Source organism: Mesonia hippocampi (genome assembly GCF_014197445.1).
GTDB classification, from domain to species: Bacteria; Bacteroidota; Bacteroidia; order Flavobacteriales; family Flavobacteriaceae; genus Mesonia; species Mesonia hippocampi.
Map to the genome: position 1 here is coordinate 57,672 of NZ_JACIFO010000006.1, position 115,343 is coordinate 173,014.

100 protein-coding genes and 2 tRNA genes (2 of these 102 cut by a window edge) are annotated in these 115,343 nt (G+C 34.8%); 51 read left to right on the forward strand and 51 right to left on the reverse strand.

What is annotated here, in order from left to right:
• A protein-coding gene (locus tag GGR32_RS08055) for a 1-deoxy-D-xylulose-5-phosphate synthase (protein WP_183477690.1) crosses the window boundary here: on the reverse strand, window positions 1-1,277 show its 5' portion. 505 nt of this gene lie to the left of the window's left edge; the window shows 1,277 of its 1,782 coding nt (coding positions 1-1,277); it begins with the start codon at window positions 1,275-1,277; its stop codon lies beyond the left edge, outside the window.
• A 37-nt stretch (window positions 1,278-1,314) separates the two neighbouring features.
• Here GGR32_RS08055 and GGR32_RS08060 point away from each other — a divergent pair, with 37 nt between their 5' ends.
• Window positions 1,315-1,758, forward strand: a complete 444-nt coding sequence (locus GGR32_RS08060) for a nucleoside deaminase (protein WP_183477691.1) — start codon at window positions 1,315-1,317, stop codon at window positions 1,756-1,758.
• Here the strand turns inward: GGR32_RS08060 and GGR32_RS08065 are convergent.
• The 3 genes from GGR32_RS08065 to GGR32_RS08075 all read right to left on the reverse strand — a co-directional run bounded on the left by GGR32_RS08065 (window position 1,755) and on the right by GGR32_RS08075 (window position 5,441).
• Window positions 1,755-3,572 (reverse strand): GNAT family N-acyltransferase, encoded by a 1,818-nt coding sequence (locus tag GGR32_RS08065; RefSeq protein WP_183477692.1) that lies wholly within the window; start codon window positions 3,570-3,572, stop codon window positions 1,755-1,757. The two genes, GGR32_RS08060 and GGR32_RS08065, sit on opposite strands and share 4 nt — an antisense overlap.
• Before the next feature lie 125 nt (window positions 3,573-3,697).
• Window positions 3,698-4,951, reverse strand: a complete 1,254-nt coding sequence (locus GGR32_RS08070) for an aspartate kinase (RefSeq protein ID WP_183477693.1) — start codon at window positions 4,949-4,951, stop codon at window positions 3,698-3,700.
• A 10-nt stretch (window positions 4,952-4,961) separates the two neighbouring features.
• Entirely contained in the window at window positions 4,962-5,441 is a 480-nt protein-coding gene (locus GGR32_RS08075) for a GNAT family N-acetyltransferase (RefSeq protein ID WP_183477694.1), read from the reverse strand.
• A gap of 81 nt (window positions 5,442-5,522) precedes the next feature.
• On the opposite strand from GGR32_RS08075, the gene fbp reads away from it, so the two are divergent.
• On the forward strand, window positions 5,523-6,536 hold the full coding sequence (fbp, locus tag GGR32_RS08080) for a class 1 fructose-bisphosphatase (protein ID WP_183477695.1): 1,014 nt from the start codon (window positions 5,523-5,525) through the stop codon (window positions 6,534-6,536).
• Here fbp and GGR32_RS08085 read toward each other — a convergent pair whose 3' ends face one another.
• Window positions 6,537-6,962, reverse strand: coding sequence for a TerB family tellurite resistance protein (locus tag GGR32_RS08085; RefSeq protein ID WP_183477696.1), 426 nt, complete (start codon window positions 6,960-6,962; stop codon window positions 6,537-6,539). It lies immediately after the preceding gene.
• Window positions 6,963-7,170: 208 nt separating this feature from the next.
• Here GGR32_RS08085 and ileS point away from each other — a divergent pair, with 208 nt between their 5' ends.
• From ileS to GGR32_RS08100, 3 genes are all read left to right on the forward strand, one after another.
• Entirely contained in the window at window positions 7,171-10,575 is a 3,405-nt protein-coding gene (gene ileS, locus GGR32_RS08090; RefSeq protein ID WP_183477697.1) for an isoleucine--tRNA ligase, read from the forward strand.
• Between the two features lie 4 nt (window positions 10,576-10,579).
• The gene (locus GGR32_RS08095) at window positions 10,580-10,966 is read left to right on the forward strand and encodes a TraR/DksA family transcriptional regulator (RefSeq protein ID WP_183477698.1); all 387 of its coding nucleotides are present in this window, start codon (window positions 10,580-10,582) and stop codon (window positions 10,964-10,966) included.
• An 81-nt stretch (window positions 10,967-11,047) separates the two neighbouring features.
• Entirely contained in the window at window positions 11,048-11,662 is a 615-nt protein-coding gene (locus tag GGR32_RS08100) for a lipoprotein signal peptidase (protein WP_183477699.1), read from the forward strand.
• A gap of 12 nt (window positions 11,663-11,674) precedes the next feature.
• On the opposite strand, the gene GGR32_RS08105 is transcribed toward GGR32_RS08100, so the two are convergent.
• The 4 genes from GGR32_RS08105 to GGR32_RS08120 are packed head-to-tail and all read right to left on the reverse strand — an operon-like array spanning window position 11,675 to window position 14,523.
• Window positions 11,675-12,253, reverse strand: coding sequence for a 5-formyltetrahydrofolate cyclo-ligase (locus tag GGR32_RS08105; protein ID WP_183477700.1), 579 nt, complete (start codon window positions 12,251-12,253; stop codon window positions 11,675-11,677).
• Window positions 12,253-13,221: a succinylglutamate desuccinylase/aspartoacylase family protein gene (locus GGR32_RS08110; protein WP_183477701.1), complete on the reverse strand. Its 969-nt coding sequence runs from the start codon at window positions 13,219-13,221 to the stop codon at window positions 12,253-12,255. The genes GGR32_RS08105 and GGR32_RS08110 overlap by 1 nt, the downstream gene beginning before the upstream one ends.
• Before the next feature lie 2 nt (window positions 13,222-13,223).
• Complete coding sequence (gene rimK, locus GGR32_RS08115) at window positions 13,224-14,096, reverse strand: 30S ribosomal protein S6--L-glutamate ligase (RefSeq protein WP_183477702.1); 873 nt, start codon at window positions 14,094-14,096, stop codon at window positions 13,224-13,226.
• Entirely contained in the window at window positions 14,086-14,523 is a 438-nt protein-coding gene (locus GGR32_RS08120) for an ATP-dependent zinc protease family protein (protein ID WP_183477703.1), read from the reverse strand. The genes rimK and GGR32_RS08120 overlap by 11 nt, the downstream gene beginning before the upstream one ends.
• A 121-nt stretch (window positions 14,524-14,644) precedes the next feature.
• Between GGR32_RS08120 and uvrC the strand changes: the two genes are divergently transcribed.
• The 4 genes from uvrC (at window position 14,645) to hppD (ending at window position 21,294) form a co-directional block, all read left to right on the forward strand.
• Window positions 14,645-16,444: an excinuclease ABC subunit UvrC gene (gene uvrC / locus GGR32_RS08125; protein WP_183477704.1), complete on the forward strand. Its 1,800-nt coding sequence runs from the start codon at window positions 14,645-14,647 to the stop codon at window positions 16,442-16,444.
• 56 nt (window positions 16,445-16,500) lie between these two features.
• Window positions 16,501-18,747 (forward strand): patatin-like phospholipase family protein, encoded by a 2,247-nt coding sequence (locus GGR32_RS08130; RefSeq protein WP_183477705.1) that lies wholly within the window; start codon window positions 16,501-16,503, stop codon window positions 18,745-18,747.
• Between the two features lie 93 nt (window positions 18,748-18,840).
• Entirely contained in the window at window positions 18,841-19,998 is a 1,158-nt protein-coding gene (locus tag GGR32_RS08135) for a homogentisate 1,2-dioxygenase (protein ID WP_183477706.1), read from the forward strand.
• A gap of 135 nt (window positions 19,999-20,133) precedes the next feature.
• Window positions 20,134-21,294: a 4-hydroxyphenylpyruvate dioxygenase gene (gene hppD / locus GGR32_RS08140; RefSeq protein ID WP_183477707.1), complete on the forward strand. Its 1,161-nt coding sequence runs from the start codon at window positions 20,134-20,136 to the stop codon at window positions 21,292-21,294.
• A gap of 346 nt (window positions 21,295-21,640) precedes the next feature.
• On the opposite strand, the gene GGR32_RS08145 is transcribed toward hppD, so the two are convergent.
• The 3 genes from GGR32_RS08145 to ahcY form a co-directional block, all read right to left on the reverse strand.
• Complete coding sequence (locus tag GGR32_RS08145; protein WP_183477708.1) at window positions 21,641-23,332, reverse strand: ribonucleoside-diphosphate reductase subunit alpha; 1,692 nt, start codon at window positions 23,330-23,332, stop codon at window positions 21,641-21,643.
• A gap of 25 nt (window positions 23,333-23,357) precedes the next feature.
• A complete protein-coding gene (locus GGR32_RS08150; RefSeq protein ID WP_183477709.1) occupies window positions 23,358-24,332 on the reverse strand; it encodes a ribonucleotide-diphosphate reductase subunit beta in 975 nt (324 codons plus the stop codon).
• A 257-nt stretch (window positions 24,333-24,589) separates the two neighbouring features.
• On the reverse strand, window positions 24,590-25,906 hold the full coding sequence (gene ahcY, locus GGR32_RS08155; RefSeq protein ID WP_183477710.1) for an adenosylhomocysteinase: 1,317 nt from the start codon (window positions 25,904-25,906) through the stop codon (window positions 24,590-24,592).
• 63 nt (window positions 25,907-25,969) lie between these two features.
• On the opposite strand from ahcY, the gene GGR32_RS08160 reads away from it, so the two are divergent.
• From GGR32_RS08160 to GGR32_RS08175, 4 genes are all read left to right on the forward strand, one after another.
• The gene (locus GGR32_RS08160) at window positions 25,970-26,608 is read left to right on the forward strand and encodes a 4'-phosphopantetheinyl transferase family protein (protein ID WP_183477711.1); all 639 of its coding nucleotides are present in this window, start codon (window positions 25,970-25,972) and stop codon (window positions 26,606-26,608) included.
• 80 nt (window positions 26,609-26,688) lie between these two features.
• A complete protein-coding gene (locus GGR32_RS08165; RefSeq protein WP_183477712.1) occupies window positions 26,689-27,252 on the forward strand; it encodes an AAA family ATPase in 564 nt (187 codons plus the stop codon).
• Window position 27,253: 1 nt separating this feature from the next.
• A complete protein-coding gene (arfB, locus tag GGR32_RS08170; RefSeq protein WP_183477713.1) occupies window positions 27,254-27,658 on the forward strand; it encodes an alternative ribosome rescue aminoacyl-tRNA hydrolase ArfB in 405 nt (134 codons plus the stop codon).
• Between the two features lie 386 nt (window positions 27,659-28,044).
• Window positions 28,045-29,397, forward strand: coding sequence for a sigma-54-dependent transcriptional regulator (locus GGR32_RS08175; RefSeq protein ID WP_183477714.1), 1,353 nt, complete (start codon window positions 28,045-28,047; stop codon window positions 29,395-29,397).
• Between the two features lie 6 nt (window positions 29,398-29,403).
• Here GGR32_RS08175 and GGR32_RS08180 read toward each other — a convergent pair whose 3' ends face one another.
• The 6 genes from GGR32_RS08180 to GGR32_RS08200 all read right to left on the reverse strand — a co-directional run bounded on the left by GGR32_RS08180 (window position 29,404) and on the right by GGR32_RS08200 (window position 35,630).
• Entirely contained in the window at window positions 29,404-30,444 is a 1,041-nt protein-coding gene (locus tag GGR32_RS08180) for a hypothetical protein (RefSeq protein WP_183477715.1), read from the reverse strand.
• 10 nt (window positions 30,445-30,454) lie between these two features.
• Window positions 30,455-30,892, reverse strand: a complete 438-nt coding sequence (locus GGR32_RS08185) for a hypothetical protein (protein WP_221403709.1) — start codon at window positions 30,890-30,892, stop codon at window positions 30,455-30,457.
• Window positions 30,882-32,066 (reverse strand): ABC transporter permease, encoded by a 1,185-nt coding sequence (locus GGR32_RS08190; RefSeq protein WP_183477716.1) that lies wholly within the window; start codon window positions 32,064-32,066, stop codon window positions 30,882-30,884. The genes GGR32_RS08185 and GGR32_RS08190 overlap by 11 nt, the downstream gene beginning before the upstream one ends.
• On the reverse strand, window positions 32,063-32,692 hold the full coding sequence (locus GGR32_RS08195; protein WP_183477717.1) for an ABC transporter ATP-binding protein: 630 nt from the start codon (window positions 32,690-32,692) through the stop codon (window positions 32,063-32,065). The genes GGR32_RS08190 and GGR32_RS08195 overlap by 4 nt, the downstream gene beginning before the upstream one ends.
• 79 nt (window positions 32,693-32,771) lie before the next feature.
• Window positions 32,772-33,128: a hypothetical protein gene (locus tag GGR32_RS11975; RefSeq protein ID WP_221403710.1), complete on the reverse strand. Its 357-nt coding sequence runs from the start codon at window positions 33,126-33,128 to the stop codon at window positions 32,772-32,774.
• Window positions 33,129-33,209: 81 nt separating this feature from the next.
• Window positions 33,210-35,630: a hybrid sensor histidine kinase/response regulator gene (locus GGR32_RS08200; protein WP_183477718.1), complete on the reverse strand. Its 2,421-nt coding sequence runs from the start codon at window positions 35,628-35,630 to the stop codon at window positions 33,210-33,212.
• A 299-nt stretch (window positions 35,631-35,929) separates the two neighbouring features.
• Between GGR32_RS08200 and GGR32_RS08205 the strand changes: the two genes are divergently transcribed.
• Complete coding sequence (locus tag GGR32_RS08205; protein WP_183477719.1) at window positions 35,930-38,131, forward strand: TonB-dependent receptor; 2,202 nt, start codon at window positions 35,930-35,932, stop codon at window positions 38,129-38,131.
• A 135-nt stretch (window positions 38,132-38,266) separates the two neighbouring features.
• A complete protein-coding gene (locus GGR32_RS08210; RefSeq protein ID WP_183477720.1) occupies window positions 38,267-40,276 on the forward strand; it encodes a M43 family zinc metalloprotease in 2,010 nt (669 codons plus the stop codon).
• Window positions 40,277-40,365: 89 nt separating this feature from the next.
• Here GGR32_RS08210 and GGR32_RS08215 read toward each other — a convergent pair whose 3' ends face one another.
• The 3 genes from GGR32_RS08215 to GGR32_RS08225 form a co-directional block, all read right to left on the reverse strand.
• Window positions 40,366-40,785, reverse strand: coding sequence for a hypothetical protein (locus GGR32_RS08215; RefSeq protein ID WP_183477721.1), 420 nt, complete (start codon window positions 40,783-40,785; stop codon window positions 40,366-40,368).
• Window positions 40,782-41,156: a PadR family transcriptional regulator gene (locus GGR32_RS08220; RefSeq protein WP_183477722.1), complete on the reverse strand. Its 375-nt coding sequence runs from the start codon at window positions 41,154-41,156 to the stop codon at window positions 40,782-40,784. The genes GGR32_RS08215 and GGR32_RS08220 overlap by 4 nt, the downstream gene beginning before the upstream one ends.
• Before the next feature lie 268 nt (window positions 41,157-41,424).
• A complete protein-coding gene (locus tag GGR32_RS08225; RefSeq protein ID WP_183477723.1) occupies window positions 41,425-41,868 on the reverse strand; it encodes a hypothetical protein in 444 nt (147 codons plus the stop codon).
• Window positions 41,869-41,988: 120 nt separating this feature from the next.
• On the opposite strand from GGR32_RS08225, the gene greA reads away from it, so the two are divergent.
• Complete coding sequence (gene greA, locus GGR32_RS08230; RefSeq protein ID WP_183477724.1) at window positions 41,989-42,465, forward strand: transcription elongation factor GreA; 477 nt, start codon at window positions 41,989-41,991, stop codon at window positions 42,463-42,465.
• Window positions 42,466-42,539: 74 nt separating this feature from the next.
• On the opposite strand, the gene GGR32_RS08235 is transcribed toward greA, so the two are convergent.
• From GGR32_RS08235 to GGR32_RS08250, 4 genes are all read right to left on the reverse strand, one after another.
• A complete protein-coding gene (locus GGR32_RS08235) occupies window positions 42,540-43,694 on the reverse strand; it encodes an efflux RND transporter periplasmic adaptor subunit (RefSeq protein WP_183477725.1) in 1,155 nt (384 codons plus the stop codon).
• Between the two features lie 4 nt (window positions 43,695-43,698).
• Window positions 43,699-48,024: a CusA/CzcA family heavy metal efflux RND transporter gene (locus tag GGR32_RS08240; protein ID WP_183477726.1), complete on the reverse strand. Its 4,326-nt coding sequence runs from the start codon at window positions 48,022-48,024 to the stop codon at window positions 43,699-43,701.
• Between the two features lie 44 nt (window positions 48,025-48,068).
• Window positions 48,069-48,407 (reverse strand): hypothetical protein, encoded by a 339-nt coding sequence (locus GGR32_RS08245; RefSeq protein WP_183477727.1) that lies wholly within the window; start codon window positions 48,405-48,407, stop codon window positions 48,069-48,071.
• Window positions 48,408-48,651: 244 nt separating this feature from the next.
• Window positions 48,652-48,727 (reverse strand) — tRNA-Phe (locus tag GGR32_RS08250).
• 100 nt (window positions 48,728-48,827) lie between these two features.
• Here GGR32_RS08250 and GGR32_RS08255 point away from each other — a divergent pair.
• The 7 genes from GGR32_RS08255 (at window position 48,828) to GGR32_RS08285 (ending at window position 56,510) form a co-directional block, all read left to right on the forward strand.
• Entirely contained in the window at window positions 48,828-49,568 is a 741-nt protein-coding gene (locus GGR32_RS08255; RefSeq protein WP_343066437.1) for a type III pantothenate kinase, read from the forward strand.
• Window positions 49,568-50,806 carry a BamG family beta-barrel-assembly machinery protein gene (gene bamG / locus GGR32_RS08260; RefSeq protein ID WP_183477728.1) on the forward strand — a complete coding sequence of 413 codons (1,239 nt, stop codon included), beginning with the start codon at window positions 49,568-49,570 and terminating at the stop codon, window positions 50,804-50,806. Before GGR32_RS08255 ends, bamG begins: the two co-directional genes overlap by 1 nt.
• Window positions 50,807-50,823: 17 nt before the next feature.
• Window positions 50,824-52,200 carry a hypothetical protein gene (locus GGR32_RS08265; RefSeq protein ID WP_183477729.1) on the forward strand — a complete coding sequence of 459 codons (1,377 nt, stop codon included), beginning with the start codon at window positions 50,824-50,826 and terminating at the stop codon, window positions 52,198-52,200.
• A 1-nt stretch (window position 52,201) separates the two neighbouring features.
• The gene (gene lptC / locus GGR32_RS08270) at window positions 52,202-52,786 is read left to right on the forward strand and encodes an LPS export ABC transporter periplasmic protein LptC (RefSeq protein ID WP_183477730.1); all 585 of its coding nucleotides are present in this window, start codon (window positions 52,202-52,204) and stop codon (window positions 52,784-52,786) included.
• Between the two features lie 26 nt (window positions 52,787-52,812).
• Entirely contained in the window at window positions 52,813-53,007 is a 195-nt protein-coding gene (locus tag GGR32_RS08275; RefSeq protein WP_183477731.1) for an LPXTG cell wall anchor domain-containing protein, read from the forward strand.
• A complete protein-coding gene (locus GGR32_RS08280) occupies window positions 53,007-54,293 on the forward strand; it encodes a hemolysin family protein (RefSeq protein WP_183477732.1) in 1,287 nt (428 codons plus the stop codon). The genes GGR32_RS08275 and GGR32_RS08280 overlap by 1 nt, the downstream gene beginning before the upstream one ends.
• A gap of 99 nt (window positions 54,294-54,392) precedes the next feature.
• Window positions 54,393-56,510, forward strand: coding sequence for a peptidylprolyl isomerase (locus tag GGR32_RS08285; RefSeq protein ID WP_183477733.1), 2,118 nt, complete (start codon window positions 54,393-54,395; stop codon window positions 56,508-56,510).
• Window positions 56,511-56,592: 82 nt separating this feature from the next.
• Here the strand turns inward: GGR32_RS08285 and GGR32_RS08290 are convergent, their stop codons facing one another.
• Together GGR32_RS08290 and GGR32_RS08295 are read right to left on the reverse strand one after the other, a co-directional pair.
• Window positions 56,593-57,498, reverse strand: coding sequence for a GYDIA family GHMP kinase (locus GGR32_RS08290; protein ID WP_183477734.1), 906 nt, complete (start codon window positions 57,496-57,498; stop codon window positions 56,593-56,595).
• A complete protein-coding gene (locus tag GGR32_RS08295) occupies window positions 57,485-58,801 on the reverse strand; it encodes a hydroxymethylglutaryl-CoA reductase, degradative (RefSeq protein ID WP_183477735.1) in 1,317 nt (438 codons plus the stop codon). The genes GGR32_RS08290 and GGR32_RS08295 overlap by 14 nt, the downstream gene beginning before the upstream one ends.
• Window positions 58,802-59,054: 253 nt before the next feature.
• Here GGR32_RS08295 and GGR32_RS08300 point away from each other — a divergent pair, with 253 nt between their 5' ends.
• Genes GGR32_RS08300 through GGR32_RS08315 form a run of 4 tightly spaced genes read left to right on the forward strand, consistent with a single transcriptional unit; the run spans window position 59,055 to window position 65,786 of the window.
• On the forward strand, window positions 59,055-61,238 hold the full coding sequence (locus tag GGR32_RS08300) for a S9 family peptidase (protein ID WP_183477736.1): 2,184 nt from the start codon (window positions 59,055-59,057) through the stop codon (window positions 61,236-61,238).
• Between the two features lie 9 nt (window positions 61,239-61,247).
• A complete protein-coding gene (locus GGR32_RS08305; RefSeq protein WP_183477737.1) occupies window positions 61,248-63,080 on the forward strand; it encodes a peptide MFS transporter in 1,833 nt (610 codons plus the stop codon).
• Window positions 63,081-63,102: 22 nt separating this feature from the next.
• Window positions 63,103-65,205 carry a peptide MFS transporter gene (locus GGR32_RS08310; RefSeq protein ID WP_183477738.1) on the forward strand — a complete coding sequence of 701 codons (2,103 nt, stop codon included), beginning with the start codon at window positions 63,103-63,105 and terminating at the stop codon, window positions 65,203-65,205.
• Between the two features lie 38 nt (window positions 65,206-65,243).
• Window positions 65,244-65,786 (forward strand): thioredoxin family protein, encoded by a 543-nt coding sequence (locus GGR32_RS08315; RefSeq protein WP_183477739.1) that lies wholly within the window; start codon window positions 65,244-65,246, stop codon window positions 65,784-65,786.
• Between the two features lie 17 nt (window positions 65,787-65,803).
• Here GGR32_RS08315 and GGR32_RS08320 read toward each other — a convergent pair whose 3' ends face one another.
• The 5 genes from GGR32_RS08320 to surE form a co-directional block, all read right to left on the reverse strand.
• Complete coding sequence (locus GGR32_RS08320) at window positions 65,804-67,822, reverse strand: ComEC/Rec2 family competence protein (RefSeq protein WP_183477740.1); 2,019 nt, start codon at window positions 67,820-67,822, stop codon at window positions 65,804-65,806.
• A gap of 26 nt (window positions 67,823-67,848) precedes the next feature.
• Complete coding sequence (locus GGR32_RS08325) at window positions 67,849-68,349, reverse strand: C40 family peptidase (RefSeq protein ID WP_183477741.1); 501 nt, start codon at window positions 68,347-68,349, stop codon at window positions 67,849-67,851.
• A 9-nt stretch (window positions 68,350-68,358) separates the two neighbouring features.
• Entirely contained in the window at window positions 68,359-69,474 is a 1,116-nt protein-coding gene (gene lpxB / locus GGR32_RS08330) for a lipid-A-disaccharide synthase (RefSeq protein WP_183477742.1), read from the reverse strand.
• Window positions 69,475-69,539: 65 nt separating this feature from the next.
• Window positions 69,540-69,821, reverse strand: a complete 282-nt coding sequence (locus GGR32_RS08335) for a hypothetical protein (RefSeq protein ID WP_183477743.1) — start codon at window positions 69,819-69,821, stop codon at window positions 69,540-69,542.
• Window positions 69,814-70,596, reverse strand: coding sequence for a 5'/3'-nucleotidase SurE (gene surE / locus GGR32_RS08340; RefSeq protein WP_183477822.1), 783 nt, complete (start codon window positions 70,594-70,596; stop codon window positions 69,814-69,816). The genes GGR32_RS08335 and surE overlap by 8 nt, the downstream gene beginning before the upstream one ends.
• Window positions 70,597-70,784: 188 nt before the next feature.
• Between surE and GGR32_RS08345 the strand changes: the two genes are divergently transcribed.
• Genes GGR32_RS08345 through GGR32_RS08355 form a run of 3 tightly spaced genes read left to right on the forward strand, consistent with a single transcriptional unit; the run spans window position 70,785 to window position 74,473 of the window.
• Window positions 70,785-72,935, forward strand: coding sequence for a carboxy terminal-processing peptidase (locus tag GGR32_RS08345; RefSeq protein WP_246415185.1), 2,151 nt, complete (start codon window positions 70,785-70,787; stop codon window positions 72,933-72,935).
• Window positions 72,936-72,943: 8 nt separating this feature from the next.
• Window positions 72,944-74,056 carry an ABC transporter permease gene (locus tag GGR32_RS08350; protein WP_183477744.1) on the forward strand — a complete coding sequence of 371 codons (1,113 nt, stop codon included), beginning with the start codon at window positions 72,944-72,946 and terminating at the stop codon, window positions 74,054-74,056.
• Window positions 74,057-74,083: 27 nt separating this feature from the next.
• Window positions 74,084-74,473 (forward strand): HIT family protein, encoded by a 390-nt coding sequence (locus tag GGR32_RS08355; RefSeq protein WP_183477745.1) that lies wholly within the window; start codon window positions 74,084-74,086, stop codon window positions 74,471-74,473.
• Between the two features lies 1 nt (window position 74,474).
• Here the strand turns inward: GGR32_RS08355 and GGR32_RS08360 are convergent, their stop codons facing one another.
• Window positions 74,475-75,614: a sensor histidine kinase gene (locus tag GGR32_RS08360; RefSeq protein ID WP_183477746.1), complete on the reverse strand. Its 1,140-nt coding sequence runs from the start codon at window positions 75,612-75,614 to the stop codon at window positions 74,475-74,477.
• Window positions 75,615-75,721: 107 nt separating this feature from the next.
• Between GGR32_RS08360 and GGR32_RS08365 the strand changes: the two genes are divergently transcribed.
• The 3 genes from GGR32_RS08365 (at window position 75,722) to aat (ending at window position 77,720) form a co-directional block, all read left to right on the forward strand.
• Window positions 75,722-76,600, forward strand: a complete 879-nt coding sequence (locus GGR32_RS08365; RefSeq protein WP_183477747.1) for a flavin reductase family protein — start codon at window positions 75,722-75,724, stop codon at window positions 76,598-76,600.
• A gap of 5 nt (window positions 76,601-76,605) precedes the next feature.
• Window positions 76,606-76,983, forward strand: coding sequence for a DUF3127 domain-containing protein (locus GGR32_RS08370; RefSeq protein ID WP_183477748.1), 378 nt, complete (start codon window positions 76,606-76,608; stop codon window positions 76,981-76,983).
• A 92-nt stretch (window positions 76,984-77,075) separates the two neighbouring features.
• Window positions 77,076-77,720: a leucyl/phenylalanyl-tRNA--protein transferase gene (gene aat / locus GGR32_RS08375; protein WP_183477749.1), complete on the forward strand. Its 645-nt coding sequence runs from the start codon at window positions 77,076-77,078 to the stop codon at window positions 77,718-77,720.
• Here the strand turns inward: aat and GGR32_RS08380 are convergent.
• Genes GGR32_RS08380 through GGR32_RS08390 form a run of 3 tightly spaced genes read right to left on the reverse strand, consistent with a single transcriptional unit; the run spans window position 77,715 to window position 79,550 of the window.
• On the reverse strand, window positions 77,715-78,410 hold the full coding sequence (locus tag GGR32_RS08380) for a DUF2490 domain-containing protein (RefSeq protein WP_183477750.1): 696 nt from the start codon (window positions 78,408-78,410) through the stop codon (window positions 77,715-77,717). The two genes, aat and GGR32_RS08380, sit on opposite strands and share 6 nt — an antisense overlap.
• Entirely contained in the window at window positions 78,391-78,975 is a 585-nt protein-coding gene (locus tag GGR32_RS08385) for a hypothetical protein (RefSeq protein WP_183477751.1), read from the reverse strand. Before GGR32_RS08385 ends, GGR32_RS08380 begins: the two co-directional genes overlap by 20 nt.
• A 5-nt stretch (window positions 78,976-78,980) precedes the next feature.
• Window positions 78,981-79,550, reverse strand: a complete 570-nt coding sequence (locus GGR32_RS08390; protein ID WP_183477752.1) for a DNA-3-methyladenine glycosylase I — start codon at window positions 79,548-79,550, stop codon at window positions 78,981-78,983.
• A 76-nt stretch (window positions 79,551-79,626) separates the two neighbouring features.
• Here GGR32_RS08390 and GGR32_RS08395 point away from each other — a divergent pair, with 76 nt between their 5' ends.
• A complete protein-coding gene (locus GGR32_RS08395; RefSeq protein WP_183477753.1) occupies window positions 79,627-80,238 on the forward strand; it encodes a thioredoxin family protein in 612 nt (203 codons plus the stop codon).
• A gap of 1 nt (window position 80,239) precedes the next feature.
• Here the strand turns inward: GGR32_RS08395 and truB are convergent, their stop codons facing one another.
• From truB to GGR32_RS08415, 4 genes are read right to left on the reverse strand one after another with little or no spacing between them, the layout of a single operon-like run.
• Window positions 80,240-80,938: a tRNA pseudouridine(55) synthase TruB gene (truB, locus tag GGR32_RS08400; RefSeq protein WP_183477754.1), complete on the reverse strand. Its 699-nt coding sequence runs from the start codon at window positions 80,936-80,938 to the stop codon at window positions 80,240-80,242.
• Window positions 80,938-81,726, reverse strand: a complete 789-nt coding sequence (locus tag GGR32_RS08405) for an undecaprenyl-diphosphate phosphatase (RefSeq protein ID WP_183477755.1) — start codon at window positions 81,724-81,726, stop codon at window positions 80,938-80,940. Before GGR32_RS08405 ends, truB begins: the two co-directional genes overlap by 1 nt.
• Entirely contained in the window at window positions 81,726-81,998 is a 273-nt protein-coding gene (locus GGR32_RS08410; RefSeq protein WP_183477756.1) for a DUF3098 domain-containing protein, read from the reverse strand. The genes GGR32_RS08405 and GGR32_RS08410 overlap by 1 nt, the downstream gene beginning before the upstream one ends.
• 59 nt (window positions 81,999-82,057) lie before the next feature.
• The gene (locus tag GGR32_RS08415) at window positions 82,058-82,936 is read right to left on the reverse strand and encodes a cell division protein FtsX (protein WP_183477757.1); all 879 of its coding nucleotides are present in this window, start codon (window positions 82,934-82,936) and stop codon (window positions 82,058-82,060) included.
• 137 nt (window positions 82,937-83,073) lie between these two features.
• Between GGR32_RS08415 and leuS the strand changes: the two genes are divergently transcribed.
• Window positions 83,074-85,893 (forward strand): leucine--tRNA ligase, encoded by a 2,820-nt coding sequence (leuS, locus tag GGR32_RS08420; protein ID WP_183477758.1) that lies wholly within the window; start codon window positions 83,074-83,076, stop codon window positions 85,891-85,893.
• Between the two features lie 76 nt (window positions 85,894-85,969).
• On the opposite strand, the gene lysM is transcribed toward leuS, so the two are convergent.
• Window positions 85,970-86,449, reverse strand: coding sequence for a peptidoglycan-binding protein LysM (gene lysM / locus GGR32_RS08425; protein WP_183477759.1), 480 nt, complete (start codon window positions 86,447-86,449; stop codon window positions 85,970-85,972).
• A gap of 174 nt (window positions 86,450-86,623) precedes the next feature.
• Between lysM and GGR32_RS08430 the strand changes: the two genes are divergently transcribed.
• Window positions 86,624-87,316, forward strand: coding sequence for a zinc metallopeptidase (locus GGR32_RS08430; RefSeq protein WP_183477760.1), 693 nt, complete (start codon window positions 86,624-86,626; stop codon window positions 87,314-87,316).
• A gap of 54 nt (window positions 87,317-87,370) precedes the next feature.
• Here GGR32_RS08430 and GGR32_RS08435 read toward each other — a convergent pair whose 3' ends face one another.
• Complete coding sequence (locus GGR32_RS08435; protein WP_183477761.1) at window positions 87,371-88,741, reverse strand: saccharopine dehydrogenase family protein; 1,371 nt, start codon at window positions 88,739-88,741, stop codon at window positions 87,371-87,373.
• A gap of 71 nt (window positions 88,742-88,812) precedes the next feature.
• Between GGR32_RS08435 and GGR32_RS08440 the strand changes: the two genes are divergently transcribed.
• Window positions 88,813-89,202, forward strand: coding sequence for a DUF423 domain-containing protein (locus tag GGR32_RS08440; protein ID WP_183477762.1), 390 nt, complete (start codon window positions 88,813-88,815; stop codon window positions 89,200-89,202).
• 74 nt (window positions 89,203-89,276) lie between these two features.
• Window positions 89,277-90,872: a phosphoenolpyruvate carboxykinase (ATP) gene (gene pckA / locus GGR32_RS08445; protein WP_221403711.1), complete on the forward strand. Its 1,596-nt coding sequence runs from the start codon at window positions 89,277-89,279 to the stop codon at window positions 90,870-90,872.
• Window positions 90,873-90,948: 76 nt separating this feature from the next.
• On the opposite strand, the gene GGR32_RS08450 is transcribed toward pckA, so the two are convergent.
• Both GGR32_RS08450 and GGR32_RS08455 read right to left on the reverse strand, forming a co-directional pair.
• Window positions 90,949-91,692, reverse strand: coding sequence for a uroporphyrinogen-III synthase (locus tag GGR32_RS08450; protein WP_183477763.1), 744 nt, complete (start codon window positions 91,690-91,692; stop codon window positions 90,949-90,951).
• A 30-nt stretch (window positions 91,693-91,722) separates the two neighbouring features.
• Window positions 91,723-92,400, reverse strand: coding sequence for a DUF4271 domain-containing protein (locus GGR32_RS08455; protein WP_183477764.1), 678 nt, complete (start codon window positions 92,398-92,400; stop codon window positions 91,723-91,725).
• Window positions 92,401-92,484: 84 nt separating this feature from the next.
• Between GGR32_RS08455 and GGR32_RS08460 the strand changes: the two genes are divergently transcribed.
• From GGR32_RS08460 to GGR32_RS08470, 3 genes are all read left to right on the forward strand, one after another.
• Window positions 92,485-93,213 (forward strand): polyprenol monophosphomannose synthase, encoded by a 729-nt coding sequence (locus GGR32_RS08460; protein WP_183477765.1) that lies wholly within the window; start codon window positions 92,485-92,487, stop codon window positions 93,211-93,213.
• 79 nt (window positions 93,214-93,292) lie between these two features.
• On the forward strand, window positions 93,293-94,633 hold the full coding sequence (locus GGR32_RS08465; protein WP_183477766.1) for a dihydroorotase: 1,341 nt from the start codon (window positions 93,293-93,295) through the stop codon (window positions 94,631-94,633).
• Between the two features lie 9 nt (window positions 94,634-94,642).
• The gene (locus GGR32_RS08470; protein ID WP_183477767.1) at window positions 94,643-95,089 is read left to right on the forward strand and encodes a DUF4296 domain-containing protein; all 447 of its coding nucleotides are present in this window, start codon (window positions 94,643-94,645) and stop codon (window positions 95,087-95,089) included.
• Between the two features lie 21 nt (window positions 95,090-95,110).
• Here GGR32_RS08470 and tyrS read toward each other — a convergent pair whose 3' ends face one another.
• On the reverse strand, window positions 95,111-96,421 hold the full coding sequence (tyrS, locus tag GGR32_RS08475; protein WP_183477768.1) for a tyrosine--tRNA ligase: 1,311 nt from the start codon (window positions 96,419-96,421) through the stop codon (window positions 95,111-95,113).
• An 85-nt stretch (window positions 96,422-96,506) separates the two neighbouring features.
• Here tyrS and GGR32_RS08480 point away from each other — a divergent pair, with 85 nt between their 5' ends.
• Window positions 96,507-97,526 (forward strand): SDR family oxidoreductase, encoded by a 1,020-nt coding sequence (locus GGR32_RS08480; RefSeq protein ID WP_183477769.1) that lies wholly within the window; start codon window positions 96,507-96,509, stop codon window positions 97,524-97,526.
• 69 nt (window positions 97,527-97,595) lie between these two features.
• Complete coding sequence (locus GGR32_RS08485) at window positions 97,596-98,033, forward strand: Spy/CpxP family protein refolding chaperone (RefSeq protein WP_183477770.1); 438 nt, start codon at window positions 97,596-97,598, stop codon at window positions 98,031-98,033.
• A gap of 67 nt (window positions 98,034-98,100) precedes the next feature.
• On the opposite strand, the gene GGR32_RS08490 is transcribed toward GGR32_RS08485, so the two are convergent.
• Window positions 98,101-99,243 carry an acyl-CoA dehydrogenase gene (locus GGR32_RS08490; protein WP_183477771.1) on the reverse strand — a complete coding sequence of 381 codons (1,143 nt, stop codon included), beginning with the start codon at window positions 99,241-99,243 and terminating at the stop codon, window positions 98,101-98,103.
• A 219-nt stretch (window positions 99,244-99,462) separates the two neighbouring features.
• Here GGR32_RS08490 and trxA point away from each other — a divergent pair, with 219 nt between their 5' ends.
• The 4 genes from trxA (at window position 99,463) to GGR32_RS08510 (ending at window position 101,967) form a co-directional block, all read left to right on the forward strand.
• The gene (gene trxA, locus GGR32_RS08495) at window positions 99,463-99,780 is read left to right on the forward strand and encodes a thioredoxin (protein ID WP_183477772.1); all 318 of its coding nucleotides are present in this window, start codon (window positions 99,463-99,465) and stop codon (window positions 99,778-99,780) included.
• A gap of 76 nt (window positions 99,781-99,856) precedes the next feature.
• Complete coding sequence (locus GGR32_RS08500; protein ID WP_183477773.1) at window positions 99,857-100,783, forward strand: DUF58 domain-containing protein; 927 nt, start codon at window positions 99,857-99,859, stop codon at window positions 100,781-100,783.
• A 56-nt stretch (window positions 100,784-100,839) separates the two neighbouring features.
• The gene (locus GGR32_RS08505) at window positions 100,840-101,718 is read left to right on the forward strand and encodes a T9SS-dependent choice-of-anchor J family protein (protein WP_183477774.1); all 879 of its coding nucleotides are present in this window, start codon (window positions 100,840-100,842) and stop codon (window positions 101,716-101,718) included.
• Window positions 101,719-101,893: 175 nt separating this feature from the next.
• Window positions 101,894-101,967, forward strand: a tRNA-Asp gene (locus tag GGR32_RS08510).
• A 242-nt stretch (window positions 101,968-102,209) separates the two neighbouring features.
• Here GGR32_RS08510 and GGR32_RS08515 read toward each other — a convergent pair.
• Window positions 102,210-103,040, reverse strand: coding sequence for a universal stress protein (locus GGR32_RS08515; protein ID WP_183477775.1), 831 nt, complete (start codon window positions 103,038-103,040; stop codon window positions 102,210-102,212).
• A gap of 158 nt (window positions 103,041-103,198) precedes the next feature.
• Here GGR32_RS08515 and rimP point away from each other — a divergent pair, with 158 nt between their 5' ends.
• The 4 genes from rimP to GGR32_RS08535 all read left to right on the forward strand — a co-directional run bounded on the left by rimP (window position 103,199) and on the right by GGR32_RS08535 (window position 109,245).
• Entirely contained in the window at window positions 103,199-103,657 is a 459-nt protein-coding gene (gene rimP / locus GGR32_RS08520) for a ribosome assembly cofactor RimP (RefSeq protein ID WP_183477776.1), read from the forward strand.
• A 12-nt stretch (window positions 103,658-103,669) separates the two neighbouring features.
• On the forward strand, window positions 103,670-104,905 hold the full coding sequence (gene nusA / locus GGR32_RS08525) for a transcription termination factor NusA (protein WP_183477777.1): 1,236 nt from the start codon (window positions 103,670-103,672) through the stop codon (window positions 104,903-104,905).
• Window positions 104,906-104,961: 56 nt separating this feature from the next.
• On the forward strand, window positions 104,962-107,790 hold the full coding sequence (gene infB, locus GGR32_RS08530) for a translation initiation factor IF-2 (RefSeq protein WP_183477778.1): 2,829 nt from the start codon (window positions 104,962-104,964) through the stop codon (window positions 107,788-107,790).
• Between the two features lie 186 nt (window positions 107,791-107,976).
• Window positions 107,977-109,245: an OmpA family protein gene (locus GGR32_RS08535; RefSeq protein ID WP_183477779.1), complete on the forward strand. Its 1,269-nt coding sequence runs from the start codon at window positions 107,977-107,979 to the stop codon at window positions 109,243-109,245.
• Window positions 109,246-109,515: 270 nt separating this feature from the next.
• Here GGR32_RS08535 and GGR32_RS08540 read toward each other — a convergent pair whose 3' ends face one another.
• The 4 genes from GGR32_RS08540 to GGR32_RS08555 all read right to left on the reverse strand — a co-directional run.
• Window positions 109,516-110,496: a LuxE/PaaK family acyltransferase gene (locus tag GGR32_RS08540; RefSeq protein ID WP_183477780.1), complete on the reverse strand. Its 981-nt coding sequence runs from the start codon at window positions 110,494-110,496 to the stop codon at window positions 109,516-109,518.
• Window positions 110,497-110,599: 103 nt separating this feature from the next.
• Window positions 110,600-112,219 (reverse strand): T9SS type A sorting domain-containing protein, encoded by a 1,620-nt coding sequence (locus GGR32_RS08545; protein ID WP_183477781.1) that lies wholly within the window; start codon window positions 112,217-112,219, stop codon window positions 110,600-110,602.
• Between the two features lie 112 nt (window positions 112,220-112,331).
• Window positions 112,332-113,456, reverse strand: coding sequence for a hypothetical protein (locus GGR32_RS08550; protein ID WP_183477782.1), 1,125 nt, complete (start codon window positions 113,454-113,456; stop codon window positions 112,332-112,334).
• Window positions 113,457-113,598: 142 nt separating this feature from the next.
• Window positions 113,599-115,343: the 3' portion of a TonB-dependent receptor gene (locus GGR32_RS08555; RefSeq protein WP_183477783.1), read on the reverse strand. 1,021 nt of this gene lie beyond the right edge of the window; the window shows 1,745 of its 2,766 coding nt (coding positions 1,022-2,766); its start codon lies off the right edge, out of view; it ends in the stop codon at window positions 113,599-113,601.

Here is a 115,343-nt window from a genome sequence, read left to right on the forward strand (position 1 = left end):
AGGTTTCTAAGTGCGAGTTCATTGGCAGGAGCAGCAATAATAAGGTTAGGGATGCAGCGCAAGTAGGCAATATCAAACACGCCGTGATGTGTAGCTCCATCTTCGCCAACCAAACCAGCTCTATCTATACAAAAAATAACAGGTAATTTTTGTAGCGCAACATCATGGATAATTTGGTCGTAAGCACGTTGAAGAAATGTAGAGTAAATGGCGCAAAAAACTATTTTATTCTGTGTGGCGAGTCCTGCAGCTAATGTTACAGCATGTTGTTCTGCAATACCAACATCAAAGGCTCTTTCCGGAAATTCGTCCATCATAAATTTTAAAGAACTTCCTGTGGGCATAGCAGGGGTAATACCGATAATATTTTTGTTTTTTTTGGCAAGTTCTACCAAACTCAATCCGAATACATCTTGAAATTTAGGCGGTAAGTTATGCTCGTTTTTTAAAACAAGTTCTCCTGTATGTTTATCAAACTTTCCTGGAGCGTGATAAACAACTTGGTTTTCTTCGGCTTGCTTTAATCCTTTTCCTTTTTTGGTAACCACATGAATAAACTTAGGCCCTTTGATGGTTGATAGGTTTTTGAAAGTTTCAAACAAGGCTGTAAAATCATGTCCGTCAACAGGGCCTACATAATGAAAGTTTAAAGCTTCTATAATATTGCTTTGCCGTGGTTTTTTACCTATTTCGGCTTTTACCAGGTATTCTTTTAAGGCTCCAACGCTAGGATCTATACCTATGGCATTATCGTTTAAAATCACCCATAAATTGGTGTTGGTAACGCCCGCATGGTTAAGTCCTTCAAAAGCCATTCCGCTAGCAATAGAAGCATCACCAATAATGGCAATATGATTTTTAGAAGGTTTTTTATCTAGCTGAGATGCAATAGCCATGCCTAATGCTGCCGAAATAGAGGTAGAGCTGTGGCCTACACCAAAGGTGTCAAAAACACTTTCGTTGCGTTTTGGGAAACCACTTATACCATTAAACTGCCTGTTGGTATGGAAAACGGTTTTTCTTCCTGTAAGAATTTTATGCACATAAGCTTGATGCCCTACGTCCCATACCAGTAAATCTTCTGGGGTGTTAAAAAAATAATGCAGCGCAATACTGAGTTCGACTACGCCGAGGCTGGCACCTAAGTGCCCTTCTTTTGTAGCTACAATATCAATAATAAAGCGCCTTATTTCTGCTGCCAATTGCGGGAGCTGAGCTTTAGAAAGCTGGCGTAGATCTTCTGGTGTGTTAATATGCGATAAAAGTGATGTTTGCATGGGGCAAAGGTAAACTTTGAAATTGTATTTTTGTAAAATGATAGATATTTTTGATGATACTTATTTTATGAAAAAAGCCCTAATTGAGGCAGAAGAAGCTTATCGGTTAGGTGAAATTCCTGTTGGAGCAATTGTAGTTAGCGAAAACCAAGTGATAGGACGAGGCTATAACTTAACAGAGCAATTAATAGATGTAACGGCACATGCCGAGATACAGGCAATTACAGCTGCATCCAACTTTTTAGGTGCTAAGTTTTTAACTAATTGTACGCTATATGTTACGCTAGAACCTTGCCAGATGTGCGCAGGAGCTTTGTATTGGAGTAGGGTTTCTCGGGTGGTTTTTGCAGCAGAAGATATAAAACGAGGCTACCGAGCTATGGGAGCTAAGTTACACCCTAAAACACAAATAACCACAGGCGTTTTAGAGGGAGAAGCCAGCAATTTGCTCAAAAGCTTTTTTGCAGAAAAAAGGCGTTAACTTTTTTTGTTCTTTTCTATCTTTTTTTCTAATTCTGCTTGAAATTCTTCCATAACAGGCTTTACAGTGCTTTCTGGGATGTCGGCAATTCGTATATACATAAGTCCATCGATTGAGTTGTTAAAAAGCGGATCTACGTTAAAAGCAACCACTTTTGCATTTTGCTTGATGTACTTTTTAATTAAAACTGGCATGCGTAAACTGCTGTCGGGTTCAAGCTCATCGATAAGTTTATCAAATTTGTTGAGGTCGGCTTTGCTCTCGTCAAAAACAAAGTCTTTATCAGCATCCTTTAGTGTTACTTTGTATTCTTTCTTTGGATGAACATATTGTGCAACATAAGGATCGTAATAATGAGATTTCATAAATTCAATCATCATCGATTTAGAAAAAGCAGAGAATTTATTGCTAATACTTACACCGCCTATCAGGTATTTGTGTTCAGGAAAGCGTATGGTGCAGTGCACTATTCCTTTCCAAAGCAGAAATAAAGGCATGGGTTTTTGCTGGTATTCTTTAACGATAAATGCTCTTCCCATTTCTATCGACTGGCTCATCATTTTATAAAGCTCGGGTTCAAACCCAAAAAGCTCTTGTAGGTAAAAGCCATCTATTCCGTGCGATTTAAAAATTTCAGCTCCTAACCCCATTCGGTAGGCGCCTACAATTTTATTGAGCTCGTTGTCATAAAGAAAAAGATGATGGTAATAATCGTCATATTTATCAAGGTCTATTGCGTTGTTGGTGCCTTCTCCAATGGCTCTAAAAGTGATTTCGCGTAAACGACCTATTTCATTTACAATGTTAGGGATGTCTTTGCGTTCTGCTAGGAATACTTCGTAATTTTTACTTATAAGCAGACGTTTATTGTTTTTTCGGCAAAAGTCAACCTCTTTTTCCATTAAAGGACTGGCGGTTTGAGCTACAATTTTTTTTGGAGACCTCGGTATTTTTATGTGCGTAGGGATATGAATGTTTTTGAGTAAACTTTTCTTGTCGAAACTACTCGCTAGCATGTAGGTTTTTTTTCTTAAAAAGAGGCTGTAGTCATCTAAGTTTTTATATTCATTTTGGTCTTTTACGCTAATAGGGTTCCCTATACGCATTACAATTTTACGCTTTTTCTGGGTGAGCATCTCACTGGGTAATTTTGCGGTGCGTAAGTTGTCGCTTAACTTGGCGAGCTTATAAAAAGCAGGGCTATTTTTTGCATGAAAATATATGGGTACAACTGGCACTTGCGCTTTTTGGATAAGTTTCATGGCTTCAGGAAGCCAAGGTTTATCTACAATAGCTTTATCTTCTTTACAGGTAGAAACTTCGCCTGCTGGGAAAATTCCTAAGGGATGCCCGTCGTTTAAGTGTTTGATAGCTGCTTTTAATCCTTGTAAACTAGATTTTACATCTTTATGATTCTCAAAAGGGTTTACGGGTAAAATGTAAGGACTTAAGGGGTCTAGTTTATGTAACAGAAAATTAGCGATTACTTTATAGTCTTCGTGCTTTTCTATTAAGGTTTTCATTAAAATCATTCCGTCAATAGCACCTAATGGGTGATTGGAAATGGTGATAAAAGGACCATTTTTAGGAATACGTTTTAGGTCTTTTTCTGGGATAGAGTAATCTACTTCCAAATAAGAGAGGATTGCATCTAAAAAGTCTGTACCTTTAAGATGTTTTCTGTCGTCATATACTTTGTTAAAATGACTTAATCTTGTGGTATGTAATAAAAGTGCACCTATCGAGGTGCCTAAAAAACCAAATTTATCCAAATTCAATCCTTTTGCAACTTCTTTTGCGGTTACAATGGCCATCAGCGTTCTTATTTAGTATAGTGGTTCTCTGTTAATTGGTAAGTTCTAAACTTTAATTTTTAATACGATAAGTTTAAACGTGAGAACGTACTTTATCACAAATATAATAAAATATAGTTATGGGCTTATTTTTTTGTAATGAGTTGTAAGGTTTCTCGGGTAACTTGTTTTAGTAGAACATGTTTGTTTTTCTCTATCTTTTTTTGTGCTTCAGGGGTAAAATGCCTAATGGTATATAAGGAAACATCTTTGTTGTAACTTACTTTAAACTTGGCTTGTAGGTGGGTAATTAGCTTGTCTATGTTGTTAAATTTATTATCTACACATACCGAGAAGCTAATGGCGGAGTTTTGAATTAAATCAACTTTGATTTGATATTTGTGAAATAAAGCAAAAATCTCACTGATGTTTTCCTCTACAAAGAAAGAAAAATCTAATGAAGATAAGGAAAGCAAAACCAACCCGTGTTTTACAATGTAGCAAGGTACTTCTGGTTTAAGTTTGGAGGCTCTTCCTACTGTTGTGCCTCCTGCTTCTGGGTGATAGAATGATTTTATGTGTAATGGAATCTCTTTTTTTTGTAAAGGTTGTAAAGTTTTAGGGTGGATAACAGAAGCGCCGTAAAAAGCAAGTTCTATGGCTTCGGAGTATGAGATTTCTTCTAGTAGTATAGGGTTTTCAAAATGTCTGGGGTCGGCATTTAAAAGCCCGTCTACATCTTTCCAAATACTCACCGATTTTGCGTTGGTAGCATAAGCAATAATAGCCGCAGTATAATCGCTACCTTCTCTGCCTAATGTAGTGGAAAAGTTATGCTCGTCGGCAGCAATAAAGCCTTGTGTTATGGTTATTTTGTTTGGGTTTATAGTATTTTGGATTTGAGCTGTTGTTTGCTCCCAATTTACGTGAGCATCCCGATAGGTGGCGTCTGTTTTTATTAAATTTCTGGCATCAATCCAAGTATTTTCAAAATGGTTTTCGTTGAGGTAAGCACTTACTATTTTTGTGCTTAAAAGTTCACCATAAATAATTACTTGGTCGTAAACATAATCATAATTAGGAGATTTGTTTTTTTCTAGAAAGTACTCAAGTTCTGTAAATAAATTCTCTATACAGGTAAAAATGGAATGATTAGGGGTCTTAAATAAGTTGTTAGCAATAGCTAAATGTTTGGACTTTATAAGGTCGATGTTTTCTTTAACTTTTTCTGGAGTATGAAAGTAGCTATTGATGATTTCCTCTATGGCATTGGTGGTTTTTCCCATGGCAGAAATCACTATGATTTTAGGTGTTGCCGTTAAACTTTTTAATACTCGCGTTATGTTTTTTACACCATTGTCATCTTTTACCGATGCGCCTCCAAATTTATGTACTTCCATAATTTAATTATTATTGTTTTTCGACAAAAAGTTTTAGGTTTTCTTCGTTGAACTGTACAATTTGCCAGTCGTCAAAAATAGTTGCTCCTGTATTTTTATAAAAATCTTTTGCGTTTTTATTCCAATCAAGTACGGCCCATTCTACACGTTTTACATTTTGGTGGTAAGCATCTTTCATTACTTCGGTGTAGAGTTTTTTTCCTATGCCATTTCCGCGATAAGCTTCTTCTACAATCAGGTCTTCTAGATGAATGCTTTTTCCTTTCCAGGTAGAAAATCGGTGATAATAAAGGGCTAGCCCGCAAATATGAGTGTCTATTTCGGCAACAAGGCAAGAAAAAAGAGGTTGTTCTCCAAAGCCATTTTCAAGTAAATCTTTTTCGGTTATTTCTACGGCATCGGGTTCATTTTCAAAAATTGCCAACTCGTTAATAAGGCGTAAAATATCTTTTGTATCTGTAGGGCTTGCTTTTCTAATTGAAATATTCATAATACTTAGGTTGCTTTTTTGGTAAAAATAAGGATTGCTGTATCTTTTTTTCTATTTTTGCTCGATAAAATTAAAAAAATCATGCCTGCAAAAAATCAAACTATAGGAGAGTTTATTATAGAGAATCAATCGTCTTTTGCTTATACTTCAGGAGAGCTTTCGCGGTTAATAAATTCTATTCGTTTAGCTGCAAAAGTTGTAAACCATGAGGTGAACAAAGCAGGTTTGGTAGATATTACAGGAGCTATTGGTGGGGTAAATGTACAAGGAGAAGAACAGCAAAAACTAGATGTTTATGCTAACGAGCGTTTTATAGAAACCCTTACTAATAGAGAGATTGTTTGCGGGATAGCCTCTGAAGAAAACGATGATTTTATTACCATAGAAGGGCAAAATTGTGACCATAAAAATAAATATGTGGTTTTAATAGATCCTTTAGACGGTAGTTCTAATATCGATGTAAACGTATCTGTAGGAACTATTTTTTCTATTTACCGTAGGGTTACTCCAGTAGGAACTCCTGTAACGAAAGAAGATTTTTTACAACCCGGAAATAAACAAGTTGCTGCAGGTTATATTGTATACGGAACCTCTACCATGCTGGTATATACTACGGGCGACGGAGTAAATGGGTTTACCTTAAACCCAGCTATAGGAACGTATTACCTTTCTCATCCAAATATGAAATTCCCCGAAACAGGAAAAATATATTCGATTAATGAAGGGAATTATAACCATTTCCCTCAAGGGGTTAAAGATTACATAAAATACTGTCAAGCAGAAGAAGGAGATCGTCCTTATACAGCAAGGTATATTGGCTCTTTGGTTTCTGATGTACACAGGAATATGATAAAAGGAGGTATTTATATATATCCAAAAAGTTCAAAATCTTCTAACGGGAAATTACGTTTACTATACGAATGTAACCCGATGGCTTTTATTGTAGAGCAGGCAGGAGGGAAAGCAAGTGATGGTTTTACAAGAATACTTGATATAAAGCCAACAGAACTTCATCAGCGAGTACCATTTTTCTGCGGAAGCAAAAAAATGGTAGAAAAAGCTGAAGAGTTTATGGAAAACGCAAGTAAGAAATAATTACTTGCGTTCTAATAGGTATAAATAATCGTCAAAGCTTAAGCGTCCGCCTAAAATCTTAATAGAACGTTTTATAATGTTGTTAGAATCATCGTTAGAGAAACCTAAACCTATAGCATAACGCTTTAATAATAAAGCTTCCTGTTCGTCCATATCATGATCGGCAAAAATAATGGTAAGGGCATCATAAAGACGTTCTAAACGTTTTTGTTTAGAGTTTGGCGGGTTAATAGGAAACTTTGTTGGGTTTTTGATGATTTCTATATATTCCGTTTCATCAATATCTAATTTTATAGCTAAACGTTTTAGCACTTTTTCTTCATCGGTATTAATCTCACCGTCTATAGCAGCTAAATTTACAATAGAAGCAAAATGCCCTAAATTTCTACGGTGTTCTCCTGAGTCGAATAAATCTGTAAATGACATGATAGGTTATTTTTTTAGCAAATATAAGTAAGCAAAACTATAAAATGATTTTCGATAGATAATTTTTCTTATTTTAGAAGCCTTTTTAAGAAGTAATAAGGGTTTTATTGAAAATTATAGCGAAGTTTATTTTAATAACTTTTTGTTTGCATGAAAAGGTTCAACAAAAATCATTAATTTCGCAAAATCATATCAGAAAATGAGCAATATGAGTACAAAATTTACGGAATATAAAGGCTTCGACCTTCCGCAGATAGCGCAAGAAGAATTAGAAAATTGGAAGAAAAACGAAATTTTTGATAAGAGTATTTCCTCTCGTGAAGGAAATAAACCTTTTGTTTTTTTTGAAGGACCACCGTCTGCCAATGGGTTGCCTGGTATTCATCATGTTATGGCTCGATCTATAAAAGATATTTTTTGTAGGTATAAAACACAAAAAGGCTTCCAAGTAAAACGTAAAGCAGGTTGGGATACACATGGCTTACCAGTAGAGTTAGGTGTAGAGAAAGAACTAGGAATTACCAAAGAAGATATTGGGAGTAAAATCTCTATAGAAGCGTATAACAAAGCCTGTAAAACTGCAGTGATGCGTTATACAGATATTTGGAAAGACCTTACAGAGAAAATGGGATATTGGGTAGATTTAGATCACCCATACATTACCTATAAACCTAAATATATGGAAAGCGTTTGGTATTTGCTTTCCGAAATTTATAAAAAAGGCTTAATCTATAAAGGCTATACCATTCAACCTTATTCTCCTAAAGCAGGAACAGGCTTAAGCTCACACGAATTAAATCAACCAGGAACTTATCAAGATGTAAGCGATACCACGGTTACAGCACAGTTTAAAGCCATAAAAAACACGCTTCCAGAAGCTTTACAACAACTAGAGGGAGATATTCATTTTATCGCCTGGACAACCACACCATGGACGCTTCCTTCGAATACTGCATTAACAGTAGGTCCAAAAATAGATTATGTATGGGTAAAAACGTATAATCAATATACGTTTGAGCCAATAACAATAGTTTTGGCAAAGAACTTAGTAAAAAAGCAATTCGGGAAAAAATTTATACCGGTTGAAGATGTAGCAGAATTGCAAGCTTATAAGAAAGGCGATAAGAAAATTCCTTTTTACGTAGGCGATAGCTTTTTAGGAAGCACTTTGGTAGGCGCTAAATACGAACAACTATTACCATTTGCATTACCTGCAGAAAATCCAGAAAATGCTTTTAGAGTGATTTCGGGAGATTTTGTAACTACCGAGGATGGTACAGGTATTGTACATACTGCGCCAACCTTTGGAGCAGATGATGCCATGGTAGCAAAAAATGCTACCCCACCCGTACCTCCAATGTTGGTAAAAGATAAAAACGATAACCTTGTACCTTTGGTAGATTTACAAGGGCGTTTTAGACCAGAAATGGGTGAGTTTGCAGGAAAGTATGTAAAAAACGAATATTACGATGAGGGGCAAGCTCCAGAAAAATCGGTAGATGTAGAATTAGCTATTTTGCTAAAAGAGCAAAATAAAGCTTTTAATGTAGAAAAATATGTGCACAGTTACCCTAACTGCTGGCGAACCGATAAACCTATCTTATACTACCCATTAGATTCTTGGTTTATAAAAGTAACCGATGTTAAAGGGCGTATGCATGAACTAAATACAGGAATTAATTGGAAACCTGCCTCAACTGGAGAAGGGCGCTTTGGCAATTGGCTAGCAAACGCTAACGATTGGAATTTATCGCGTTCTCGTTTCTGGGGAATTCCGCTACCTATTTGGCGTACAGAAGATGGTACAGAAGAAAAAATAATGGGTTCTGTAGCTGAGTTAAAAGCAGAAATGCAAAAAGCGGTAACAGCAGGGGTGATGAAAGAAAACCTGTTTGCAGGTTTTGTAGAAGGCGATATGAGTGAGGAAAACTATAATCAAATAGATTTACATAAAAATATTGTAGATAAAATTGTTTTGGTTTCTTCTAAAGGAAAACCCATGAAGCGAGAGGCCGATTTAATTGATGTTTGGTTCGACTCTGGTTCTATGCCTTACGCGCAATGGCATTACCCATTCGAAAACAAAACTTTGGTAGAAGAAACTTGGCGTAAAGCCGATTTTATAGCTGAAGGGGTTGACCAAACAAGAGGTTGGTTTTATACCTTGCACGCTATCGCAACCATGGTATTTGATGATGTTGCCTATAAAAATGTAGTTTCTAACGGATTGGTGCTTGATAAACATGGGCAAAAAATGTCTAAACGTTTAGGCAATGCTGTAGATCCTTTTCAAACACTTGCCGATTTTGGGCCAGATGCCACGCGTTGGTATATGATTTCCAATGCAAACCCATGGGATAATTTAAAGTTTGACATAGAGGGAATTGCTGAGGTTAGACGTAAATTTTTTGGAACATTATACAATACCTACTCGTTTTTTGCTCTTTATGCAAATATTGATGGCTTTGCTTATTCAGAGCCAAATATCCCGCTAGATAAACGACCAGAGATAGACCAATGGATATTATCTGAACTGCACACACTAATAGAAAAGGTAGATGAATTTTACAATACATACGAGCCTACAAAAGCAGCCAGAGCAATATCAGATTTTGTTCAAGAAAATTTAAGCAACTGGTATGTTCGTTTATGCAGACGCAGGTTTTGGAAAGGCGAATATGCCGAAGATAAAATATCTGCATACCAAACATTATACACTTGCTTGTTAACGACAGCTAAATTAATGTCCCCAATAGCTCCTTTTTATGCCGATAGACTTTATAAAGACTTAACAAAAACAACACAAACAGAAAAAGAAGAAAGTGTACATTTGGCAAGTTTCCCTGTGCAAGATAAAGCAATGATAAAGGGGCAATTAGAAAGAAAAATGGAGAAAGCTCAAATAATTTCCTCCTTAGTTCTTTCTTTACGAAAAAAAGAAAAAATAAAAGTAAGGCAGCCATTACAGCGTATTATGATACCAGTACTGGACGAAAATATAAAACAAGAAATACTAGCCGTAGCAGACCTCATCAAGTCGGAGGTGAATGTAAAAGAAATAGAGCTTATCGATGACGCTTCTGGAATATTGGTAAAAACCATCAAACCAAACTTTAAGCGTTTAGGGCCAAGGTTTGGGAAACAAATGAAGCAAGTGGCAGCACTTATAAATACATTAGAGGCAGAGGCGATTGCTACAATAGAAAGTAAAGGCGAATTGCAACTATCGGTAGGAGAGGAAACAATTACACTATTACTAGACGATGTAGAAATTATTTCGGAAGATATCGAAGGCTGGTTAGTTGCTACCAATGCGGGACTTACTGTGGCTTTAGATGTAAACATTACAGATGAGCTTAAAAAAGAAGGCTTGGCACGAGAATTGATTAACAGAATCCAAAACCAACGTAAAAACACAGGTTTTGACGTTACCGATAAAATTATTATAGAGTTGCAAAAAGATGACATATTACAAGAGGCTGTTTTAGAGAATATGTTGTATATTAGAAATGAAACTTTAACAGAATCGCTTAATTTTGTCGATAACCTAGACGAAGGAGAAGAACTAGAATTTGATGGCGTGAAAACGAAAATGGCGATTAAAAAAAATTAGAAAAATGAACAACCAAGAAATTAAAGACCGTTATAGCGATGCTGATTTAGCAGAGTTTAAAACAATTATCTTAGAAAAAATAGAGAAAGCACAAGCACAACTCGAAGTTTATCAAAGTGCTTATACTAACGATAGTAACAATGGTACCGATGATACATCGCCTACCTTTAAAGCCTTTGATGAAGGGAGCGAAACCATGAGTAAAGAAGCAAACTCTCAGTTAGCCATTCGTCAAGAAAAGTTTATTAGAGATTTAAAAAATGCACTTATCCGTATAGAAAATAAAACCTACGGGATTTGCCGTGTAACGGGAAAACTTATAAAAAAAGAACGTTTACGCTTAGTACCACACGCTACGTTGAGTATCGAAGCTAAAAATATGCAGAAATAACACTAAAACAGTGTTTTAATTTCTAACTTAAAATGCCACAAAAAACACTATTTTTGTGGCTTAATTTTATACATTAAATACATGAGTCTTAAAAAAGCTGGAATATTAATTTTTGTTCTTCTGTTAATCGATCAGGTTTCTAAATTTTACATAAAAACCAATTTTATGATAGGAGAAGAAATAAAAGTGTTTGATTGGTTTAGGATTCTTTTTGTAGAAAACGAAGGCATGGCTTGGGGTGCTCAAATTCCTGGAGAATACGGCAAACTTGCCCTTACCTTATTTAGGCTTGTAGCTATTGTAGGGATTGGCTATTGGTTGTGGGATTCGGTTAAGAAAAAAGCAACCGCTGTTTTAATAGCCGGGATATCGCTTATTTTTTCTGGAGCTATGGGTAATATAATAGACTCTGTTTTCTATGGTATTATATTTAACGATAGTCATGGACAATTAGCCACATTTATGCCCGAGGGTGGAGGTTACGGCACTTTATTTCATGGAAAAGTGGTAGATATGCTTTACTTTCCACTATGGAGCGGTTATCTGCCAGAATGGATTCCGTTTTGGGGCGGGCAATACTTTACCTTTTTTGACCCTGTTTTTAATATAGCAGATTCTTGTATTTTTGTAGGTTTTGTTTTGTTGCTTATTTTTAACAAGAAAGCTTTTCCGAAGGAAGAAAATAAAGAAGCCTAGAAAACAGGTAGCTTATTTTTTATTAAAACTATAATTTTTTTCTGGAGTTACGCAAAAATCTAATGGAATATCATTTTCATTGGTAGTAATTGTTGTTTTTTCTGGAGGGAAGAATGATAATCCGATTTTTATACAATCTTTAGGACATTTTTCTAAAAAACGGTCGTAAAATCCTTTTCCGTAACCAACTCTATTTCCAAAACTATCATAAGCTAAAAGAGGAATAAAAACAACATCTATACTACTAGGCGGAATGCTAATGCCTGATTGTGGTTCAGGAATACCGTAGGTGTTTATTTTTATAGGAGTATTATCGGTAAGTAAAAAATGCTCCATCTCTAGGGTTTTAAAATTGCTTTTAGCGACAATTACATTTTTATCTTTTCCTTGTAAAATATTTAATAAGAAACTCGTATCTATTTCATACTGGTTCTGAATGCTTAAAAAAAGGTGATAATTGCTCTTTTTCCAAATGGGTAAGGTTAAGCAATTGTTTGCTATAGTAAGGCTTAGCTCCTCTATTTGCAGAGGGTTTAGTGCTTTTCTTTTTGCTTTATACTGTTGGCGGAGTTTATTTTTAACTGTAAACATTAATCTTTAGTGATATGAAAAATAGCATCTCCTTGATACACTAAGGGAGCCTGATTAATATTGATGATATAGCCGTTATTAGGGGCTTTTACTTTGTGTTTAAAACTCCCGTAAGGATCGGTAATTGTAGCGATATGCTCTCCTTTTTCTACTTGTTTTCCTATGGGTATTTTTATATGAAGCAAACCGCTATATTTTGCACGTATCCATGCTGTTGTAGAAATTAAGATGCTTTTGCTTGTTTCTTGAGGGAGTGTAATATTAGGGTTTAGCATACCTAAATAATGTAATACCCTAATGGTACCATTAATACCCGCTTGAGCAATATCGGGGTTGTTATCTAACGATTTTCCTCCTTCAAAGAGTAACGTTGGGATACCTTTTTTTGCACAAGCTTCGCGATAAGATTTTGAAATGGTTTTAGCATAGATTGTAAAAGGAGCATTAAATATCTTTGCAAGGTTTATGTTTTCCTTGTTATTGTTATCTATGCGTATTTGTGCAGCATTAAATCGGCTGGCGCCTCCTGTGTGAAAATCTAAACAATAATTGGCAACAGGTAAAATCTCTTGAGTAAATTGGTAGGCAAATCTACTCGCTAAAGCGCCATTTTTAGAACCAGGAAACATTCTGTTCAAATCTCTTCCGTCAGGAAACTCTCGTTGTAGCTGTAAAAAACCAAAAATATTTATTACGGGGATACAAATAATGGTGCCTTGTTGAGGTTTGTTTATTTTTTTAGAAATAAGTTGACGTACAATTTCTACACCATTAATTTCATCACCATGTAAGCCACCTGTAATTAGCATTACTGGTCCAGGTTTTTTAGCACGCTCTACAATTACAGGTACCTCTACAGAACCAGAAGTAAAATGCTTGGCAGTGTTAAAGTTTATGCGTGTTTTAGTGCCAGGTAATAGCTTGTGTCCTAGAATATGTAGGTTGTTTTTTTGGTCTATATATCCCATTTTTATACATTTTTCTCTATGTATCTTATAATTGTACGGGCAATATCTTTTCCTGTTGCTTTTTCGATGCCTTCAAGCCCTGGAGAAGAGTTTACCTCAAGAATTAAAGGGCCTCTATCACTTTGTAATAAGTCTACTCCGGCAACCCCTAGCCCTAAAGCTTTAGCGGCACGTACAGCAGCTACTTCTTCTTCGTCAGAAAGCTCAATAATTTCGGCACTTCCTCCACGATGAAGGTTAGAGCGAAATTCACCTTCTTTCCCTTGGCGTTTCATGGCTCCTACTACGTGGCCGTCTACAACAAAAGCTCTGATGTCGGCTCCTTTAGCTTCTTTTATAAATTCTTGAACTATTACACGTGCTTGTAACCCATTAAAGGCTTCAATAACAGATTTTGCTGCATTTTTAGTTTCGGCAAGTACAACACCAAGACCTTGGGTTCCTTCAAGTAATTTTATAACCAAGGGAGTACCGCCAACCTGTTCGATTACACCTTCAACATCACGAGAGTAATTGGTGAATACTGTTTTTGGGAGTCCAATTTTAGATTTAGATAGCATTTGTAAACTACGTAATTTATCGCGACTACGAACAAGTGCTTCTGAGCCTGTGGTGCTAAAAGTACCCATCATTTCAAATTGGCGTACAACGGCTGTGCCGTAAAAAGTTACTGATGAGCCTATACGAGGGATAATAGCATCAACATCTCTAATATAATCGCCTTTGTAATAGATGTGTGGTTTTCTGCGCTCAATAACAATATCGCATTTTAAGGGGTCTACCACTTCGACAGTGTGTTTGCGTTTTTGTGCAGCTTCTACAAGACGTTTTGTGGAATATAGATTTTTGTTTCTAGATAGAATTTTAATATTCATGATTATTTGCTTGTTGATTAAAAGAAATGTTAGCAAGTTCTGTATCGACGATAAATTTTTTGGTTAAAAACCTCCTCCCGATAAGTACAGGGTACTTCATTTCTTTTCGGTTGCTTAAGGATAAGGCTATTTTATATGTTTTATTAAACAATTCGATTTGGGTTTTTATTTCATAACGATTTTCTGCAATGCCATTACTGCTTTTTACGCGGATGCTTTTAAAGTCTCTAAAAATAAATTTTCTATCATTATAATTAGGATGATCTGGATCTAAAATTTTACAATGCAAAAGCTTGTTTTCTACATAAATTTCAGAACAATGTATAGAGGATGTGTATGCTCCTGTATCTATTTTGATGGCAATTTCAGTTAAGGCTAATTCGGGGAAATTAGCTTTATCTATTCGTCCTATTATTTTTTTACCCATACTGCAATTTACTAAAAGTAGCGACCTATTTCCAAGAAAACATTTAAACTTCACTTAATTTTAATAATAAAAATAGATAGGCGTGCTAAAAGGTGCGAAATATAGTTTATTTTTGGTTTTTATGGAATCTACCTCGTTGGATATTCAATTAAAAACCTTGCCAGTTAGCCCGGGAGTATATCAGTACTTTGATAAAGACGGGAAAATACTTTATGTAGGAAAAGCAAAAAACTTAAAAAAAAGGGTTAACTCGTACTTTACCAAAAGGCACGATAGTAAACGTATAGCCATTTTAGTAAAAAAAATAGCAAGAATAGAACATATTGTTGTTAATACAGAAACCGATGCGTTGTTGTTAGAAAACAACTTGATTAAAAAGTATCAGCCTCGGTTTAATGTACTTTTAAAAGACGATAAAACCTACCCGTGGCTATGTATAAAAAATGAACGTTTTCCGCGTATTTTTTCTACCCGAAGGTTGTTAAAAGATGGGAGTCAATATTTTGGTCCTTATACAAGTTTTAAAACCATCTCTACATTGTTAGATTTGATAAAAGATTTGTATGCCATACGTACGTGTAATTATGATTTGGCTTCGGAAAAAATTAATTCAGGAAAGTACAAAGTATGTTTAGAATATCACTTAGGAAATTGCAAAGGTCCTTGTGAAGATTTCCAAACAGAACAAGAATACAACCAGCAGATAACACATATTAAACAAATATTAAAAGGAGATTTTAAAGACTCTTTAGCGAAGTTTAGAGAGCAAATGCTAGCCTATGCTGCACGTATGGAATTTGAAGACGCACAACGAATTAAAGAAAAAATTGAAGTGCTAGAAAAATACCAAGCCAAATCTACGGTAGTAAATCCTAAAATTAATAATGTTGATGTTTTTAGTATTGTAAGCGATGAGGCTTTTGCTTATGTGAATTTTTTGCAAATTTCTCACGGATCTATTGTGCGCTCGCATACCATGGAGTTTAAAAAGAAACTGGATGAAACCGATAAAGAGTTACTCAATTTAGCGGTAACCGAAATACGTCAACGTTTTCATTCACTATCTAGAGAGATTTACGTTCCGTTTAAAATCACGGTAGAAGAAGGTGTAACACTAACAATCCCTAAACTGGGCGATAAAAAAGCTATACTAGACCTTTCTACCCGTAATGCAAGATATTATAGGCAGGAACGCTTTAAACAAATTAAAATTGTAGACCCAGATAGGCATGTAAACAGGTTAATGGCACAGATGAAAAAAGATTTGCGCTTACACGAAGAACCTAGACATATAGAATGTTTTGACAATTCTAACATTCAAGGAACAAACCCTGTTGCAGCTTGTGTGGTTTTTAAAAACGGAAAACCAAGTAAAAAAGATTATCGAAAATTTAATATAAAAACCGTAGAAGGTCCTGATGATTTTGCCTCTATGGAAGAAGTGGTTTATCGGCGTTACCGGCGCTTGTTAAACGAAAATGAACCCTTGCCTCAACTTATTATTATCGATGGCGGAAAGGGGCAATTATCATCTGCGCTTAAAGCATTAGAGCAGTTAGATTTACGCGGAAAAATAGCCATTGTTGGCATTGCTAAGCGTCTAGAAGAACTGTTTTATCCAGGAGATAAATACCCTTTATATTTAGACAAAAAATCTGAAACTTTAAAAGTTATTCAACACCTTCGTAACGAAGCACACCGATTCGGGATTACCTTTCATCGCGATCAGCGTAGTAAAAATGCTTTAGGAACCTCGCTTCAGGAAATCCCTGGAGTGGGAGAAAAAACCGCTGTGGCTTTATTACGGCAATTAAGATCGGTAAAAAATATAGAAAAAGCTTCTAAAGAAAAACTTACAAATATTGTTGGCGTAGCTAAAGCAACATTGGTTTATAATTATTTTCATGAAGACGGAAAATAAACTAGGATTTAAACATATATAATAAACCTTATAAGAAAAGCAAAAAATAGAGACACATGAAAAAAGTAATTTGTTGTTTAGTTTTTATTATGTGGATTGGTTTGTGGTTTACTAATGCCCAAACCAAGCAGAATGATATAAAAGTAGGTTTAGTGCTTTCTGGAGGAGGAGCAAAAGGTTTAGCACATATAGGCGTGCTTAAAGTATTAGAAGAAACAGGTGTACGTGTAGATTATGTTGGCGGAACAAGCATGGGGGCAATGATAGGCTCTTTGTATGCGGCTGGATATTCTCCACAACAATTAGATTCAATTTTTAGAAGTACTAATTTTGAAGAACTTATACGAGATGATTTACCCAGAAACATAAAAAGCTTTTATCAGAAAGAGGAAGACGAGAGGTACGCAGTAAGCTTACCGCTAGAAAAGTGGAAAATAAAAGTGCCTTCAGGGCTTTCTAAAGGGCAAAATGTATATAATTTGTTAGCTCAGTTAATGGCTCCAGTAGCAGAGATAAATGATTTTAAAGAATTACCAATTCCGTTTTTCTGTATAGGAACTAATATTGAAACAGGAGAAGAAGTGCTTTTTGATAAAGGAGATCTTCCTCAGGTTGTTGCCGCAAGCGGTTCTATCCCGTCCTTGTTTAGTCCTATTAAAATAGACGGAAAACTAATTGTAGATGGAGGAGTTGTAAACAATTATCCGCTGGAAGAAATGCGTAAACGTGGAGTAAATTATATTATAGGGGTAGATGTTCAAGACTCTTTGGTGGATAGAAAAAAGCTTAAAACCGCTATTGAAGTTATGAACCAAGTAAATAACTTCCGTACCATAAAAGCCATGAAAGGAAAAGAAACAAAAACCGATTTATACATAAAACCTAATATCACAGCATTTAGTATTCTTTCCTTCGATAAAGGAGACGCCATTATTGCAGAAGGAGAAAAAGTTGCTTATAAACACTATTTTGCATTAAAAGAATTAGCATCAAAACAATCTAAAAAACAAACAAGAAAACCGCTAGAACTTCAAAATACAATAGCTTTAGAGAATATAAACATTACAGGAAGCACTACTTTTCCAAGAAGTTATATTAAAGGAAAACTGAAAATTAAAGAAGGAGAAGCTATTTCATATACAGCCTTAAATGAAGGTATAAACAGGCTTTCTGCAACAGGTAATTTTCAAAAAATAGAATATAAATTAAAATCAAAACCAAGTAATAAACAGGATTTAATACTCAAGATAGAGGAATCTAAAAAAGATGCCAGCCTAAGACTTGCGCTTCATTATGACGAGCTGTATAAAAGTGCCGCGTTATTTAACCTTACAAGGCAAGGGACTTTCTTTAAAAATGATATTTTAAACCTAGATTTTGTTTTTGGAGATAACATTCGGTATAAATTTGATTATTATATAGACAAAGGTGCCTATTGGAGTGTAGGCCTAAACTCAACGCTCAATAAGTTTGACCACGATGTGAGACTAGATTTTTTACGAAAAAATATTCCAGACGACTTATTCAATATCAATAAAATAAAACTAGAATACCTCGATTTAACCAATACGTTTTATGCCGAAACTTTTCTTACCAAAAATGTGAAATTTGGTTTAGGAGCAGAGCATAAATACACAAAATTAGACACAGAAACCATTTTGTTAGGCAATACAATAAATACAAACCAAATTCCTGTTACGGTTTTAGAGGAGAGCAATTTATTTGGCGTTCTAGGTTATTTAGCTGTAGATACCTACAACAATGCATACTTTCCTACACGTGGATTTAAATTTTATGGACGTACAGATATTTATTTATTCGAAACAAAATCATCTTTCGAGTTTTCGGAGTTTTCTATCTCCAAGGCGTATATAGGCTTTGCTCTGCCTATTTCCAAGAAATTTTCCGCTCGTTTATCTTCACAAGGAGGCTTTAGGATAGGCGAAACAGAAATGACCACCTTAAACTTTTTCTTAGGAGGCTACGGAAATAACTATGTAAACCATATAGAGCACTTTTTGGGCTACGATTATTTAGCCATATCTGGCGATAGCTTTATAAAAACGTTATTCGAAATAGATTATCAACCCTTTAATAAACACCACCTTACAGCAAGCTATAATATAGCTAATGTAGATGATGACCTTTTTCAAGATGGCGATTGGTTTAAATCTCCAAAATACACAGGCTTTGGTTTAGGCTATGGGGTAGAAACTATTTTAGGCCCTTTAGAAGCAAAATATACCTACTCGCCAGAATTAAAAGAAGGACAATGGTTTTTTAGTTTAGGTTTTTGGTTTTAATAGTTATCTGTTAATAAGCAATAAGGATTGGTGAATTTTCACTATGTTTAAACCGAAAAAAATTACGATATTTGCTAAAAACCCAAAATAAAAATGCCTTTTTATCATCAATTAGGAAAAATACCGCACAAGCGGCATACACAATTTAGAAAACCCGACGGAAGCTTGTATTACGAACAACTCTTCGGAACCATAGGCTTCGATGGGATGTATGCTAATTTGTATCATGAACAACGGCCAACACAAGTAAAGGAAATTCTAGGGCGTAAAAATGTATCGCCAAAAATTGCCGATGCTAATAATATAAAATCTTATCGTTTTAAAGGGTTTCAAATAAAACCCGAAGCAGATTACTTAGAAAGTCGTAAAACAGTGCTTACCAATACGGATTGCAGTATTATTTTGGCAGCTCCGCAAGAAAGTACAAATAACTATTTCTATAAAAACGCCGATGCCGATGAGCTTATTTTTATCCATAAAGGAAGCGGGAAGTTAAGAACTCTATTAGGAAATTTAGACTTTAAATATGGCGATTACCTATTAATTCCTAGAGGAATTATTTATAAAATAGATTTTGACACCACAGATAATCGCTTGTTTATTGTAGAATCTAGACGGCCTATTTATACCCCAAAACGTTATCGAAATTATTTTGGGCAACTCTTAGAACACTCTCCATTTTGTGAACGCGACCTCCGCCGACCACAGGAGTTGGAAACCTATAACGAATCGGGCGATTTTTTAATAAAACTAAAAAAACAAGACGAAGTGATCGATATGGTTTATGCCTCACATCCTTTCGATGTGGTAGGTTATGATGGCTATAACTATCCTTACGCATTTTCAATACACGATTTTGAACCAATAACAGGGCGCGTGCATCAGCCGCCACCAGTGCATCAGACCTTCGAGACCGATGCTTTTGTTGTTTGTTCTTTCTGTCCGCGTTTATACGATTATCACCCAGAAAGTATTCCTGCACCATACAACCATAGTAACATCGATAGCGATGAGGTATTGTATTATGTAGACGGCGATTTTATGAGCCGTAACGATATTGAAGCAGGACATATCTCATTGCACCCAGCAGGAATTCCGCACGGGCCTCATCCTGGTGCTACTGAACGTAGCATAGGAAAAACCCAAACCGAAGAACTTGCCGTAATGGTAGATACCTTTAAGCCTTTACAAATTACAGAAGAAGGTTTGGCAATTGCCGATGATTCCTATTATAAATCTTGGCTTGAGTAGTTGTTTAATAGCTCTAAAATAAAAATAATTTGTCTAATGGAAAGCTTAGCAATAGCCTCGCAAATGCGAGCCATGTGGTAATGTTTCACTTTTAGAGATGTACATTATTCCACTAACTTAAAAAAACAAAACATTATGAGTAAAGAAATAAAATCTGTAAACTACGGATTAGAAAAAATTTTTGATGGCGCACAAGATTTTCTTCCATTATTGGGAACAGATTACGTAGAATTTTATGTAGGGAACGCTAAACAGGCGGCGCATTTTTATAAGTCCGCTTTTGGGTTTCAATCATACGCCTATAAAGGATTAGAAACAGGCAGTAGAGATAAGGTTTCTTACGTATTAAAACAAGATAAAATTCGTTTGGTTTTAACCACACCATTAAATTCAAAAAGCCCTATTAACGAACATATTGTAAAACATGGCGATGGTGTAAAAATAATAGCACTTTGGGTAGAAGATGCACGTAAATCTTGGGAAGAAACTACAAAACGAGGCGCAAAATCATATATGGAGCCAACAGTAGAGACCGATGAACATGGAGAAGTAGTAAGAGCTGGTATTTATACTTACGGAGAAACGGTACACATGTTTGTAGAGAGGAAAAACTATAAGGGTGTTTTTATGCCAGGCTTCACCGAATGGAAAACAGACTATAACCCAGAGCCTGTAGGACTTAAGTTTATAGATCACATGGTAGGCAATGTAGGCTGGAATGAGATGAATAAATGGGTAAAGTGGTATGAAGATGTAATGGGCTTTGTTAACTTCTTGTCTTTTGATGATAAGCAAATTCATACAGAATATTCTGCCCTGATGAGTAAGGTAATGAGTAACGGTAACGGAAGAATAAAGTTTCCAATTAATGAACCCGCCGAAGGCAAGAAAAAATCGCAAATAGAAGAATATTTAGATTTTTACGAAGGCTCAGGGGTACAACACATTGCTGTTGCAACCGACGATATTATAAAAACAGTAGGGCAATTGAGAGAAAGAGGAATAGAATTCCTATCAACCCCTCCAGAGGCATATTACGCTGCTGTTCCAGGGCGTTTAGAAGAGTTTAGCCATGAATTGAGAGAAGATATCGAAAAGCTAAAATCTCTAGGGATTATGATAGATGCCGATGAAGAAGGTTATTTACTTCAAATTTTTACAAAACCTGTAGAAGATAGACCAACTTTATTCTTTGAAATTATTCAACGTATGGGAGCTCGTGGCTTTGGTGCAGGTAATTTTAAAGCTTTATTTGAATCTATTGAACGTGAACAGGCAAAAAGAGGAACATTATAAAAGGTGTTTTCTTAGTTATTCTATAACGATTATTAACACTATTTGCTAAATGTGTTATTTTAAAGTTAAATAGCAAAATTAGGTTGCAAACAATTGGAATACTGACTTATATTTGCAGCCGCATTTGAAGGTAATAAGCCTAAAGATGTGATTTTTGAAAAGTATTTTTTTTCATAAATTTAAGTTTTAGTTGGTTAATAAGTGCAAAAGCCTTACAGAAATGTAAGGCTTTTGTGTTTTTGGTATTTATTAAGTAAGCAGAAAAAGAGATAGTGGATTAGAAATAATCTTGTTTTAAAGTTTTATATAAATAAAAAGAGCGGTTTATAAACCGCTCTTTAATTTTTTAAGATTCGCAACTGCTGCAATTTACCAAATTGGTAACCATTTCTTTAGAAACACTTTGGCTGCGTTGGTAATACAGTGTTTTTACACCAAGTTTCCAAGCTTCTATAATTAACCTGTTCACTTCTTTTATAGGAAGAGACGAAGGTATATTGATATTTAAACTCTGTGATTGGTCTATGTGTTTTTGCCTGATAGAAGCTTGTTGGATTATTTCTAGCTGGCTTATTTCTTTAAAAGTTTTAAACACCGCTTTTTCATGTTCGCTTAACTCTTCAAGCTTTTGCACACTCCCGTTATCTAGCATTATGTTTCTCCAAGTATCTTCATTATCAATACCTTTTTCAATAAGCAATTGCTTTAGGTACTTGTTTTTTCTAATAAAGTTTCCTTTAGATAAACCTGCTTTGTAATAATTGCTGCTAAAAGGTTCTATTCCAGGAGATGTTTGTCCTAAAATAGCTGAAGATGAAGTGGTTGGGGCAATTGCTAAAGTGGTGGTGTTTCTTCTTCCATAGCCTTTAAGTACTTCAGGTTCTCCGTAAATTCGAGCAAGCTCTTCGGTTGCTTTGTCTGATTTATTTCTGATGTGTTTGAAAATTTCGGTAGTTTTCATTTTCGCTTCCATACTTTCAAACGGGATGTTGTTTTTCTGTAAGAAAGAGTGCCATCCTAATACGCCTAATCCTAATGCGCGGTGACGTTTTGCAAAACGATTTGCCGAAGCTAGATAGTAGTTTCCTTCTGTTTTTTGTATAAATTCTTCTAAAACTGCATCAAGGAAGAAGATAGCGAGTTTTACCGCTTCTGTGTCTTTCCATTCATCATATAATTCTAGGTTCATAGAAGATAAACAGCAAATAAAAGACTCTTCCTCAGAGGAAGGAAGCATGATTTCAGAGCATAAGTTGCTGGCGTTAATTTGCATGCCAAGATCTTTATACACTTGAGGTTTGTTTCTGTTTACATTGTCAGAGAAGAAAATGTAAGGTAAACCTTTTTGTTGTCTGCTTTCAAGAACTTTAGCCCATATTTTACGTTTGTCGGTATCGCCATCTATCATTTCTTGCATCCAGTAATCTGGCACACAAACGCCAAAGAATAAATTTTGTATAGGGTTACCTATGTTTTTTATTTTAAGGAATTCTTCGATATCAGGATGGTCTATATCTAGGTAAGTTGCAAAAGCACCTCGGCGCACGCCTCCTTGAGATATGGTATCCATGGCGGTATCAAAAAGTTTCATAAAGCTTACCGCTCCACTACTTTTCCCGTTATCGGTTACGGCACTTCCACGTGCTCTTAGCTCTCCAAAGTATCCAGAGGTTCCTCCGCCTATTTTGGTTTGCATAATTACCTCTCCTAATTTATGGGTAATGCCTTCTATATTGTCTGGAATATGTACATTGAAACAAGAAATTGGTAAACCTCTTTCTGTTCCCATGTTAGCCCAAATAGGAGAACTTAAACTCATCCAGCCGCGTTCAATCATTTCTTGGAAAGATTCTTTAAGTTCTGGTTTGTATAGTCTTTTAGCGGCTGCAGTAGTAATACGGTCTATAGCTCCTTCTACGGTTTCTCCTTTTAAAAGGTAGCCACGGTTAAGGATTTGTTCACTCTCGTCATTTTTCCACCAGAGTTTTTCTCTTAGTGAATCGTTTTCATTAGTAAGTGGAAGTTCGTTTAAAAACATGGTAAAGTTTTTCTTTTATTGGTTGTTAGAAAAGGTCGTTTTCGGTAATACTTTTATCGTGTTTAGTATAGTCTACAGGTCTTTTAGCAAAGAAGTCGTCTAGGCTATTTGCAAATACTTCTTCTTCAAACCATCGGAGTGGCGCATATTCTTCGGCAGTAACGTTGTAAATTTTATCCATGCCTATTTTATCCATGCTGTCGTCTATTCTAAACTTCATAAAGTTTAAAAGGTCTTTTTTCTTTATATTTTCGAGTTCTCCTGTTTCAAAAATCCAATCTAGAATTCTAGCTTCAACTTCTAGTGAGTGTTTTACAGTTTCTTGGATGTGATTTAGGGTTTCTTGGTCGAAAAATTCAGGGTATTCTTCTTTTATTTTGTTAACTAGGTAAATTCCGGCATTGGCATGGATTTGTTCATCGATAGAGGTCCAGGCAATAATATTGCTTACGTTTTTCATAAGTCCTTTAAAGCGAGTAAAGGATAGAATAATGGCAAACTGACTAAAAAGCGATACGTTTTCTATAAGAATAGAGAACATGATAAGCGAGACAACATATTTTTTGCGGTCGTCAGAGTTTGCGTTTTCTAAAGCGTTAGATAAATATTCTACACGTTCTTTAATAATGGGAACCTGAAGTAGGTTTTTAAACTCGTCATTATAGCCTAAAACTTCTAAAAGGCGTGAGTAAGCTTCTGAATGCCTGAATTCGCATTCGGCAAAAGTACTCCCTAGTCCATTAAATTCTGGTTTAGGGAAGTGTAGATAGATGTTCCCCCAGAAGGTTTTAACGGCAACTTCTATCTGAGCAATGGCTAGTAAGCTGTTTTTAATAGCTGTTCTTTCTGCTTGATTAAGGTGCGAATGAAAATCTTGAGTATCTGCAGTAAAGTCTACTTCACTATGTACCCAAAACGATTTATTTATTGCTTCTGTAAATTGTAAAACATCGGGATATTCGAATGGTTTATAATTTATTCTTTTATCAAAAATGCCCATAGCTGCTCTCGGTTTTTTAGGTTATTAATGACTGTTTTTTTATAAAGAATTTGAAATCAGGAAACTGAATTTTTTTCTTTTCCTGAGATTCGGGACAACTAAGTTAAGCGAAGATTTCTTTTGATTTATAAAAAAATAAAAAGATTTTCAAGAGGTTATTAACAATCTTTCAAACTGCTGATATATAAAGGGGTAAGAATTAAAAAAGCCTTTTGCAATAAGGAGCAAAAGGCTTGGTTTTGGGTGGTGTTATCTTGTTAGTAGCGGTAATATTCTGGTTTAAAAGGTCCTTCTACTTCTACACCAATATAGTCTGCTTGATCTTTAGAAAGTTTCGTAAGCTCAACTCCGATTTTAGCTAAATGTAACTCTGCTACTTTTTCGTCTAAATGTTTAGGAAGCATATAAACTTCATTTTTATATTTATCGCTAGAGTTCCATAATTCTATTTGAGCTAGGGTTTGGTTTGTAAACGAGTTACTCATTACAAAACTTGGGTGACCAGTTGCACAGCCTAAGTTTACTAAACGCCCTTCGGCAAGTAAGATAATGTCTTTTTCGTTTATGGTATATTTATCTACTTGTGGTTTGATTTCTATTTTGCTGTCTCCATGATTTTGATTTAGCCAAGCTACATCTATTTCGTTGTCAAAATGCCCAATGTTACATACAATGGTTTTGTCTTTCATGGCTTCAAAATGCTCGCCTCTAACAATATCTTTGTTTCCAGTGGTTGTTATTACAATGTCTGCATTTCCTACTATGGTTTCTAGGCGTTTAACCTCAAAGCCATCCATGGCAGCTTGTAATGCACAAATAGGGTCTATTTCTGTAACGGTTACAATGGCTCCTGTTCCTCTAAACGATTGCGCTGTTCCTTTACCAACATCTCCGTATCCGCAAACTACTACGCGTTTCCCTGCAAGCATAATATCGGTAGCACGGCGTATAGCATCTACGGCGCTTTCTCGGCAACCGTATTTGTTATCAAATTTAGATTTTGTTACCGAATCGTTTACATTTATAGCAGGCATTGGTAGGGTTCCGTTTTTCATACGCTCGTATAAGCGGTGAACTCCAGTAGTGGTTTCTTCCGATAGTCCTTTTACTCCTTTTGCGAGCTCTGGGTAATTATCTAAAACCATATTGGTGAGGTCGCCTCCATCATCTAAAATCATATTTAGGGGTTGGCGATCTTCTCCAAAAAATAAGGTTTGTTCTATGCACCAATCAAATTCTTCTTCGTTCATGCCTTTCCATGCATAAACAGGAATTCCTGCAGCTGCAATAGCTGCGGCAGCGTGATCTTGGGTAGAGAAAATATTACAAGAACTCCATGTAACCTCAGCTCCAAGGGCAACAAGGGTTTCTATAAGAACGGCTGTTTGTACCGTCATGTGTAAACAACCAGCAATACGGGCTCCTTTTAAAGGTTGCTCCTCTTTATATTCTTTACGTAAAGCCATTAAACCTGGCATTTCAGCTTCGGCTAAGGCTATCTCTTTTCTTCCCCATTCTGCTAAAGAAAGGTCTTTAACTTTGTAAGGCGTATATGGTACTGTTTTCGTATTCATATGCGTATATTTGTTGAAAAATAACTTAATTTGTGCAAAAGTACGCAATAACTATCAATTCTAATGGCACTTTACAAAACAATAACAGTTGATGCAACTACAAAGGTATATATTTGGAAACTTGAGGAGTCTTTTGATTGGTTAGCAGATGGGATTGCACTTACACCGCATTGTAAAGCACGTTTAAATGGAATGAAATCTGAAATTCATAAACGAGGTTTTATGAGTATTCGGCATTTATTGGCCGTGGCAGGTTATACCGATTTTGATTTGTATTATGATGAATTAGGAAAACCACATTTAAAAGATGGTAAATGTATTTCTATAACCCATTCGTTTAATTTTACAGGAATCATTATAAGTGATAAACCTGTGGGGATAGATATAGAAAAACAACGCGATAAAATTTTAAAAATAGCCCATAAATTTACTCCTGTCCAAGAGTACCAAACCTTAGCTAATGATGAGGCGCGAATACGAAAATTAACCATTGTTTGGGGAGCTAAAGAAAGTATTTATAAGCTATTAAACATTCCGGGATTATCGTTTTTACAACATATAGATGTTAGCGATTTTAATTTTTCTGCTTTAGAAACCACCGTGTGTACAACCTATCAAGGAGAGGTTGTCTATTGTGATGTGAAGTTTCTAGAATTTGAGGACTTCACATGTGTTTATACCTTACCAAAATCTGATGTGTAACGAAGTTTTTAAAAACACATTTTCTAAAATTAGTCTAGCTCATCTACCCTCAAAAAATAGTATCATAACCTTTATTTAGCATGAAAGAAAGCCTTAAACAAACGCATACAAGCTGCCATCGGATTGTGTTTTTTGGTCCAGAATCTACAGGGAAAACCAGTATAGCAAAACAACTAGCAGCACATTATAATACAAGCTGGGTGCCAGAATTTGCTAGAGAATACCTGCAAAAAAAGTATGATGATGTAGGTATAATATGCGAAGAAACAGACTTAATTCCTATTGCTAAAGGGCAAATGGAATTAGAAAACACAATGGCAGAAAAAGCCAATAAGCTTTTGTTTTGTGATACTAATATGCTTCAAACCTACTATTATGGGAAAGTCTATTATGAAAATTATAAAGGAGAAACGTTAAAAAACGCAGCCTTAAAGGCTTCGTATGCGCTATACTTTTTAACTTATATCGATGTGCCTTGGGAAGCTGATGATTTACGAGACAAACCACACCAGCGAGAGGAAATGTTTAACCTGTTTAAACAAGCTTTGGAAGAAAATAACTTACCTTATGTGTTGTTAAAAGGAACCGCGGAAGAGCGTTTGCAAATTGCCATAAATGCTATAGAGAAGAACTTAAAACACTAAAATGAACACTGAAAAGCTATTTAAAGAAGTAACTTACAAGGCGGTACTTAGCGGAGGTCCAGGAGGGCAGCATGCCAATAAAACAAGCACAAAAGTTATTTTACAGTGGAAAGTACACGATTCAGCGGTTTTTAACGATGAACAAAAGGAGCGTCTGCAAACTAAACTTAAAACTAGAATTAATAAAGAAGGAGTGTTGCAATTATCATCTAGCGCTACTAGAAGTCAACATGCAAATAAAATGCTTGTTAACCAAGAATTTGTAACAGTTTTGGAAGAAGCCTTAAAGAAAGTAAAAAGAAGAAAAAAAACAAAACTACCTAAAGCTGTAAAACTTAAAAGACTGGAGCAAAAAAAACGTCATGCAGAGAAAAAAGCAAGTCGTAAAAACTCTCGCTTATTTTAAAAAAATGGGTAAAAATTCTACACTTTTGTAGAATCTTATACCTGCGTCTACAAAAAAATATCAATCCTGCATTTATATAATTAACTAATTATTAGCAAGTTGGTTTTTTAAACCATTCTGGTCTAATAATTTCTATAACCATATATGAGGGTTCTTTAGTTTTTATAACTAAGATTTAGATTTTTGGCGTAAGCCTTTAAAAAGAGGAGACTTGATATTAAATATTTATTAGAAACTAGCCATCAACAAAAGTTATAACCAAGTTTAATTTACAGTTAACTCCTTTTTAGAGACCTAATGTTTTTAGGTCTCTTTTTTTGTGAGTATATTTTATATTCGGAAGCTTATTATTAGTTTTGTGTATAATCCTTTTTATGATATAAATAATGGGTAAAATTTTAATAGTAGAAGATGATGTGGCTTTTTGCCAAATGCTAGAAACTTTTTTAAGAAAAAAAAAGCATGAAGTAACAGTAGCTTATTCGGGAGAAGAAGCTTTACGAAAAATAAAATCCAATACGTATCAAATTATTTTGACCGACGTTCGCCTTCCTGAAAAGGACGGCAATTTTATTCTTAATGAAGTAACCGAGAATTACCCAGAAACTAAAGTAATTTTAATGACGGGCTATGCAGAGGTAAACATGGCCGTAAATGCGATGAAGGAAGGAGCGGTAGATTATATCTCGAAACCCGTACAACCAGAGCAACTATTAGCAAGCGTAGAAAAGGCATTGGCTATAAAAACAACTCCTAAAGCGATGGCAAAACCTGCTAAAAGCAAGACAAGCTCAAAGCCGTTAACCGAAGCTAAATATGTAAAAGGAGTAAGTGATGCTTCAAAAAAACTTAATAATTATATTCAGCTTGTAGGACCTACAAGCATGTCGGTTTTAATTATAGGAGAAAGCGGAACAGGAAAAGAATATGTAGCAAAAAACATACACAATCAGAGTAAACGAAGTAAAGAAGCTTTTATAGCGGTAGATTGCGGCGCAATTCCTAAAGAAATTGCCTCAAGCGAGTTTTTTGGACATGTAAAAGGCTCTTTTACAGGTGCAGTAAACGATAAAATAGGGCATTTTGAAGCCGCAAATAACGGGACTTTATTTTTAGACGAAATAGGCAATTTAAGTTACGAACTGCAAGTGCAACTCTTACGAGCATTGCAAGAACGAAAAATAAAACCTGTAGGAAGTAATAAAGAGGTAGCGGTAAATATTAGAATAATTACTGCGACTAACGAGAACTTAAAAGAAGCCGTAGAAGCAGGTACTTTTCGTGAAGATTTATACCACAGGTTAAACGAATTTTCTATCCAAGTACCTTCTTTAAAAGAACGAAATGAAGATATTATGCTTTTTGCTAATTTTTTCTTAGCCAAGGCAAATAGAGAATTAGAAAAGGAGGTAGTTGGTTTTTCTGATGATACGATTACTTTGCTCACGCAATACCAATGGCCTGGTAATTTGAGAGAAATGCAAAATGCGATTAAACGTGCTGTATTGCTAACTACAGAGACCTTGATTTTACCCGAGGTTTTTCCAGAAAATATGCTTTCCTATAATTCTGATAAAGATGAAAAAGATTACTCTTTGTTTAAAAACAAAAACGAAGAAGAAATGATAATTAATGCTTTAAAAGAAACAGGAGGAAACAAAAGCAAAGCTGCCAGGCTGTTAAACATAGACAGGAAAACCTTGTACAATAAGCTGAAACAGTACGAGATAGAATTGTAAATATTTTTACTTCCAGTAGTGAATTTTTCTTTTTACAATAGTGTTAAGTAGTGTTTTTTCTCCAGACTTTCTTTCCATTTTTTGAGTTGTCCAATTGTTATACTCATCGTACTTATAGCTGTAAGAGGTTTCTAACTCGATTTTATTTTGAGGGCTGTAGGATGTTATTTTTATTGGGTTTTTATTAGAATCATAGTTGCATATTGTGGTCATTATTTTTTTGCCTCGCCTGTAGGTTTCCTCTTTTATCAGTAAATTATCATCATTATAGGTATAGATAGATTCTCGGTAAGGTTTTCCTCTTGTATTTTTATAAAAATGTTCTAAACTTCTTTTTTTATTGTAAATATTTAATGTGCTATCAATTTGAGAGGTGGCAATAATTCTTTTATATAAAGTTCCATCTTCCCTATAATAAAAATGCTCTATTTGAGGGGTATTTATAAGGTTGTTGGTTAATACTCTTTCCTTTGTTTTATGTAGTGGGTTTATAAAGTGATATTTGTATGTTATTGGGTTTTTAAGGTTAATGCTGTTTATTTCTTCTTGTAGTAATCTTCCTTTCGTATCATATAAGTAGCTTCTAGAACTTTGTTGGTTTTGTGTTTTAATAAGTTTGCCTTTTTTGTTATACACGTTTAATAGAATTACTTCTGAAGAGTCTTTGGAAAAGTCTTTTTCTATAAATTTTTTCTTATTGGCGGAGTAACTTACAGTTTGCTCTGTTTTTACTTTACCATGAAAAAAATAAGAGCCTGTATGGTAAATGTTTCTTTTTATAAAGCGTTGCTTTTTGTCGAAAAAAACTTCAAAATCTTTATTTAATTTGGCAGAATCTGTAACGGGTGTTGCGGTTGCTTTATATTGTATAATCTGTTTTACGTTGCCTTTAGTATCAAAATCGGTTACATCTATTATGCTGTTATCTTTAAAAAAATCCTGTAAGGGGAAGTTTTCGTTAGTTTCAATATTTGTATCTATATAACGAGAAGAAGTTTGGCAGCCTGTAATAATTAATAAAATACTATAAAGAAAATATTTTTTCATTTGTTTTAATTTATTTTATAATCACAACATCTGTTAAGATGTAATTGCAATGGTTAATATCACTTTTATTGAGAGCTAATACGCCTTGAACGGTAATTATTTGATCTGTTTTTAATGTTTGTTTGGTTTCAAACTGAAGCTCAATAATGGTTTCTGGGCCTGCCATCCCGCAGAAAAAACAAGTTGCCATAGGGTGTTGAGAAAGGAGAAAGGTTGTTCCGCCTTCAACAAGGTCTAAAACATAACCTTTTATTTCTAGTTGTTCTCCTTCTATACTTTTTATTGTTTCTCCAAATTCGGGAATTAAAAAGTAATCGGCATAATCTTCAAGGTATGTTCTTTCAAACTTTACATCAGCCATATCTGTCCAATTTACTTTTTTTACTTGGGTATAGGAGGTGAAGGAAAAACTTAGGCTGATAAAAAAGAGGAGGAGATTACTTTTCATAAGATAATATTTTTGGAATGTTTATAGATATAATTGACTTTAAATTAAATAAAGTTATTACAGATAATAGTAATAAGACAGAGAAAAACAGATAGATATCAATGTCTGTAATAAAAGCTTGTTGAATGGTATAGTTGTATTCTCTACCTATATAGTTGTAAAGGTATGTGCCCCCTGCAAAGCTTAAAATTAGTCCTAGAATGTACCCGGAAATACTAATTATTAAACCTTCGTAGAAAACTAACAATATGAGCTGTAGTTGGTTGGCTCCATAAACCCTCATTAACGCGAGTTCATAACTTCTATCTTTTACAATTTTGTATAAGCTTATGTAGATGCTAAAAACAGAGATAATTAAAATAACAATAGCCATTATCTGAATTATTTTTACTCCAATTCCTGTATAATTATATAGTTTATCTAGTTCAAACTTTGTTAAGGCGGCTTGCATAGAAGACTTTTCGTTTATGCTTCGTGGAATTCTAACAAAACCCATTGGACTTTTAAATTGTACTAAAACCGAGGTGATTTCTTTATTTTTAGAGGCGTGGTCATGGTGATGATGCATATCCCAAACGGTTTCTAACGGAGTAACAATAAGGTTGTCTAAAACAGAATGAGATGTTTTGTAAATACCAACTACAGTAAGATGATGATGGTCATGGTGATGGTTACCTTCTTCTATCAGGCCATGAGAGCTTACAAAACTATCTCCAATTTTTAGATTGCTTTTTTTGGCTACAGTGGCACCAATTACTACTTCGAGAGGCTTGATGGCGCTTTTTCCTTCTAACAATTCACCTCCATATAAGGTTTTATAAGCAGGAGTTGTTCCTATTATTCGATATCCTTTATAATTATCACCATAAGAAATAGGAATGGCATTTTTAATTAAAGGGTTTTTTGTAATCTTTTTAGCTTCATCAAAATTTATATTTCCTGTAGGGTTATCTATATGTAAAACAGAGGATAAGATAAGTTGTAAAGGGCTTCCTTTTGCCCCAATAACCATATCGATTCCTGCGGTGTTTTTTGCAATCTTATTGGTTACTTGCTTCTGAAATTTAAAAGATAATGAGATGATAACAACACTAAATGCTAATAATAATATACTCAAAATAGCATTTAAAGGCTTGGTAATAATGTTTTTATAGCTTATTTTAAATAAATTCATAAGGCAACAATATTTTCAAATTCAGGAATAATACGTTTATCATGCGTAACTAAAATAAGGTGAGAATTATTGATAGCCGCAGCTCCTTTTAATAAAGAAATAACACGCTTAGCATTTACATCATCAAGGTTAGATGTTGGCTCATCGGCAAGGATAATAGAAGGCTTGTTTATGATAGCCAAAGCGATTCCGGCACGTTGTTTCTGGCCCTCACTAAGCGCTGTAACTTTTTTATGTTTGTATGGAAGAATATTTAAATCGGTTAATATTTTATCTATCTCCAATGCATTGTAAGGTGTTTTAGAGAATAAAAGCTTTGCTTGAATATTTTCTAATAAGGTTAAAGATTTGAAGAATAATGGCTTCTGGAAAACAATACCAATGTTATCTTTTCTGTACTTATCTTTTTGTTTTTCTGAAAACGAAAGAAGCTCGATATCATCAATAATAATACTTCCTTTTTTAGGAGTTAATAAAAGAGCTAAAATTTGCAATAAAGTAGTTTTTCCTATACCAGATTCACCTAGAATAATTACCGATTCATTGTTGTTAATATGCATATCGGGAAAATTAAAAATTTCTCCCGCTTTATCGTATTGAAACGTTAAATTAGTTGTGTGTATCATTTTCTCACTTGTTTAAAAGATGATAATTTCTTTTTAGGTTATAAAAAGAATGATGTAAAATAGATTTTACTGTTAATGCTTAACAGGTTTTAGAAACATATTTTTGTAGAGAAAATGGAGGGGCCCGAAGGCTAAAGTAAGTCCTATTATTATCCAAAAATCTATTAGGAGTTACAGGTGTAATATTTGTATAAATCTCCAAAACAGGAGGCTGATAATAAATTGTAGGGTTAATAGAAAAAGCATGAAGGTTAAAGCTACATATTGTACAATCTGTATGTGTAGCTGAAACAGATTTTATGGAAAAGGTATCGGATTCTTTTTCTATATGAAATCCCTTATCTTGATGAAAAAAAGAGTGTAATGACGATGATGATACCACAAAACATAATATCCCTATAAAAAAATAAGCAATAAAATGTTTTTTATGAATCATATTTATTCTTGTTTCATCAGGTTGAAAAATAAGATTTTAAATATAGCGAATAGTTTTTAAGGAGCAAATAAAAATTTTAAATCAGGTTCTTTCCTCTAAGCTTTGTAAAAGTTTTTTCAGTTCTTTTATGGCCTTTTGGGTTGTTGCTATAATTTTATTTTCGCTAAGGTTTAGTTCTTTTTGTCGCTCAAGTGTATTGATGAGCTCTATGGCAGAGGATGCTTTTATCTGCTTTAGCATAGGTAATATTTTATGTGCAGTAAAAGCAATGGTATTAAAATCTTTTTTGGTAATGCTTTTTTCGAGAATTGATATGTTTATTTTGGTGTTGTCAACAAAAGTGTTTAGTAATAAAGCTAAAGATTCCTCGTCGTTATCTGTAAAAATGTGTAGTTGAGTTAGGTCGTAAAGGGTTTCTTTATTTTTGTGTTTCAGCACATCTTTGTTGGTGATGTTGTAAGTTAAATTTAAAGTTACTGCTATGGTTTCCAATAGGTCGCTTTTCTGGAAGGGTTTATCTAGTTTTGCAGTAAATCCATAATCGGTATATATTTTATCGTCTACTTCGGTACGTCCAGAAATGGCGATAATAGGGATTTCTTTAAGGCTTTTTTGAAGTTTTATTTCTCTAATCAATTCAAAACCATTTAGCCCAGGCATTTGTATATCGGTAATAATTAAATGGTACTCGTGCTGGTTAATTTGTTTTAGTGCTTCTTCAGGAGCTTTGCTTGTTGTGCAAGTAAATCCAGCTTGTTCAATAATGGTTTTAGTAAGGTTTAGTTGGGTAGGGTCATCATCAATTAAGAAAATATGATAGTTTTTGTTCCCTGTAATGGTAATTTGCTTGTTGTTTGGTGTAATGGGGAGGTGTTTAGTATGAGACACTGGGATACGAACACTAAAAACACTACCTTTTTCTGGGGTAGATTCTACCTCGATTTTACCACCTAGCAGGTTAACTAGTTTTTTTGTGATGGTAAGCCCTAAGCCAGAACCTTCATATTGTTTCTGTAGCTGAGAAAACTCTTTGAAAATTTGTTCTTTTTCTGCTGCATTAATACCAATACCTGTATCGGCTATTTCAACAACAAGCCAGTTGCTGTTTAAGGAAAAGGTATCTAAGTTTGCGGTAATAGTAATGCTTCCTTGTTGCGTAAATTTATAGGCATTCCCAATCAAGTTGGTAAGTATTTGTTTAATCCTAAAGGGGTCGCTAAGTAAAGGGTTTTCTAATTGGGCGTCTATATGCGTATTTATTTTTAACTTTTTAGGGTTATTTGAAGGGATCGCATTAATAATACAATCTTCTATCAAGGTTTTTGGTGCAAAAGGTAATTCTTCAATAATTAATTTTCCAGCTTCTAATTTAGACAGGTCAAGCAAATCATTCACTAACCTCAAGATATAAGCGGAAGCTTTTTGTAGTTTATTAAGGTAGTGGGTTTGTTGTTGGGTTAATTCTGAGTTGTTTAATAAATCGGCATACCCCAGCACCGTGTTTAGCGGCGACCTAAGGTCGTGAGTAACCATTGCCATAAACTGTTCTCTGCGCTTTAGTAAGAATTCTGCATAGTTTTTGGCTTTTTCAACCTGTATGCGGTAGCGTTGACTCCTGTTGGTATCTTTTATAATAAGGTAGACAAACAAAATAATGGTAAGAAACGAAACTACGCCTAAGGAAATAATAATATAAAACGTGTTTTTGAGCAACTCTTGTGATTTTGCTACTTGTGCTACAGATTTTTGGACTTCTTCGTGTTCTATCTCGGCATGTAATTTTCGTAATTGATGCGATACAATGCGGTCGTTCTCTAATAGCGTCAGCTCTTTTTTATAAACCGTATTTTGGTAGTGTTTTTCTTCAGATTCTAAATCTATAAGTACTTTTTTCATCGCATTGATAAGCGAATCTGCCGATTGCTGAGTAAGCCTTTGCGCATTATCTTCTTTGGCATACTCTAAGTACTTGATCATTACCTTTTTTATATGTGGAGGTAGTTTTCTTAAGCGTTGCTCATAGTTATCATCTTCAAAAATAGAGTTAAGTTGCTCTAGCCTATTTAATACCCTATCATAATAATTATTACTAAGGTTCTTTTTTCTAAGCTCGAGGAGTTCTACCAAGTTTTGTTCTTTTACAAGCAGAAGACTTTTTATACTATCTAGCTCGGTGGTGGTTTTATTGTTTACAGCATAGGTTTGCTTTAATTGCTCTAGTAAAAGTTCTGTTGAGTCGAGATGAGTTTTAAATTCGGGTAATCTTTTTGTGTCCTGTTTTTGTATAATATCCCTACTAATTCCCTCTACGGTATACATATTAGCTACCGTTTGGCTAATTAGCATTAAGCGTTTATTATTTATAGCACCTTCTTGGTTTGCCTGTGTAAGCGAAGCAAATTTGCTGTAAACAAACCAAATTGTAATAATAGCAAAAGCGGTAAGAAGTAAGAAACCTGCTAATGCTTTAAACTCTATAGATCGTTTTGTGTTTTGTACCATTATAGGTAAAAATAATATAAGTAAGTTTAATAGGGTATAAAATTATGGTAAATTAAAAAATAACCTATATGTTTGCAGCCAATCTCAAAGGGGTGCTTTTTAGTGAAAACTAAATAGCTGAGATCATACCCAATGAACCTGGGCAGGTAATGCTGCCAAGGGATTCTCAGAAAGTTGTTTGCAAACTTTCTGGATGTATGTACTCCTGAATTAGCCCTAGGCTTATTCGGGATTTTTTATTTTAATTTTTGTATAACTAAAGAATAATCGCCCCTTTTATTCGTGAAATTTTCTTACGGATGAAACGTTTATTCCAAAAAATGCAGTTAAACAATGCTAAACCTTTATTGTTTTCTGCCTGCTTATTCCCTGCTGCACTTTTCGCACAGCAGAAAAATGACACCATTAGCAAACCCGAAGTTCTCGAAGAGGTTTTATTAACAGGAGTGCGCGCTACCAAACAAACCCCTGTTGCATTTACCAATGTAGAGAGCGAGGAGCTTAAATCTCGTAACTTAGGGCAGGATATTCCTACGCTGTTAAACTTTTTACCTTCGGTGGTGATGACCTCCGATGCAGGAAACGGAATTGGTTATTCTGGAATCAGGGTTCGTGGCTCTGATGCTACCAGGATTAATGTAACCATTAACGGAATCCCTTATAACGATGCCGAAAGCCACGGAACGTTCTGGGTAAATATGCCAGATTTAGTCTCTTCTGTAGAGAATATTCAAGTACAAAGAGGTGTAGGAACTTCTACCAACGGAGCAGGAGCCTTTGGGGCAAGCATTAATTTATTAACCGATGGGGCAAAAGAAAAGGCAAGTGCAGAGATTGCCAATTCTTACGGAAGTTACAATACTTGGCGCCATAATGTTAAATTTTCTACAGGTAAAATTTCCGATCATTTTGAGTTTTCTGGGCGATTGTCTAAAATAAAATCCGATGGATATATAGATAGAAGCTGGGTAGATATGAAATCTTATTTTCTGCAAGGAGCATATCAGGATGATAACCGCTTAATTAAAGCAGTAGTATTTGGCGGAGACCAGCAAACTTACCAAGCTTGGAATGGTTTAGAGGATAAAGAAAAGCTGAAAAACGACAGGACGTACAATACTGCGGGAGAAATGTATGATAAGGCAGGAAACTTTGTAGGTTTTTATAAAAATGAAACTGATAATTACAAGCAAGACCATTACCAATTGCATTGGAATGAGAAAATCTCTCCGTTCTGGACAACCAACCTTGCTTTTCATTACACCATAGGAAAAGGTTTCTATGAAAATTATAAAAACGATGAAGACTTATCGGAATATGGAATTCCAGCTGCCGAGGTAAACGGTGAGTTACGAGAAACCTCAAATGTTGTTCGTCAGAAATGGTTAGATAACGATTTTTACGGATTGGTTTTTTCTGCCAACTATAAACGCAAAGGTTTAAATGTAGTTGTAGGAGGAGGTTTAAACAAATATGAAGGCGACCACTTTGGGTATATCACCCACGCAAGCGATGTTCCAGTAGCAGATTTTCCGCACCCTTACTATTTTGATTCATCTACAAAAACCGATGCAAATGTATATGGAAAGGTGAACTATCAATTAGGAAGTGCATGGAACTTTTTTGGAGACCTCCAATACCGAAGAGTTACTTACGAAGCCAACGGAAATGATACAGGATTGGTAGATGATGCTTTCGATTTCTTTAATCCGAAATTAGGTGTTACCTATAACGTGAACGCAGACAATAGTTTATACCTTTCTTATGCGCGTGCAAACCGAGAACCAAACAGAAACGATTATGAAAACGGTAACCCAGAACCAGAGGCCTTAAACGATTTTGAGTTAGGGTGGCGTTTATCAAAAGATAAATTAAAGCTAAACCTTAACGCCTATTATATGCGTTATAAAAATCAATTAGTGTTAACAGGAGCTTTAAACGATGTTGGGTCGCCTATACGAGAAAACTCGGGAGATTCATACCGATTAGGAATAGAGGCCGATGCAACCATCATTGCTTTAGATAACCTAATTATACGCCCAAGTGTTTCGGTAAGTAGAAATAGAAATGTAGATTTTTATGCTCAAAGAGATGGAGAGTTAAAAGACTTAGGCGACACCAAAATTGCTTATTCGCCAGAAGTTGTTTTCTCTAACGCACTTACATTTATTCCTATAGAGAATGCACAAATTTCATTACTATCAAAATATGTAGGCGAGCAATACATGAGTAATTTAGATTTGAAAGACTCTAAACTAAAAAGTTATTTTATTAACGATTTAAATGCTTCATATACCATAAAACCAGAAAAAGTATTTAATGCCATTACAATTTCGGCATTGGTAAATAATATTTTTGACGAAAAATATATTTCTAACGGTTATTTTTATTCGTTTGATGATACTTGGACAGACCCAAATAAGGTGATTACAAGAGATGGAGCAGGCTATTACCCACAAGCCACAAGAAATTTTTTAATAGGAGTTACACTAGCCTTTTAAAAAGTTTGTTGTAAAATACTTATATTTAGCCCAGAAGAATATTTTTTCTGGGCTTTTTATTTGTAGAACAACTCTTATTTAAAATTAGTTTAAATAAGCTTAAAGCCGTACATTTGCCGTCATAATTATAAACAGATGAAATTTATCACAACTACTTTTTTTACGCTTTTACTATCATCTTATGCTTTAATAGCACAAGATTCGAAGGTCATAGAGCCATGCGCAACACATATTAGTAACGAGTATCAAGCACAAACAAATCGTTTTGAGAATTGGCTTTCTCCCAAAGTTACTCAATTAAAAAAAATGAGACTTTTAGGGAAAGTACAACAAACTGGGGTTTTACATACTATTCCTGTTGTAGTGCATGTTATTCATAATGGCGACCCAATTAATACAAATGGAGATGCAGATAACGAAAATATCTCTTACAATCAGGTGCTTTCGCAAATCAATGTGCTTAATCAAGATTTTAGACGCATAGCAGGAACTCCTGGTGCAGAGGTTTCTAATTACCAATTAGGAGTAGATACACAAATAGAGTTTGCTTTGGCAAAAAGAGATCCTAATGGTTTGCCAACCAATGGTGTAAACAGAATTAATATGTGCGAAGAGTCGTGGGGGAAATACCAAACACTAAATAGTGTAATTCCTTATATAGATAGCAATATTAAAGAACAAACAATTTGGGACCCTACTAAATATTTAAATATTTGGGTAATTAAGTTTGGAGGATCATTTCATAACGGACTTTTTGGATATGCACAGTTTCCCGAAGCATCAACATTGTCGGGTATTCCTGCAGAAACAGGGGCAAACCCAGAGCTTACCGACGGAGTAGTGGTTGGGTACCAGAATTTTGGTGATATAACACAAGATGACGGATCATTCTCATTGTATTACCTTACAGAAATGGGAAGAACCACAACACACGAAGTAGGACATTACCTTGGTTTACGCCATATTTGGGGAGATGGTGATTGTAGTTACGACGATTATGTGGCAGATACCCCAGATCAAGAGGATAGTTCATCACAGGCAGATAATAATTGTACCATTTCCTTTACTTGCCAAACAGATGATATGATAGAAAACTATATGGACTATTCTGCAGAGCTTTGCCAAAATACATTTACACAAGGACAAAAAGATAGAATGTTAACTGTGCTGCAAAACTCTCCTCGTAGGATAGAATTAGCAACCTCCGATGCCTTAACTCCTGTAGCTATGCCTTTGGAAGCACGTTTGGTAGTAGATTTTTGTAACGCTAAAACACTAACATGTAGTAATAGCGGAGTAATCAACACAGAGATAATAAACTTAGGCGAAAATAATATTACAAGTGCTGTTATTAGCTATCAATTAAATAATGGTACAGCAGATACAACTACTTGGACTGGTAATTTATCACAATTCTCTTCAGAAAACGTTGTGATAAATACAGGGACTTTACAAGACGGTATCAATACGATTGATGTAGAAATTATTACCGTAAATAATCAAACCGATAACGAGCAACTTAACAATACCGTTTCTGGAGAATTATCACATTCATTTACAGACCCTGCTAGTATTTTAAGCTATGACGAAACCGTGTTTAATTTAAGCCTAACAACAGATCAATATGCTTACGAAACAAGTTGGGATCTTAGGGATGCTAACGGAGAAGTAATAGAAAGCGGCGATAATTTAACCCAGTTTCAAACCTATACTGAAACATTTACGTTAGCGCCAAATAGCTGTTATACATTTACAGTTTACGATTCTTATGGCGATGGATTTAATGGCGACATGGAGTTTTCTACCGCTGGGGGAGCTATTTTAATGCAAGGAAGCTTCTCAGGCGCCTATGCCAATAGCGTAACTTTTAAAACAGGAAGCCTATCTGTAACTGATAATAAGATGACAGAGGCTTTAAGCATTTACCCTAACCCAACAAAAGGAAGCTTAAACGTATTAGGAGAAAATATGCCTTTTAATAAGTATATTATTTATAATACATTAGGGCAAAGAGTAGCTTCAAAAGAATTTTCTTTAACCACCGAACAATCGATAGATGTTTATAACCTCCAAAAAGGTATTTATTTTATAGAACTATATATGGAGAATATGAATAAAAAAGTAATACGCTTTATAAAAGACTAAGCGTTTAAATACAAAAGTAAAATGCGGTTTTTTGAATAAAAAAACCGCATTTTTTATAAAATTAATAACCTGTATATACTTGCAACTGCTTATTCGAAAAGATCTTCTTTGTCGAGATTGTTAATGGAGTTTTTCTTTGCCCAAAGGAAGAAAATAAAATGTATAAGAAGAAAGAATCCCCAATAAAGCGCAATCATGATGGATGTATCTATATTTTCATGTATAGCACCAAACCCAAGCCCAATCCACAAGAGGGATATTCCATTATGAATTAAATAAGTTGTTAAATGAAACCTAAACCCAACATCATATATTGGTAAATATTCTCCGTCTTTTCGACCAAAATAGAACCCTGATATAAACATAAGTAGACCATAAGTTATTGAGCAGGCGACGATTATTGTTTTTAGTTGATTTTCAATACCATAGCTTAGAAAGTATCTAAATATTATAGTTAATACTGTTATAGTAACAGCGAATCTTAATAAATAGGGAGTGATTGTTTTCATTGTTCTTTTAATTTTAAAATATTTTTGATTTCAGTTGAGAAGAATAGTTTAATATTTCTATCAACAAATTCATTAAAGAGCTCCTGACCAAGATTTGTTAAATAATAATATTTTCTGTTAGGGCCTTTATTGCCTTCTTTTAATACGTGAGTAAGCACATTTATGTGTTCGTATTTTCTTAACGCTCGATATAAGCTTTGCTCTTCACAGTTAATTGTACCCTTTGATTTTTTTGTGATAAAATCTTTAATTTCATCAACATACTTTTCGCCTTCTTGGAGCGCCATAAATATCCAAAGCGTTAATTGCCCTTTCTTGTAAGTGTTTTCCCAAGAGAGTAGTAATTCATTTAATTTTTTTTCATTTTTCATTGTTGTTTCATTTGTATTATTCAAGATGTATAATGCAAATGTAGTAAATGAAACTATTTTTAAAAATAAATTTAAAAAAATATTGAATTAAGATAGTGTTTTAAATAAGTATTCCGCTAATTATTAGGTGAGTAATTAGCTGTGAGATTAGTCTGTATGTAGCTTTATCGGAGTAAGTGAGAATTGTTATTTTATAAAAACTAGTAAATCCTCGTTGTGAATAATTTATTGATATTAGTTTTATTCCTATCTCCTCTAAGCAATTATTTTAATTACTAATATAGATAAACCTGCCGTTTACTTGTGTTAAATATTGCTCTAAGGTATATTTTAAGTTGTCTTTGTTTGGGCTATTATTAGTAAAACTGCCAGTTAGTAAGTCATATGTGTTTTGTTCGCATGCACAAATAACATTTAAGCCTTCCAGGTACATCCCAATACATTGGTTGTTTCTAGGGTGGTTAGGGTCGGCAGCATCCCAAGCTACATAAGCATTTTCGCCTATTTTCATTACAAAAATACCTCCGTTACCATATTCTGGAATATAAATAGGATTCATTACGCTGCGTAGGTTAACATATTGAGGCAAACTGGTGTCTATACGTAAGTCTATATTTACATCCAGTAAATTGGGGTTTCTTCTGCGATCATCATCACTGCTACAAGCGGTTATACTTAGCCATAAAATGCTGAAAAATAAAAGGTATCTCATCTTTAAAATTTTTTTGCAAGGTAAGAAATATTGCTAAGCATAAAATAATTTATTATCTTTGTTAGAAGCGAATCTCCTTTAGTTGGGAGATTCTTTTTTGTATATATAAACGAAAAAGTTATGAGTAAAGTATCTTATTACACCCCAGAAGGATTAAAAAAGTTGAGAGATGAGCTTGATCAGCTTAGAGATGTAGAAAGACCCAAAGCTTCGCAAGCAATTGCAGAAGCCAGAGATAAGGGTGATTTGAGTGAGAATGCAGAATATGATGCTGCCAAAGAAGCACAAGGATTATTAGAATTAAAGATAGCTAAGCTAGAGGAAGTTGTAGCCAATGCACGCATTATAGATGAATCTCAATTAGACACCTCAAAAGTATTGGTGCATAGTACGGTAAAAATTAAAAACACAACAAATGGGGCAGAAGTAACCTATAAACTGGTAGCCCAGAGTGAGGCCGATTTAAAATCGGGTAAAATATCAGTCGATTCTCCTATTGGTAAAGGCCTGTTGGGGAAAAAAGTTGGCGAAGTAGCCGAGATTCAAGTTCCAAGGGGTGTAATGACCTTCGAGATTTTGGAAATTAGTAGAGATTAAATTTTTTTCGAGTATATAGCAAAAAACCTCAGCCGTTTTAGGCTGAGGTTTTTTGTTATTAATAAAGGTTTTATTTAATGAGAATGTCCTCCTGAACTCTCCGAAAGCAAATCAAAAGTACCTTTAACTAAAAACACGTCTTCAGGACTTGTTTTGTCTATAGGAATAAAAGGTTTTATGCCATTGTGTTGTAAACTGTTTTCTACAGTTACTTTTTCAAAATAATAGGCGTCTTGTTGGGTTTCCTTCAATCTTAATACATAGGTTTTTCCTTCTAAATCTGTAAAAGCAGCTTCTGGTAGGCTAAGCATTTTTTGGGTGTTAACGCTAAACATGGCTTTTACAAACATTCCAACTTTAAAATAATTGGCCTCATTTTCTGGATGAGCATGTACTTTAATGCTTCTATCGGATTCTATTTCTGCACCTATTAACCTGATATATGCTTTATGGATACTATCGGAAACTTCGGGTATTTGAAATTCGATGGTTTGCCCTTCGCTTAGGTATTTAATGTCTTTTTCAAATACTTTTAGTTCTAGATGCACGTGTTCTGTATTGATGATTTCCATAATTGGAGCCGATTTTGCTACAAAAGATCCTTGTGAAACAAACATTTTAGAGATGCTACCAGAAATAGGGGCATAGATTTTTATGCTTTCTGAAAAATTTCCGTTTAATACTTGTTTATGGCTTAACCTCATTAAGGTTATTTTCTTTTGTAAGGCGTTATCTTTTGCTTGTGCCGCTTTGTATAAGCTACGTGTTTCCTCAAAAACCTTTTGCGAGATAACCTTGTCTGCTAGAAGGTTTTTTTTACGTTGGTATTCGGATGCTAGGTATTTGAGTTGCGCATTATTTTCTGCATAATCCTGTTGGATGCTTAAATATTCTGGGTTAGAAAGTTCTATCAAAACATCTCCTTTTTTTACCTTATCACCAATTAGTAAGCTAGTGTTAGAAACATAGCCTTCAAAAAAGGTAGATACCGATGCTTTGTTTTTAGGCGGAACATCGATGGTTCCATGAGCGGTTAATTTTTCTGAAAAATTAGTACTATCTGCTTTTCCGAGTTTCAGCTTTGCATGTTCAAACTGAGTTTTAGTAACTTTTATAAGTTCGTCTTCTTCTGTATTGTTAGGGGTTGTTGTTTGCGTTTTTTGTTCAGAAGAGTTGCATCCTGCTATTAGCAGCATGATAAATAGGTATATGCTATAAGTAATTTTCATTGTTTTAGTAATTTAAGGTAAAGTAATTAAGCTGAATGGTACTGTAATTATAAGCGCTTAGAAGCTTGAGATAAGCCAGTTTTATCTCTTGTGCGTTTTCGATACTTTGAACGTACCTAAAAAAATCTATCTCGCCATTTTTATAGCTAGAAGTAGCGTTTTTGATAATCTCATCGGCAATAATAAGCTGATGGCTTTTAAAGTTGTCTAAACTGTTTTTTTGCGTTTGGTAGTTGTTTAGAAGCTGTTGTTTTTTGGTATCAAAATCTAATTGTTTTTGCTCTTTTATTAAAGCAGCAGCAGAAGCCCTGTATTTTAGCGCTTTGATTTTTGCCCTGTTTCCAAAAAATAAAAGCGGGATTTTAACACCAATTTGATAAGCATCGTAGTTGTTTGAAATATAGCTGTTGGTTTTTAAAGAGTAACTAAGGCTAATGTCTGGCAACAACTCATTTTTTGCTAATGATACTTCTTGTTCTGATAGCTTAACGTTGAGCTCTTCTAAGGTTAAGCTAGGGTTGCTGGCAATTAAATCTAAGTTTAAGCTTAAAGGTGCCAACGAATCGTTTTTTAATAAAAGTTCGCCGTCAGGCTGAATAATTTGTTGTAAGGCTAGAAGGGCATTATTACGATTTTCCTTTAACTCGTTAAGCTTTACTTCTAATTGCTGTTGTTTGGCTTCAGCAGTTATTTTTTCTAAATAATTAGATTCTCCTTCTTCAAATTTTCGTTTTGCCATGTATGTAAAATCGCTATAAATACTATCTAATTGTCTATAAATTTTTAATTCCGTTGTATTGGTTAAATAGTTTTGATAAGCTAAACGAAGGGCTTTTTTCTGTAAGATTATGTTGAGTTCCGTTTGGGTTTCAGCATAGGCTGTCTTGGTTTTTAACAAGCGTTTTTGTGAGCCATAAACAGTTGGAAACTTAAAATCTTGAGCAAGGCTATACGTGTAAATAGATTCCCCATACATAGGATCTGTCTCTAAGTTATCATGACTATAAGAGAAACTTGTTTTATCAAATTGGTAAGCATTTCCTTCTTCTGTTTTTAGTGCTTGAGTGTTTAGCTGTTGTGCTTTTAAGTTGTTATTGTTTTTAAGCATTTGGGCTTCTAGCTTCTCAATTTCTTTTTCTTGCGAAAACCCAGAAAAGCTAAGTAAGCTTAACACAACAATACTAATGGCTGTTTTGGGTAAATTAGGTTTTTTTATTCTGTTTTCTACAATCATATAAAGAACGGGTAAAACAATAAGTGTTAATAAGGTAGAAGTAGCGAGCCCGCCAATAACTACCGTGGCCAATGGTTTTTGAACCTCGGCACCAGCTCCTGTTGATATTGCCATAGGAAGAAACCCTAAGGCGGTTGAACTGGCAGTTAATAATACGGCTCGTAAACGCTCTTGTGTAGCGGTGATAATGTCTGCTTTTGTAAGCTTGGGTTTGTTTTGTTTAAGACTTTTAAAATATTCGGCAAGGATGATACCATTTAATACCGCAATCCCAAATAAAGCAATAAACCCAACACCTGCAGAAATACTAAAAGGCATATCTCGTAACCATAAAAATAAAATTCCGCCAACAGATGCAAATGGTATGGCTGTAAATATTAATAAGGCATCGCGGTGTTTTTTTAATGCAAAAAGTAGTAGTAGGTAGATTAAAACAAGTATAATGGGTACTACTATTTTTAATCGTTTACTGGCGCTTTCTAAGTTTTCAAATTCTCCCCCGTAAGTAACGCTATAACCTGTAGGAAGTGTTAAACTTGTAGTTAAGGTATTTTGAATATCGGTTACTACCGATTTTAAATCGCGGTTTCTTACGTTTACTCCAATTACAATACGTCTTTTTGTTTCGTCTCTAGAGATTTTTGCAGGACCTTTTTGGAGTTTAATTTCTGCTACTTCGCTAAGCGGAATTTTACCAGACTCGGGTGTATCAATCATTAGGTTTTCTACATCGCTGATGTCTTGTCTATTTTTATCATCTAAACGTACTACAATATCAAACCTGCGTTCTCCTTCAAAAACAACCCCAACTTGCTTACCTGCAAAACCAGCGGCAACAATATTGTTTATATCTTCTATATTTAAACCGTAGCGTGCAATTTTATCGCGCTTATAGTTTACGGTCATTTCGGGTAAACCAACGGTTTTCTCTACGCTAATGTCGGCTGCTCCTTCAATATTGCTTATTAAATGTTGTACTTCGTTTGCTTTGGCGGCTAGGATGTTTAAATCTTCTCCAAAAATTTTAATAGCAATATCGGTTTGTACACCGCTAACAAGCTCATTAAAACGCATTTCTATGGGTTGGGTAAACTGTATTTCCATACCCGGAATTACACTTAAAGCTTCTTTCATTTTATCGGCAAGCTCATCTTTTGTATCGGCAGATACCCATTCGCTTTTTGGTTTTAATCGGATAATAACATCAGAATCTTGCATAGACATAGGGTCGGTAGGAACTTCGGCGGCTCCAATTCGGCTGACTACTTGTATGACCTCTGGAAAACGTTCTAACAGAATTTTTTCTATCATGGTTGTGCGCTCGATAGTACTGTTTAGTGATTTTCCTGTTTTTAGTACAGGTTGAATTACAAAGTCGCCTTCGTCTAAGGTGGGTACAAATTCACTTCCCATTCTAGAAAATGTAAATCCGCCAAGTATAATAAGAAAAATAGCAGCGCCTATAATTATTTTAGGTTTTGCTAGTGACCATTTTAAGATAGGAAGATAGGTTTTTTTAGCAAAATGCATAAACCTATAAGATATGGTTGTTGTTTTCTGGATTTTAGGCTTTAAAAACAAGCTGCAAGCAACAGGAATCCAAGTGAAACATAAAAACATAGCTCCTAGTAGGGCAAAACTAAAGGTGATAGCCATAGGCCTAAACATTTTTCCTTCGGTACCAGAGAGTGTCATAATAGGAATAAAAACAATAAGGATGATAAGTTGCCCAAAGATGGCAGAGTTCATCATTTTTGAAGCTCCAGAAAGTGTTATTTTATCTTTTAAGTTTTTGTATTCTTGAGATTTTAAAGCTTTAAAATCCTTGTGTTTAAGCATCATTTTAAATGCTACAAATTCTACAATAATAACAGCGCCATCTATAATAATACCAAAATCTAAAGCACCCATACTCATTAGGTTGGCATCGATATCGAAGATGTACATTAAGCTAATGGCAATTAAAAAACTTAGGGGAATTACAGAGGAGATAATAAGTCCGGAGCGTAAATCGCCAATTAAGAGTATGACAATAAAAGCTACTACTAGGAGTCCTAAAATTAAGTTTTCAGCAATGGTAAAGGTGGTTTTTCCAATCAGTTCGCTTCTGTCTAAAAAACCATTGATGTGTACTCCTTCGGGTAAGCTTTGTTCTATGGTGTTTAATCGTTCCTTAACAGCTTGGATAGTGCTGTTAGCATCGGCACCTTTAAGCATCATTACTTGCCCTAGAATTTTTTCTCCTTCGCCGTTTCCTGTTATGGCGCCAAATCTTCTTGCGTGCCCATATTTTACGGTGGCTACATCGTTAATAAAAATGGGATTTCCATCTCTGTTTTCTACACTTATTTTTTTTATATCCTCTAGGCTTTTTACAAGTCCTTCTCCTCTAATAAAATAAGCTTGGTCGTTGCGTTCTATATAGCTACCTCCGGTGATAGAGTTGTTTTTTTCCAGTGCAGAAAAAACTTTATCGATACTTAAGTTTAATGCTTGGAGTTTTTCTGTATTAATAGCTACTTCGTATTCTTTTAAGAAGCCTCCCCAGGTGTTTATTTCTACAACATTAGGAATTCCTGATAACTGACGTTTTACAACCCAGTCTTGGATGCTTCGTAAATCCATCACAGAGTAATTGTCTTTATAAGCCTCGTCTACCTCTAGTGTATATTGGTATATTTCACCAAGACCAGTGGTAATAGGTCCCATTTCTGGAGTTCCGAAGGCGGCAGGTATTTTTTCTTTCGCGGCATCAATTTTTTCAGAAATTAATTGCCTAGGAATGTAAGTGCCTAAATCATCTTCAAAAACAATGGTAACTACCGAGAGTCCAAATTTACTAACCGAGCGGATTTCTTTTACACCAGGCAGGTTAGACATTTCGAGCTCTACAGGATATGTAATAAATTGCTCTACCTCTGCGGTAGATAAATTTCGTGAAGTGGTAATTACTTGCACTTGATTATTGGTAATGTCTGGAACAGCACCAACGGAAATTTTTGTAAGGGAGAAAATTCCGAAACCTACAATAAAGGTGGTTAATAATAGAATGAAGTATTTAGACTTTAAACTAAAATCAATAATTTTAGATAACATGATTGTGCTTATTTAATTAAAAATCAGTGAGTTTTGATTGTTAATTAGATAAACTGAGGGGGGTCGAGTAAGTTGAGTAAGTTTAAAGAGTCAAAGTTTTTAACATAAGCAGCATTGAGTTCTGGCTTATAGTTTTTGATAACCATTTCTAATGCTAGCGTATAGTCAGGAATAAACAAATTGTAATTATGTGTATGAAATTTACACTCTTTAAAAGGAAGTTTTTCATGATCTGAATGCTCATGGTGCTTTTTATGGACTTCTTTTTGTTTGCCAAAATGTTTGTCGATAAATGTATAAACATCGTCGTTAAACTCAGCTTTATGGAGGTTGTAATGTTTTACAGCGGCACTTATGTTATAAATACTTGTGCTCGAATGCATTAAAGATTGCATTAAAGAAGAGAAGCATAATATATAAAGTATAAGTACTTTCATTTCAGCTAAAGTGCCTGGTAAATAGGCTATACAAAGTTATTATATTTTTTCGGGAATTGATTATTAATTAACTGTTAATGTTCTTGATTTGGGTTACCTCCCAAAAGTTGTAATATAGAATAATTTGAATCGTCTTTTTGTATAAGAAGTTTATAAAAACAAAAAACCCCGACTAAAAGTCGAGGTTTTGTGGTGGTGCCTCCAGGAATCGAACCAGGGACACAAGGATTTTCAGTCCTTTGCTCTACCAACTGAGCTAAGGCACCAGTCGCTTAGTAAGCGGTTGCAAATATAAAAGCTTTTTGTATAACACACAAATAAAATTAAATAAAAATACAATTTGTACCTTTGTGTTTTATATAAATAATGATGAATTTAATTTTAGATATAGGAAACACATACTGTAAACTTGCTGTTTTTAAGCAAGGTAAGCTTGTTGATCAAGAGCGTTTTCTAGCAGAAGAATTACTTACGCAGTTGATAAATTTTTTAAAGAAAAATACTGGAATTACGCACGGAATTGTTTCTAGCGTGGCAAAAATACCGCTAGAAAGTATAGAGTTTTTAGAAAAGAGTTTAAGATTAATTCAGTTAACAAACAAAATACCTGTTCCTTTCAATAATAAATACAAAACGCCATTAAGTTTGGGGATAGATCGCATCGCTCTTATGGCAAAGGCTGCAAGCTACCCTGCACAGGGCGCTAAGCTAGTAATAGATGCAGGAACTTGTATTACGTTCGATTTTTTAACAGAAAAAAACACTTATTTAGGAGGAGCAATCTCTCCAGGACTCCAAATGCGTTATAAGGCAATGCATACGTTTACAGAAAAACTTCCGTTGTTAAAAACAGAAGATGTTAAGTTGCCCGTTTTGCTTATAGGAAATACAACAGTAGCTTGTATGGATAGCGGAGTGATTTGCGGAGCCTCGTTAGAAATAGATGCTTATATAAATAGAATAAAGGAAAAATATAAAGATTTAACAGTTATTTTAACCGGAGGAGATAGTCTATTGTTGTCTAAGAACTTAAAAAATAGCATATTTGTCCACCCTAATTTTCTGTTAGAAGGATTAGATACCATTTTAGAATTTAATAAAGATTGATGATTAGAAAACTTTTATTACTTATCGTGCTGCTGTGTGTTGGGGGGATGAATGCACAGGAAACAACCTTATCGCCATACTCTTTTTACGGAATAGGAACCCCTAAATTTAAAGGAACGGCAGAGAACAGAATGATGGGAGGCCTAGGAATATTGGCCGATAGTATACACCTAAACTTGCAAAACCCAGCGGCGTTTGCAGGGCTGAAACTTACTACTTTTACTGTTGGAGGAGCACATCATACAGGAACATTTAAAGATAATAATGCAAGTGAGAGTCTCGGTACAACCACAATAGATTATATTGCTTTAGGGATACCAGCAGGGAAATTAAACTTTGGGTTTGGTCTAATACCATACACTTCTGTAGGTTACGAAATTAAAAAACATACAGATACCGAAAATAGTGAATTTGAAGGAAGAGGGGGAGTAAATAAAATATTTTTATCGGCAGGATATCAACTTACAAAACATTTAAGTTTAGGAGTAGAAGGAGGCTATTACTTTGGTAACATTCGCAATAATATGTACCTGTTTCCTTCTCAAGTCGAATACGGTACTAGGGAGAGAAACCGATCTGATTTAAGTGGTTTTAAATTTAATTTTGGTTTACGCTATCAACGGCAACTTGATGATAAGCTGCAACTAACAACAGCACTTACATATGCACCCGAAACAAAAATAAATTCCGAAAATGCTCGTGTGCTTGCTACGGTTAGCCGAAACTCTGGTCGAGAAGTTGTTTTTCAACAGATGGATATAGATGTACAGGACACTAAATTAACCATGCCTTCAGAGATGAGCGTAGGAGCAGGAATAGGGCAGGCTCGAAAATGGTTTGCGGGCTTTGAGTATAAATACAGAGGAGAGGCAAGTTTTAGTAACCGCTCTTTCGAGATGGATAATATCACCTATACTCAGGCTAATAAATATACACTTGGAGGATATTTTATTCCAAACTATAAAGACATTACAAGCTATTTTAATAGAGTAGTGTACCGTGCAGGATTTAGGTATGAGGAGAACGGAATGCGTATCAATAATCAAGACATTAACGAGTTTGGCATGTCTTTTGGATTAGGTCTACCTGCAGGTAAGCTGTTTACCAATGTTAATATAGGTGCAGAATACGGTGTAAGAGGGACAACTAAAGCTAACTTAGTAAAGGAAAACTTCTTTAGTGTATTTATAAGTTTATCATTAAGCGATAAGTGGTTCCAAAAAAGAAAATTTAATTAATTTATATAAGATCAACTATGAAAGCGAAAGCAATAATAGCCTTAGCGGGAATTTTATTTAGTTCAGCAACAATTAGTTTAAGTGCGCAAGAAGTAGATTGTCGTACCACCTTATCGCTATTTGTACAAAGTGCTAAAATTAAAGATTACAAAGCAGCAGAGCCGTATTACAAAACCCTTATACAAGGATGTAAAGATTATAGCTTAGCTACATATCAGTACGGAGAGCGTATGTATAAAAGTTTATTGAAGGATGCAGATGCCTCAACTAAAAAAAACTATGCAGCAGCTTTAATAGCCAATTATGAAGATAGGCTTGCTAACTTTCCTGAAAAAACCAAAAAAGGCGAGGTTTATGCAGATATCGCTCAAGCAATGTACGATAATCAAATAGGAACAAAAGAGGAGCAATATGCTGCTTTTGATAAAGCTTGGAATTTAGATCAAGCCTCTTTTAACAGTCCTAAAGCATTATATACATACTTTAACCTTGTGGTAGATTTACAAGATGCAGGAAAAAAAGAGCTTAAAGATGTTTTTGAGAAATACGATGAGTTGATCAAAAAAATTGAAACTCAGGAAGTAATGAGAGCAGAACAAGCCGCTCCGCTTATCAAAAAACAAGAAGAAGGAGTTGCCTTAGACACGAAAGAAACACGTACCCTTAAAAACTCTGAAATTTACTTAACTAACTTTAGTAAAATTAAAGCAGGAATTAACGGTTTATTAGGACAACGTGCCGATTGTGAAAACTTAGTCCCGCTTTATAATAAAGAGTTTGAAGCTAAACAGAACGATGTTGATTGGTTAAAGAGAGCAGCAAGAAGACTCTCTGCAAAAGAATGTGAAGATCCAATATTCTTTAAACTGGTAGAAGCGCTTCACCGCGCAGAGCCATCTGCAAAAACAGCATATTATCTAGGGCAGTTGGCAGATAGAGATGGGAACTCATCTAAAGCATTGGCATATTATAACGAGTCTGCAGAGTTACAAACAGATCCGTTAGAGAAAGCAGCAGTATACATGAAAATTGCAAATAATTACCGAAAAAAGAACAGCTATTCAAACGCAAGATCTTATTACCGTAAAGCATTAAGTTTTCACCCTTCATTAGGAGTAGCGTACTTGCATATCGGAAATATGTATGCAAACAGTGCTAATAATTGCGGAGAAACAGTGTTTAATAAAAGAGCAGTATATTGGTTAGCGGCAGAGTATGCAGATAGAGCAGGACGTGTAGACCCATCTATAAAATCTACAGCAGTTAAAACAGCGGCAAGTTACCGTCAGCGAGCTCCTCAAAAATCAGATATATTTACAGGAGGTGTAAAACCAGGATCTTCTATAAAAATTGGTTGTTGGATAGGAGAGAGCGTACGCGTTCCTAACTTGTAAAATGAAAAATGTAAATAGATATATACAAAGCATAACCGTAGCTTGTCTTGCGGTTATGCTTTTTTCATGCGAAGACCGTTTGCATAAAGTACGTGATTTAGAAGCTAAGATTCGAGCCCCGCAAACAGAAGGTGAAGGGGTAAATCTGTTTTATACAGATAGCGGAAAAGTACAAGCTAATTTACGTGCCAAAAAGCTTTTAGATTATACAAACTTAACTTACGCATATAGAGAATTTCCAGAAGGCCTTACCCTGTATTTTTTCGATGAAAAACAGCAAAAAAATACAGTTGTAGCCGATTATGGAATAGAATACTCAAAAGCACAATTGGTAGATTTGCGCGGAAACGTAAAAGTAGTAACTAGCGATAGTACCATCCTTACAGGTAAACAACTGTATTGGGATCAACAAAATCAATGGGTTTTTACAGATCAAGCGTATACGGTGAAACTTAAAAACGGAACAGTAAATAACGGGCAAGGATTCGATGCAAATAAAAATTTTGACAAGTTTATCTCTCGCTATAACGTAGGGGTGCAAGTGGTTAAAGAATCTGATACTGTTGTAAAAAAGCCTAATAAATAATTTGTATATTGCTTAAAAATAAGAAAATGGTGAAATTTTATAAATTTTTTGAATACGCGTATTTAGTAATAGCATTGCTCTTTGCTTTTGAGGCTTATAGGATTTGGAATGAAGAGCCTAATCAAGCATACTTGTTTTTAGGATTTGTAGCAGTGGCTATATTTATGTTTTTCTTTAAAAGAAGATTTAGAAAAAAAGTAGAGGATAGTCAAAAACAATAATGAATCCCGATATAATTATAATTATAATCTCCCTTCTGCTTTCTGCTTTTTTTTCAGGAATGGAGATAGCCTACGTTTCTTCCAATAAAGTTCAGGTAGAAATAGAAAAAAAGCAAGCAGGCTTTTTAAGTAGTGTATTAGAAAAACTTACCCGGAAACCCTCTAAGTTTATAGCCACCATGTTGGTAGGAAACAATGTGGCGTTGGTAATTTACGGTTTTTATATGGGTGGGTTGCTAACCAATTGGTTGGCAAGCTTTCAGTCAGAAGTGGGTTTTTTAACCTATTTGTTTACAGAAGGGATTTTATTAACAAAAACCATTATTTCTACTTTGGTAATTTTGATAACTGCAGAGTTTCTACCCAAAGTATTTTTTCAGATATATGCCAATACAATGCTCAAAATTTTGGCGTTACCTGCTTATATTTTTTACATTGTTTTTAGTCCTATTTCTTCTTTTGTGATAGGGATATCAGACTTTGTACTTAAACACTTCTTTAAAACAAAAGGAGATGAGGTTCAGCTTGCATTTTCTAAAGTAGAACTAGGTAACTATATATCTGAGCAAATGGGAGCCGTAGAAAAAGATGAAGAGATAGACTCGGAGGTGCAGTTGTTTAAAAACGCATTAGATTTTTCCGATGTAAAAGCAAGAGAGGTAATGATTCCTCGAACAGAAATTGTAGCGGTAGATAGTGGTGAGGCTATCGATAAATTAGCAGAATTATTTACAGAAACAGGCCTGTCTAAAATATTAGTATATAATGATTCTGTAGACGATATTATCGGCTATGTGCATTCCTTTCAGTTGTTTAAACGTCCCAAAAACATCACCTCTGTTATGCGTAGCGTGGTCTATGTTCCAGAAACAATGCTGATAAAAGATGTACTAAACGTTTTAACCAAACGCAGAAAAAGTATAGCAGTTGTAGTAGATGAATACGGAGGAACAAGCGGTATTATGACTACAGAAGATATTGTAGAAGAGCTTTTTGGTGAAATAGAAGATGAACACGATTCGCCCGTACTTATAGAAGAACAATTAAATGAAAACCTCTATCGTTTTTCAGCACGAATGGAGGTAGATTATATTAACGAAACCTATAAACTGAATCTCCCGGAGGAAGAAAATTACGAAACTTTAGGAGGGCTTATAGTAAATCAAACAGAAGAAATCCCAGAGCAAGGAGGTACACTTTATATCCAAGATTATAAGTTAACCGTTTTAGAAGTTTCTAACACAAAAATAGAATTAGTAGAAGTAGAGTGCATAGAGAATCAGTAAAAGCATATAAACTTCAATTTTTTAGGACTTTACTTTTTTATTATTTAACGAAATATCTTATTTTCGCCCACTATATTTAGATAAACACCAAAAATTACTATGGCAGTATTAAGCAAAATTAGAGAAAAAACAGTTTTCTTGATTGTGATTATCGCATTAGCCCTATTCTCATTTGTGCTAATGGATTTATTTAGCAATGGCGGCTTTTCCTCAGATAAATCGCAAAATGTAATCGCAACAATTAACGGAGAGGATGTTAGTAGAGAGCAATTTGCTATGGAGGTAGAAAACTATCAACGTAACTCTAGAGGTAACATTACCACAACACAAGCAGTAAACCAAGTGTGGGATGCAACACTTCGTAGTACATTAATGAAAGAGCAAATAGATGCTTTAGGTATAGAAGTAGGAAGCGACCAATTAAACAACGCAATTAAAGAGCAATTTGCAGGAAACCCTAATTTTACTAACGAAGCAGGTATTTTTGATATTAATAAAATGCGAGAATACGTGGCTAACTTAAAAGCAAGTTCTCCTCAAGCATACCAGCAGTGGGTAATGCTAGAAGATAATGTTGCAGAACAAGTAAAAGTTGGTACATACCTAACCTTGGTAAAAGCAGGTATAGATGCTACCTTGGCAGAAGGAAAATCTGCTTACCAATTGGCAAACAATACCGTAAACTTTAAGTATGTAACACTGCCTTATAGCCAAATAGAAGATGTAGAAGTAACAAAAGAAGATATAAAAGCTTACATTAATAAGCATAAAGAAGAATTTAAGTCGGAAGCGGCAACAGATATTCAGTATATTTATTTTGAAGAAAAAGCCTCTTTGGAAGATGAAAATGCATTAAAAGCAGAAATCCAAAAATTACTTAAAAAACGCGTAGTGTATAACCAAGTAAGCAAGATTAACGATACCTTGCAAGGTTTTGCTAACGTAACAGACAATGAAGCTTTCTTAGCAGAATTTTCAGATACCCAACCTGCTGTTCGTTATTTCTTTAAAAAAGACTTACCAACAGAACAAGCAGAACAAATATTTACTTTAGAAGCAGGGCAAACTTACGGGCCATACAAGGCAAACGGTTTTTATAATGTAGCTAAAGTAGTGCGTACAAAACAAGTAGCCGATTCTGTAAAAGCAAACGGAATGCTAATTTCTTACAAAGAAACAGGAGCAGCAGAGGTGAGCCGTACTAAGGAAGAAGCCAAAAAACTAGCAGACAGCTTATTGATAGAGATAAAAGGCAACTCAGCTAAATTAGCAACATTAGCAACAACGTTTTCAGACGATCCAACAACTAAAAATGCAAACGGAGAATTAGGATGGTTGCAATATGCGCAAGTAAACCAAAGTTCTCCAGTTATCGAATACTTATTTGATAATGCACAAGGAGAAGTTGGCGTGGTAGAAACACCAGCAGGTTTTTATGTGTTGGAAATTGCAGAAACTAAAAACATACAACGTGCAGTAGAGGTTACCATGCTTCAAAAGAAAATTGAGCCTTCTGAAGAAACCTCAAATGCTTTATTTACCGAAACTACAAAATTTGAAATTGCAGCTAAACAAGGCAATTATAACGAAGAGGTAAAAAAAGCTAATTACGAAGCTAAGCCTGTGAAAGGAATTAAAAATATGCAGGAGAACATTCCTGGACTAGGAAGCCAAAGAGCTTTAGTACAATGGACGTTTGAAGAGAAAACAAAAGCAGGAGACGTAAAACGTTTCGATTTACCAAACGGATATGTAGTAGCCCAAGTTACTGCAAAATATCCAAAAGGATTAATGCAGGTAGAAGAAGCTTCTGCAAAGGTTACGCCTATTATTCAACGTGAAAAGAAAGCAGAAATTCTTAAAAAGAAAATTACTGCAGGAACACTTACAGAAATTGCTAAAAACCAAAATGTAAGCGTGCAAACAGCCAATGCGGTAAACATGAAAAACCCAATGATTGCTGGTGCAGGAAGTGAGCCAGAAGTAGTTGGTGCTGCTTTTGCGTTGGCAGAAGGAAGCCTAAGCAAGCCTATTGCAGGTAAAGCAGGTGTATTTGTGGTAGAAACTATAGCAAAGAAAGAAGCGCCGGCATTACCATCGTATAAGCAAATGGCTACGCAAGAGTCGCAAGCTAGAATGATGCAAGTTAATAGAGAACTATATGAAGCACTAAAAGCTAAAGCAGAAATTAGCGATAACCGTGCAAGTTTCTATTAAGAATAGAAAACTATAAAACTTAAAAAGCTCATCTCGAAAGAAATGAGCTTTTTTATTTATCGTTTTGTTTTTTAGCTATAATTTACAAAATCAATTCGGTGTAAGGAATTATGGTTGGATAACCTTTTTTCTTAAAGTAGGTTAAATCGTTAGAAATTGCTGTTGCTAATACAAAATCTCCGCCCCAACCGCCTAAACTTTTTATGCTTCCAGGGTAATCTGGAAAAAGGCATTCTTTTATTGTAGGAATTTCCAATAAATTGCTTAATTTTTCTTCGTGTAAATCTATTAATTCCTGAAATTCTAATAATGTTTTTGCTGCTAAGATTTGTTGGGTTAATTCAGAAAATACGTTAACCGCTTCATTTCTTTTTGAGGAAGCTAAATTGCGGTAATGTAGGATGGCTTCTCTGCTGTTTTTTTTCTTGTTTAAGTGAATAAAGAACAGCTTGTCTTTAAATGAAGGCGAAAAAGGAACTTCGGTAATTAATGGCGGATTAGCTTTTTGGTATAAAATAGGCTTTCTTTTTCCTGCACAGGCAATATCATAACCACTACCGCCAAAAGTGTTTTGTAGCAGTTCGTAAGGGTTTATTTTAGCCCATTGTGAAAGGTTATAAATTAAGGTAGACGAAGAGCCAAGCCCCCAATCTCTAGGAAATTCTAAATAATTGTTTATTTCCCAACCTTGTTGGTTAAAAATTTTACTGTTAAGCTTTTTTACTTCAATAAGAATTTGATATAAGAATTTTTCTTCAGGCGATTGATGGTTTATTTTAGGTAAATCTCCGTTGGAAATATCAAAATTTAAATCCATCCAAACCGAGTTGTCGTGTAAATAGCTTTTCCAGCTAATTTTTTTTTCAGCAATAGGTTTTGCGGTGAGTCGTTGTCCGTATTTACAAGGTAATGCTAGCGCCAAAGCTTGGTCTAGGACAACATACTCTGAGGTTAATAATAGTTTTCCGTTGGCGTTATATGTTTTCATTACGTAGTTTTTCTAAGGCTTCTACAACTCCGCTATGGCTTACTGTTTTGTCTTTAAAAAGTGTGGTAATGGCTAGTTTCTCTTGTTTGGTAGCTTCAAACTGATTTAAAATATTTAGCAGGTGCATTTTCATGTGTCCTTCTTGGATGCCTGTGGTTGTTAAAGATTTTACGGCAGCAAAATTTTGGGCCAATCCGGCAACAGCTATAACTTGCATGAGCTCTTTTGCATTGGGGTTTCCAAGCATTTCTAATGAGAATTTAACAAGTGGGTGAAGCGAGGTTAAGCCGCCAACGGTTCCTAGTGCTAGTGGTATTTCTATAGAAAAATAGAATACATTGTTTTCTATTTTAGCTGTAGTAAGGCTGCTGTATTTTCCGTTTCTAGCAGCGTAGGCATGTACTCCTGCTTCTACGGCTCTAAAGTCGTTTCCTGTGGCTAAAACAACGGCATCTATTCCGTTCATAATGCCTTTGTTGTGTGTTACGGCTCGGTAAGGTTCGATTTCTGCTATTTTTACAGCTTCTATAAATTTATGAGCAAATTTTATAGAATCTTCCGGGTTGGGTAAAAGCTTATCTGCAGGATGTGCTACTTCTGCTCTAACTAAACAGTTAGGAACATAGTTAGAAAGGATGCTCATGATGATTTCTAACGAATTGTTTTTTGAGCAAAGCTGCTTATTTATAGCAGTTTCTTTAAAGGTTTTAGCAAGCTTTTCTAAGCATGTATTTATAAAGTTTGCCCCCATGGCATCGAGGGTTTCAAAGGTAACATGCAATTGGTAGTAATGTTCTAATTCACTTGTTTTATCTACTAGGCTTATTTGGTTAATTCCTCCGCCTCGTTTTTGCATATTTTTAGTTATTTCTGTAAGAGAATCTTTAAAATATGCTTGTTGTTGCTGGAAGAAATCTTCTAAATCTTGTTTCTTCCCTGTATAGGTAAAGTGGATTTGCCCCACTTTTTCTGTACCCAAAACTTTGGTGTGAAAACCGCCTTTGTCTAGCCAAAATTTAGCAGCATTACTCGCTGCTGCCACTACAGAGCTCTCTTCTATTGCCATAGGGATGGTGAAGAGCTTGTTGTTGATAAGGAAGTTTGGAGCTATTCCGTAAGGTAAATAATAGTTAGTGATGGTATTTTCGGTAAACTCATCGTGTAGTTTTTGTAGTTTTTCATCTGTATTCCAATATTGTTTTAAAAGCTTGTTTGCAGTATCGATGTCTGAAAAATAATGCTGGCTTAACCAGTTTATTTTTTCTTGTTTACTAAGTTTCGAAAATCCTTTTTTTGCTTTCAAGGCGCACTAGGTTTAGTTTAATAATCTACAAAGATACAATTACTCTAAATCAATTAACGTATTTTAGGTTTTCTTAATCCATTCTGTTTTTTAAACAGCTGATAATTAGCTGATTTTTTGCATCTTGAATTAAACGATGAGCTTTGTCATGGAATTTATTTTTTAACAAAATAATAGTATTTAACACCTTGGATGCCCGAAATTTGCTCTTTTTTTAGTAAACTTGACGTTTAATTTAGTTTAAAGCACTTTTATGTACAGAATTACGTGTTCTTTTTTGTTTTTAATTGGTTTTGTTTTTACGGTAAATGCGCAGGATAAAAAGCTTAGTTTAGAAGAGATTTGGGACGGAAGTTTTTCGCAAGAGCGTTTAGAATCTTTACAGCCTATGGCTAATGGTACAGAGTATGCTGTGCAAAATTATAATAGAACAACACGAGATGTTAGTGTAGATATTTATAGCTATAAAACGGGTGAGAAAACAAAAACCTTAATTAGTGCTAAAGAGATTCCTGGTTTAAACTATTTTCAAACTTACGAGTTTAGCCAAGACCAACAAAAGGCTTTGTTGTCTGCCGAGTTAGAGCAAATATATAGACGCTCTTCAAAAGGGGTTTTTTACGTATATGATATAGTAAAAAAACAGCTTCAGCAAGTAAACGATAAAGCAATTCAAGAACCAGATTTCTCTCCAGATGCTACAAAAATTGCTTATGTGTATGAAAACAACTTGTATGTAAAAAACCTTATTAATAATCAAGTGATTCAGGTAACACAAGATGGTAAAAAGAATGAAATTATAAATGGTATTTCTGATTGGGTATATGAAGAAGAATTTTCTGTTGTTCAGGCTTATCAATGGAATGCTGACGGGACTAAAATCGCCTTTTTAAAGTTCGACGAAACGCAAGTTCCTGTGTTTTCTATGGATATGTACGGAACATACCCTAATCAGCTTTACCCTACACAAGATGTTTTTAAATACCCAAAAGCAGGAGAGCAAAACGCAAAGGTGAGCCTGCATGTTTACGACTTAGAAAAGCAAAGCCTAACCCAAGTAAACCTGCAAAAAAAATATGAATATATCCCTGTAATAACATGGACACAAGATGCTAACTTACTTAGTGTGCAAGCAATGAACAGGCATCAGAACAAGTTAGATTTTATATTGGTAGACACCAAGAAAAATACAACAAAAACAATTTTGAGCGAAACCGATAAAGCCTATGTCGATCTCAACGATCAGCTTAACTTCTTAGCCGATAATAGCTTTATTTGGGCAAGCGAAAGAGATGGGTGGAATCATCTTTATCACTACAACATTAAAGGGAAACTACTAAAACAAATAACAACTGGTAATTGGGAAGTAACCGATTATTATGGGTACAACGCTAACAATAAAACCATCTACTACCAAAGTACCGAGAACGGAAGCATTAACCGTGGGGTGTATGCAATAAAAATAAATGGTAAAAACAAACGAGCATTAGCTGCCAAAGCAGGTACAAATTATGCGGATTTTAGCGCAGATTATACCTATTACATCAATTCGTTTTCTAATGCAGAAACCCTTTGGCAATATAAACTGTACAAAACTAAAACCTTAGAGGAAGTACGGGTGATAGAAGATAATGCAGCTATGAAAGAAAAAATTGCAGCCTATAATTTTTCGTCTAAAGAGTTTTCTACAATGACCATAAATGGGAACGATTTGAATATGTGGATGATAAAACCTAAAGATTTTGATGCCTCAAAAAAGTATCCTTTATTAATGTATCAATACTCTGGCCCAGGTTCTCAATCGGTTTCAAATACAAGTTCTAATTCAAATGATTATTGGTATCAATACCTTGCAGACAAAGGCTATATAATCGTTTGTGTAGACGGAAGAGGTACAGGACAAAAAGGAGCCGATTTTAAAAAGATTACTCAGTTAGAGCTAGGGAAATACGAAGTGGAAGATCAAATAGCCGCAGCAAAAAAATTAGGCGAGCAATCATATATAGATGAAAATCGGATAGGAATTTGGGGATGGAGTTATGGAGGTTTTATGTCTTCTAATTGTATATTTCAGGGAGGAGATACTTTCAAACTAGCTATTGCTGTTGCCCCTGTAACAAGTTGGCGTTTTTACGATACCATTTATACAGAGCGGTACATGACAACACCACAAGAAAACCCATCGGGCTATGATGATAATTCTCCCATTACGCATGTAAATAAGTTTAACGATAATAATCATTATTTACTTATACATGGTAGTGCAGACGATAATGTACACGTACAAAATACAATGCAACTTATAGAGGCTTTAGTACAAGCCAATAAAAATTTTGACTGGGCTATTTATCCAGATAAAAATCATGGCATTTATGGCGGCAATACGCGCTTGCACTTGTATAATAAAATGACAAACTATATTTTAAAAAATTTATAATAGAAATAGATGGCAACAACAAAAGTAAGTTCAGAAAAAGAGTTATTTGGACACCCCGTAGGGCTTTTTATATTGTTTTTTACAGAAATGTGGGAACGCTTTTCGTATTATGGAATGCGAGGAATATTAGTACTATATATGGCAACATCAGCTACTGCAATAGACCCAGGTTTAGGCTGGAGCAGTAAAGATGCCGTTTGGTTGTACGGGTGGTATACCATGCTGGTATATATTGCCGCGATACCAGGAGGCTGGGTAGCCGATAAATTTTTGGGACAGAAAAAAACGGTGATGCTAGGAGGATTATTACTGTGTTTTGGTCATGGTATATTAGCAATACCACAAGATTGGGCCTTTTTTACAGGACTCTTTTTTATCATTGTTGGTGTAGGAGGCTTAAAACCTAACATATCAACTATGGTAGGAGGCTTATATAAAGAAGGAGACATTCGTAGAGATAGCGGATTTACCATTTTTTATATAGGAATTAATATTGGTGCCTTTTTAGCCAGTATTTCTGTTGGTTTAGTAGCTTATTATTATGGCTGGCATTACGGATTTGGTCTTGCAGGAATAGGAATGTTAATAGGACAATTGGTATATATGTGGGGGCAAAGGTTCTTGGTAGGTGTAGGAGAATTTACAGGCGGATCCAAAGTATCTGCAGCAGAACGAGAAGCTGCAAAAAGACCTTTAAACAAAATAGAGAAAGATAGGATAATTGTACTTTTAATATCTTTTTTAATCATTATTGTTTTTTTCGGAGCATTCGAGCAAGCCGGAGGTTTAATGAATCTTTATACCGATGCTAAGGTAGATAGAACAATTAATTTATTATCTATAAAAGAAATTCCTGCCGCAGTATTTCAATCATTAAATGCAGGGTACATAATTATTTTTGGAACACTTATCGGAGGTTTTTGGTTATGGTGGAGAAAAAAAGGAAAAGAGTCTTCATCATTATTTAAAATGGCAATAGGAACCATTATTATGGGATTAGGCTATGTTTTCATGATGTTTGCTTCTAAAGAGGCAAGTGCAGAAGCTTTTGGTAAAGCCGCTATGATTTGGGTGTTTTTAGCCTACTTATTTCACACTATTGGTGAACTATGTACTTCCCCCGTGTCTTTATCATTCATCACCAAATTAGCCCCGATAAAATACGCCTCTATCATGATGGGTATTTACTTCGCAGCCACAGGTTTTGGAAATAAATTGGCAGGAAGTATAGGAGAAACTTCACAGCTAGAACCTTATAAAGGGCAAATGACAGTGAATAAGCAAGAGGTACTACCTTTTATGACTAAAGATTCCATCAAGGTTAAAAATAAAGATAAAAAAATAGTTACTATTTACGATTACCCAATTAATGAAGATAAAAACTTTAGCATAAAAGCTAATGTTTATCAGGAAAACGGAAAAGTAATCTATAAAGAAATTAAAAGCGATAAAATCTTGAATAACCTTTTTGCTTTAAATGAAGATAAAAAGGCAAACTCATCTAAATTGTTAGACGATTTAGTAGGAAACAACATAACCGAGAGTAACCCATACCATGCCAATATCATTTTCGAAAAGGATAAAGATAAAGCTCAAATTATCGAAAATAAAGGAGATGGAGAAAACTACCAAGTATCTTTCGTGCTAGAAGAAGACCAAAGCTCTCAAGAGTATAAAACATTCTTATGGCTAACTATTTTTACAGTAAGTTTTGGAGCCTTATTACTAATATTTCTTAAACGACTTAAAAAATTAACCCACGGCGCAGAAGAAAAGGAGTTAGAAGGCTTAGAAGCAGAAGGTTTTGAACTTGCAGACACAGAAATAAAAAACAAAAAATAAATTAACAGGTTATATTAAAATTATGGCAACAACGGATACAACTCAACACAGTGAGTTTTTTAAGAGTAAGGTGCTAGGTCACCCATCAGGTTTATTTGTACTCTTTTTTACCGAAATGTGGGAGCGTTTTTCCTTCTACGGGATGCGTGTACTACTTATCAACTTTTTAACTATGGCCGCTGTTGGCTATAACCCAGGTTGGGAGTGGAGTACAGAAAATGCAGGAGCACTTTTTGGAACTTATGCCATGTTGCTTTATATCACACCAATTATAGGGGGTGTTATTGCCGATAAATTTACTGGTTACCGTTGGGCGGTGGTTATTGGAGCAGTAATTATGACATTAGGCCATGCGGCTATGGCTATAGAAACAGAACTATGGCTGTATATAGGACTTGGCTTATTGGTAATAGGTACAGGTTTCTTTAAACCAACAATGACCTCTATTATTTCAGAAATGTATAAAGACCTTCCTAAAAAGAAGGATGGAGCTTATACCATTTTCTATATGGGAGTAAATGCAGGAGCATTTTTCGGGATGATGCTATGTGGATACTTAGCAGAACGCGTAGGTTGGTCTTGGGGATTCGGTCTTGCAGGAATATTCATGTTATTAGGAACACTGCAATTTTGGTTAGCAAAACCTCTATTCGGGAAAATAGGCGATGTACCTTCTAAAGAAGCAATAGCAGAACAAACTACTACCGAAAAAGAAGAAATAAAACGTAACCCGTTTACTTTAGTAGATAAAATACTAATTGTAATTACAGCTATAGTTGGTTTAGCCTATGCTATAAACGACCCATTATCAAAAATAGCAAACATAAACTTATTCCCTTTTGAACTTAGCGGAATAGAAGGGCAGTATATTGTCGTGTTAATAGGTTTAGCACTGTTTTTATACTTAGTAATAGGACGAATAAACCGTTACGCAACAATTGTAAGAAACAGAATGTATGCCGTAATTGTATTTGCCTTTTTTACCGTATTGTTCTTTTTAGGGTTTGAACAAGGAGCTACATCGCTCGTACTTTTTGCACGAGATTATATTAACCGAGAGCTTATAGGTAACGAAGCCATTATATTTAACATTGTTAATGCATTACTTACCATTGTACCGCTAATTATTATTACTTATGTATTGTTCCTTTTAGGAAAAAGAACATTTGCAAAAATTCCAGGATCAAATATTGTTTTAGCAGTATGTTTTGTAGGAATATGGGGTGTAGTGCTTTATATGCTTAACAGAGATTTTAACACAACAGCTTACGAAGTAGAGTTTACAGCACAAAAAGTAGCCGTAATCGATGAAGAAACAGGAAAACAAAAACTAACTAAAGCAGGAGATTTAGTTTGGGCAGAAATCCCTATTTCTATAGATCAAGATGCTTCTCAAGCAAAAGGAGAGGTTTTTTCTAAACGAATGATTATTGGAGAAGCGTTTAGCGACTTTAAAGTAGGAGAAGAAATAAACATCATCACCAAAGATGAAAACTATACCAAATTTGGCTACTTAACACCAGAACGTCTAGAAGGAGCAAAAACAAATGCAACAACTCTAGATAGAGATAGCGGAATTGTAAAAGCAACAGTTACCGAGGTGAAAAACCACTGGGTGGAAATAACAGCTTCATGGTTTAGTATCCTTAACTCTTTCTTTATTATTGCATTTGCAAGTGTGTTCTCTAAATGGTGGGAAAGCAAATACAACCCGTCGGCACCACAAAAATACGGTATTGGACTTATCCTACTAGCTTTAGGTTTTGGGATGCTAGCTTTTGGAACATTTGGTGTAGCAGAAGGCATAAAAGTAAGTATGATATGGCTTATCTTGGCTTACCTGTTCCATACTTTTGGCGAACTCTGTATATCGCCCGTGGGGCTTTCTTATGTAAGTAAATTAGTGCCCGCAAGGATGATAGCCTTTATGTTTGGAATGTGGTATTTAGCAATTGCTATTGGAAATAAATTTGCCGCTGTATTAGGAGGGCAATTAGAAAATATTAGAGAAGAATATTCCTTAACCACCTTCTTTTTAATATTTACCATTGTTCCAATTCTAGCAGGCTTGTTAATTATTTTTATCAATAAACCTATTAAGAAATTAATGAAGGGAGTAGAATAATAATTGTTTTTAGGTACGATTATTGTAATAAGTTAGACATGAAAAAAATAAGTATACTTTTAATTGCAATCCTGGCAAGTATTGGAGTTCAGGCACAGGAAATTAAGTGGATGAGCATGAATGAAGCCTTAGCGGCGCAAAAAGAAGCTCCTAAGAAAATTTTTATGGATGTATATACCACTTGGTGTGGCCCCTGTAAAATGCTTGACAGGAATACCTTTACCAATAAAGATGTTATTAAATACATCAATACACATTTTTATGCGGTAAAATTTAATGCAGAAGGAACAGAAGAAGTTGCTTATCAGGACTTTACCTATACAAATCCTAATTATAAAAAAGGACGTAAGGGTAGAAATAGTCAACACTTATTTGCTCACGCACTAAAAGTTTCGGGCTATCCAAGTATGGTTTTTTTCGACGAAGAGTCTAATGTAATCGCTCCAATAACAGGCTATCACACACCAGAAGAGTTAGAAATTTACCTGAAGATGATTGCTCAAGACGATTATAAAAAATTAACCACAAATGATGCCTGGGAAGCTTACCAAAAAAACTTTAAAGGTACATTTAGTAACTAAATAAAATAAGGTGTAAATCACCAAGAAAATTTCCAAGCTCCTTTTTCTCTTGTGTAGTAAAAAGGAGTTTTCTTTTTTCTGCAAGTTGTTTCCCAACGCTTAACGTAGGAGGTATAATTACTACCGTCGGCTATAATTTGTTTTGGTTTTAATTGCTTTAAAAGTTTATCTAAGTTTACTTTTGGAGATTCTCTAAGTAAAACATAATCTATTTTTATTCCATTAGGAATGGTATAATTAGCAGTGCTATCTACACAAAGTAAAAACTTGTTGTTAATTTTATAGATAGATTGTATCGGGGTTTTGGAAGTTCTTTTAATCCCCGATTGGTTTAAAAAACCTTCAAGTACATAGCTTAAACTATCGGTGCTACTGTATTGTAAATGCCTCTTTTTTTGTTCAAAAATAGCCGTGTTTTTACTTTTATGAAGGATGATAAATTGCTCAGATTTATACTGTTGAAGTTGGTGATTTCCTACACATATTAAAATAAAAAATAAGCTTATGCCAGAAGAATATAGAAATACTTTTTTTCTTAATTTAAAAAAGTAGTAAATACTTATTATTCCCACAAAACTTACAATGAGCATAGGCAAGTCAAAATAAATATTAGTAAAATGAAAAAAATCTTGCTTTCCAAAAAACGCAACACTATCTAATAAAAGCTGAACACAAAAAGCGTAAAAATCTGCTATAAATTCAGGTAAACTATTTGCTAAAGCTAATAAAAACACAAGAAGACTTATACCTATAAAAAGTCCTAAAAAGGGAACAATAAGTAGATTGCTAAATAAGAATAAACCAGGAAATTGGTGAAAATAGTAAAGAATTAAAGGAAACACTCCAAGCTGTGCCGAAAAGCTAACACATATTGTATCCCAGCCTAATTGTAAAAGCTTAAATTTAGAGTAAAACAATGGCCTAATTAAAGGTAAAAAGGCAACAATACTAATTACGGCACTATAGCTTAATTGGAAACCTACTTGAAGTAAAAGCTGCGGTTGATATAGCAAAAGGATAAAAAGTGACAAACAAAGCATATCTAGCGTTTTACCTTTGGTATTCATGCTAAGACCAATAGCTACACAAGAAAACATAATTACAGCCCTAGAAACAGATGGCGAAAAGCCTACTACAAAGGCGTAAGCCCATAAACAAAAAAGCTGCAAGCTTAAAGCTATATACCGCCCATATTTAAACCGATAGAAAGGAGAAAGCAAAAACCGTAAAAGCATTACAATAATCCCAATATGTAATCCCGATATGGCAAGAATATGAGCCAAACCCGCTTTAGAAAATTGTTGAGATATGCTCTTGTCTAAGGCTCTTTTTTGTCCCAGTAACATGGTTTTAATAATTGCTAATTGCGGCTGAGTAAAGTTGTATTGTTCTAATTTATTTTCAAGATGAGTTCTAAAATAATCGGCATAACTATAAATAGATTTTTTAGAATTTGTTGTTTGTATATGAGCGGGATGGGTGTAGAATATTTTATAAACACCTTTATCATTCATGTGCTTTTGGTAATCAAACCCAAAAGGATTAAGCAGCGGGTAGAAATTAGAAAAGTTGCCAACACCTGTTACTTGCGTGCCGCGAATAATTTTTTTAGGAAAACTGTCTTTTTTAATTTTTAAAAGAATTGAACCAGTAGCATTTTCGTTATTTGCTTCAATAACTTTAGCGATATAAGTTTGGTAGGAGCTACTTTCTTTTAATTCTTCTTTTATTTTTAATTTAACAGCAGCCGTTTCGGTTAAATTTCTATGTATATAATGCGTAGGTTTATATTGAGGAGAATGTAGCTTAGAGGTAAGAAATCCAAGTGCAATAAAGCACAGAAGTGCAATACAGCTAAAAAGATAATCTGTACTAAAAATAACTAGACTACGCCGGTACGCGACAACAAATAGCAGAATAACAAATGCCGCCCAATATATAGGTGCGTGACTAGTATTACTTGTTTGTAAGCCTAAAAAAACACCAATTACAAAAGCAATACTAAGGTAAAGTACAATGTTGTTCAGCAACTTCATGCTTAAAGTTACTGAAAATAAATTAATTACAATAAACTACGGGCTTGTACAAATGCTTTATTCCAATAGCGTTCGTTTATAGAAGAAATAATAACCCCTTGTGAAGTAGAAGAATGAATAAACTGAACGTTAGGCGATTTACTAACCACAATTCCAACATGGTTTATTCTTTTTCGGTTTTTCTGTGTGCTAAAAAATAACAAATCGCCTATTTGAGCTTGTTTTAGTTTAATACGCTTGCCACGTGTAGCCATTTCTCTAGAAACCCTGGGCATACCAATCCCTTCATTAAGGAAAGAAACATATACCAATCCAGAGCAATCCATACCTCTTTTGGTAGTTCCTCCAAATTTATATTTTGTTCCTAAAAAGCTTTTAGCATGTGTAGTTATTCTGTCTGCTTGGCTCGTGTTGCTGTAATTTGTTTGCGAGGTAGGGTTGTTTGCTTGTATTTTTTTACTTGTTCCGCAAGAGGTTACAGCAATTAATATTCCTATGAAAATAAAAGTTTTATAGATAAGTTTCATGTTTATAGGCTATGGGTTTAGGTTTTTGTAGATAAGTTTAGCTGTGTGTGTGCTGGCGCCAACTCCGCCTAATTTATCTTTTAATATTTTATATTCTTGTAGTAAAGTATTTCTGTGATCTGGATTTAAAAGCTTTTGTAATTCGTTGGTAAGGTTTTTCTCATTAAAATCATTTTGAATTAATTCTTTCACCACCTCTTTATCCATAATTAAGTTTACTAACGAGATATAATTGAGTTTTATAATGCGCTTTGCAATATGGTAAGAAATATAACTGCCTTTATAGCAAACTACTTCCGGGACGCTAAAAAGAGCGGTTTCGAGTGTGGCTGTTCCCGAGGTTACCATGGCAGCAGTGGCTACTTCTAGTAGGTTGTAAGTATCGTTCATTACCAAATGAATTTGATTTTTTTCCAAAAATGGCGTGTAGAATTCACGTTGTTGGCTAGGAGCTCCTGCAATTATAAATTGATAAGATGGGAAATGCTTTGTAACCTGAAGCATGGTGTTTAGCATTTTGGTAATTTCTTGCTTTCGGCTTCCTGGCAAAATCGCAATTATAGGTTTGTTAGGAAGCTTATGTTTTTCTATGAAATTAGCAAAACTAATGTGGGTTCTGTTGCTTATGGCATCAAGCAGAGGGTGCCCTACAAAATGTACTGGATAGTGGTGTTTTTTTTCGTAAAAATCTTTCTCGAAAGGTAATATTACGTACATTTCATCGATATCTCGTTTTATAGATTTAATTCTATTTTCTTTCCAAGCCCATATTTGTGGAGAAATATAATAATGTGTTTTATATCCTTGTTGTTTTGCCCATTTTGCTATTCTTAAATTAAAACCAGGGTAGTCTATAAAGATAATAGCATCGGGTTTATATGCTTCAATATCTTTTTTACATAATGAAATATTCTTAAAAATAGTACGAAGGTTAGCCAGTACCTCTACAAAGCCCATAAACGCTAAATCGTGATAATGCTTTACAAGGGTTCCGCCAACTTGTTGCATCAAATCGCCACCCCAAAACCTAAAATCAGCATGAGTGTCGGTTTTTTTTAAAGCTTTCATAAGGTTGGCTCCGTGTAAATCTCCAGAAGCTTCGCCTGCAATTAAGTAGTATTTCATTGATTCTAAATTTCTTTACATTAACTAATTGTGTAAGGCTAATTTGTTTATGCCTGTAATAAGCGTTAAATTATTTTTGTAATAATAATAACTAAGGCAGCAAAAATACTGGCAATAAGTACACCTCGGCTACGATAGGGTTTGTTTTTTCTCAAGAACACAAAAAACGGAAGGAAGTTAAGGATGGCGCCAAGAGAAATAATACTGCCAAGATAACCCTCTTCGTAACTTATTTCGAGTGTTGTTGTGAGTCCGTATTTAGAAAATGCAGAAATGTAAATAAACATTCCAACAAGGTTGGCAGCAATTCCAACAATAAAGCCTATAAAAATCTCTTTTTTAATCATTTAAGTTCCAGTTTTCTAGTTCTTTTATGGTTTTGTGAGCGGTTAAATCAAATTGTATTGGTACAACCGATACATAACCATTTGCCAAGTTATATTCATCGGTATCGGTGCCTTTATCTTCGTTGATAAAACTTCCTGTTAGCCAATAATAGTCGCGTCCTTGCGGATTGGTACGTTTATCAAATTTTTCTACCCAATGTGCTTTAGCTTGTCTGCATATTTTTATTCCTTTTATTTCCTCTTTAGGTAATTTAGGGAAGTTTACATTAAGCACAACACCTTCTGGGAGTCCGTTTTTTAAAACTTCTTCAGTGATACGTTTAACATAAGCTGTTGTAGGTTCAAAATCTGCTGCTAACGAATAGTCTAGTAAAGAAAACCCAATAGCAGGGATTCCTTCTGTACCAGCTTCTACGGCTGCACTCATGGTTCCAGAATAGATAACGTTTATCGAGGAGTTTGAGCCGTGATTAATTCCGCTAACACAAATATCAGGTTTACGGTGTAAAATTTCTTGTTTAGCAATTTTTACACAATCGGCAGGTGTTCCCGAGCAGCTGTATTCTTTATGGTTTTCGTTTTCATTTACAGTAATTAAATCGCAATACAGGTTATCGTTAAGTGTAATGGCATGCCCCATACCGCTTTGCGGGCTATCTGGAGCTATGACTACAACATCGCCAATTTCTTTCATAATTTTAATAAGGTGGCGTATTCCTGGAGCGGTAATACCGTCATCGTTGGTAACTAATATAAGTGGCTTTTCGTTCTTCATCATTAAAAAATTATAGCAGCTAAAATAAACAAATTAATAGAGAAAATCTTTTAGATATAAGCGAAGCTTAAAAAGGTTTAGGTATATTTTAATAAATGGAATAAAAAAAAATAGTACTTTTAGAAATTTGAGTAAAACTTGTGTATTTGGCACAATTTTAGGATACTTGTTTTTAAAGATACTTGATAATGAAATTTTATAAATTTATGAAAAGCAATTATAAACTCTTTTTATTAGTTTTAGTTTTAGCAGTAGCTTCTTGCAGCTTTACTTCTAATAAAATAGACGCTAACGGAGATAAAGATGAAGTACTATTAGAGCTAATTACGTTTGTTATTAATAAAGGGCATTATAATCCAAAATTAATCGATAAGGAGTTTTCAGAAAATGTATTTGATAATTATTTAAATGCTATAGATTCTCGCAAACGTTTTTTCTTGGCTAAAGATGTTGAAGAGTTTTCGGTGTTTAGAGATAAATTAGACGAAGAGATTAAAAACCACAAACTAGATTTTTTTAAATTAACCTACGGAAGGTTACAAGAACGCATCGCAGAATCTCGCCTGTTTTATCAAGAAATTTTAGCCAAACCTTTTGATTTTGCTAAAGAAGAAAACATATCTACCGATTATGAAAATATGGAATACGCTACGAGTAAAGCCGATTTGAAAGAGCATTGGCGTAAACAATTAAAATTTTCGGTTTTAGGAAATTACTACGACTTAAAGAAGGATGAAGAAAAACAACAAGAAAAAGACGAGAATTATACTCCAAAAACAGACGAAGAATTAGAGAAAGAAGCTCGTGAAGCTACAAAAAATTCGTACGATGAGTTTTATGATTTAAACGATGATTTAAAACGAAAAGATTGGTTTTCGGTTTACATCAATACCATTGTAGAGGAGTTTGACCCGCATACCTCATATTTTGCTCCAAGAGATAAAGAACGTTTCGATATCCAGATGTCGGGGAGCCTAGAAGGAATAGGAGCACGGCTTCAGAAAAAAATGGATAACATAAAAATAATAGGAATTATTTCTGGAGGACCCGCATGGCGAAATGAGCAATTAGAAGTTGGCGATTTAATTCAGAAAGTAAAACAAGAAGATGAAGAAGAGGCCGTTAGCATTATCGGAATGCCGCTAGAAGATGCCGTACAACTAATTAAAGGCCCAAAAGGAACCAAAGTAACCTTAACCGTAAAAAAAGTAGATGGCACCATCGAAGATATTACGCTCGAACGTGATATAGTAGAGATTGAAGAAACTTATGCGAAATCTACAACTGTAGAAAAAGAAAACCACACCTATGGATTAATCAATTTGCCAAGTTTTTATTTCAATATGGAAGATGCGAAGGAACGTAACGCAGCATCTGATATTAAAGAAGAAATTATCCGCCTGAAAAAAGAAAACATAGAAGGTCTGGTAATCGATTTACGTAATAATGGAGGTGGCTCTCTAGCAACAGTAATAGAAATTGCGGGGATGTTTATTGAGCAAGGACCTGTTGTACAAGTTAGAAGCGGTAACGGAAACAGAGAAACACTTCGAGATAAAAACAAAGAAATACTTTGGGACGGTCCCCTAGTTATTCTAGTAAACGAGTTGTCGGCATCTGCTTCAGAAATTTTAGCAGCCGCTATGCAAGATTATGAGCGTGCTATTGTAATAGGAAGTAAACAAACCTACGGGAAAGGAACAGTACAACGCGTAATGGATTTAAATAGCTTTTTACGAAATAGTAATCTTGGCGATATGGGAGCTTTAAAAATTACTATGCAAAAATTCTATCGTATTAATGGAGGTTCTACTCAATTGGAAGGCGTAAAAAGCGATGTTGTAGTTCCAGACCGCTATAGCTATATAGATGTGGGAGAAAAAGATATGAATAACCCGTTGCCTTGGGATCAAATACAGCCTGCAAAATATGAAAAATGGAAAGGTTATAGCGATTTTAAAGAAACCATCGCGCAGAGTATAAAAAGAATGGCAGAAAGCAAGCAATTACGATTAATAGACGAAAGTGCACGTTGGATTAAAAAACAACGAGACGAAACAACATACGCATTAAGTTATGAGGCTTTTAAAATAGATACCGAAGCTCGTGAAAAACAGGCTAAACATTTTGAAAAGATAGATGATTATGAAACTAACTTAAGCTTTAAAAGCCTTCCTTACGAGATTGCGCTAATGAAAACAGATTCAACACTTACCAAAAAGAGGGAACGTTGGCATACCAGTTTAAGCAAAGATGTTTATGTAGAAGAAGCCGTAAATGTACTTAATGATTTATATATTCATAAAAAAACATCTAAAATGGCAGGAGCAAGACCTTAATTAGCTTTATGCAAACAAGAAGTTCTCAATCTTTATCACAATTAGCGCTCCAAAAGTTTAAAAAAAACTTTTGGGGCGTTTTGAGTTTCTGGTTTATTATTGCTTGTGCTGTAATCGCTATTTTTGCTTATGCTTTGGCACCAGATAAAACAATGTATGCTAACCAAATGCACTTGCCTATACACTCTAAGCCGCCAGGGTTTCAGGTGCAAATGCTAGAAGTTCCTCAGAGAAAACACATAGAGCAATCTTGGTTTAGTAAAACACTATCAGGTGATAAAAATCCAAAATTGCAAATCCCTGTTCAATCGTATGAATTTTTAAACGATAGCTTAAAGATTATTCCGTATAACACAGATAAGCTGCAAACAGCACCTGTTTTTTATTCCTTGCCTGAGGTTTTCTCATCGGATGATAAGGCATTTGTAAAGGATAAATTTATAAGTAAAAAAACATTTGTATTAGGAACCGATAAATATGGCCGGGACTTACTTAGTAGGCTGCTTGTTGGTACTCGAATTTCTTTTTCTATTGGTTTTGTAGCTGTTTTTATATCGCTATTTATAGGCGTTTTTTTAGGGGCTTTTGCAGGATATTTTGGCGGGAAAGTAGATGCCGTAATCATGTGGCTTATCAATGTAGCATGGTCTATTCCTACATTACTGCTCGTAATCGCCATTACGCTAGCAATTGGGAAGGGCTTTTGGCAAGTTTTTATTGCTGTTGGGCTTACCATGTGGGTAGAGGTGGCACGAGTTGTAAGAGGACAAGTACTTGGGTTAAAAAAATTACAATATGTAACGGCAGCAAAAGCACTAGGGTTTGGGCATTTGCGTATTATTAGTAAACATATATTGCCTAATATTATGGCGCCTGTAATTGTTATTTCTGCAGCTAATTTTGCGGCAGCAATTCTTATCGAGAGCGGATTGAGTTTCTTGGGGATAGGGGCGCAGCCTCCTATTCCTAGCTGGGGAGGAATGATAAAAGACCATTACAGTTATATTATTTTAGGAAAAGCCTATTTAGCTTTAATCCCAGGCGTGGCCATTATGAGTCTTGTGATGGCTTTTATGCTTTTTGGAAATGCACTTCGGGATGCTTTGGATGTAAAAAATTAATAATTATCTTTAACTTAAAAATACCAGATGAGTTCTATTTTCACTAAAATCGTACAGGGAGAAATACCTGCTTATAAAATCTTAGAGAATGATGATTTTCTTGCTTTTCTAGATGTTAGACCTAATGCTAAAGGACATACGCTTTGTATTCCTAAAAAAGAAGTAGATAAAATATTTGATCTCGAAGAAGATACTTATTTAGCGCTAATGGCTTTTTCTAGAAAAGTAGCCAAAGCGATAGAAAAAGCTATTCCGTGTAAACGTGTAGGGATGGCCGCTGTAGGTTTAGAAGTTCCGCATGTTCATGTACACCTTATTCCTCTTAATGAAATGAACGATATGAATTTTGCTCAACACATGGCCTTATCGGAAGAAGAGTTTAAAGAAGTGGCAAGGTTAATTAAAAATCAGCTTTAAGCTATTTTTTTATTTTAATCTCGAAGGTTGTGCCTTGTTGAGGCTCGCTTTTTAGGACTTTTATCTTGCCCTTGTGGTATTCTTCTACAATGCGTTTGGTAAGAGAAAGCCCTAAGCCCCAACCGCGTTTTTTAGTTGTGAAACCAGGTTTAAAAATAGAGTTAAAATCTCTTTTCGGGATACCTTTTCCGTTATCTTTAATAAGTAAGAAAACCCAATCTTGGTTTTCTGTGATTTTAAGTTCTATAAAACCTCTTCCTTTTACGGCATCTATGGCATTTTTAACTAAGTTTTCTATCGCCCAACTAAAAAGTTGCGGGTTGAGGTTTACCCATATAGGATGCTCTGGGAGGATTAATGAGAATTCAATTAATTTGGAGCTTCTTGCCGTTAAGTAATTGTAGGTGTTTTGCGTGGCTTCTATAAAGTTAGAACGGTGCAGCTCTGGTAAAGAGCCTATTTTTGAAAACCTATCGGTTATAATTTGTAAACGGTCTATGTCTTTTTCCATTTCTGTAACATAAGAAGCGGGAATATTTTCTGTTTTTAATAATTCTATCCAGCCTACTAACGAGGATAAGGGAGTGCCTATTTGGTGTGCCGTTTCTTTTGCCATTCCTGCCCAAAGCTTATTTTGTTCGTTAGATTTTTCTGTGGTATAGAAATAATATAAAATGGCTAAAAACAGTAGGATGATTACTAAAACTATAAGCGGAAAAAGTTTTAATTTATTAAGAAGTTTTGAGTTGCCGTAGTAGATAATGTGTATTAGTTCTTTGTTTTCTTTAATTTCTATTGGGGTATATTCAGAGGAGAATTTGGTAGCAAGGTTTTTTATTTTTTTGTCTGAATTCACTTTGTTTTGAGCAATGTTTCTGGTAGAGTAAGTATCTTCCTTTACAAAGTAGATAATCATAGGAGTTGTATTGTTTTCTACCAAAACAGATAATTTGTCGGGGTCATTAAAATCACTTTTTGCTATTTCTGAAAACGTGTTTACCCAAATTTTCATTTTCAGTTGTTCTTCTTGCTTTAGCTTGTTGTAAAAAATGCTCATATTCCAGATAATAAGTCCAATAATACTCACCGAGGAGCAAATAATAAAAGCTTTGATAAACTTGGCTTGAGAGAAGAAGCGCATCTGGATATTTTTATAATTAAAGGTACAAAATTATTCATAATTAATCTTTCGTTTATATTTTTCATTCCTTTTTTGATTAATTACCTTTGCCAAAATCGTAAAAAACTATGTTTACAATAACGCCTTCAGAAATTTCTACTCAAAAGCTGTATGGTTTTTTGGTAAGTACTATTGGTCCAAGACCAATTGCTTTTGCGAGTACGATTAGCAAAACAGGAGAAGTAAATTTAGCGCCATTTAGCTTTTTTAATATGGTAAGTGCAAATCCGCCAACACTTATGTTTTCTCCTTTAAGCAGAATTGCCGATAATACAGAAAAAGATACGCTTAAGAATATAAAAGAAACACAGGAGGTAGTTATTAATATGGTAAATTATGCCATGGTGCATCAGATGTCTTTATCAAGTTGTAATTTTGCCCCTACGGTGAATGAGTTTGAAAAAGCAGGCTTTAGCATGGAAGCCTCGGAAGAAGTAAAACCTTATCGGGTAAAAGAAGCTCCGGTGCAATTAGAATGCAAGGTGAGTAATGTGGTAAATTTAGGAAGCCACGGTGGTGCGGGAAACATAGTAATATGTGAAGTGGTAAAAATCCATATCGCAGAAGCGTTCTTAACAGCCGATGAAAAAATAGATCAACACAAGCTAGATTTAGTAGCGCGTATGGGCGGAAACTGGTATACTAGGGCTAAAGAAGGAATGTTTGAACTTCCTAAACCAATTAGCGCTATAGGTATGGGGATAGATATTTTGCCAGAAGGTATAAAAAACAGTACGGTTTTTACTGGGAACAACCTAGGGCAGTTGGCAAGTTTAGAAAAAATGCCAAGCTTGCAAGATGCCACAGATTTTATAGAAAACTCGGAATTTAAAGACCTTATAGAAAACAGATCTACAGTGCAAATTCACCAGAAAGTACAAGAGTTACTTCAGGATAATGATGTAGAAAAGGCTTGGAATATTTTAGTAGCGTATCATAAAAAATAACAAATATGGAAATACAAGGAACAATAAAAAAAATAGACGAAACCAAAACATACGGAAATAACGGGTTTAGAAAAAGAGAGGTGGTAATTACTACACAAGAGCAGTACCCACAGTTTTTATTGGTAGAGTTTGTTCAAGATAAATGCGATTTATTAAACGCATATCAAGTAGGTCAGGATGTTAAAATAAGCATTAACCTTAGGGGTAGAGAATGGGTAAACCCACAAGGAGAAACAAAATATTTTAACTCTATTCAAGGTTGGCGCATAGAAAATTTAAGCCAATCTAACGCGGGAGGAGAGATGCCGCCAATGCCTCCTGTAGACCAATTTGAGCCAGCAGATGATTTAAATGCAGGGGATAATGACGATTTACCTTTTTAAAACAAAAAATAATTTTTATAAAAAGATAACGGCTGCTATTAAGTAGCCGTTTTTTAATTTTGTAATAACCAGAAATATTAAGTTTTTCACCTATGGTTTATACCCTTACAGACGAGTTGATTTTTCCTCCAGCTCATTTAGCTACACACGACGGATTATTAGCTATAGGCGGTGATTTATCGGTAGAGCGGTTAATATTAGCTTATCATTCAGGAATTTTTCCTTGGTTTGAGGAAGAAAGCCCTTTGCTTTGGTGGAGCCCAGACCCAAGAATGGTTTTGTATCCCGAGCAGTTGAAAATTTCTAAAAGCATGAAAAAGCTTATCCGTAATAAGGCGTTTAAGGTAACCATTAATAAAAGTTTTACAGAAGTGATTTCTAATTGTGCACAGGTGAAACGAAAAGATCAGGAGGATACTTGGATAACTACCAATATGATTAACGCTTATTGTGAATTACACGAGTTGGGTTGGGCACATTCTGTAGAGGTATGGGATGTTAACGAGAAACTAATAGGAGGCTTGTATGGTATCTTGTTAAAAGATAAAGGCGTATTTTGTGGAGAGAGTATGTTTACCCATGTAAGTAATGCTTCTAAGTATGGTTTTATTAGTTTTGTGCAATATTTACATCAAGAATATAATATAAAGCTGATAGATTGCCAAGTCTATACAAAGCACTTAGATAGTTTAGGAGCAAAAACAATACCTAGAGCAAAGTTTCTCTCTTTTTTATAAACTAAGGCTAAGCCCTGTGAGTAAAAAAAGCTCTGTTTTAGGGGTTTGTGTATAGTTTCTGTAGCGGTATTCTAGTCCAAATTTAAATTTTGTGTTAGATGAAATTTGATAACTTAGCGAAGAGTTTAAACGCTGTCCAAGGCTTGGTTTTTCTTCTTTACCCATTTCAAAAACACTTTCTGTACTAAGGCTTAACGAGAACTCTTTAACATCAGAGCGCTGTCCGTTTAATGGGATGTCTACCAGAAAACGATAGCGAAAGCGGTGCGTAGTACGCTCTCGAAATCTTTGTGCAATACGAAAACGGTGAGAGGCTTTAAGATTTTTGATTTTTGTGCTGTAACTATATTGTTCCACCAAACGCACTTCGTTGTCTTTGTGCTCATCAAACATCTCTATAAACCGGTAACGGATACCTGCTGTTATTTTTCCGTATAGCCCAACACTTAAGCTTGTGTATTGTGCTAGTTCTATATGTTTTATTTCGGCATTAAATTCCTCTTTTTGATAGAGTATATCTCGGTTTGCGATAGTGAAATTATAACTCCAAGGACTTTCCGACTTTATGTTTAAAGAAACACTAGGTTCGGCAAAGCCTGTAAATTTTTTTTGAGCGTGTAGCTGATAAGTGAAACTACCTAATAAAAAAATACTAAATACTAATAAATTTTTAGTGTAAGTGAGTATCATGAGCGTAGTCTGTAATTTTTCTATGGTTTTTGTAACTGCCTAAGCTGTCAAAAAGTACTTCACAACGCATTGTTTCTTCTTTTGTTTTTAGCTTTATAATAATTTCATAGTTTACTTTGCTGAAATTATTCTTTTTTAATGCTTGTTTTAGTACTTCTTGTTGATTAGTAGAAGAAGTGTTTACATATTGTGCCTGTATGCGCTCTATTTTATAACGGTCGCAGCGTTCTGAAATCTGATTTTTAATGTTTTTCAAAACCTCTTTAGGGATCTCTCTTTCTTTTATTTCTACTTCTATATCCTCTAATTCTCCTAAAGTATTAAACTCTATGCTATAAGTTTTTCGGTGTATTTTTAATTTAGCTTCATAGCTTTTTTTATCACCGTCAATCTCTTTATAGTAGCGTTTTGTTTTGTTTTCAGTTAGGCTTTTTTGCGACAGGAACAAACGAGCTTTTTCGGGCATTTGTTCTATATGTATACGCTCCTCTTTTTCTAATTTTACTTCTTGTGCAATAGTACTCAAACTTAAGCTAAAAAGCAGTAATAAACTTAATTTTTTCATAACAATTAATTAACTTTTATGAGTTTTTGGTGTTTGAAACAAGAAACCTCATGGTCGTTTACCATTCCGGTAGCTTGCATAAAAGCATAGGTAGTGGTGGCTCCCATAAACTTTATTCCTCGTTTTTTTAAATCTTTACAAAGTTGATTGCTCAAAGGGGTTTTGTTTGGAGCCTTTTTGTAATCTGTAATGTTGCTGTTAATAGGTGTGTGGTTTACAAAAGCCCATAGGTAATTACTAAAACTTGTAAATTCTTTTTGTATGGCTAAAAATATTTTAGCATTATTTATGGTTGCTTCTATTTTTTTTTGATGGCGTATAATGTTTTCATTTTTAAGTAGTTCCTTTGTTTTGTTTTCTGTATAGTTGGCTATTTTTGTAGCGTCAAAATCATCAAAAGCAGCCCTAAAGTGTTCTCGTTTTCGTAGAACAGTAATCCAACTTAAACCTGCTTGAAAACTTTCTAAAACAAGAAATTCAAACAGCTTTTTGTCATCGTATAAAGGTACTCCCCACTCATTATCGTGATAATTTTCATAAAGAGAATCTCCTTCGCACCAACCGCATCTTTTCATACTTTTATTTTGTAAATTTATACCGAAAATACTAAGATTTTTATTTTAATCATATACCTAAATATAAAATAACCTTATGGAAACATTGGCTTTAAATGCGCTTATTGAAACAGCGGCAAAAACTGCTTATTCTTATAATGAATATAGGGAAATGACGTCTAATTTATTAGCACAAGGAAAGGTAACAGGCACAGAGCAGTCTGAGGATTTGTTGGCTTATGGAGAACTTAATGAACGCCGTATGCAACGCTGGGAAAAAACCTTAAAAATAACAGAGGAAGATCAAAAACGGATGAAATCTTTTTCTGGAGATATGCTATGGTTGGTAATCTCTGAAAGCTGGTGTGGAGATGCAGCACATAATCTGCCTGTAATAAATAAACTGGCTGATTTAAACCCTGCCATTAACTTGAAAGTGGTTTTGAGAGATGAGAATCTAAACTTAATGGATGAATTTTTAACCAATGGAGGGAGGTCTATTCCTAAACTTATTTTATTTGATACCAAGGCTGAAAAATTGCTAGGAACATGGGGGCCAAGACCAGAGGAAGCCACTCGTTTGGTACTAGACTACAAAGAAAAGCACGGAAAAATAGACGAGCAGATAAAAGAAGATTTACAACGTTGGTACAATAAAGATAAGGGGCAGTTGCTTATTACAGAAGTACTTAAAATATTAGGGGTTTAATTTATTTTGGTAACTGGTTGCTAAAGGTTTCTAGTGTTAAGGCATTAGAGACTAAAAAATCTCCAATTTTTGTGCGGCGTAATGCAGATAGGTGTGCGCCGCTTTTTGTTGCTTTTCCAAAGTCGTGAGCTAAACTTCTTATATAAGTACCTTTGCTACAGGTTACTTCGAAAGAGATTTCTGGGAGTTGAATTTTACTTAGTGTAAAGTCAGAAATCTCTACCTTACGGGCTTCAATTTCTACATCTTGCCCTTTGCGTGCATATTCATAGAGTCTTTTTCCGTCTTTTTTTAAAGCCGAGAAAACAGGAGGATATTGAGAAATCTCTCCTATGAAATTTTGTGTGGCTTCATGTAATAAATCTGCATGAAGATGAGCGGTAGGGTAATGCTGGTCAATTTCGGTTTCTAAATCATAAGAAGGAGTGGTTGCTCCCATTGTAAATGTTCCTGTGTAGGTTTTTATTTGTCCTTGTAATTCAGGAATTTTTTTGGTGTATTTTCCTGTGCAAATAATAAGTAATCCTGTGGCTAGGGGGTCTAATGTGCCAGCATGCCCAACTTTTATTTTTTTTATTCCGTAAGTTTTTCTAATAAGCCAACGCACTTTGTTTACCAATTGAAAAGATGTCCAATGTAAAGGTTTATCAAAAAGTAAAATCTGACCGTTTTTAAAATCTTCTTCTGTAAAATAACTCATTATATAAAACTTACCGATAGGGCAATTACTCCTACAATTAAACAATAGATGGCAAAATAAGTAAGTTTGCTATTGCGTACTAGTTTTATCATCCAAGTACAGGCTAATAATCCTGCTATAAAAGCAGCTATAAAGCCTACAATTAAGGCGCTTGTATTTCCTGTATGGGTTAAATCTCCGCTTAAAATATCCTTTGCTATTTTTCCTAAAATAAGGGGTACAACCATTAGGAAAGAAAAACGTGCCGCTTTGGTTTTATCGTTACCTAGAAGTACAGAAGTAGAAATTGTGGCTCCACTACGAGAAATACCAGGTAACATGGCAATGGCTTGGGCAATTCCTATTACAAAGGCATTAGAAGTAGATACAGGTTTTAGGGTGTTTTTTGCTTTATCGGCAAGCCATAATAATACTGCTGTGATAATAAGCATCCCACCAACTAGGGCGATGCTTCCTCCAAATAAGCTTTCTAATTGTTTTTCAAAAAGCACCCCGATAACTGCTGCAGGAATCATCGAGATGATAATTTTTAAAGCAAATTGTGTTTCTTCGTTCCATTTAAACTGAAATAAGCCTTTAAAAATCTGATAGATGTCTTTTCTAAAAATTACTATGGTACTCAATGCAGTTGCAAAGTGCATTACTACAGTAAATAACATAGATTCTTCTGGGATGCTGTTATCGCCCAGAATAGCTTTTCCTAATTCTAAATGCCCACTAGAAGAAACGGGTAAAAATTCGGTTAGGCCTTGTATAATGCCTAAAACCAATGCGTCTACTATATTCATTAATTGTTTTTCTTGTCTGGATGTGTTAAAATAGCATAAACTTCGATACCAAATCCTAAAAGAATTAGCATAGGCGCAAGCCTAATGCGTTGCCAGTTGTATATTTCGGGGTTAAAAACATTAGGGTCATTGCTTCCGCCTCCGGTCATTAATAAAAAACCTAAAGCAATAACACCTAGCCCTATTAGCATGAATTGATAGTTTCTTTTCCCGAAAATAAAAGTTTCTTTATGGTGCTGATTGTTATTTTTATTTCGTTTTTGTTCTCCCATGGTAATTGCTGTTTATTAGATACAAATATAAAACTCTTATAGGAATTAATTTGGTTGTCTTAGTAGTAGAGTTCGTCTGTTTTTAGGTTTAAAAAGCGTTGCGTGGCAAAGAAGGTGCTTACCCAGGTAATTAAAATACCTAATAGTAAAATACTCATAAAAATTAAACCGATAAGGAGTTGGTCTTTTAGTAATTGAAGCTCAGGAAAACTTTTGTTGATGTAATACAAAACTCCTGCCATACCTAAAAAAGCTAAAAAAGCACCAAAAATACCAAGCCTTATGCTTTTCCAAATAAAGGGTTTACGGATAAAGCTTTTAGTTGCGCCTACCATTTGCATTGTTTTTATGGTAAAACGTTTTGCGTAGATGGATAACCGGATGGAGCTGTTAATTAATAAAACAGCAATGAATAGAAAAATAGCACTTATTACCAGTACCCAGAAACTTATTCGCTTAATATTATCGTTTAACAAAGCAATTAGTGGTTTGTCGTAAGCTACTTCATCTACAAAATTTTTGTTGCTTAGATCTTTAGCAATTTCGGCTACTTTCTCTGCAGATACATAATCTGCTTTCATATAAATGTCTATAGAGTTTTGCAGCGGGTTATAGCCTAAAAAATCCATAAAATTTTCTCCGATTTCTTTAGCATGGGTTTTTGCAGCTTCTTCTTTAGAAACAAAATGAGTGCTTTTGGTGTACTCTGCCATTGCTAGACTTTTTTCCAGCTGATTGATTTCAACCTCTTTAGCGGTGTCTTTAAAGTATACTGTCAAAGCAATTTGTTCCTTAAAATGGTCGGCTACTTTTTTGGTGTTAAGCACCAATAAACCTAACAATCCTAATAAAAAAAGCACTAACCCGATACTTAGAATTACCGATATGTAAGACGAAATTAAACGTCTTTTTTGATATTTATCAAAAGAAGAACTCATATAAAAGCATAGATTTTTTGTAAAAATAAAAAAGTAAATGAAACTCTTTCGTTTAAAACGTTTAAACTTTTCACTTTCGTACATTAATAGTATTTTAGCCGTTTAAATTAGCCTAAAGCGAAGTAAATACATTTTGTATGAGTTATAATTTTAGTCAGATAGAAGCCAAATGGCAAAAATATTGGTCGGAAAACAATACATTTAAAGCCAGTAACCATAGTGATAAAGAAAAGTATTATGTGTTAGATATGTTTCCATATCCATCGGGAGCAGGATTACATGTTGGGCATCCGTTAGGCTATATAGCAAGCGATATTTATGCTCGATATAAACGCCATAAAGGTTTTAATGTATTGCATCCACAAGGTTATGATTCATTCGGCTTACCCGCCGAGCAGTATGCCATCCAAACAGGTCAGCATCCTGCAGTTACTACAAAGGTTAATATTAATCGTTATCGTGAGCAGCTCGATAAGATAGGTTTTTCGTTTGATTGGAGTAGGGAAGTGCGTACTTCCAAGCCGTCATATTATAAATGGACACAATGGATATTTAGTAAACTCTTTGAAAGCTGGTATGATAAAAAGCAAGATAAAGCAAGAGAGATTTCTACCTTAAAAGAAATTTTTAAGAAAGAAGGAAATGTAAATGTCGCTGCTGTTACAGAAGAGGATATACCTTTATTTACCGCAGAAGAATGGATAAACTATCAACAAACAGAACAAGAAAAAATACTGTTGAAATACAGGTTAGCATACCTTGCAGATACCGAGGTTAACTGGTGTCCTGCCTTAGGAACCGTTTTAGCAAACGATGAGATTGTAAACGGTGTCTCAGAACGTGGTGGCCATCCTGTAGTGAGAAAGAAAATGAAGCAATGGAGTATGCGAATTTCGGCTTATGCAGAGCGTTTATTACAAGGTTTAGAAACGATAGACTGGAATGAAAGCTTAAAAGAAAGTCAACGCAATTGGATAGGAAAATCTGTAGGAGCGCAAGTAACCTTTAGTGTAAAAAATTCAGAAAGCACAATAAATGTGTTTACTACACGTCCAGATACTATTTTTGGTGTTACTTTTATGACGTTAGCGCCAGAGCATGAATTGGTTTCTAAAATTACTACTGCCGAACAAAAAGAAGCGGTAGAAGCCTATAAAACCGCCACTGCAAAACGAAGTGAGCGTGACCGTATGGCAGATGTAAAAACCATTTCTGGGGTATTTACAGGGGCTTATGCCGAGCATCCGTTTACCAAAGAGCCTATTCCTATTTGGATAGGAGATTATGTGTTGGCTAGTTATGGAACGGGAGCTGTTATGGCGGTTCCCTGTGGAGATCAGAGAGATTATGATTTTGCAAAACATTTTGATATCCCCATAAAAAATATTTTTAAGGATGTTGATATTTCAGAAGCAGCCCATACCAATAAAGAGGGAAGCGTTATTTCAAATTCAGACTTCTTAACAGATTTACCTTATAAAAAAGCTATAAAACAAGCTGTTTATCAGATAGAACAAGAAAAAATAGGAGAGAAACAAACCAATTACCGTTTGCGAGATGCGGTGTTTAGCCGTCAGCGCTATTGGGGAGAGCCTTTTCCTGTATATTATAAAGAAGGATTACCGCAAATTATTGCACAAGAACATCTTCCGATAGAGCTTCCTGAAGTCGAAAAGTATTTACCTACAGAAGAAGGAGAGCCGCCTTTAGGGAGAGCCGATTGTTGGGCGTGGGATACCAAAAATTATAAGGTAGTAGAGAATACGTTGGTAGATAACCAAACAATATTTCCGCTAGAATTAAATACCATGCCTGGTTGGGCAGGTAGTTCGTGGTACTTTTTCCGTTATATGGAAGATGAACAACGCCAGGAAGTTTTTGCTTCGAAAGAAGCCTTAACTTATTGGCAAAACGTAGACCTGTATATTGGAGGAAGTGAACATGCAACAGGACATTTGCTTTATGCACGTTTTTGGACTAAATTTCTTAAGGATATAGGGCTTGTTCCTGTAGAAGAGCCATTTAAAAAGCTTATTAACCAAGGGATGATTCTTGGCGAAAGTGCTTTTGTTTATCGTATAGAAGGAGAAAATAAGTTTGTTACATTCTCCAAGAAAGAGGCGTATAAAACACAAGAAATTCATGCCGATGTTGCTTTTGTAAATGCAGCTAATGAGTTGGATATTGAAGCTTTTAAAAACTGGAGACCAGAATTTAAAGATGCTGCTTTTATCACCGAAGACGATGGGAAATATATTGTAGGGAAAGAGGTCGAAAAAATGTCTAAATCTAAATTCAATGTGGTAAACCCAGATGATATTTGTGAAGACTACGGCGCAGATACCTTACGCATGTACGAAATGTTTTTAGGGCCTTTAGAGCAAGCAAAACCATGGAATACCGCAGGAATTACGGGGGTGCATAACTTCCTTAAAAAACTGTGGAAACTATATCATGACGGAGAGCGTTTTGCTGTAACCGATGCAGAAGCATCAAAAGAGGCGATGAAAACCTTACATAAAACCATAAAAAAAGTAACAGAAGACATCGAAAGTTTTAGTTTTAATACTTCGGTTTCTACCTTTATGATTGCCGTGAATGAGTTGAGTGCTCAAAAATGTAAAAGTAGAGCAGTATTAGAACCATTAGCGATTTTAATTTCGCCTTACGCACCACATATAGCAGAAGAGTTATGGCAGAAATTAGGACATAACGAGAGCGTAACTACAGCTTTATACCCTGTTTATGAGGAGAAATATTTAAAAGAAGATAGTAAAACTTATCCGATATCGTTTAACGGGAAAACTAGGTTTACCTTAGATTTAGCTTTAGACTTATCGAAAGAAGAAATTGAGAAGATAGTAATGTCTGATGAGCGAACTCAGAAACAATTAGATGGAAGAACACCTAAAAAGGTAATTGTTGTGCCAGGGAAAATAGTAAATATTGTAGGCTAAACATTAAATTGTTAAAACAGAAAACACCTCTTGTTGTGCAAACAAAGAGGTGTTTTTTTTTGAGTAATAATTTAGATTAATCTAAGTTAGGAATACGTAAAACTTGTCCAGGGTAAATTTTATCTGGATCGGTAAGCATAGGTTTGTTAGCCTCAAAAATTACAGGATACTTCATGGCGTTTCCATAAACTTCTTTTGCAATTTTGCTTAACGTATCTCCGCGTTCTACTGTATGAAAACGGGATGGAGGAACTGGTTCGCATTCTTCTTCTTCTTCAAAAACTTCTTCTATTTCTAAATTGTCCTCAACCTTTGCTATACCTGCAGAGTTTCCGATAACTAAAACCACCTTTTCTTTGGTTTCTTGGTCTTTAGCTATACCGCTAACACTAGCGGTGTCGTCGTTAAGGTTAATAGCTAAACTACGAACCTCTAAAGATAATTGGTTAATGGTGTTTGTAAGCTTATCAATAGCTTCAGCTTTTTCTTCTTCGCTGGTTTTTCCGATGCCAAAAACTTTTGCTCCAGCATCCTTAATAAAAGAGATAAATCCCATAATAAATTGATTTTATAATTTGAATCTAAAATAAATTAAATAAAGCAGTATTATTATTAAATAGGTGTTAACTTTTTTTGAAATATACTGTTTATTTTTTAAATAAAATTTATAATTTTAAAGCTGTGGTATTTACTGTAAAATATTATATTTAGCTAAAAAAATAGAAGCATTATGATGGGATATTATATTCTTGCTGGAGCTATTATGCTGGTAAGTATGTTTGTAAGTAATCGTTTAAAATCGAAGTTTAAAAAGTATTCTAAATTGCATTTGCAAAACGGAATGAGTGGAGCTGAAATTGCTCAAAAAATGTTGAGAGATAATGGAATAACCGATGTAAAAGTTATTTCTACACCAGGACAGTTGACAGATCATTACAACCCGATGAATAAAACAGTAAACTTAAGTGAAGCTGTTTATAGTCAGCGAAATGCAGCGGCAGCGGCTGTTGCTGCACATGAGTGTGGGCACGCTGTGCAACATGCAACAGCATATAATTGGTTGCAGATGCGAAGCCGATTAGTGCCTATGGTAAGTATAGCCTCAAAATATAGCCAATGGGTAATTATGGGAGGATTGTTGCTTATGGGGATGGTTTCTATAGGTGTAGGGCAAACAGTTTTACTAGTAGGTATTATTATGTTTGGCTTAGGAACCTTATTTAGTTTTATAACGCTTCCTGTGGAGTATGATGCTAGTAACCGTGCATTGGCTTGGTTAAAATCTGCTAATATGGTAACCTCGCAAGAGTATGATGGCGCAAAGGACGCTTTAAAGTGGGCGGCAAGAACTTATGTGGTGGCTGCAGTTGGATCTTTAGCAACCCTGTTGTATTTTATAAGTATATACTTAAGTAGAGATTAAAATAAACTTCATTATATAAAAAAGGGCTTTCAATTAAGCCCTTTTTTATTGTTTTTATCCTACAACCGTATGTTTATTATAACCTAAGTATTCTGTTTCTTTTTCTTTAAAGATAATTCCGTAATCTTCTAATTCTTTTAAAATAGGGGTGTAGATTTCTTTGTGTATCGGGCGGAGTACTCCAGGCATTGTAATTTCTTTATTTAATATTTTTAGAGCGGCAATCCCTACAGGAATTCCTACGGTTTTTGCCATGGCTGTATAGGTTTGATCTTCGCCTATCAATCCAAGAGTAGCATCAATTTGCTTTTTTTCTCCGTTGAGTTCATAACCAAACTTATGGTACATAACAATCATGTCTTTATCGTGAGGTTCTAGTGTCCATTTTTCTTCTAGAATTTTTTGGAGTGCTTGTGCTGGAGTCGCGTTTTTAATTCCAATTTTCTTGTTAGGATTAAATAAATCTAGCTCCACAAGTTTATCCCACATTAGGTCATCTTGGTCTATTTTTAGGTTCATGCGGGTTTTGAGTTCTACAGAGTCTGTAGGGGAATAAGGTAGAAAAGCATTTACAAAATCGCGATAGCTCATGTTTTCAGAATCTTCTAATGTATAAGTGTCATCTGTCATTCCTAATTGCACAAACATATTCCAAGCTTTGCTAAAACCTATACGTCTTAAGGTACCTCTATAAAGTGTTTGGATGTCTTCTAGAGCATATACACTTCGGTATTTTAGAGAGTTGCGATTTGCTAGTCCTTCAAACCTTCCAAAGCCATCGATTTCAAGAAATTCGGTGCGTCTAAATAAGCGATGGTAAGGGATGTATTTGTATTTTCCTTCTTGGATAAATTCGGCCGCACCTCCTTGTCCTGCAACCACTACATTTCGAGGGTTCCAGGTGAATTTATAATTCCATAAGTTGGTATCGCTTTCAGGAGCAACCAAGCCTCCGGTAAAAGATTCAAATAAAAGCATTTTTCCGCCTTTATCGCGGATACGGTCAATTACTTGCATTGCGCTCATGTGGTCAATACCAGGGTCTACCCCTATTTCATTCATAAACACAAGGTTTTTAGCTTTAACATCGGCATCAAGTGCTTGCATTTCGTCACTAACATAAGAGGCGGTAACCATGTTTTTAGAAAAATGCACACAATCTTTTGCTACTTCTACATGAAAACGAGCAGGGAGCATCGAGATAACAATATCGGCATTTTTTATAGCCTCTTGGCGTTCTTCGGTGTTAAAAATATCAAGCGCTATAGCTTTGGTATATTGATTTTTACCTGCAAATTTCTTCGCATTGTCTATAGATTTATCTGCGATGATAAGGCTAAGGTTGTTAGTGTCGCTTTTATCTTGTAAGTATTTAATTAATGAAGAAGTTGATTTTCCTGCACCAATAATTAAAATTTTTCGCATATTTTAAGTAGTTTTACGTTGTGTTAATACACACGAATGTAAATAATAAATTAGGTTTATAAAAGTTAATTATGGATAAGAAGCTTCTCGTGTTAGGGAGTACTTTAGGATTTTTAGCTGTGATGTTGGGAGCATTTGGAGCTCACGGGTTAGAAAAACTTATTACGGAAGATGCTATAAATACTTTCGAGGTAGGAGTGCGTTATCAATTTTATCATGCTTTTTTAGCTTTATTTGTTGGAGCATTAGGAAAAAATATATCCGCTAGAGCGAAATTTTTTGCGTTTTATGGGATTCTTATAGGTGTATTATTTTTTTCAGGCTCTATTTATGGCTTAGCTACAAATACATTATCAGCATTCGATTTTACAAGTATAGCTTTAATTACTCCACTTGGAGGAAGTATATTGCTTTTAGTTTGGCTATGCTTAATTATTCAGTTTATAAAAATCAAACCATAAAAAATTACTTAACCGCTTGATTCTTTGGTAATATTTTTAAATTTGCCAAACAATCACAACAATTATACTTTATAATGGCAAACAATCAAACCACAAAAACGTTATCATTAACTGATTACGGAATTGAAAACGCAACCATCCATTATCAATTATCTCCAGAAGAGTTACATAAAGTTACTTTAGATAAACAAATGGGAGTAGAAGCAGACTCTGGAGCATTAGCAGTTAACACTGGGAAATTTACAGGGCGCTCACCATTAGATAGATTTATAGTAAAAGACGATGTAACTGCAGATAAAATCTGGTGGGGCGATATAAACATTCCTTTTGCTTCAGATAAATTTGATAAGTTATATGATAAAGTGGTAGCTTACCTTTCTGGAAAAGAAATCTTTGTGCGCGATAGCTACGCTTGTGCAGACCCTGCATACCGTACCAATATTCGTGTAATTAATGAATACCCGTGGAGCAATCTTTTTGCACACAATATGTTTTTACGCCCTTCTGAAGAAGAGCTAGCAAACTTTAATGAAGAATGGCTAATTGTAAATGCTCCAGGATTTTTGGCAGACCCAGCAGTTGATGGAACAAGACAAAGCAATTTTGCAATTTTGAACTTTACCAAAAAAATAGCACTAATTGGAGGTACAGGATATACAGGAGAAATTAAAAAAGGTATTTTTTCTGCCTTAAACTTTATTTTACCTGTAGATAAAAATACATTGCCAATGCACTGTTCTGCAAATGTAGGAGAGGCTAATGATACCGCTATATTTTTTGGACTTTCAGGTACAGGAAAAACAACATTATCGGCCGATCCAAGTCGTAAACTTATAGGCGATGACGAGCATGGTTGGACAGCAGAAAACAAGGTGTTTAACTTTGAGGGCGGTTGCTATGCAAAAGTTATTAACCTCTCTGCAGAAAAAGAACCAGATATCTTTAAAGCAATTAAAGCAGGTGCTTTACTAGAGAACGTTATTATGGATGCTAATGGAGCTGTAGATTTTGATGATGTAAGCATTACCCAAAACACCAGAGTGAGTTATCCTATTTATCATATTGATAACATCCAACAACCTTCAATAGGAGAGAATCCAAAAAATATTTTCTTTTTAACTGCCGATGCTTTTGGGGTACTGCCTCCGATAAGTAAATTAACCCCAGGGCAAGCAGCTTACCATTTTATAAGTGGATATACTGCAAAAGTAGCCGGAACTGAAGCCGGAATAGATGAGCCGCTACCAAGTTTCTCTGCTTGTTTTGGCGCGCCGTTTATGCCATTACACCCAACAAAATATGCGGAAATGTTAAGTAAAAAAATGCAGGAAGCAGGAGTTAATGTTTGGCTGATAAACACAGGATGGACAGGAGGTCCTTATGGCGTAGGAAGCCGTATGTCGCTTAAATATACACGCGCTATGATTACGGCTGCCTTAGAAGGAAAACTTAAAGATGTAGAGTATATTACACATCCTATATTTAATTTAACAATGCCAACAACTTGTCCTAATGTTCCTGCAGAGGTTTTAAACCCTAAACAAACATGGACAGATGCAGCAGCTTATGATGAAAAAGCAACTAAATTAGCCGAGTTTTTTAAGCAAAATTTTGAAAAATTTGAAGAATATGCCAACGAAGAAATTATGGCAGGAGGTCCTAAAAGTTAATTAATAAAGGATCTATTTATAACTAAAAAAGGGAGCGTAATGCTCCCTTTTTTAGTTGAAGTAATCGTGAAGAGTACTATTTCTTATTATGTTCTTTGATGTATTTTTCCAAAGCCATTGTCATTGAAGGCGTCTCTGGTGTTGGTGCTGTAATATTTGCTTTTAACCCATGCTCTTCTGCAGCTTTAATGGTAGAGTTTCCAAAAACAGCAATACGAGTGTTATTTTGTTTAAAGTCAGGGAAGTTTTCAAATAAAGATTTTATTCCGCTAGGACTATAAAATACCACAACATCATAAAAAACTTTTTCAAGGTGCGATAAATCGCTAACTACGGTTTTGTAAAAAACAGCACGTTTCCATTTTATGCTTAGCTTGTCTAACGCTTCAGGGATGGCTGGTTTTAGCACATCGGAAGAAGGTAATAAAAAGCGTTCGTTTTTATATTTTTTAATTAATGGAACCAATTCTGGAAAAGTTCTTTTTCCTACATAAATTTTACGCTTCCTGTATACTACATATTTTTGTAGGTAATAAGCAATTGCTTCGCTTTGACAAAAATACTTTAGTGTATCAGGTACTTTAAAACGTAATTCTTGGGCTATTCTAAAAAAGTGATCTACCGCATTTCGACTGGTTAAAATAATAGCAGAATACTCAGATAGATCTACTTTTTGTTGCCGAACGTCCTTAGAAGTTGCTCCTTCTACATGAATAAAAGGAATAAAATCTATTTTTACTTTTTGTTTTTCCTCTAACTCAAAATATGGTGAGTTCTCAGAAGGCTCTGGTTGAGAAATTAAAATGGTTTTCACTTTCATAAACAAGTACTTTTAGTGCTAGTGCCCTAATTATCTTAATATAATTACTTTATATAAAATAAAATAGGGAGCTATTTCAAGTGTGCAAAGGTACAAAATAAAATAGAACCAATAAGTATAAACTATTTTTCTGTGTTTATAATAGTAAGAAAATAGGCTGGTTAAATGTATGCTGAATACAGCTATAATAAGCCCAATCAACATATTATTAGAGGGCGGAAAAATATAAAGTAAAACAATTATAATAGGGAAAAAGGCTATGCTTATAAAATTTTTTACGCTAATCTTGTAAAATAAGTACTTATTTAATGTTTGGTCAATTTCAAAAAGATTACTTATAATGCGTTCTGTTACATATTTTATTCCGATAAGTGTAATTAAAATAATATATAACTGTAAAAAGTAAGTAAATGAAGCAGTATTGCTATTTAAGGTAATATTGAAATGATAAAGTATAATGTAAATCCCTAAGGCATTAATAAGTGAGACAGCAATACTTACAATAAGACTGAATTTATCAATAATTTCGGTAGATTTATTATAAGCAGAAAAATACTTTTTAGAAACATAAATAGTTACAAAATCATAAAACTTATTTGGGTAACTATAATTAGCAATCCCAAGCATAGTAAACGCTATAAGGATAAGTGCCGTTACCCAATCGTTTGCTGTTACGTGTCTTTCTATAGCATTTAGTGGAAGTTCCATAAGCAAAAACAAAGTTAAAATTAAAATAGGAGATAACGAAGCTTAAAAAAGAAAACTAAAAATATGTACATTTGCCAAAAAAATATGCAACAAAGCCTTGTTATTATTCCTACTTATAACGAGATTGAGAATATCGAACATATTATTCGGGCAGTTTTCTCTCAATCTTTAGCGGTGCATATTTTAATTGTAGATGATAATTCTCCCGATGGAACGGCTCAAAAAGTTGCTGCCTTACAATTGGTTTTTCCTGATAAATTGTTTTTAGAAATAAGAAAAAATAAATCGGGTTTAGGTACAGCTTATGTACATGGCTTTAAATGGGCATTAGCAAGGCCTTATACCTATATTTTTGAAATGGATGCCGATTTTTCTCACAACCCTAACGATATCATAAAGTTACACCAAGCATGTACACAACAGCAAGCACACTTGGCTGTAGGTTCGCGCTATGTTAAAGGAGTAAATGTAGTAAATTGGCCTATGAAACGGGTGCTGCTCTCTTATATAGCTTCTAAATATGTAAAGTTAATAACACGAATGCCCATAGATGATACTACGGCAGGCTTTGTGTGTTTTCACCGAAGTGTTTTAGAAAAAATAAATTTAGAAAAAATACAGTTTGTAGGCTATGCTTTCCAAATAGAAATGAAATTTAAAGCATACCTAAAAAAATTTAAAATTGTCGAAGTTCCTGTTATATTTACCGACCGTACTAGGGGGAAATCTAAAATGAGTAGCGGAATTATATCCGAAGCCATTTTTGGCGTACTATCCATGAAGTTAAAAAGTTGGTTTTATAAAGAATTTTAACGAGTAAAAATGAAATTGATTAATACACACAACATATTTTTATCCCCTCTAACCATTATTAAAAACTAAATAGAAGTTTGTGAAAAAGATACTTATAAAAAATGCTAAAGTCGTAAACGAAGGCAAAATCACCGATGCCGAAGTATATATAGAAAATGGACTTATCGCAGAAGTAGCACCCATAATAAGCGCAAAATCTCAAGATATTCAAGTAATAGATGCCGAAGGTAAACACCTGTTGCCAGGAGTAATAGACGATCAGGTACATTTTAGAGAACCAGGACTTACGCATAAAGAAGATATAGCATCGGGATCTAGAGCGGCTATTGCAGGAGGAATTACCTCGTTTATAGAAATGCCAAATACCAATCCGCAGACCACAACCATCAAACTATTAGAAGAGAAATTTGAAATAGCAAAACAAACTTCTTATGCAAATTATTCGTTTATGTTTGGCGGAACAAACGATAACCTAGAAGAAATAAAAAAAATAAACCCTAAAAACACAGCGGCTTTAAAGCTGTTTTTAGGCTCTTCTACAGGAAATATGCTGGTTGATAATGAAAAAGTTTTAGAAGAAATTTTTAAAAACTCTCCCGTTCTGGTAGTTACCCATTGTGAAGATGAAGAAACTATTCAGAAAAATTTAGCAACTTATAAGGAGAAATACGGAGACGATATCCCCATAAAGTTTCACCCTGCAATACGCAGTGAAGAAGCTTGCTACCTATCCTCGTCTAAGGCAGTAGCACTAGCTAAAAAAACAGGAGCGCGCTTACATATCTTTCATTTATCTACGGCAAAAGAAATCTCTTTATTTTCTAATAAAAAACCACTAAAAGATAAAAAGATAACCGCAGAAGTTTGTGTCCATCACCTATGGTTTAACGATTCTTATTATGATGAAAAAGGAACACATATTAAGTGGAACCCAGCAGTGAAAACTCAAAAAGATCAAGAAGCTTTATTAAAAGCCCTATTGGATGATAAAATAGATGTTATTGCAACCGATCATGCGCCACATACATTAGAAGAAAAAGATAATGTTTATACAAAAGCTCCAAGTGGAGGACCTTTAGTACAACATGCATTACCAGCAATGTTAGAGTTTTATCACCAAGGGAAAATATCACTTCCTAAAATTGTAGAGAAAATGTGCCATAACCCAGCCATTCTATTCAATATTGAAAAAAGAGGCTACATTAAGGAAGGTTATAAAGCCGATTTAGTGTTGGTAGATTTAAACGCTCCGTGGACAGTAAAAAAAGAGAATATTTTGTATAAATGCGAATGGTCTCCATTCGATAAAACCACTTTCAAATCTCGTATCACACATACCTTTGTAAATGGAGAGTTGGTTTACCGAAACTTTAAAGTGTTAGATAAAAAAGTAGGAGAACGATTAACTTTTGATAGATAAAAATTAAAGATGCGAAACCTTTATATACTTCTAATAATTGTTTTAACATGTGCTTTTAGCTGCCAACAAGTAACAAAAGCACCAAAACCAGACAAATTAATTTCTGAAAAAGAAATGGTTTCTATTTTGGTTGATTTAGTAAAGCTAGATGCTGCAGAGAGTTATAGCGGTGTGGAAGTAACAAAACGCAAGGTTTCACTAAAAGAATTGTTGTACCAAAAGCATCAAGTAGATAGTACACAGCTGGCAGATAATATTGCGTATTACACAGAAGATGTTACTGTAAGCGAACGCATTTTTAATGAAGTAAAAAAGATTTTAGATGAAGAGCAACAAGCTGTAGACTCGTTAAAAACCGATAGTAATGCTGTGCTTTCAGAGATAGAAAAAGCATCGTTTGAAAGTTTAAAGCTAGATTCGCTTCGTGTTAAAGATAAAGAAACAGGCGCTAATTAATTAACGCCTGTTTTTAAAATTTTATATCGCTTTGATGATATAAGTGTTTTTCTTTCCTTTATTTAAAATAATATACTTCCCGTTAATTAAGTCTGCTTCTGTTAGGCTGTAGTTTTCGTTAACTTTTTCCTTGTTTACCGCAACAGCATTGCTTTGTAGGGCGCGTCTAGCTTCACCATTACTGCTTAAAAAGTTTGTTTTGGCAGCTAAAGCAGCAATCATGTCTACTCCTTTAGCGAGCTCTTCTTTTTTAAGCTCTGCTTGTGGTACGCCTTCAAAAACATCTAAGAAAGTTTCCTCGTCTAAACTAGCGATATCGCTTTTAAAAGAATCACTAAATAAAATAGAAGATGCTTTTTGAGCAACTTCAAAAGCTTCTTTGTTGTGTACAAAGGTAGTTACTTCTTCAGCTAACTTCTTTTGAAGAAGCCTTAAATGTGGTGCTTCTTCGTGCTTTTTAATAAGCTCTTCGATAGTCTCTCTGTCTAAGAAAGTGAAAATTTTAATGTATTTTTTTGCGTCTTCGTCTGAGGTGTTTAGCCAAAATTGATAAAATTTATAAGCAGAGGTTTTGTCGGTATCTAACCAAATGTTTCCTCCTTCAGACTTTCCAAACTTACCACCATCTGCTTTTGTAATTAATGGGCAAGTCATGGCATATACTTTGGCATCTTCGCCAGGTGTCATACGTCTAACAAGTTCTGTTCCTGTGGTAATATTTCCCCACTGGTCACTCCCACCCATTTGTAGCTTACAGCCTATGGTTTTGTATAAATGATAAAAGTCGTACCCTTGAATAAGTTGATAAGTGAATTCAGTAAAAGACATTCCGGCAGCTCCGTCTTCTCCGCTAAAGCGTTTTTTAACAGAATCCTTTGCCATCATATAGTTTACAGTAATGCGTTTTCCTACGTCACGGGCAAATTCAATGAAAGAGATGTTTTTCATCCAATCATAATTATTTACCAGCATAGGAGCATTTTCTTCTTTGCCATCAAAATCTAAAAAACGCGATAATACACGTTTAATTCCGGCAACATTTTTTGCTAGTGCTTCATCATCTAGCAGGTTACGCTCGTCGCTTTTTCCAGAAGGGTCGCCTATCATCCCAGTAGCGCCTCCTACAAGGGCAACGGGTTTGTGTCCAGCACGTTCTAGGTGGACGAGTAAAATAATAGGTACAAGACTTCCTATGTGAAGAGAGTCGGATGTTGGGTCAAACCCAATGTAAGCCGTAGTCATCTCTTTAGAAAGTTGTTCTTCTGTTCCTGGCATAATGTCTTGTAACATGCCGCGCCAGCGTAAATCTTCAACTAAAGGCTTTAATTTCATTTTATAAAATTTTATCAATCTTACAAAGGTAAAAATCATACTTCAAAATACTTATTTATTCTGAACATTTATTTAATTTAGAGGCATGATTTTAATTACGGGAGCAACAGGCTTGGTGGGAACTTATTTATTATCCGTTTTATTGGCAGATAAAAGTACTAGGGCGCCGATAAGAGCATTATATCGTACAGTAGAAGCTAAAGAAGCTTGTTTGGAGCGTTTGAAAGAAATAACAACGGCAAATATTCCTGTGGGAGCTTTTGAGCGATTATCGTGGTTTAGGGCAGATGTTACCAGCATTCCGGAGTTGTCTGATGCTTATAAAGGGATTGCTTATGTTTACCATTGTGCCGGATATATTTCGTTTAACGAAAAAGATTATTTTAAGTTAAGAAAGGTAAATATAGAAGGAACGGCAAATGTTGTTAACTTGGCATTGACCTATAATGTAAAAAAACTTTGCCATGTAAGCTCGGTAGCTACCTTAGGGGAAGAATTACAAGGGGTTGAGCTTACCGAAGATTCTGCAAGGATTTCAGAGAAGGTTTATAGCAGTTATTCTATTACCAAATATGGAGCTGAAATGGAAGTTTGGCGTGCCTCGCAAGAAGGGCTTCCGGTACTTATTGTTAATCCAGGTGTAATTATAGGCGCCGGTAATTGGCAGCAAGGTAGCGCAAGTTTGTTTTCTAGAGTAGCTAAAGGCTTAAGTTTTTATTTGCCAAAAACAACAGGTTTTGTTGGAGCAGCCGATGTTGCGTCTTTTATGTATAAAGCAATGCAAAGTAAGGTGTATAACGAACGTTTTATTTTGATTTCAGAAAACTGCTCGTTTAAACAAGTGTTGACTAAAATCGCAAAAGAATTATTGGTAAAACCTCCAAAAGTTGCTGTAAAAAAATGGATGTTACAGTTAGGGTGGATTATCCAGGGAATAACGAGTCGTTTAGGTGGGTCTAAATATATTACAAAGCGATTTATAGAAGAGGCTTTTACCGAAACACTATATAGTAATAAAAAAGCAATAGATGAATTAGGATTTACCTTTACTCCTATTGATACAGTAATTGAAGAAACAGCAAAGTTGTATCAATTAAAAAAGTAGTGCAATAAATGTTAAAAAGTTTTATTTTTTAATGTTTAGTCTTAATTTTAGTTGTCATATAAATAAAAAATGTATTATGAAAAATATTATCGCAACAGCATTGTGTTTGGTAGGTCTAGTAAGTTTTGCGCAACAAAAACAGCTACTCCAGAGCAATTACAGCAAGTAGAACGTCATGTGGCAGAGATGGATAAGGAGTTAAATTTATCTGCAGAACAGAAAGAGAAAATAAAAGTATTAGCATTAGAGCGAGTTCAGCAGCGGGAAATGAATGTAGAGGAAAGAGAAGAAGCTGCCAAACGTAGAAGGGCAATGCAAGCAGAACCTAAGCACATGATGGCTGAACGTGAACAACGAAAGTTAGCGCATGAACAGCATATTGAGGAATTAAAATCTATCCTTACCGAAGAGCAGTTTCAAAAACTTCAAGAAAGTAAAAAGCTGAAGACAAAACACAAAGAAAAGCCTAGTAGGCAAAAACACCATCGTCAAGGAAGAAGGATGTAATAAGAAAAATAAGAGAATAAAAAAACCTGTTTCATTGAAACAGGTTTTTTATGAGTTACGGCAACGTCTAGTCTTTAAGAATGGCTCTAGAAATTACTATTTTTTGTATTTCAGAAGTACCTTCATAAATTTGCGTAATTTTTGCATCACGCATTAATCTCTCTACGTGGTATTCTTTAACATAACCATTACCTCCGTGAATTTGTACAGCTTCTATGGCAGTATCCATAGCAACTTTAGAGGCGTATAATTTGGCCATAGCTCCAGAAAGGTCATAATTTTCATGGTTGTCTTTATCTTTGGCAGCCTTCATTACTAAATGTCTAGCAGCTTCAATTTGCGTGTGCATATCGGCAAGCTTAAATGCGATAGCTTGGTGGTTACATATTTCTGTACCAAAAGCTTTACGTTCTTTAGAGTATTTTAGTGCTAACTCGTATGCTCCAGCGGCAATACCAAGTGCTTGTGCCGCAATACCTATACGTCCTCCAGAAAGTGTTTTCATGGCAAATTTAAATCCAAATCCATCTTCCCCGATGCGGTTTTCTTTAGGAACTTTTACGTCGTTGAAGATAAGTGAATGAGTGTCGCTACCTCTGATTCCTAATTTTTGCTCTTTAGGGCCTATTTCAAAACCTTCCCAGTTTTTTTCAACAATAAAAGCGTTAATTCCTTTGTGTTTTTTCTCTTTATGAGTTTGAGCAATTACAAGGTAGTAGTCTGCAGAACTTCCGTTGGTAATCCAGTTTTTGGTACCATTTAAAACGTAATGGTCTCCCATATCGATAGCGGTAGTTCTCTGTGATGTAGCATCACTACCGGCTTCTGGTTCGCTTAAACAGAATGCTCCGATAGATTCTCCTGTAGCTAACTTTGTTAGGTATTTTTGTTTTTGTTCTTCGTTTCCGTAGGTTTCTAGCCCCCAGCAAACTAACGAGTTGTTTACAGATACGATTACCGAGCAAGAAGCATCTATTTTAGAAATTTCCTCCATGGCAAGTACATAAGCGACTGTATCCATTCCGCCTCCACCATATTGTGGGTCAACCATCATTCCTAAAAATCCAAGTTCTCCCATACGTTTTACTTGTTCTGTTGGGAATTCTTGTTTCTCGTCACGTTCTATCACCCCTGGTAATAGTTCATTTCGAGCAAAATCACGAGCCGCATCGCGTATCATTAAATGCTCTTCGGTAAGCTTAAAATCCATATTCTAATTTTTTTAAATAAAAATGCATACAAATATACTTTTTCGAACAGAAGTATCAAAAACGATACCTGTTTTTGTTGTTTATTTATAGGAAGTTTAAAATATGATAGTTCTTTAATATAATTCTAATTAATGGTGCTATAACGTATTATAATTGTGTGTTGTTGGTTTTTAATGATATATTTCGCTAATTTTGTAGAAATAAAAAACATAAAAATTATGGCATTAGAAATAACAGACGCAAGTTTTGATGAAGTAGTATTAAAGAGCGATAAGCCTGTAATGGTTGACTTTTGGGCTGCTTGGTGTGGGCCTTGTAGAATGGTAGGACCTATTATTGATGAGTTAAGTACAGAGTACGAAGGGAAAGCTGTTGTAGGAAAAGTAGATGTAGATGCAAATCAAGAGTTTGCTGCAAAATATGGTGTGCGTAATATCCCTACGGTATTAACATTTAAAAATGGAGAGCTTGTAGATCGTCAAGTTGGTGTGGCGCAAAAAAGCGTATATCAACAAGCAATAGATAAGCTTTTGTAGAAGAGAAAAATAAATCGATTTGATAAAGGGTTTGGTGATTCACTAAACCCTTTATTTTTTTAGTACTTTTGGAAATATGGAATTTTTAGATCAAATACAACAGCCTTTGGGTTTTGAGCGGTTAGACTTATTGGCAAAGCAAGTAGTAGAAGGATTTATATCTGGCTTGCATAAGAGTCCGTTTCATGGGTATTCCTCAGAATTTGCAGAACATAAACTGTACAATAAAGGCGAAAGTACAAAGCATATAGATTGGAAGCTTTTTGCAAGAACAGAAAAATTATACACAAAACGTTATGAAGAAGAAACCAACCTTCGTTGCCATTTGATTATAGATAATTCTTCTTCTATGCATTATCCTATCGTTAAAAACCCGAGCATAGATAGGTTAAATAAAATAAGTTTTTCAGCATTAGCTTCAGCAAGTATCATGCAATTGCTAAAAAAACAACGAGACGCTGTAGGGCTAAGTGTATTTAGTGATACTTATGAATATTATGCCTCAGAAAAAGGGAGTGCAAGGCATTATGCCATGATATTAGATCGGCTCTCAAAGCTAGTGATGCAAAGTACCACAAAGAAAACCGAGATGAGTACTTATTTGCATCAAATAGCGGAGAAGCTTAAGAGGCGCTCGTTGGTGATTATATTTTCAGATTTATTCTCTTTAGAAGAAAAAGCTTTAGAAGAACTGTTTGATGCCTTATTGCGATTAAAACACCAGCAACATGAAGTGATTCTTTTTCATACCTATGATAAAGCAACAGAATTGGATTTTAATTTTAATAATATCCCCAAACGCTATACAGATATAGAGACAGGAGATAAAATAGATTTATATGCCGATAATGTAAGGGGGGTTTATCGTACAGCACTAAAAGCTTATTTTAACGAAATAAAACTAAAATGCCTTCGGTATAAAATAAATTATGTGCCTGTAGATTTTAAGCATGAAATAAACAAGGTTTTAACTAGGTTTCTGTTAAATAGGCAGAAATTTTAGGATTATAATATAAAATGTATTACATTGGGGTTTTAATTAATGTAAAATTTATTATTATGAAGAAAATTACCCTAACACTAGCGGCTGTAGCAGCTGCTATAAGTATGAATGCACAGACTGTTCTTTTTGAAGATGATTTTGAAAGCCATGATGATTTCATTATTGATAACATTGGAAGCTGGACAATGGTAGATGTCGACGGGTCTCCTACGTATGGTTTTAATGGAATTACGTTTAATAATTCTGGTTATACAGGTTCTTTCATTGTTTTTAACACAACTACAACAAATCCTCCTTTAGATCCTTCAGATGCTGCAGATTGGAGTGCTAGAAGCGGTAATAAGTCACTAGCCTGTTTTGCTGCATCAACACCGTCTAATGATGATTGGTTAATTACTCCTCTTGTTACATTAGGAAACCAAGAAAACACACTTAAATTTTATGCTAAAGCTGCCGATGGTACTTATTCTAACGAAGTATTTGATGTTGCGATTTCTACTACAGATACCCAACCTGCAAGTTTTACAGTAATAGATGGTAATTTGACCCCTTCTCCAGCTATGCAGTGGGTCGAATATGAGTATGATTTAGATGCATATGCAGGTCAAGATGTGTATGTGGCTATTCATGTGAAATCAAATGATCAGTTTGGATTCCAAATAGATGATTTTTCTATAACTGCTGGAGGAATGAGTATAGATGAAAACTCTTTTGAAGGTTTTACTTATTATCAAGACTCAGAGTACCTTACTTTAAAGGCTCAGTCTCCTATGGCTAATGTAGAGGTGTATAATTTATTAGGGCAAAAGATTGCTGCTCATACTTTAAATACAGTAGAGGCGCAACTTCCTATTGCATCTTTACAAGCGGGAGTTTATGTTGCTAAAGTTACTATAGAAGGAAAAGTGAGAGGTTTCAAATTTGTGATAAACTAAATTAAAAGAATGTTTTGTTTAGTAAGCACCCTTTTTTAGGGTGCTTTTTTTGTTTGTTTAAAAAACTGATAATTAGTTTATTAAATAATAAATGTAAAAAATAACTAAAAAAAAGAATAAAAAAAGTTTGCGGCAAACATAAAAGGTTGTATATTTGCCCTCGCAATAAAGCAACGGTCTGGTAGTTCAGCTGGTTAGAATATCTGCCTGTCACGCAGGGGGTCGCGGGTTCGAATCCCGTCCAGACCGCAAAAACAAAAAAGCTTCAGTAGTAATATTGAAGCTTTTTTTACGAAGTTGTGTTGTGAATATGAAGCTTAATTAAAAGCTTGATATTTTGTGGTTTAAGTGAATTTAAACCAATGAAGAGCTTTTCCTGTTATAAGGAGAGGCTTTTTTTGTGGGTGAATTTTGTGTAAAAAAATAGCCCTGCATGTATTTTATAGCAGGACTATCTTCAAATTATGATTTATTTATTAACCCTTCTTTTTTTATACTTTAAAGGTAATTACGGGGCGTTGAGCGTGATTTATTAAATCTTCACTAATGCTGCCGTTTAGGAAATGGGCAAGACCTTTGCGTCCGTGTGTACTAATACCTAGTAAATCGGCATTTACTTTTCCAGCATAGTTTAGGATGCCTTTTTCAACACTCTCGTCGTTGTAAACAGTAAGACTGTAGTTTTTAAGATCTAAACCTTTTAAGTAATTATTGGTAACGTGGTCTGTGTAATCGGTTGTTTTAAATTTATTTGGGGTGTTTACATAAATTAAATGTAATGTGGCATCTATTGTTTTTGCAAAATTTACAGCTTCGTTAAAAGATTTTTTGCTTTCCTCGGTGAAGTCTGTAGCGTAAACAAAGCTTTTTATATTGTCAATTTCAATATAGTCTTTAATAACGAGAACAGGAATATTGGAGTGTCTTACAACTTTTTCGGTATTAGAGCCTATAAAGGCTTCTTTAAGTCCGCTAGCGCCTTGGCTGCCCATTACTACCAAATCGCACCCGTGCTCTTTGCTTCCTGCCATAATTCCTTCAAAAGCACTGTTAAACTGCACGGTTTCGTGTACAGTAATACCGTTTAGGTAATCTCTGCTCATAACGTCTTCAAAGCGTTGATGGGCTAATTTCATGAAATAAATAGATTCTGGAATTGAGCTTCCAGCATCGCGTACCGACGGATCCATTAGCTGGGTAGGGAGCTCTAACATGTGGAGAAGGAAAATTTCACTATCGTGTTTTTTTGCGATTTGAGCTGCTACTTTTAGGGCGTCTTCAGCTTGTTCAGAAAAGTCGGTAGGAACAAGTATTTTTTTCATATTTAGTTTTTTAGGTTAAAAATTTCACATAAAGATACAAATTTTTTATGGTAAATCTAATTTAATATCTAATAAATTATTTGTATGTTTGCATCACGAAGTGAACGAAAATATTTAGAAGGGGACGTTAATGTCCCCTCTTTTTGTAAAAATAATCAATGCGAGATAAGGTTAAAGTATTATTAGATAGGGCTTTGGAGGAGAACTCGGAGTTGTTCCTGATAGATTTTGAAATTAAATCTGGAAATAATATTGCCGTAGTGATAGATGGCGATAAAGGAGTCTCTGTAGAAGATTGTATTGCAGTAAGCCGTGCGATAGAACATAATTTAGACCGCGAAGAAGAAGATTTTTCTTTAGAAGTAACTTCTGCAGGCGTAGGAAGCTTATTGAGCTTACCTAGGCAATATAAAAAAAATATAGGAAGAAGGTTGTATGTGAAAACAGCAGATGAGGTTTATGAAGCAACATTGATTGCAGCAGATGATGCCGCAATACAACTTGCTTGGAAAGCAAGAGAGCCTAAGCCAGTTGGTAAAGGTAAAGTAACGGTAAAAAAAGAAATAACACTCCCTTATGAGACTATAGCAGAGGCGAAGGTGGTGATAACATTTTAATAAAACGAAGGTATGGAAAATATCGATTTAATTAACTCCTTTTCAGAATTTAAAGATAATAAGCATATCGACCGTGTTACGCTTATGGCAATTTTAGAAGATGTATTTAGAAATGCCTTAAAGAAAAAATTTGGAGAAGACGATAATTTTGATATTATTATTAACCCCGATAAAGGTGATTTAGAAATTTGGCGAAATAGAACCGTAGTAGCAGACGGAGAGGTAGAAGATGAGAATCAAGAAATTTCTCTTTTTGAAGCTAGAAAAATAGAGCCAGATTTTGAAGTAGGCGAAGATGTGTCGGAAGAAGTAAAACTAATAAGCCTTGGGCGTAGAGCAATTTTAGCATTAAGACAAAATCTTATTTCTAAAATTCATGAACACGATAATACCAATATCTATAAACAATTTAAAGATTTAGAAGGAGAATTATATTCGGCAGAAGTACACCATATTCGTCACCGTGCAGTAATTCTTTTAGACGATGAAGGGAACGAGTTGGTTATGCCTAAAGAAAAACAAATCCCATCAGATTTCTTTAGAAAAGGAGATAGCGTAAGAGGAGTTATAGAAACCGTAGAATTAAAAGGAAATAAGCCAGTAATAATTTTTTCAAGAACAGCACCCGTGTTTCTAGAAAAACTATTCGAACAAGAAATTCCAGAGGTATTTGATGGCTTAATCAACGTGAAAGATGTAGTGCGTATCCCAGGAGAGAAAGCAAAAGTAGCCGTAGACTCTTACGACGATAGAATAGACCCAGTAGGCGCTTGTGTAGGGATGAAAGGTTCGCGTATTCACGGGATTGTTAGAGAGTTAGGAAACGAAAATATAGATGTAATTAATTACACAACCAATACACAACTTTATATTGCAAGAGCATTAAGCCCAGCTAAAATTACTTCCATCAAAATAGATGAAGAAAATAAAAGAGCCCAGGTTATGCTAAAACCAGAAGAAGTTTCTAAAGCAATAGGAAGAGGAGGACATAACATAAGATTGGCAGGACAGTTAACCGGTTATGAAATAGACGTGTATAGAGAAGGAAGTGCAGATGAAGATGTAGAATTATCTGAATTTGCAGACGAAATAGAAGATTGGATTATTAAAGAGTTTTCTAGAATAGGCTTAGATACCGCTAAGAGTATTTTAGAAAAAGAGGTGGCAGACTTGGTTAAAATTACCGATTTAGAAGAAGAAACCATTCTTCATGTCATCCAGATTTTACAAGATGAGTTTGAGGACTAGTTTCCTGAAAATTTCATCAGTAATAATTAAAAACGAGGTAAATAGAGGTAAAATATATGGCAGGTTCAAAAACAATGCGATTAAACAAAGTTATACGCGAATTCAATATTTCGTTAGATAGAGTAGTAGACTTTTTGAAGTCTAAAGGCTACGAAATAGAAGCGCGCCCAACAACAAAAATTTCTAATGAAATTTATCAAGTTCTTTTAGATGAGTTTCAGACAGATAAAAGTAAAAAAGATGCTTCTAAAGAAGTAAATGAAGAGCGAAGAAAAGAAAAAGAAGAATTGCGTGTAGCAAGAGAAAAAGAACTCGAGGAAAAACGCAAAAAAGAAGAAGAGGAAAAGCGCAAAGAGGAAGAAGAGCGCAAGCGTAAAGAAGAAGAGTTGCGTATAGCGAAAGAAAAGGAAGAAGAAAAGAAAAAAAATGAAGCCACCTCTTCTCGTCGAGAATTAGGAGGTATAAAACAAGTAGGGAAAATAGATTTAGAGAAAACCCAACCTACAAAGAAAAACAAGGCAGAAAAGCCTAAAGTACAAGAAACCGCTAACGGAAATGAGAAAAAGGAGAAACCTCAACCTGCTTCTAAGCCCAAAGATGTTTCGTCAAAAAAATCGCAAGCAATTCCTCAACAGCAAGACAAACCCCAGCCTAAACAAAACAAACCTCAACCAGTAACAGCAGAACCTAAAAAAGAAGAAAAACCAGAAGAAGTTAAGCCAGAAGAGCAAAAAATAGAAACAAAATATAAAAAGCTAGAAGGGCCGAACTTTACAGGTAAAAAAATAGACTTAAGTCAGTTTGAGAAAAAACCTAAGCCAGCAAAGAAGAAAGATGAAAAATCTAACGATGATAAAGGCAAAGGTACACGCCGTCGTAGAAGACGAATAAATAAAGATGTTGCAGATAACAATAACAGAAAGCAACACGCAAAAAAAGGTAAAAAGCCACAACAACGCCCTGTAGTTAAAGAAGAACCTACAGAAGAAGAAGTACAAAAGCAAATTAGAGAAACCCTAGAAAAATTACAAGGGAAATCAAATAAAGGAAGATCTGCAAAATATAGACGAGATAAGAGAGATCAACACCGTCAAAAATCTGCAGAAGAACTTGCACAACAAGAACAAGAAAGCAAAGTACTTAAAGTTACAGAATTTGTAACGGTAAGCGAAGTTGCAACAATGATGGATGTACCCGTCACTAAAGTAATTTCTGCATGTATGGCATTAGGAATGATGGTAACAATGAACCAACGATTAGATGCCGAAACACTTAGTATTGTTGCAGAAGAATTTGGGTACGAAGTAGAATTTGTAACAGCAGATCTTGAAGAAGCCATCGAAGAAGAACAAGACGCACCTGAAGATCTAGAAAAAAGAGCACCTATTGTAACTGTAATGGGGCACGTAGACCACGGTAAAACATCGTTGTTAGATTATATCCGTAAAGAAAATGTAATCGCAGGTGAAAGCGGAGGAATTACTCAGCACATCGGAGCTTACGGTGTGCAACTAGAAAACGGAGAAAAAATAGCCTTTCTAGATACACCAGGTCACGAAGCCTTTACAGCTATGCGTGCCAGAGGAGCGCAAGTAACAGACGTGGCTATTATTGTAATCGCAGCAGATGATGACGTGATGCCACAAACAAAAGAAGCAATATCTCATGCGCAAGCAGCGGGAGTTCCAATGATATTTGCTATTAACAAAGTAGATCTGCCAACTGCCAATCCAGATAAAATTAAAGAAGCTTTAGCAAACATGAACTTGCTAGTAGAAGATTGGGGAGGGAAAATACAATCGCAAGATATCTCTGCCAAAAAAGGAATGGGAATCAAAGAGCTTTTAGAAAAAGTACTGCTAGAAGCAGAACTCCTAGACTTAAAAGCGAACCCTAACAAAAAAGCAACCGGTACGGTAGTAGAAGCTTTCTTAGATAAAGGTAGAGGGTATGTTTCTACAGTATTAATTCAGAGCGGAACACTAAAAATAGGCGATTATGTTTTAGCTGGGACAACTAGTGGTAAAATAAAAGCCATGCACGATGAGCGCGGTAACCAAAAGCAAGAAGCAGGCCCATCAACCCCAGTATCAATATTAGGATTAGATGGAGCACCTCAAGCAGGAGATAAATTTGTGGTGATGGAGGATGAGCGCGAAGCAAAAGATATCGCTGTAAAAAGAACTCAGCTTCAGCGCGAGCAAAATGTACGTACACAACGTCATATTACTTTAGATGAAATAGGTAGACGAATTGCTTTAGGAGACTTTAAAGAACTAAACATTATTCTAAAAGGAGATGTAGACGGTTCTGTAGAAGCTCTTACCGATAGCTTCCAAAAATTATCTACAGAAGAAATACAGGTAAACATTATCCATAAAGGAGTAGGAGCTATTACCGAGAGCGACGTATTACTGGCCTCTGCCTCAGATGCTATTGTAATAGGCTTTAACGTGCGTCCTGCAGGAAATGCAAAACAAGTAGCAGAAAAAGAAGAAATAGATATCCGTACATACTCTATTATCTATGATGCAATTAACGACCTGAAAGATGCTATGGAAGGAATGCTTTCGCCAGAAATGAAAGAAGAGGTAACAGGAAATGCAGAAATTAGAGAGACCTTTAAGATTTCTAAAATAGGTACCATTGCAGGATGTATGGTTACCGATGGTAAAATATTTAGAAATAGCAGAATAAGATTAATAAGAGACGGAGTTGTAATTTATACAGGAGAATTAGCATCTTTAAAACGCTATAAAGATGACGTTAAGGAAGTCTCTAAAGGTTACGAATGTGGATTACAAGTGAAAAACTATAACGACATACGCGAAGGCGACGTAGTGGAAGCTTTCCAAGAAGTAGCTGTTAAAAAGAAACTTAAATAAATAATAAAGAACAGTTAAGGAAGACGTTAATCGGAGTGTAAAAAAAATGTTAAATTTAGCTAGAAAGCTTAGTGTGAGCATGTATATGTATTACCTTTGGCTCTAACTAACATATTAATAAAGTATTTATACTAACAATAAAAATTTGAATAACATAAAACTTTAATAATTACATACATCAACATTATGAAAAAACTAACTTTATTCTTTTCATTATTCTTGGCAGCTTACGGAGTACAAGCACAAGAAACTAATGAAGGGCCAAAATTCGATAAATGGTCTATTGAAGTTTCTGCAGGACTAAATAAACCAGTAAGACATTTTACTTCTGGATACTATTCAGCAACACCATCTCCATGGAATGCAGACTTAGGAGTGCGCTATATGTTTAATAATAAGTTTGGTCTTAAACTAGACGGAGGTTATTATAGCTTAGAAAGCGCAGACGATAGCCGTGATTTTGAAAGCAAATATTACAGAGCATCTTTGCAAGGAGTTGTAAATGCAGGAAACCTTTTAGGGTTTAGAGAATGGACAAATACTTTTGGACTATTGGTACATGCAGGAGCAGGAGTTTCTATGTTAGATAGAGATGATGCAGCTAAATATTCTTCTGGAGATGATTGGATGGGACACGTAATTGTAGGAATTACTCCACAAGTTCGTTTAAGTAACACTATTGCATTAACAGGAGATTTCTCTGCAATAGGTAACGTACGTCAATCAGTAAGTTGGGATGGGAACTCTAAAGTACACGCATCTGGTTTTGATGGATTTTTAACGCAAGGAAGCATAGGGATTACTTTTTACCTAGGTAGTGCAGAAAAACATGCTGATTGGGTAAGCGAACAATCTAACTTTGACGAAAAATTAGGTGAAGTGGAAAATCGTTTAGCTAAAATAGAAAACGATATGCGTGATACCGATCAAGACGGTGTGCCAGATTATTTAGATAGAGAGCCAAACTCAACTAATGGGGTTGCAGTAGATACAAAAGGAAGAGCTATTGATAAAAATGGTAACGGTATCCCTGACGAATTAGAAGGAAGTCTAGATAGCCGTTATGCTAAAGCTGGTGATGTTATTAATAACACAGGAGGAGCTAACGCAATTAAAGATTTAATTAATAAAGGATACGTTAATGTATACTTTAAATTTGATAGCACACAGCCTGAAACTTATTCTTTAGAAGCAATCAATTACCTGGTAAAATATATGCAAGAAAATTCTTCAGCAAAAGCAGAATTAATTGGATATACAGATGAAATTGGAAATGCTGATTACAACCTTTCTTTATCAGAAAAAAGAGCTAAAAAGGTATATGATATCTTAGTAGCAGCAGGAGTAGATTCTTCTAGATTAGAGCATAAAGGAGGAGGAGTAGATTCTTCTGTTAATAAATCTTCTAAAGAAGCAAGACAACTTGTAAGAAGAGTAACTTTTAAATTGAAATAAAATTTTCTAAAAGTTATATTAAAATAAAAACCAAAAAAGCCTGAGTAATATTACTCAGGCTTTTTTGGTTTATGCAAGCGAATAAAAAGAGTTAAATTGCTGTAAGCTAGTGTTTTTAAAAAGTAGAAGCCCCCAGAATTTCTGGGGGCTTCAAAATTAACTAACCAATCTATTATGAAAAAACTTCATCTTAGCACGTAAATAGACGAAAAATAAATCATCTCATTACATGCATTAACAAAATTATAACATTTTTTAGGATTACCAAATTTATATCAATAAATTACAACCTCTAATGTCAGAATAATCAAAACGACCAAGAATTTCATAGGTGTTATCTCCTATTTTTTTTCCAAGATCTTGTGTGGCAATAAAACTACAACTGTATAAGTTTGCAAGATCTATTACATTAATTCCTCCCGTTTTGCCGTTAGGTAATAATTGTAGCTCATCTTCTGGTTCACGAATTATAATTTGCATGGTATTGGTACAATGGAAAATGCCATCGCCTAGCGAGTATGCTTGAGATAATAACTCGGTCATTCCATACTCACTGTATATTTTTTCAACGCCCAATCCGTTTTTTAAACGTTCATGAAGCTCTTCTCGTATCATTTCTTTTCGTCGGCCTTTCATGCCTCCTGTTTCCATAACTATGGTGTTGTGTAGTTTCAGTTTATATTTTTCTGCGATATCTAGTAAAGCAAAGGAAACACCTATAAGCAATATGGGAATGTTTTGTTGTTCTAGGCTTAAGATATTTTTTATAAGATCTTCGTGGTTATTTAAATAAAATCCACTTTCTGGGTGGTTGCTTTTATTAATTAGATGCTCGCACATATAGATTAAAGAGGAGCCTTCTCGTTCTAAATAAGAAGGTAAAAGGGCGAGAACAGCATAATCCTTAGGAGAATTGAAAAACTGCTTAAAACCTTGCTTAAAACTACGCTCATATAGCGCTAGCTTATGTACATAATGTTTGCTGGTTTGTGTACCCGTTGTGCCGCTACTGGTAAATAGGATTTCCTCTTGCTCTATTGTACAGGTAATTTTAAATTGTTTGAAGAAAGAAATGGGTAGAAAAGGGATATCTTCTATTGTTTTTACCTTATTAGGGGTTCTACCTAAAAGGTTACAGAATTTTTGATAAACAGCATTGTTGGTGTACTGAAAGTTAAATACCTCTAGGCTAGTTTCGGAAAATTCTTTTGATGTAGTTACGGAAAAAATTTTTTCTTCTAAAGCTTTCATTTTTTGTAGAATATACTACAAAAGTAAGCATATATCTGTTGGTAGAATAAAAAAAGCGTTTCTGATATAACCAGAAACGCTTTTTATAGAAAAATAAGTGAGCTTATTTTACAATTAACTTTTGTGTGAAGTTAACATGAGCATTACTTACTTTAATGATGTATAAGCCTTTTTGCAAACCTTCTAGATTAACTGTATTTTGAACATTGTTTTGAGTTAAAACTTCTTGTCCTAAAAGGTTGTAAATGGCTATGTTTACAGCTTGGTTGTTTGTTGTTTGTATATTTACGTATGTATTGGCTGGGTTAGGGTAAATACTTACATCTTGAGCTTGTATATTATCTGTAGAAAGTACTTCGCCGAAATCGTTTAAATCTCTTGGGAAAATTTGCCCTTTTCCGCTGTAATGAGAAGCGATTCCTGCAACAAAGGAAATTTCTTCGGTAGGTAAATTTGTTCCTATAAAATCTACATTATAAAAATTAGTACGTAATACGCTGCTGTCTCCTGTGTTCTCTGTAATGGTGTAGTTAGAACCGTTTGTAAATACATTTGTATCTCCTGTAATTGTAACGTTTTCTATAGCAATAAGTTCAGATTCGTAATCATTGTAGTTTGCCATAAAGTCAGCAATAGTAACCGTTTGTGGTGTTATTGTGTTACCGTTAGAAACAATAGTTGCAATGTCTTCTACTGGGTAGAATTGAGCAATCCCGTTGTGAGCGCCTACTAATCCTTTAAGTCCTGTAATGTTGTCACCAATTGCGTAGGTGTTTGTTAATACATCGTTATTATCATCTATTAAGATAGCAGCAGTAGCATCTTCAATGTATTTTTGGTTTCTAAAGTTTTGTAAGAAAGTAATAGTTGCTTCTCCTGTAAACTCAGCGTAGGTATCTTCTGGTAAATCTCTTAAATCTTGTATGGTAGCTACTGGAGTGTAATTTGCAACGCTAAAGTTTACTGTTTGTGTAACGGCAGGGTTTAATGGATTTCCATTAAAGTCTAAAAGTTCTGCTGTTAAGGTGTAAGAGTTTCCAGCACTTACATTGATTGTTTCATCTGCGGTGTCATATTTTGCAGTTGTAGTACTGTTTAACACCCAAGAAATGTACCCGTCGCTTGTTGCTGTATTTCCTACACTGAAATTTTGTACATTAAACGAAGCATTTACACTGGTAGTATTTGGGTTAAAAATTTGTCCATCTGTAGGAGCGGTAATACTAAGTGCAGGTTGTGGAGTTCCTCCATTTGCAGTCCAAGTTACGTTGTCGATAACAACTTGTGCTCCGTTAGTGTTAAGGAATTTTAATACAAAATTTCCAGCAACATTTACACTGATATTTCCTGAATTTTTAATTACATTTTGCTCGCTGTTTGTTGTAACATTTGCTACAAGTACATTGTTAACATATACATCTAGATCTACGTTGTTGCTAAATGCTTGCATGTAATCAAAGTTTAAGGTGCCGATACCGTTTGCTATTGAGCCTGATTTTACTTCTGCATCTGGAGTTCGGTTACGTCCAAGCATAATGGCATTTCCTGATATTTGATAGTCTCCTCGAGATTGTAGATACTCCCAAGTAGATCCGTCTTGGCCAGTGAATGTTCCGTCTACATAGCTTGTTCCTGTTAGGGTAAGGTTGTCAAAAGTTTCTGTTCCTTGTGCAAAGGAAAAGGTAGAAACTAATAATAGTAATAAAAGGGTAATTTTTTTCATGGTAAAAAATTTTTATTTATGTCAAAGGTATTAAAAAAATAATGAGTAGTGGCGAAAAAAGAGCTGTTGATGGTTCAACAGCTCTTTTTAGTGTTATAAAAATAGGTGAGGATTATTTAGTCCAACCTTGAGCCCAATCTGGTAATTCAGCACCGTTACCAGCACCTGTGTTAGTTCCTTCTTGTAAGAAGTTTTCTGGTAAATCACCAATGTAATCTGTTTTTGTATCTACTCCTACAAATTGGATGTTATTAAAAGTAATGTCTCCATTTGCTACTTGTTGGTTAGATTGAGGATCATCTTCAGCACCTTTTAAGTGAACTCCTACTTCAAATCCATCTACATAGATGTTAGAAGCATTCCATTTTCCTCCACCTTCTTTGATGTAAAGACCACCTTCGCTACCTCCACCTACAATAGAGATGTTTTTAAGCGTAGCGTTAGTTAGTGGTGTTAGAGCAAAATCGTCACCGTTGTTAGAACCTTCGATTCCTGCTTTAGCTCCATCTTTAATGTACCAATACTCTCCTGTACCAGCCCATCCGTCAGCAAAATCGATAGAATCATCTCCGCTTCCTGTAGAAACTAGGTATTTACCGTTTACAGTACCTCCAAAAAATTCAATTCCATCATCTTTACCATTGTAAGATTGTATGTATTCTACTTTAGTACCGTTACCTACACCAAAAAATGAAACGCCATTAAATTGTTTAGCTCCGTTAAATTCAGCACCTGTATATTCTACTCGAAGGTATTTAATAACTCCAGAGTTATCGTTTACGTTAGTTCCTCCGTAAGTAAGGTCAGAAACTTCAGCTTGAGCAGTAGCTCCTTTGTTAGTAGGTGCTTGCCCGCAAACTACTAAGCCTCCCCAGTCTCCAGGAGCTGGATTAGCGCTAGCAGAAGTCATTACAACAGGGTTGTTGGCTTCTCCATTAATAAATATTTCTGCTTTTTGAGCTACAGCGATGTAAGCACTTGTTCCTCCTGATGCTTTGATTACAGTTCCGGCAGGAATAGTTAATTTTCCTCCTTCTTCTACAATTACAGGCCCTGTTAGGTTGTATTCTAATGTATTGATAAGCTTTACATGCTGACCATCTTTTATGGTTAAGGTAAAGTTGTCAGGATTTACTTCTACGATAGGTTCTTTGTCGTTGTTTTTGTCATCATCACTAGAGCAAGAAGCGAAAATTAATGCACTTGCAGCAAATATTGATAGCACGAATTTTTTCATAATGTAATAAATTTATTTGTTATTGTTAATGCAAATGAACGATAGATTTGTGTTTTGAAGTTTAACTGAATATTAAGTTAGTATTAAAAAACCCTCCTGATTTAAGGAGGGTTTGAAATACTTACAAATTAAGTGTTTGTGTTTAGAATTTGTAGTTTAGAGAGAGGCTAAAACTCTGTCCTAAATCGTAAGATTTAACTACAACATCTTGTTCGTCTTGGTATCTTTCTATGGTTGGGTTGGTTAAATTTTTTGCAGATAAACCAATTCCTAAATTTTTATTGATTTGATATTTTGCGATAAAATCCATAGAGAAAACAGCTTTATCATAAATGCCACCTTGGTTGTTGGTGCCTATAGCGTAAAAACGATCAGAGAAATAATTTCCTGCTAAGGTTAATAAAAGGTTGCTTTTTTCTGAAAAATCATGACTATAGCTTAAATCGGCGTTAATTAACCAATCTGAGGCTCCAGTTAATGGTGAGGTGCTATCTGTAAAACGTACACTGTAAGAGGTTTCTTTTCCTACTTTTTCAGAATCTAAATCTTGTTCTGTATATAAATAAGAGATGTTACCGCCTAGTGCTAGTTTTTGTATGCGCGTATCGTCTAATTCTTTCTTTAGTAAATTTTTTCTAGCTTCTAGTTCAATTCCAACTCCTTTTGCTAAGTCTCCTGTGTTTGCCCAAGAAATATCGTTGGTGGCAGAAGCAATTACAAACTCATTGATTGGGTCTTGTATCAGCTTACCAAATGCTGTTACCGAGATTAACTCGTCATTTTTCGGAAAAAACTCCCAACGTAAATCTACGTTATAATTGGTAGAGGAATATAAATCTGGGTTACCAATAGTTGGGTAGGTAACATTTACGTATTGGAATTTGGCTCGCTCGATAAACTGTGGTAAAGTATAGGTTTTACTAGCAGCAAAACGAAGGTTGTTTTTCTCGTTTAGCTCGTATTTTAACGATAAACTTGGTAGAATTTGAGTTTCATCTAAGGTTTCTTCTCCTCCCATAGGAGAAACAGCCGTTAGCCAGTCTATTTTTTGGGTTATTTTTTCACCGCGTAAACCAGCTAATAAGGTTAACTTGTTAAATTGGTATTGAAAATTAACGTAACCAGCATTAATAATTTGTGTTCCATTGTATTTTTCAGGTCTATCAAAGCTACCGCCAAAAAGGGTTTTGATACCTTGAATGTTTCCATTATCTAAAGATTCTTGATTGAAAAAGCTATCTAAGTGATAAGGGTCTACGACTACGTTAGGGTTATCTTTTCCTGTTGGTAATGCGAAGTTGTATTGGGAAGCATTGAAATGGATATCTTTAGTTTTCACTTGATAACCTAAGGTTATTTTTCCAGCATATTCGTCTTCGCTATTTTTAGAGAATTTATAATCTGCAGCAATACGAGCGGCATATTCGTCTTCATTTAATTCGTGAAAATAACGGTGGTTGTTGGCATCTGAAAGTTCAGATAAGGTTAAAACCTCTAGGTTGTTGTCATCTACAGGGCGTAAGGTATTTTGCATACGGTCTGGCATATCGTTACGCATTTGGTTGTAGGTTGCTCCCCAGTTTACATCTATCTGATCTGTTAAAGTATGTGTCCCGATAAGTTGGTTTACAAAAAGTTGAGTTCTTTCAAATATAGAACGTCTTATGTACCCACCGCCGTTTGCAGCTTGATCAAAAATATCTAAAACTCCACGGTATTCGTTATGTTGTTGGCTGGTAGAGTTTATGTATAACCCGTTGTAAGAAATTTTGTGATTGTTGTTTACTTTATAAGTAAGGTTGGCAATTCCTGTGGTTCCTGTAGTGTAGTCGTAAGATTCGAATGTTAAGTCTTTTCTTGCTATTGCTTGTTTAGAAACCGAACCGC

Coding starts and splice junctions, on each gene's coding strand:
- GGR32_RS08060 (WP_183477691.1), top strand. CDS start 1,315: ATGATAGATATTTTTGATGATACTTATTTTATGAAAAAAGCCCTAATT.
- GGR32_RS08065 (WP_183477692.1), bottom strand. CDS start 3,572: ATGGCCATTGTAACCGCAAAAGAAGTTGCAAAAGGATTGAATTTGGAT.
- GGR32_RS08070 (WP_183477693.1), bottom strand. CDS start 4,951: ATGGAAGTACATAAATTTGGAGGCGCATCGGTAAAAGATGACAATGGT.
- GGR32_RS08075 (WP_183477694.1), bottom strand. CDS start 5,441: ATGAATATTTCAATTAGAAAAGCAAGCCCTACAGATACAAAAGATATT.
- fbp (WP_183477695.1), top strand. CDS start 5,523: ATGCCTGCAAAAAATCAAACTATAGGAGAGTTTATTATAGAGAATCAA.
- GGR32_RS08085 (WP_183477696.1), bottom strand. CDS start 6,962: ATGTCATTTACAGATTTATTCGACTCAGGAGAACACCGTAGAAATTTA.
- ileS (WP_183477697.1), top strand. CDS start 7,171: ATGAGTACAAAATTTACGGAATATAAAGGCTTCGACCTTCCGCAGATA.
- GGR32_RS08095 (WP_183477698.1), top strand. CDS start 10,580: ATGAACAACCAAGAAATTAAAGACCGTTATAGCGATGCTGATTTAGCA.
- GGR32_RS08100 (WP_183477699.1), top strand. CDS start 11,048: ATGAGTCTTAAAAAAGCTGGAATATTAATTTTTGTTCTTCTGTTAATC.
- GGR32_RS08105 (WP_183477700.1), bottom strand. CDS start 12,253: ATGTTTACAGTTAAAAATAAACTCCGCCAACAGTATAAAGCAAAAAGA.
- GGR32_RS08110 (WP_183477701.1), bottom strand. CDS start 13,221: ATGGGATATATAGACCAAAAAAACAACCTACATATTCTAGGACACAAG.
- rimK (WP_183477702.1), bottom strand. CDS start 14,096: ATGAATATTAAAATTCTATCTAGAAACAAAAATCTATATTCCACAAAA.
- GGR32_RS08120 (WP_183477703.1), bottom strand. CDS start 14,523: ATGGGTAAAAAAATAATAGGACGAATAGATAAAGCTAATTTCCCCGAA.
- uvrC (WP_183477704.1), top strand. CDS start 14,645: ATGGAATCTACCTCGTTGGATATTCAATTAAAAACCTTGCCAGTTAGC.
- GGR32_RS08130 (WP_183477705.1), top strand. CDS start 16,501: ATGAAAAAAGTAATTTGTTGTTTAGTTTTTATTATGTGGATTGGTTTG.
- GGR32_RS08135 (WP_183477706.1), top strand. CDS start 18,841: ATGCCTTTTTATCATCAATTAGGAAAAATACCGCACAAGCGGCATACA.
- hppD (WP_183477707.1), top strand. CDS start 20,134: ATGAGTAAAGAAATAAAATCTGTAAACTACGGATTAGAAAAAATTTTT.
- GGR32_RS08145 (WP_183477708.1), bottom strand. CDS start 23,332: ATGTTTTTAAACGAACTTCCACTTACTAATGAAAACGATTCACTAAGA.
- GGR32_RS08150 (WP_183477709.1), bottom strand. CDS start 24,332: ATGGGCATTTTTGATAAAAGAATAAATTATAAACCATTCGAATATCCC.
- ahcY (WP_183477710.1), bottom strand. CDS start 25,906: ATGAATACGAAAACAGTACCATATACGCCTTACAAAGTTAAAGACCTT.
- GGR32_RS08160 (WP_183477711.1), top strand. CDS start 25,970: ATGGCACTTTACAAAACAATAACAGTTGATGCAACTACAAAGGTATAT.
- GGR32_RS08165 (WP_183477712.1), top strand. CDS start 26,689: ATGAAAGAAAGCCTTAAACAAACGCATACAAGCTGCCATCGGATTGTG.
- arfB (WP_183477713.1), top strand. CDS start 27,254: ATGAACACTGAAAAGCTATTTAAAGAAGTAACTTACAAGGCGGTACTT.
- GGR32_RS08175 (WP_183477714.1), top strand. CDS start 28,045: ATGGGTAAAATTTTAATAGTAGAAGATGATGTGGCTTTTTGCCAAATG.
- GGR32_RS08180 (WP_183477715.1), bottom strand. CDS start 30,444: ATGAAAAAATATTTTCTTTATAGTATTTTATTAATTATTACAGGCTGC.
- GGR32_RS08185 (WP_221403709.1), bottom strand. CDS start 30,892: ATGAAAAGTAATCTCCTCCTCTTTTTTATCAGCCTAAGTTTTTCCTTC.
- GGR32_RS08190 (WP_183477716.1), bottom strand. CDS start 32,066: ATGAATTTATTTAAAATAAGCTATAAAAACATTATTACCAAGCCTTTA.
- GGR32_RS08195 (WP_183477717.1), bottom strand. CDS start 32,692: ATGATACACACAACTAATTTAACGTTTCAATACGATAAAGCGGGAGAA.
- GGR32_RS11975 (WP_221403710.1), bottom strand. CDS start 33,128: ATGATTCATAAAAAACATTTTATTGCTTATTTTTTTATAGGGATATTA.
- GGR32_RS08200 (WP_183477718.1), bottom strand. CDS start 35,630: ATGGTACAAAACACAAAACGATCTATAGAGTTTAAAGCATTAGCAGGT.
- GGR32_RS08205 (WP_183477719.1), top strand. CDS start 35,930: ATGAAACGTTTATTCCAAAAAATGCAGTTAAACAATGCTAAACCTTTA.
- GGR32_RS08210 (WP_183477720.1), top strand. CDS start 38,267: ATGAAATTTATCACAACTACTTTTTTTACGCTTTTACTATCATCTTAT.
- GGR32_RS08215 (WP_183477721.1), bottom strand. CDS start 40,785: ATGAAAACAATCACTCCCTATTTATTAAGATTCGCTGTTACTATAACA.
- GGR32_RS08220 (WP_183477722.1), bottom strand. CDS start 41,156: ATGAAAAATGAAAAAAAATTAAATGAATTACTACTCTCTTGGGAAAAC.
- GGR32_RS08225 (WP_183477723.1), bottom strand. CDS start 41,868: ATGAGATACCTTTTATTTTTCAGCATTTTATGGCTAAGTATAACCGCT.
- greA (WP_183477724.1), top strand. CDS start 41,989: ATGAGTAAAGTATCTTATTACACCCCAGAAGGATTAAAAAAGTTGAGA.
- GGR32_RS08235 (WP_183477725.1), bottom strand. CDS start 43,694: ATGAAAATTACTTATAGCATATACCTATTTATCATGCTGCTAATAGCA.
- GGR32_RS08240 (WP_183477726.1), bottom strand. CDS start 48,024: ATGTTATCTAAAATTATTGATTTTAGTTTAAAGTCTAAATACTTCATT.
- GGR32_RS08245 (WP_183477727.1), bottom strand. CDS start 48,407: ATGCATTCGAGCACAAGTATTTATAACATAAGTGCCGCTGTAAAACAT.
- GGR32_RS08255 (WP_343066437.1), top strand. CDS start 48,828: ATGATGAATTTAATTTTAGATATAGGAAACACATACTGTAAACTTGCT.
- bamG (WP_183477728.1), top strand. CDS start 49,568: ATGATTAGAAAACTTTTATTACTTATCGTGCTGCTGTGTGTTGGGGGG.
- GGR32_RS08265 (WP_183477729.1), top strand. CDS start 50,824: ATGAAAGCGAAAGCAATAATAGCCTTAGCGGGAATTTTATTTAGTTCA.
- lptC (WP_183477730.1), top strand. CDS start 52,202: ATGAAAAATGTAAATAGATATATACAAAGCATAACCGTAGCTTGTCTT.
- GGR32_RS08275 (WP_183477731.1), top strand. CDS start 52,813: ATGGTGAAATTTTATAAATTTTTTGAATACGCGTATTTAGTAATAGCA.
- GGR32_RS08280 (WP_183477732.1), top strand. CDS start 53,007: ATGAATCCCGATATAATTATAATTATAATCTCCCTTCTGCTTTCTGCT.
- GGR32_RS08285 (WP_183477733.1), top strand. CDS start 54,393: ATGGCAGTATTAAGCAAAATTAGAGAAAAAACAGTTTTCTTGATTGTG.
- GGR32_RS08290 (WP_183477734.1), bottom strand. CDS start 57,498: ATGAAAACATATAACGCCAACGGAAAACTATTATTAACCTCAGAGTAT.
- GGR32_RS08300 (WP_183477736.1), top strand. CDS start 59,055: ATGTACAGAATTACGTGTTCTTTTTTGTTTTTAATTGGTTTTGTTTTT.
- GGR32_RS08305 (WP_183477737.1), top strand. CDS start 61,248: ATGGCAACAACAAAAGTAAGTTCAGAAAAAGAGTTATTTGGACACCCC.
- GGR32_RS08310 (WP_183477738.1), top strand. CDS start 63,103: ATGGCAACAACGGATACAACTCAACACAGTGAGTTTTTTAAGAGTAAG.
- GGR32_RS08315 (WP_183477739.1), top strand. CDS start 65,244: ATGAAAAAAATAAGTATACTTTTAATTGCAATCCTGGCAAGTATTGGA.
- GGR32_RS08320 (WP_183477740.1), bottom strand. CDS start 67,822: ATGAAGTTGCTGAACAACATTGTACTTTACCTTAGTATTGCTTTTGTA.
- GGR32_RS08325 (WP_183477741.1), bottom strand. CDS start 68,349: ATGAAACTTATCTATAAAACTTTTATTTTCATAGGAATATTAATTGCT.
- lpxB (WP_183477742.1), bottom strand. CDS start 69,474: ATGAAATACTACTTAATTGCAGGCGAAGCTTCTGGAGATTTACACGGA.
- GGR32_RS08335 (WP_183477743.1), bottom strand. CDS start 69,821: ATGATTAAAAAAGAGATTTTTATAGGCTTTATTGTTGGAATTGCTGCC.
- surE (WP_183477822.1), bottom strand. CDS start 70,596: ATGAAGAACGAAAAGCCACTTATATTAGTTACCAACGATGACGGTATT.
- GGR32_RS08345 (WP_246415185.1), top strand. CDS start 70,785: ATGAAATTTTATAAATTTATGAAAAGCAATTATAAACTCTTTTTATTA.
- GGR32_RS08350 (WP_183477744.1), top strand. CDS start 72,944: ATGCAAACAAGAAGTTCTCAATCTTTATCACAATTAGCGCTCCAAAAG.
- GGR32_RS08355 (WP_183477745.1), top strand. CDS start 74,084: ATGAGTTCTATTTTCACTAAAATCGTACAGGGAGAAATACCTGCTTAT.
- GGR32_RS08360 (WP_183477746.1), bottom strand. CDS start 75,614: ATGCGCTTCTTCTCTCAAGCCAAGTTTATCAAAGCTTTTATTATTTGC.
- GGR32_RS08365 (WP_183477747.1), top strand. CDS start 75,722: ATGTTTACAATAACGCCTTCAGAAATTTCTACTCAAAAGCTGTATGGT.
- GGR32_RS08370 (WP_183477748.1), top strand. CDS start 76,606: ATGGAAATACAAGGAACAATAAAAAAAATAGACGAAACCAAAACATAC.
- aat (WP_183477749.1), top strand. CDS start 77,076: ATGGTTTATACCCTTACAGACGAGTTGATTTTTCCTCCAGCTCATTTA.
- GGR32_RS08380 (WP_183477750.1), bottom strand. CDS start 78,410: ATGATACTCACTTACACTAAAAATTTATTAGTATTTAGTATTTTTTTA.
- GGR32_RS08385 (WP_183477751.1), bottom strand. CDS start 78,975: ATGAAAAAATTAAGTTTATTACTGCTTTTTAGCTTAAGTTTGAGTACT.
- GGR32_RS08390 (WP_183477752.1), bottom strand. CDS start 79,550: ATGAAAAGATGCGGTTGGTGCGAAGGAGATTCTCTTTATGAAAATTAT.
- GGR32_RS08395 (WP_183477753.1), top strand. CDS start 79,627: ATGGAAACATTGGCTTTAAATGCGCTTATTGAAACAGCGGCAAAAACT.
- truB (WP_183477754.1), bottom strand. CDS start 80,938: ATGAGTTATTTTACAGAAGAAGATTTTAAAAACGGTCAGATTTTACTT.
- GGR32_RS08405 (WP_183477755.1), bottom strand. CDS start 81,726: ATGAATATAGTAGACGCATTGGTTTTAGGCATTATACAAGGCCTAACC.
- GGR32_RS08410 (WP_183477756.1), bottom strand. CDS start 81,998: ATGGGAGAACAAAAACGAAATAAAAATAACAATCAGCACCATAAAGAA.
- GGR32_RS08415 (WP_183477757.1), bottom strand. CDS start 82,936: ATGAGTTCTTCTTTTGATAAATATCAAAAAAGACGTTTAATTTCGTCT.
- leuS (WP_183477758.1), top strand. CDS start 83,074: ATGAGTTATAATTTTAGTCAGATAGAAGCCAAATGGCAAAAATATTGG.
- lysM (WP_183477759.1), bottom strand. CDS start 86,449: ATGGGATTTATCTCTTTTATTAAGGATGCTGGAGCAAAAGTTTTTGGC.
- GGR32_RS08430 (WP_183477760.1), top strand. CDS start 86,624: ATGATGGGATATTATATTCTTGCTGGAGCTATTATGCTGGTAAGTATG.
- GGR32_RS08435 (WP_183477761.1), bottom strand. CDS start 88,741: ATGCGAAAAATTTTAATTATTGGTGCAGGAAAATCAACTTCTTCATTA.
- GGR32_RS08440 (WP_183477762.1), top strand. CDS start 88,813: ATGGATAAGAAGCTTCTCGTGTTAGGGAGTACTTTAGGATTTTTAGCT.
- pckA (WP_221403711.1), top strand. CDS start 89,277: ATGGCAAACAATCAAACCACAAAAACGTTATCATTAACTGATTACGGA.
- GGR32_RS08450 (WP_183477763.1), bottom strand. CDS start 91,692: ATGAAAGTGAAAACCATTTTAATTTCTCAACCAGAGCCTTCTGAGAAC.
- GGR32_RS08455 (WP_183477764.1), bottom strand. CDS start 92,400: ATGGAACTTCCACTAAATGCTATAGAAAGACACGTAACAGCAAACGAT.
- GGR32_RS08460 (WP_183477765.1), top strand. CDS start 92,485: ATGCAACAAAGCCTTGTTATTATTCCTACTTATAACGAGATTGAGAAT.
- GGR32_RS08470 (WP_183477767.1), top strand. CDS start 94,643: ATGCGAAACCTTTATATACTTCTAATAATTGTTTTAACATGTGCTTTT.
- tyrS (WP_183477768.1), bottom strand. CDS start 96,421: ATGAAATTAAAGCCTTTAGTTGAAGATTTACGCTGGCGCGGCATGTTA.
- GGR32_RS08480 (WP_183477769.1), top strand. CDS start 96,507: ATGATTTTAATTACGGGAGCAACAGGCTTGGTGGGAACTTATTTATTA.
- GGR32_RS08485 (WP_183477770.1), top strand. CDS start 97,596: ATGTATTATGAAAAATATTATCGCAACAGCATTGTGTTTGGTAGGTCT.
- GGR32_RS08490 (WP_183477771.1), bottom strand. CDS start 99,243: ATGGATTTTAAGCTTACCGAAGAGCATTTAATGATACGCGATGCGGCT.
- trxA (WP_183477772.1), top strand. CDS start 99,463: ATGGCATTAGAAATAACAGACGCAAGTTTTGATGAAGTAGTATTAAAG.
- GGR32_RS08500 (WP_183477773.1), top strand. CDS start 99,857: ATGGAATTTTTAGATCAAATACAACAGCCTTTGGGTTTTGAGCGGTTA.
- GGR32_RS08505 (WP_183477774.1), top strand. CDS start 100,840: ATGAAGAAAATTACCCTAACACTAGCGGCTGTAGCAGCTGCTATAAGT.
- GGR32_RS08515 (WP_183477775.1), bottom strand. CDS start 103,040: ATGAAAAAAATACTTGTTCCTACCGACTTTTCTGAACAAGCTGAAGAC.
- rimP (WP_183477776.1), top strand. CDS start 103,199: ATGCGAGATAAGGTTAAAGTATTATTAGATAGGGCTTTGGAGGAGAAC.
- nusA (WP_183477777.1), top strand. CDS start 103,670: ATGGAAAATATCGATTTAATTAACTCCTTTTCAGAATTTAAAGATAAT.
- infB (WP_183477778.1), top strand. CDS start 104,962: ATGGCAGGTTCAAAAACAATGCGATTAAACAAAGTTATACGCGAATTC.
- GGR32_RS08535 (WP_183477779.1), top strand. CDS start 107,977: ATGAAAAAACTAACTTTATTCTTTTCATTATTCTTGGCAGCTTACGGA.
- GGR32_RS08540 (WP_183477780.1), bottom strand. CDS start 110,496: ATGAAAGCTTTAGAAGAAAAAATTTTTTCCGTAACTACATCAAAAGAA.
- GGR32_RS08545 (WP_183477781.1), bottom strand. CDS start 112,219: ATGAAAAAAATTACCCTTTTATTACTATTATTAGTTTCTACCTTTTCC.
- GGR32_RS08550 (WP_183477782.1), bottom strand. CDS start 113,456: ATGAAAAAATTCGTGCTATCAATATTTGCTGCAAGTGCATTAATTTTC.